Here is a 113329-nt window from a genome sequence, read left to right on the forward strand (position 1 = left end):
CTGCGCGTCATGGGGGCCATTACAATATGATTCTGGAGCGTGAGGTTGCCCAGTTTAGCGGGTGAGAAGAGCTTCTTGGTGGCCATGTGCAGTTGATGCTGAGGGTTAACGCGGCTATAAAGCATCAACTAATCGAAATGTTTCGATGAGTTTTGGGAAATTTTTTAAGCCTAGCCCAGCGTGTCGAAAAACGAGGCCAGCCCGCGCAGAGCCTCCCGGTTCAGGGTAATGTTCACGCACCGGCCACACTTCTGAGTTTGCACCAGCCCGCTGTCGGCCAAGATCTTGAGGTGGTGCGATACGCAGGGCTGGGAGAGGCCCGTCAGTTCCTGCACGTCGGCAAAAGCCAGCTGGTCTTGTTGGCTGAGGGCCAGCACAATATTGAGCCGGTACTTATCCGCTAATGCTCCGGCCGATTTGGCCACCAGTTGGGTATCCATAGACAAGCAAGATACAGAAATTTGCCCGCTAAGGGCGGTGGCTGGCGGGTGGCAAAAACCGCTCCGGTTTCCGACCGGTACACGAAAAAAAGAAGGCTGCCGGAACGGCAGCCTTCCTGAGGACTAACGATGCGGAACGCGCTTAGGCGGCCTCGGCGAAGCGCTTGTTCACCTCGTCCCAGTTGATGAGGTTGAAGAAGGCGGCAATGAAGTCGGGGCGACGGTTCTGATACTTCAGGTAGTAGGCGTGCTCCCACACGTCGAGGCCCAGTACCGGGGTGCCTTTGCAGCCGGAGTCGGGCATCAGCGGATTATCCTGATTGGGGGTAGAGCAGATTTGCACCGAGCCATCGGCCTGCTTGCACAGCCACGCCCAGCCCGAGCCAAAGCGACCTACGGCAGCCTTCGTGAATTCTTCCTTGAACTTCTCGTAGCTGCCGAAGGCCTTGTTGATGGCCTCGCCAACGGCCCCGGTGGGTTCACCGCCGCCGTTAGGGCTCAGAATCTGCCAGAAGAACGAGTGGTTCCAGTGGCCGCCGCCGTTGTTGCGCACTGGCGCGGGGGCCGAGGCAATGTTCTGCAGCAAATCTTCTAGGCTCTTGCCTTCCAGCTCGGTGCCGGCAATGGCATTGTTGAGGTTGGTAACGTAGGCTTGGTGGTGCTTGCTGTGGTGGATTTCCATGGTTTGCGCATCAAAGTGCGGCTCCAGGGCATCGTAGGCGTAGGGCAGTTTGGGCAGTTCGAAAGCCATAGTACAGAATGTTTGTGGGTGATGAGGAAAGGCTGCGGGGCGGCGGCGGGCACCGCCCCGCGTTCTAAACCGCCGCAGCCCTTGCAGGGTTACAGCGGCGGCCAAAAGTAGCCTATTTCCGCTTTCGGGCGAAGAACTCGCGCATCAGGGCCTCGCACTCGTCGGCCAGCACGCCGCTCACCACCTCGGCCCTGGGGTGCAGCAGCTGGCCGTGGCGGCGGTACCCGAATTTGGGCTCGGCGGCTCCGTACACCACCCGGCGCACCTGGGCCCAGGCCGTGGCCCCGGCGCACATCACGCAGGGCTCCACCGTCACGTACAGGGTGCACTCCTGCAGGTATTTGTTGCCCACATGGTTGGCGGCGGCCGTGAGGGCCAGCATTTCGGCGTGGGCCGTCACGTCCTGCAGCTTTTCGGTCTGGTTGTAGGCGCGGGCAATGATGCGCTTGTCCAGTACCACCACGGCCCCAATCGGAATTTCGTCTTCCTCAAACGCGTACCGTGCCTGCTTCAGCGCCTCGCGCAGGTAGTGCTCGTCGGAGTGGAGGGAAAGGGTCATGTGCGGGTAATGTGGAAAATCTGGTGGTTAATGCGCAGAATGTGGAAAATGTGAGAAAGGAATAGGCACTGCTCATCCGGCTACAGAACACATTCTTCACATTTCCCACATTCTACACATTCAATTCACATTCCCTGCCTATTTCATCACCACGCTCTGCATCACGGCCTGGGCGGTGGGCTGCCACTGGGCCTGCTCGTCGGCGGGGGCGGTGAAGGTGAAGACGTAGAGCTGGTCGCCCTCAATGGCGTACTGCACCAGCTGGTACTTGCGAATAGGGGCCAAGTTGCCGCCCCGGCGGTTGTCAGTTACCGTGGATACGAACTCCAGCACCACGAAGTCGCGCTTGTTCACCGTCTGGATGTCCTCGCGCAGGAACTGCACCTTGCTGTACATGTTCTGGATGCTGGTCTTGTAAATCTTCAGCAGCAGCGCGTAGTCCCGGTTGCTGAAGGTAGTGGGCTTCTGCTGCACGCTCAAATCCACGCGGCCGCTGGGGTTGCTGAACACGGCCAGCGGCTTGCGCGGCGAGGGGTATTTGGCGGCAATGCCGTCGTCGGGCAGGGCGGCGAAGCCCTCGGGCACGCCGAGGGTAATGTTTTTGCCCACGGCGGTTTTCTTCAGCTTGGGCCCGGCGAAGGCCAGCAGCGCCCCCAGCACCAGCAGCAACGGGGCAAAACGTAGTAGTCTCATAGCGTAAAAGTAACGCAACCTGCCGCAAGGGGCCGGGCGCAGGGTGAAAGAGGAAAACGCCGGCAAAGCACTGCCACGTTCAAATGCAAAGCTCCGAGGCCTCAACGACCTCGGAGCCTGTATCAGTGTCGTTCCGAACGAAGGGAGGAATCTGGGTTAGTCCGTTCAAGTGTTAAACCCAGATTCCTCACTTCGTTCGGAATGACAGTTAGCGGCGCTTTTTGGTAGTAGCTACCGACGGATATTTGATGCTCACCTTCTTCCAGTACACGTAGTTGCCGGTTTTGGCTTCGATGAGGTAAGTGCCGGCCGGGATACGGCCCAGGTCCACGGGCTCGCCGGTATTGTTGGCCGGGTCGAGGGCGGTAGTGTACACGGGCTGTTTCTTGTAGTTGGTCATCACCAGCGTGCCGGGCTTGGTGAACTGCTGGGTGAAGCTGAGCATGATGCTTTGCCCGCTCGACGACGGGAATACGTCAATACCCGACAGGGTTTCCACGCGCTTGATGGGGCCGTTGAGCGTCACGGGCTCGGCTTCCGACTTGGTTTTTACCTCGGTGCCATCGGCAGCCTTGGTTTTGGTTTTAACCTTGGTCTGGGCCTGGGCGGCCGAGAAAGAGAGGAGCGTGGCGGCCAGGGCGAGCAGAACGGGGCGTTTCATATGCGGTAAAAAAAGGAGTGTAGCGAAGGGGAGTTGGTTCGGGAAGGCTTGTTTGCATACTCCGTACCAATTTTGCGCAAGCTTACGCAAAACCGCCCCAAGCCGCCGAAATACGGTTTTCTTGGGGCCAGAAAAGTCATTCTGTCGTTCCTGCAGCCCCGAATTTTTCCGACCCTACTTATTTTTCCTGCCTACCTTCGTTGCGGGTAGTAATGAGTAGTGGGTACTGAGTATTGAGTCGGCAGAAGACTCCGGGATTCCCGCCAGTACCAGCAGTTGCTCAATACTACCTACTCGATACTCAATACCAGAAAAAATGCTCCGGACTCATACCTGCGGCGAATTGCGCCCCGAACACGTTGGTCAAACCGTTACCCTCTGCGGCTGGGTGCAGCGCACCCGCGACAAGGGCGGCATTCTGTGGGTGGACCTGCGCGACCGGTACGGCCTCACGCAGCTGGCCCTGGAAGAAGGCGTGGAAACGGCCGAGGTGCGCGAGCAGGCCCGGCAGCTGGGCCGCGAGTTTGTGCTCTGCGTGACCGGCAAAGTGGCTGAGCGCCACTCCAAAAACGATAAAATGCCCACCGGCGGCATCGAAATCCGGGTAGAGAAGCTGGAGGTGCTCAACCCCGCCAAGCTGCCACCCTTCCTGATTGAAGACGACACCGACGGCGGCGACGACCTGCGGATGAAGTACCGCTACCTGGATCTGCGCCGCACGCCCGTGCGCCAGAACTTGATGCTGCGCCACCGCGTGGCCCAAGCCACCCGCCGCTACCTCGACGGCCAGGAGTTTATTGAAGTGGAAACCCCGGTGCTCATCAAGAGCACGCCCGAAGGCGCCCGCGACTTCGTGGTGCCTTCCCGCATGAACCCCGGCGAGTTCTACGCCCTGCCCCAGAGTCCCCAAACCTTCAAGCAGCTGCTGATGGTGTCGGGCTTTGACCGGTACTTCCAGATTGTAAAATGCTTCCGCGACGAAGACCTGCGCGCCGACCGCCAGCCCGAATTCACGCAGATTGACTGCGAAATGTCGTTTGTGGAGCAGGAGGATATCCTCAACACCTTCGAAGGGCTGGTGCAGTACCTGTTCCGCGAGGTGAAGGGCCTGGAAATCGGCCAGCTACCCCGCATGACCTACGCCGACGCCATGCGCTACTACGGCAACGACAAGCCCGACACGCGCTTTGAAATGCGCTTTGTGGAGCTGAACGACGTAGCCAAGGGCCACGGCTTCCCGGTGTTTGAGGCCGCTGGGCTGGTGGTGGGCATCTGCGCCACCGGCGCGGCCAGCTACACCCGCAAGCAGCTCGACGAGCTGACTGAGTACGTGAAGCGCCCCCAGATTGGCGCCACCGGCCTGGTGTACGCCCGCGTGGAAGCCGATGGTCAGGTTAAGTCGTCGGTGGATAAGTTTTACTCCCAGGAGGCGCTGCAGCAGTGGAAGGAGGCCTTCAACGCCCAGCCCGGCGACCTGCTGCTCATCTTGGCCGGCGAGCCGAACAAGACCCGCAAGGCCCTCTCGGAGCTGCGCCTGGAAATGGGCCAGCGCCTCGGCCTCCGCGACAAAGACACCTTCTCGGCCCTGTGGGTGGTGGATTTCCCGCTGCTCGAGTACATCGAGGAGGAAGGCCGCTACTTTGCCATGCACCACCCCTTCACCTCGCCCAAACCCGAGGATGTGCCCTTACTGGCCTCGCCCGACACGATTGGGGAGGTGCGCGCCAACGCCTACGACATGGTAATTAACGGCGTAGAAGTAGGCGGCGGCTCCATCCGCATCCACGACCGCACGGTGCAGGCTCAGATGTTCGGACTGCTCGGCTTCAGCCCCGAGGAGGCCCAGGCCCAGTTCGGCTTCTTGCTTGACGCCTTCGAGTACGGCGCGCCGCCCCACGGCGGCATTGCCTTCGGCTTCGACCGTCTCTGCAGCCTCTTCGGCGGCGCCGACAGCATCCGGGACTTCATTGCCTTCCCCAAAAATAACTCCGGCCGCGACGTAATGATTGACTCACCCTCCCAGATTTCGGACGCGCAGCTGAAGGAGCTGAGCATCAAAACCGATGTGGTAGCGGGCAAGTAATCAATGAGCCCAAATCCAAGGAAAGGAAAAGCTGAGACCTTTGAGCACGAAGTATACTACTCACGGAGTAGCATCGTCGCTGATGGGTTTTTGGTTTTGCTTTTCCTTGGAATAGCCATTTGGATTGCGGTAATAGGTAATTACTGGACCGCTGTATTTTTCAGTGGTTTGGCGTTATTCATTACAATTCGTGCGGTAAAAAGAGCACGAGTTACTGGACCAGCCCTAAAGTTTGGCCGTGCAGGAATATGGACTGAGAAGCTTGGGCTGAAAACTTGGCATCAGGTTACTGCAACGATTCAAGTACATATAGGTACCCGTGGCAATGCTTCGAATTATTTGTCTATTCTGCAACGCGGTAGTGCCAAATTAGAATTGCAAAGTCTTTCAGTTGATGATCTGGCCGTAGACGGACCTTGCAGGTGTGGTTAAAGAAATACACCGAAGATTAAATCTCCTGACAATTGCTTGAAAAACGCAAAGCGGCATCTAATGCATCAGACGCCGCTTTGCGTTTTGATGGGGCATAAACTACCGCCACGCCATATTCTCCTTGAACTCTACCGGGTACATGTTCAGGTATTGCACGAGGCGGGGGTAGGTGGCGCGGTTGAGGCTGCTGCTGTGGGGCAGGAAATGAAGTCAGATGATGAAATCCCCGGCTTTGGCAGCAATGGGTACGGCGTGCGCATCCAGGTTCACGCGGTGCGGGTCGGTACCGGGCGGGAGGCTTAGCCACGTTTCCAGCGTGCGGTGGAAGCCTGGCACGCAGTAGAAAATGCCCGGCTTGGTGGGCGTACCGCAGCGAAGTATGCAAAGCAATGCAGCTGCCGGCGGGTGCGGCCAATGGGAGAGTATGTGCCCCGGTGGCACCGCGCCAGCTGTAGCCCAATTTGTAGTAGCTGCAGGATCAGCTGGGAAGCTTTGCTATATTACTCTGTTTACCCGCCTTTTTACGTCTGCTACCATGCGCCTGCTCCGCGACCTAAAACTCGATGAAGTGTTTGTGCTCGATATTGAAACCGTGCCCTGCGTAGGCAACCACGACGACCTCCACGAGATGCTGAAAGAGCTATGGGAGCATAAGTGCCATGCCCTGCGTCGCGAGAAAGGCTGGATTTCCCACCACGACCATATTGCACCCCTGCCCGATACTTTGCACGCCGCTACCTTATTTGAACAGGCTGGCATTTATGCTGAGTTTGGGCGCGTGGTGTGCATTTCCCTGGGTCGGTTTCGCACGGCGTCCGATGGGCGGGTGGGCTTCAGCGTGAAGTCATTTTACGGGCATGACGAACTACAACTGCTCCGGGAGTTTAGCGCCGTTATCAGCCAGCGGCCCCAGTTCCGGTTGTGCGGGCACAATGCCAAGGAGTTCGACTTGCCTTATCTCTCGCGCCGCATCCTCATCAACGGCCTGGAGCTACCGCCCCACCTCGACACGGCCGGCAAAAAGCCCTGGGAAGTCAGCCACCTCGACACCATGGAGCTCTGGAAATTCGGGGACCGGAAATCCTTCACCTCCCTGAGTTTGCTGGCGGCTATGTTCGGCATTCCCACGCCCAAAGACGATATTCAGGGCAAGGACGTGGCCCGCGTGTACTATCAGGAAAACGACCTGCCCCGCATTGCCCGCTACTGCCAAAAGGATATCATCACCACGGCGCGTTTGCTGCAGAAATTTCGGGGCGAGGAGCCCTTCCCGGATGAAGCCGTAGTGTACGCCAACGAGGAAACCGTGGTGCTGCGCCGCGCCTGACACTCCGCCGCCCATTTAAGTATCGCGCCCATCAGCTGCCGGCCCCATACAGGGCCGGTACTTTTTTGTTTTTTATGATAATTATTTGAATAAAAAATGTAGTTTTATTTATGTTGGATTTAACGGGAAGGCAAGAATGGAACAGACACTGATGAGCGTTACGCAATTCTCCTTCAGCAACGACCTGCTGGAGCAGCTGGCGCAGGAAACCCAGGAAAGCGTTGGTACGCTGCGAACTGCTCTCACGCGGGCGGTGCCGGTAGCCGTGCAGGCGCTGGCTGGTCGGGTGAGTGGTCCCGATGGTCCGGCTACTATCTGGAAGCTGGGTCGCGAGGCCTACGGAGCCAGCGTGCTGGAGCCCATGGCCGCCGAAACCCACCAGGGCTGGATTGCCCGGGGCGAATCGTTGATGCGCGGGCTGCTGGGCGAAACCTATCACTTCACTGCGCTGCGAATAGCTACGGCCGCCAACTTCGGGCTGCCGGCGGCCGAGCGGGTATTGAGTGCGGCGGCCGTCGCGGCGTTGGGCGTAATCGGGGAACATAGCCAGGAGCATAATCTCACGCCTGAGGCGCTGGCCACCTGGCTCGTGCAGGAGGGCACCAGCCTGTCCGGGACGCTGCAGCCGGAGCCCTCCGCATCATCTGTTGTCCCTGGTCAGGACACCGCAACCGCCTCAACAAGCGTAACTGCGGGCACATGGGTGCCGACAGGAGGAGGACAGGCGTACACTCCCTCAGTATCTGCGGAGCCGGCACGTACGCCGGTGCGGTGGCAGTGGGGGGCATTACTACTGGCCGCTGTGGTGTTAGGCTATGTGTTTGGTAACTGGCAGGACCTGCGCCTTGGCAATAACAGCAATTCGTTGGCAGCTACTACTCCCGCTGCATCAGGCACGACTACCGGCACTGGCGCTCCGTCCGGGCAGTCCGGGCGGTACGACGCCAGCAGCGGCAACTACATCTATGATACCGGCCAGCCCCTCATTCTGCATCTGGCCGATGGCACCACTCAGAAAGTAGGGGCCACTTCCACCGAAAACCGCCTCTACACCTTCCTGGCCGACCCTACCCAGCAAGTGGACTCCGTGAACCGAACCAAAGGCTGGATTAATTTCGACCGGGTGTATTTCGAGCCCGGGTCCACCACGCTCACCGATGAGTCGTTTCTGCAGCTGCGCAACGTGGCCAGCATCCTCAAAACCTTTCCGGCTTCGGTAGTAAAAATCGGCGGATATACCGACAGCACCGGTAATCCGCTCAAAAACTTCCAGCTCAGCGAGGAAAGGGCCAAAACGGCTATGCTGGCCATTGCCGGGATGGGCGTTGATATCAACCGGGTGCAGGCCAAAGGCTATGGCGGCAAGTATTTCATCACCCCCAACACCACGCCCGAGGGCCGCGCGCTCAACCGCCGCATCAGCATCCGGGTCATTAAGAAATAGTCTGGAGGTATAGCAACAAAAAGAGCGGCCCGTGGGCCGCTCTTTTTGTTTTATTCGCAGGTGAGCAAGCTTGCCTACAGCACGCCAGCCACCAGACCGGGCAGCACACCCAGCAACACTGTGAGGGCCGCCAACAGCAGCAGCGCGCCCGCCTGGAAAGTCGTAACGGGTACGGCCTCGCTGGTCGTCACGTCGGTGTCGCGCATGTACATGGCAATGATGGGGCGCAGGTAGTAATAGATGCTCACCATTGACATCACCACGGCAAATACCACGAGGCCGATGTAGCCATTTTCCACGGCCGCCGAAAACACGAAGAACTTGCCAAAGAAGCCGCCCGTGAGCGGAATGCCGGCCAGGCTCAGCATGGATACGGTGAGCGAGAAGGCCAGCAGCGGGTTGGTTTTGGCCAGCCCGTTCAGGCCGTTGTAGTCCTCGCGCTGACGGGCATCCGCCACCAGCTTCACCACCCCAAAGGCTGCCACCGTGGCCACCGAATAGGCCAGGGAGTAGAACAGAATACCATTCGCCGAAGCACCTACCAGCTGCCCGTTGAAGGCCACCAGGGCAATCAGCAGGTAGCCCGCGTGCGATACGCTGGAGTAGGCCAGCATCCGCTTGATGCTGGTTTGGGCCACGGCTCCCACGTTGCCGATGAGCAGCGTAAGCACACACATGGCGGTAAGCGTAGGCAGCCAGATGCCCTGGGCGTTGGCGGCCGGGAAGGCCTGTACCAGCAGCTTCAGGAAGGCGGCGAAACCGGCGGTCTTCACAATAGTGCTCATGAAAGCAGCAAAGAACGTCGGCGTACCCTCATACACATCGGGCGTCCAGAAATGGAAAGGCGCGGCCGATACTTTGAAGCCCATACCAATAAACATCAGCAGCATGCCGATGTAAAGCATGGGCTTGAGCGACTCGAAGCCGGGGGCGGGGTTCTGCACCGCGAAGCTGATGTTGCTGAGTACGAACGTACCGGTAGCCCCGTACACCAGCGCCACCCCGAACAGCAGGATGCCGGTGAAAAAGGCACCCATCAGGAAGTACTTCAGGGCGGCTTCGTTGGAGCGCAGATTGCGCTTGTCGGAGCCGGCCAGCACGTACATGGCAATGCTCAGCGTCTCAATACCCAGGAACAGCATCAACAGGTGGTTGTAGCTCACCAGCATAATGGCCCCCACCAGCGAGAACAGTAGCAGCGAGTAGTACTCGGCCAGGTTGGTTTCGCCGTCGAGCACGTACTTCTGGGAGAAGGGAATCAGCACCAACGCCGTCAGCAGCACAATGCCCGTGAAGGCCACCGAGAAGTCATCGATGGTGAGCATGCCGTTGAAGTACGACTCGGTAGTGCCCCAGTCGATGAAGTTCACCGTCAGCACCAAACCCAGGATGAGCATCATCACGGGCAGCAGCAGCCGGTTGGAGCGGCGGAAACCCAGGAAGAGGTTGCCTAGGCCCAGAACGGAAAGTAGAATGATGGAATTCATGTTCGTCTCAATGTAGCGCGAAGCTTCCGCTTCGCGTATCGTTGGAATCGTTGAACAAGCAATAGGTGCCGGGGCAAACCAAGTCGTTCAACGATACGCGAAGCAAAGGCTTCGCGCTACAGATTAGCGTTTAACTACCTCGTTCAGAATGTTCAGTACGCTGCCTTCCGACAGGTGCAGGAACGTGTTGGGGAACAGGCCAATCCAGAATACCAGCACGATGAGCGGCACCAGCAGGGCCAGCTCCGAGCCGGTGAGGTCGGTGAAGGTTTCGGTGAACGAGGAATCGGGGCCGAGCATCACGCGCTGGAACATGCGCAGCAAATACACCGCGCCCAGAATGATGGTCACGCCGGCTACGGCGCCCATCCAGTGGTTGAACTGGTACACGCCGCCCAGCAGCAGGAACTCACCCACGAAGCCGTTGGTGAGGGGCAGGGCCACCGTACCCAGCAGTAGCACCAGGAAGCACACCGTCAGGACGGGTGCTTTGCGGGTGAGGCCGCCCAGGTCGGCGATGTTGCGGGTGCCGGTGCGGCGCTCAATGGCGTCGGCAATGAAGAACATACCCACCACGTTCACGCCGTGGGCCAGCATCTGAATGCTGGCACCCTGCAGGCCCATCTGGGTGAGCGAGAACACGCCGGCAATCATCAGCCCCACGTGCGACAGAGACGAGTAGGCAATCAGCCGCTTCACATCCTGCTGACGGATGGCAATGATGGCACCGTAGATGATGCCGATGATGGCCAGAATCAGGACCAGGTTCTGCCAGTAGTCCACGCCCATCGGCACCACCGGCAGCAGCCAGCGCATGCAGCCGTAGATACCCATTTTCAGCATGATGCCCGAGAGCAGCATGGTGGCCGGGGCCGGAGCCTCGGTGTAGGTGTCGGGCTGCCAGGTGTGGAAGGGGAAGATGGGCATCTTCACGGCGAAGGCCGCGAAAATCAGCCAGAACAGCCATACCTGCGTTTCGGCGGGCAGGTTGAGGGCGTAGAACGAGGCCAGCGCCGAGTTGTGAGCCGAGAGGCCGTCGGCCAAAGGACCGGTCTGGAAGTAGAGGTACACGAAGCCGGCCAGCATGAACAGCGAGCCGATGATGGTGTACAGGAAGAACTTGAACGTGACGCGGGCCCGGTTCACACCGCCCCACACGCCAGCCAGGAAGTAAATCGGAATCAGGGCCACTTCCCACATGAAGTAGAACAGGAAGGCATCCTGGGCCGTGAACACGCCCACCAGACCGGTTTGCATGAACAGCACCAGCGCGTAGAACACCGATTCGTTCTCGAAGTTGCGGCGGAAGGCGCTCAGCAGAATCACCGGCACCAGCACGGCCGTCAGCAGCACCAGCAAGAGGCTCAGCCCGTCCATGCCCACCGCGAAATGAATGCCAGCCGAGGGAATCCAGTTCAGGTCGAAGCTGAATTGGCCAGAGTTGTTGGCGTTGAACGTGAGGGCGGCGTAGGCTGCCAGCGCAAATTCAACCAGGGCCGCGCCCAGCGCCGGAATCCGGGCCGCACGGCCTTTGAAGAAGTGCAGCAGCAGGGCGGCCGCCACGGGCCAGAGTAAGAGAAGGACAGTCAGCATTTAGGAAAGCAGGTTGTTCTTTTGATTACTTAGAGTTTGTCAATGATTGAATTTTTAACTCTAAGCGCTGAATTTTCTTCTTTAAATCTTGATTCGCTTGATGTAAAACATAATTTTCGTAATTCTCAAATTCATTGAGTTTAATCAAGAATCTTATAGCTTTTTCTATTCCGTTTATGCCGTTACCAAAAGAGTATCCAGGTGAATGTATTTTTCCATTCTTATCGGTAAATTTTATCCAAATATTAATTCCTTGGAAATATTCGTTTCCCAATACTTCTATAGCGTGCAAAGAATAACTTCCTATTTCTACAGTTTTCTCCTTTTTGCCCTCTTTGAATATTTCATAACTGAGGTTGGTGTTTTTATATTTTCCATTTTCCCAATAACTAATAGTTTCAATTAAAGAGAATAAATTTGGCTGCTCGTTTGTCTTCTCGAGAGAAATATATTCTTTAACAGAACCATCTATAGAGAAAGAATAATATTTATTTTCCATAACTCATTCAATATTTAAAACTTCACGTAGTTCAGCGCCATCACCAGCACGATGCCCACCACCATCAGGATGAGGTAGGTTTCCACGGAGCCGGTTTGCACGTAGCGCAGGAGCTGACCCCCGCCCATGGTCAGGCGACCGAAGCCGTTCACGATGGGGTCGATGATGCCGTTTTCCACGTAGCGGAACAGGCCGCGCGAGAGCCACATGATGGGGCGCACGAACAAGGCATTGTACAGCTCGTCGATGTAGTATTTGTGGTAAATCAGGTTTTCGAGGAAGCCGCGCGACTCGCCGTCTTCCACCGGGCGCACCCCGCGGCTCACGTACTGCACGTAGGCCAGGATGATGCCCAGCACGCCCGCACCCACCGAGAGGCCGATGAGCATAAGCTCGGTGGCGTGGTCGGCATGTACGCCGAAGGCGGCCGGGTTCAACTGCTTGGAGTAGGTGAACAGCGGCGCGAGGTAGTTGGCCAGGTAGGCGTTTTCCTCACCCAGGAAGAAAGGCGCGTTCATGAAACCACCTACGGCGGCCAGAATGGCCAGCACGATGAGCGGCAGCGTCATGGAAGCCGGCGACTCGTGCAGGTGGTGCTTCTGCTCCTCAGTGCCGCGGAACTCACCGAAGAAGGTGAGGAACAGCAAGCGGAACATGTAGAAAGCCGTCAGGAAGGCCGTGAACAGGCCCACTGCGTACAGCACCTTGCTGTGCTCGAAGGCGTGCAGCAGGATTTCGTCTTTCGAGAAGAAGCCCGAGAAGGGCGGGATGCCGGCAATGGCCAGGCAGCCTACGAAGAAGGTGATGAACGTAATGGGCAGCGACTTGCGCAGGCCGCCCATGCGGCGCATGTCCTGCTCGTTGCTCATGGCGTGAATCACGGAGCCCGCGCCCAGGAACATCAGGGCCTTGAAGAAGGCGTGGGTGAGCACGTGGAACAGGGAAGTGCTGTAGCCCATCACGCCCAGCGCCAGGAACATGTAGCCCAGCTGCGAAACGGTGGAGTAGGCCAGGACCTTCTTGATGTCGTTCTGGGCCAGGCCGATGGTGGCGGCAAACAGGGCTGTAGCCGCGCCGATGATGGCAATAACTTCGAGCGTATCGGGGGCCAGCGTGAACAGCACGTTGGCGCGCAGAATCATATAGATGCCCGCCGTTACCATGGTGGCGGCGTGAATCAGGGCCGAAACCGGGGTGGGGCCGGCCATGGCGTCGGGCAGCCAGGTGTAGAGCGGCAGCTGGGCCGATTTACCGGTAGCGCCCACGAACAGCAGCAGCGTAATGGCCGTTACCACGCCCGTGCCAATCTGCAGGGTGCTGGCCTTCTGGAACACCTCGGCGTACTGCACCGAGTCGAAGGTCAGGTAAATCAGGAAGATGCCCAGCAGGAAGCCCAGGTCACCTACGCGGTTGATGATGAAGGCTTTTTTGGCGGCGTTGTTGTAGGCAGTGTTCTTGTTCCAGAAGCCGATGAGCAGGTAGGAGCAGAGCCCCACGCCTTCCCAGCCGATAAACAGAATCACGAAGTTGGCGCCCAGCACCAGCACCAGCATGCTGAACACGAACAGGTTCAGGAAGCTGAAAAACTTGCCCACGTTCTCGTCGTGGTGCATGTAGCCGATGCTGTACACGTGAATCAGAAAGCCTACGCCCGTCACGAGCAGCAGCATAATCAGGCTGAGCTGGTCGATCTGGTAGCTGAAGGGAATCTGCATCGAGCCGACCGAAATCCAGTCGAACAGCGTGACGGTGTACTGGTACTGGAAGTTCAGGAACAGGAACACCGAAATGGCGAACGAGCCCAGCACCGCCAGGCTGCTGATGGCGCCGGCCACCGTGCCCGAAAGCTTGCGGTTGAGTAGCCCGTTAATCAGAAAGCCCAAAAACGGCAGCAGCGGAATAAGCACGTACAGAAACGTGGAGTACGGCGCGCCGGCAGCGGGGATTACAGTTTCTTGCATAAGCAGATGGGGGCCTCACCCCCTAGCCCCCTCTCCGGTAGAGAGGGGGGACTAGTTTTTAGTTTTTAGATCCAGACAAGGAAGCATCACCGGGAACCAGCTTCTAACAGCTAGTTCCCCCTCTCCCCCTGGAGAGGGGGCTAGGGGGGGAGGCACTCGTTAGAACTTCAGGCGGTTGAGCAGATTAACGTCGGTATTCTGCAGGTTGCGGTAGATCATCACGATGATGGCCAGCCCGACCGCCACTTCGGCGGCGGCCACGGCCATGATGAAGAACACGAATACCTGCCCGTTGGGGTCGGCGCGGTAGGCCGAGAAGGCCGTCAGCAGCACGTTTACGGCATTCAGCATCAGCTCCACGCACATGAAGATGATGATGGCGTTGCGCCGCGTGAGGACGCCCAGCACCCCGATACTGAACAGGGCGGCGGCGAAGAAGACGTAGTACTGGAGAGGAACCGTTTGGATAACCTGCGGTATGTTCTGGTCCATGCGGTAGCGTTGGCGGCGGAACGAAGCCCCGTCGGCCGGGGCACGGCGGGGCAATTAGCTGGCAAAGGTATCCTGAAAATCGGAAAACGCCACCCTTTACGTGGGCCTGATTCCAGCGTTTTCGGGGCGAAGATTCGCTGCCCTAGGTGGCCATCGGCGCGCTGCCGGGTGTTTTTATGCGCCGGAGATGCTGCTCCGCCGGGCAAACTGTACTTTAGCACTTCCGCCACCGCAACTATTCTTTCGCATGAGCATTACCATTAGCAGCTTAGCCGAGCTGCAGCAGCACGAAGGCCAGGACCTCGGCATCACGCCCTGGCACGTCATCACTCAGGAGCAGATCAACCAGTTTGCCGCCGCCACCCTCGATTTTCAGTGGATTCATACCGACCCCGAGCGCGCCGCCGCTGAGTCGCCGTTCGGAGGCACCATTGCCCACGGCTACCTCACGCTGTCGTTGCTGCCCTACTTCTGGAATCAGCTGGTGCAGGTGGAAAACCTGAAGATGCAGGTGAACTACGAAATCAGCGAGTTTCGCTTCAATCAGGCCGTAGTAGTAGGCAGCGCCGTACGCCTGCACGCCAAGCTGCTGGCCGTGAAGGATCTGCGCGGTATTGCCAAGGCTAACATCGGCGTGATGATGGAAATTGAAGGCCAGAAGAAGCCCGCGTACACCGGCGTTATTACGTTCCTGTACCACTTCTTGTAAGGAGCAAACAATTCAAAACCGAACGTCCTGCTGAGCTTGTCGAAGCATCTCTACCGCTCCGTCCTCATGTAAGGATTTAGCCAGAGGTAGAGATGCTTCGACAAGCTCAGCAAGACGTTCTTTCGTTTCGATAAAATTTCCGCTCCCCGATAAAGTATCTTCCGGCCTTCTACGTCTGCCTCTGCAGAATGGAAACTCTTGCTCTCCCACTCGACGCTGCACGCATGACGGCCGGCCACCAGGACCTGCAGATACAGGAAGCCGTGCGCACCCAACGGAAGCGTCTGCTGGCGTTCATCCGCCGGCGCATCCCCAATGAAGCCGAGGCCGAAGACGTACTGCAGGACGTGTTTGCCGAGCTGGTGGAAAGCTACCGGGTGATGAAGCCCGTGGAGCAGGCTGCTGCCTGGCTGTTCCGGGTAGCCCGCAACAAAATCACCGACCTATACCGCCGCAAAAAGCCTGTTTCGCTGGAAAACGAAATGGCGTCCTTTGCCGCCGACGGCGACGAAAATACCCTGCTGCTGGCCGACATTCTGCCCGCCGTAGATGACGCGCCCGAAAACCGCCTGCTGCGCGAAACCCTGATGGAAGCCCTCAGCGACGCGCTGGCCGAGCTGCCCGCCGCCCAGCGCCAGGTGTTCATTTGGCATGAGCTGGAAGACAAAACCTTCCGCGAGATGGAGGAGGAAACCGGCGTCCCGCTCAAAACGCTGATTTCCCGCAAACACTACGCCGTGCAGCACCTGCGCAAACGCCTCCGCGCGCTCTACACGGAGCTGTTTACTGATTAACCAGAACGTCATACTGAGTGCAGGCGTAGCCGGAGTCAAAGCATCTCTACTGCTTCGTTGCAATGGTAGCTGATTAGCCAGAAGTAGCAATGCTTCGACTATGCCTCCGCTCAGCATTACACGTTCTTCTAAAACCCACTTGAAATGAACCGCTCCTTCTGGCTGCTCCGCGGCCTCAAAATACTGGTCCTTATTGCCTTATTTGTAGCAGTAGCCGGCTACGTGACCATGCGCCTCTGGAACTGGCTGCTGCCCGACCTGTTCAACCTGCCCAGTATCAGCATCTGGCAGGCGCTGGGGCTGCTGGTGCTCTCGCGCATCCTGTTCGGAGGCTGGGGCGGCCGGAGCCATCGGGCTGGCTGGGCCCGCAAGCGCCGCCAGTGGAAGCAGAAGATGGAGTCCCGCCTGGAATGCCTTACGCCCGAGGAAAAGGAGAAGTTCCGCCAGAAAATGGAAGGCGTCTGTACCGGCCCCGCCTGGATGCGCCGCCGTAGCGCGGAAGTGGAATAGGCGGTTTCGGACGAGTCGCAAAGCAGCAGCGGCACCTGAGGAATCAGGTGCCGCTGCTGCTTTTACTGCGTGTATTGGGTTAGCAATTGAGTGCGGTCGGTGGGGCGTTCTGCTTGCGTCATGGCGACGACGAACTGAGTGAAGCGTACTTCGTCGATATGAATCAGCCCTAGTGGAATCGTCAGTTCCTGGAAGCCCAGTTCTTTGGAGAGTCGCTTGAGCGCCTTCCCGATGCCGGTTTTCCGTTGAGAAGGCTCAAATGCTTCCGGAACAACCAGGCACAGCAGTTTCTCCTTGTGTACCTGCATCAGGTATGCATCCTGAATAATTTCCCAGTTGATGAACTCGTAATGAGCTACCCGGTCAAAGATGCCCAACTCGTTGATGATAATCTGGGGCCGCCGGTCCAGAAGCTGAAACAGACTAACCACACCACCCAGCCCGAAAAATACGATACTCGCCCAGCCAACCAGTGTGGGGGCATCGGGCTTATGAATCATCCATAGCCCAATTGCCACGAATGCCGCGCACCCCAGCAACAGCTTCAACGCCCGCCACGGCGACTTATATAGCCTGATTTCCATAATTCAATTATAGCAAAAAGCAACACCTGAAGAATCAGGTGCTGCTGCTGCTTTATTCTGGAATTGAGCCTTTGTGCCAATCTGCCAGCGTAACATGGTTATTCCAGTAGAAGATGCTACTCTGGAATTGGATCCGGTATTCTAACCAGTAAGTCCCTTCTACTCCTTCGTACATTCCACTCAACGATAAGGCTTGACCAGATGGGGTAATGTTAAACTCATCGTGGCTTACTAAGCTGAATGCTGTTTCAACATCTATGGGTACATGCACTTGTAGCGGGCCTATGAATTGGCCCAGACCAAGCGTTTCTTGGTGCCTCAAAAATACTTCGGATGTTACTCCGAAAAGCACTAGATATAGCGGATTCATGAACGGTGTACGTGATAGCCACAGTGATTGAACCAGGCTTGCGCGTCTTGGCTGGTAATCCACCGCAGCGCGTCTTGGATGGCGGTCAGCAGCGCCCCGCAGGTGCGGGCCTGGGCTTGGCGCAGCGTGGTTTTGAGCTTGCTCCAGGCCTGCTCGACGGGGGAGAAATCGGGCGAGTAGGGCGGCAGAAACAGCACCTCGACGCCGCGCCGGGCCAGTTCCTGCGCCAGCCCGCCGAGGTGGTGCACGGGCAGGTTGTCGAGCACCAGCACGTCGCCGCGCCGCAGCTGTGGGCCGAGCACGCGCCCGACGTAGAAAGCAAAGCTGCGCTGGTTCAACGCGCCGTCGAGCACCTGCACGGCTTTGAGCCCGCCCACGCCCAAGGCCCCGATCAACGTCAGGCTCTTGCCACGCCGCAGCGGCACGGCCCCGCCCACGCGCCGGCAGCCCGGCGCCCGCCCATAGCGCCGGGGGTGTAGTCCAGCCGCAGACCGGTCTCGTCGAGGAAGTAAAACCGGTGCCGGTCCGGGCGGGCGGCCACGGCTTCGACGTGCTGCCGCCGCAATTCGCGCACGCGTTCGGTGTCACGCTCGGTGGCGTGCAGGCTTTTTTTTGCGGTGCAGCCCCTGCTCATCCAGCACGCGCCAGACCGAGCCCACGCTCACACGCTGCCCGGTCTGGGCCAGCAGCGCGTCGCGCAGCTCGGCCAGCGTCGCGTCCGGCTGCCGCCCCACTTGGGCCACCAGCCACGCCTGCGCCGCCGCGTCCAGGCAGCGCGGCGGCCCGCCCCGCCCGGGCAGCGCCGCCGCACGAGCTTGCCCACGAAGGCCACGCTCACGCAGAAGCGGGCCGCCACTTGCGCCTGCCGAGCGCCCGGCTCGGCCAGCGCCTGCGCCACGCGCTGGCGCAAATCCAGAGAATACGCTTGCATCCACATGCTTACGTAGTACGCCTGGCAGCAGCTACACCGTTCTCGAATCCGCTATAACACTCGCCGACAACTATATCTATGAGATTAGAATCCTTTTCATAATTCTGAATCTTCGCCCAGTCGAAATGCAATGTCAATTCATTAAAGCTGCGGCTTGCTTTCTCGATAGATGAATCGTGAAAACTGATTCGGCTCAAGTTGTTAGTTATAGTATGCATAGTACTTCCTTATTTAATGATTATAAAAAAAGCGCGGCGGCTGATGCATCAGCCGCCGCGCTTGGTTTCTGCTGAAGCCAGCAGATAGAACGTTAGAAGTTACGCTCGCCTACTTCGCGCTTGCCGAGCATTACGGCGCCTACCATAGCTACCAGAAACAGCACAGAAGCCAGTTCAAAAGGCAACAGGAAGTCCGTGTAGAGTTTTAAGCCCAACTGGTCTACCATGCCAATCTGCGAGTTGAAGACGGTACCGGCCGGTACGCCGGTGGGGCGCACGTCGCGCAGGGCAGCTACTAGGATGAGCAGGAGGGAACCGCCGGCTACGGCTGCCGCAATTTTGGCCAGCGCCGGCTTGTGCGGCTCGGTGTCCACGTTCAGGTTCAGGAACATAATCACAAACAGGAACAGCACCATAATGGCCCCGGCGTACACGATGATGTTCACGGCCGCCAGAAACTGCGCGTTCAGCAACAGGTAATGTCCTGATAAGGAGAAGAAAGTCAGAATCAGGAACAGTACGCTGTGCACCGGGTTTTTGGCAAATACCACACCCAGCGCGCTCAGCAGCGCCACAAACGACAGGAAGAGGAAAAGAGGAGACATCGAAATGTGTTGGTTTTTTGTTTTTCGTTAGTGGTTTTGAGGTTTTGAATGATTGGCTGAAGCCAAAAACAAAAAACCAGCAACTAAAAACCAGTAATTACGCCTGCTGTAGTTTGCTGCGTAGCGTGTCGGCTTGGTCAGCCGTGAGCTGGATGCCGCGCACGGAGCGGGCGTCCGGCGACACGGGCTCTACCAGCCGGTCTTTGCCGTAGATGAACTCGTCCCGCTCGTAGCGTGGGGGCGCAATCTTGTCCGGCTGCAGGTACACGGCCGCTTTCGGGCACGCCTCTTCGCAGAGGCCGCAGAAGATGCAGCGCAGCATGTTGATTTCGTAGCTGATGGCGTACTTCTCCTCGCGGTAGAGGCCTTCTTCACCTTTCTTCCGCTCGCCGGCCACCATGGTAATGGCTTCGGCGGGGCAGGCCACGGCGCAGAGGCCGCAGGCGGTGCACCGCTCCCGGCCCTGCTCGTCGCGCTTGAGCACGTGCAGGCCCCGGAAAATGGGAGCGAAGGGACGTACCTCCTCGGGGTAGCGCACGGTGGCCTTCTTCATAAAGAAGTGGCGCATCGTAATGCTCAGGCCTTGGAAGATGGCCGGCAGGTAAGCCCGCTCAGCCAGCGTCATGGGCTTCTTCTCTAGCTTCTTGGCTCGGTTGGTGAGTTGCATACTATGGTTCCTTCTGTCAGTCTGAGTGGAGTAATGGCTCTTTTTCCGCTAGAGCAAGCCGTTGGCTACGAGTCTCGTTCTGCTTGTGTAATGCTCTTCGCTCCGCTCCGGATGACAAAGTAAATGAAGTTGTTACTGAATCACGCCGGCCAGAATAAGGCCGCCGGTGAGCAGAATGTTGAAGACAGCCAGCGGAATGAGAATGGTCCAGCCCAGGCGCATCAACTGGTCGTAGCGGAAGCGCGGCAGGGTCCAGCGAATCCACATGAAGAAGAAAATGAAGGCAAAAATCTTCAGGAACAGGCCCACGGTGCCCAGCAGGGTAATCAGGTTCTGGGCCGAAGCCAGTTCCCAGCCCTGGCTGTTCACGAACCAGTCGCGCAGCTCGTACTGGAAGGGAAAGTTGAAGCCACCAAAGTACAGCACGCTCATCACGGCCGAAGCCACAAAGATGTTGATGTACTCCGCAAACAGGTACAGGCCCAGCTTCATCGAGGAGTATTCGGTGTGGTAACCACCCACCAGCTCCGTTTCGCACTCCGGCAAGTCGAAGGGTGTCCGGTTGGTTTCAGCAAAAGCACACACCAGGAAAATGATGAAGCCCAGCGGCTGCCGTACAATATTCCACATGGCCCATTCGCCCGGTGCCGACTGCTGCAGCGTGATTTCGCGCAGGCTCAGGGTACCCGACATCATCAGCACGGCAATCAGGGCCATACCCATGGCCAGTTCGTAGCTGATGTTCTGCGAAGCCGCGCGGATGGCACCCAGCAACGAAAACTTGTTGTTGGAGGCCCAGCCGCCAATCATCACGCCGTATACGCCCAGCGACACCACGCCGAACACCCACAGCATACCGATATTTACCTCAATACCCTGCAGAAAAAAGGCGTTGTTGCCGAAGCTCATGTTGTTGCCGAACGGAATTACCGCCGACGACATCAGGGCCGTAATCATGGCCAGGCAGGGGCCGAAGATGAACAGGGCTTTATTAGCACCACCGGGGAAGAACTCTTCCTTCGTGAACATTTTCACGGCATCGGCCAAAGGCTGCAGCAGCCCGTAAGGGCCAGCACGGTCGGGGCCCACGCGGTCCTGCAGGAAGGCCGCAATTACGCGCTCCGCGTAGGTGCAGTACGTCGCAATCAGCAGTGAAAGCGCAAATACGACGAAGATGACAATGGATTGCCAGCCGAGGGCAGGTAGTTCAATCATTTCAGTTGAGAGTTGTCAGTTGCGAGTTGCCAGTTTGATGAGGGCCATGGTTACAGAATCAGGTAACTGGCAACTCGCAACTGGCAACTGAAAACTAGTTGCCTAATTTCAGCGGTGGGTTTTGCTGCAGGTCGCGGGTGGTGCTTTCGGGCAGGTCGGCTACTACCGACTGGTTCAGCACGGGCAATTCGTAGTGGTTGGCCGAAATAACCGAGGAGCGGTCAATGTGGGCCGGGCCTTCGATGGTCCAGTCCGACGTTTCCTTCTTCTCAAAGCGGCACTCGTTGCAGATCCACTCCTTTACCTCGCCGTACTGGTCCTTGCGGGCGGTGGTGCGCAGCACGTCCTTTCCTTTGTACCAGAGTACTACGTTGCCGGAGCACTTAGGGCAGTCCCGGTGGGCATTCACCGGCTTGGTGAACCACACCCGCGACTTAAAGCGGAACGTCTTGTCGGTAAGAGCTCCTACCGGGCACACGTCAATCACGTTGCCGGAGAAGTCGTTATCGATGATGTTCTCGATGTAGGTGCCGATTTCGGCGGCGTCGCCGCGGCCCAGTACGCCGTGCACCCGGTCGCCCTTGGCAATCTGGTCGGCGGTGAACACGCAGCGGTAGCACAGGATGCAGCGCGTCATGTGCAGCTGAATCAGCGGCCCAATGTCGATTTTCTCGAAGGTGCGGCGCTCTTCCTGGTAGCGGGTGGTGCTCACGCCGTGCTCAAAGGCAAAGTTCTGCAGGTCACACTCCCCGGCCTGGTCGCACACCGGGCAATCCAGGGGGTGGTTGATGAGCAGCATTTCCACAATGCCCTTGCGCACGTTCAGCACCTGCTCATTGGTGGTGTTTTCCACCACCATCCCGTCCTGCACCGGCGTCACGCACGAGGCCACCAGCTTGGGCATGGGGCGCGGGTCCTTGGCCGAGCCGGCCGCCACGCGCACCAGGCAGGCGCGGCACTTACCGCCCGAGCCTTTCAGCGGGGTGTAGTAGCACATGGCCGGGGGCACGATGCTGCCGCCAATCTGGCGGGCCGCATTCAGGATGGTGGTTCCGTCCGGAACTTCCACCTCGATGCCGTCGAAAGTTATTTTAGCCATTATTGGTTGAAATCGTTAGGATTTCGACTGATCTGCACAACAAAGGACGTCATGCTGAGCTTGCCGAAGCATCTCTACCGGGGGTAATTAGTTAGCAATGCAACGAAGCGGTAGAGATGCTTCGGCAAGCTCAGCAGGACGTTCTGTTATTACGCCAGCACGGCACCGGCCCGGTACACCGCGCCGGGTTGGGCGGCTTCCTTGGCGTGGGTTACGTGCCACTCAAATTCGTGGCGGAAGTGGCGCACGGCGGCGGCTACGGGCCAGGCGGCGGCTTCACCGAGGGGGCAGATGGTGTTGCCCTCGATTTGCTTGGCCACGCTCACCAGCAGGTCGATGTCCTCCATGTGGCCGTGGCCGTGCTCCAAACGGTGCAGCACCTTTTCCATCCAGCCCGTCCCCTCGCGGCAGGGCGAGCATTGCCCGCACGACTCGTGGTGGTAGAAGCGGCTGAAGTTCCAGGTGTTGCGCACGATGCAGGTCGTTTCGTCCATGGCAATGAAACCACCCGAACCTAGCATTGTACCCGTCACGAAGCCCCCGTCGCTGAGCGACTCGTAGGTCATCAGGCGGTTTTCGCCGGCGGCGGTTTTCAGGATCAGCTCCTTGGGCAGGATTGGAACGGACGAGCCACCGGCTACTACCGCCTTCAGGTCGCGGCCTTTCCAGATGCCGCCGCAGTACTCATCGGAGTAGATGAATTCCTCAACGGGCAGACCCAGCTCAATTTCGTAGATGCCGGGCTTGTTGAGGTGGCCGCAGGCCGAAATCAGCTTGGTGCCGGTGCTCCGGCCCACCCCGATTTTGGCGTACTCGTCGCCGCCCTCGTTCACAATTACCGGCACGGCGGCAATGGATTCCACGTTGTTGACCACCGTGGGGCGGGCGTAGAGGCCCTGCACAGCCGGGAATGGCGGCTTGTTGCGCGGGTTGCCGCGCTTGCCTTCCAGGCTTTCTAGCAGGGCAGTTTCCTCGCCGCAAATGTAAGCGCCGCCGCCGGGGTGCACATGCAGGTCCAGGTCGTAGCCCGAGCCCAGGATATTCTTGCCCAGGAAACCAGCCGCGTAGGCTTCAGCAATGGCTTTTTCCAGGATGCGCAGCACGTACAACAGCTCGCCGCGGATGTATATGTACGAGGTGTTGGCGCCCAGCGCGTACGAGCTCGTAATCATGCCCTCGATGAGCAGGTGGGGCAGCTTCGACATCAGCTGGCGGTCCTTGAAGGTGCCCGGCTCCGATTCGTCGGCGTTGCAGACGAGGTAACGCGGCACGCCCTCGGGCTTGGCCAAGAAGCTCCACTTCATACCCGTGGGGAAGCCCGCACCGCCGCGGCCCCGCAGGCCCGACTTCTTTACTTCTTCCACCACCTCATCGGGGGTCATCGTTTTGAGGGCCTTCTCCACCGAGCGGTAGCCGCCGTGCTTGCGGTACACTTCCAGGGTGTCGATGCCTTCAACGTTAATATGTTCGGTCAGCAGTTTGCGTCCCATAGTCGTAGGCGTTTAGCCGTTGTATTTAGCTTCTAGTTCGGTCAGGCGCTGCTCAAAGGCTGCGTTTACCTGTTGCTGCTGTCCGAGTGCTTTATTGATGGAGTAGGTCATGAACTCCATGTTTTTCCGGTTCTCATCCAGAAGCGTATTGAACATATTGTTCGTATGCTCCTGCTGCTTCACAACAACAGATGCCACCCGATTAAGGGCTTCTTTCATCTCGTGCATCTCAATGAGAATTTCCGAGACAATCAGCGGCAGGTCTTTATTCCGTTCGTCCATGGCGGCAGAGGGCTAGTTGCGGGCCAGCGCGTTGGGTAGGCCGTTTTCTTCCCAAGGCAGCGCCGGGCGGTGCACCTGGTTGCGCAGCTCCGTGAGCATGGCGTCCACGGCTTCCGGGGTATCAAGCTGCTCGTAGTACTTCTCGCGCACCTGCACGATGGGGGCGAAGCCGCAAGCGGCCAAGCACTCCACTTCCTTGAGCGTGAACAGGCCATCAGCCGAAGCTGGGCCGCCTACTTTGGCGCCGGTAATGCGCTCCAGATGGGCCGTCAGCTCGTCGGAACCGCGCAGCATGCAGGGGCCCGTGCGGCAAATTTCCAGCACGTGCTTGCCTACCGGCTTGAGGTTAAACATGGTGTAGAACGACGACACCTCGTATACTTCAATAGGCTTCACGCCCAGCACTTCAGCCACCAGGTCCTGCACTTCGGGGCTCACCCAGCCACCAAATTCGGCCTGGGCAATGTGCAGCACCGGCAGCATAGCGGATTTGCGCCGCTCGGCGGGGTATTGTTTGCAGATACGCTCAATCTCGGCCTTGGCGGCTTCAGAGAATTGCGGCTTGACGGCAGTCGTCTCCATAACAGTTGAATTCAGCAAAAAACTACGCGTCCAGCTCCCCGGCAATTACGTTCATCGACGACAGCGTCACGATGGCGTCGGAGAGGGTCTGGCCCACCACCATTTCGGTATAGGCCTGGTAGTAAATGAAGCAGGGACGGCGGAAGTGCAGGCGGTAGGGTGTGCGGCCGCCGTCGGAAACCAGGTAGAAGCCCAACTCGCCGTTGCCACCTTCCACCGAATGGTACACCTCGCCCACGGGGGCATCAATCTCCCCCATCACAATTTTAAAGTGGTAGATGAGGGCCTCCATGTTTTTGTACACGGCCTGCTTGGGCGGCAGGTAATAGTGTGGCGCATCGGCGTGGTACGGGCCTTCGGGCAGGTTTTCCAGCGCTTGGTTGATGATGCGCAGACTCTGCCAGATTTCCTCGTTGCGCACCATAAACCGGTCGTAGGTGTCGCCTTTGGTGCCCACCGGAATTTCAAACTCGAAGTCCTGGTAGCTGGAGTAGGGGTTCATCACCCGCACGTCGTAATCGACGCCGGCAGCGCGCAGGTTGGGGCCGGTGAAGCCGTAGTTGAGGGCTCGCTCGGCGGAAATAGCGCCCACGTCCACCACCCGATCCATGAAGATGCGGTTGCGGTTGAACATCTTCTCGAATTCCGTCATGACGGCCGGGAAACTTTTCAGCCAGGCGCGCAGCTTCTGCAAAGCTACCGGCGTGAAATCCCGCTCCATACCGCCTACGCGGCCCATGTTGGTGGTCAGGCGGGCACCGCTTACTTCCTCGTAGATTTCGTAGATCTTCTCCCGCTCGTCCATCAGGTAGAGGAAGCCGGTGAAGGCGCCCGTATCTACCCCCAGAATGCCGTTGCAGATCAAGTGGTCGGAAATGCGGGCCAGCTCCATCAGAATCACGCGCATGTACTGGGCACGCTTGGGTACTTCCACGCCCAGCAGCTTCTCCACCGTCATGTGCCAGCCCATGTTGTTGATGGGCGACGAACAGTAGTTCATCCGGTCCGTGAGGGGCGTAATCTGGTAGAAGGGCCGCCGCTCGGCAATCTTCTCGAAAGCCCGGTGGATGTAGCCGATAGTAGGTACCCCCGACACAATCCGCTCCCCATCCATCTGCAGAATGTTCTGGAAGATGCCGTGGGTAGCGGGGTGGGTGGGGCCCAGGTTCAGGGTAGTCAGCTCCTGGTTGAAGTCGTTGACAGTGGGCGCCAGCGGATTGATCCGGGCCTGCTGCTCGCGGGCTTCTTCAATGATTTTATGGGTGCCTTCCAGCGTGTCGTTTACTGCCATGTTGGGTAGTATTGAGTAGTGGGTAGTGAGTATTGAGAAACTATCATCGAGTAAAAGCAGACCGTTGGTCTCATTACTCAATACCAGCTACTCACTACTAAACTCTATCGTCCGAAAAACAGGTCGGTTTTGTCTTCGCGGGTACCGTCTTCCAAGGCGTACTCCTTGCGCATGGGGTGGTAGTCCATGTCCTCCACATTGAGGATGCGGATGAGGTTGGGGTGACCGGGGAAGATGATGCCGTAGAAATCGAAGGCCTCGCGCTCCATCCAGTTGGCGGTGGAGTAGAGGTCGGTTAGGGTAGGTACTACCGGGTCGGCAATGGGGAAGAAAATCTTCAGCCGCAGCCGGATGTTCTGGGTGAGGCTGTGCAGGTGATACACCATGCCCAGCTCTTGGCCCTCCCGCTCAGGGAAATGCATACCGCACATGGTGGTCAGGAAATTAAGCTGCAGCTCCTGATCCTGCTGCAAACCAGCCACAATGTCGTGAATCCGCTCCCGGGTGGTGGTGGCGGTGAGCAGGCCGTAGGGCTCCTCCACATCGGTGAAGGCGTCCTCACCGAATAAGCGGTGCAGCAACGTCAGCAACTGCGCGTTTTTCTGCGCGGCCGGATCTTTGGCAGCCGCTTCTTCCTGGGCCGGAATGGATTCGTTCTGGTCAGCCATTTCTGAGTACTTAGTATTGAGTATTTGGTATTGAGTATTGAGCTGCCGACGGTGAAAAGTCTACCTACTCAATACCCAATACTCACTACTTACTTGATGTTGTAAGACGCCAGCAGGGCCTGGTACTCGGGCGAGTTGCGGCGGCGCAGGGATTCGTTTTTGGCCAGGTCCTGGATGCGCATCAGTCCGTCGAGCACCTGCTCGGGGCGAGGTGGGCAGCCGGGGATGTACACGTCCACCGGAATAATCCGGTCGATGCCCTGGAGTACGGAGTAGGTATCGAAAATGCCGCCGGAGCAGGCACAGGCACCCATGGCCAGCACCCAGCGGGGCTCAGCCATTTGCTCGTATACCTGCTTTACAATGGGGGCCATTTTCTTGGCAATGGTACCCATCACCATCAGCAAATCAGCCTGTCGGGGTGAGAAGGACGGACGCTCTGAGCCGAAGCGGGAAATATCGTAGCGGGAGCCCATAGTGGCCATAAACTCAATGCCGCAGCAGGAGGTGGCGAAGGGCAAGGGCCAGAGCGAGTTGGCGCGGGCAATGCCCACCACTTTCTCCAGCGAGGTAGCGAAGAAGCCCGCTCCTTCCATGCCCTCAGGGGCATCTACCATTTTAATTTCAGGAACTCTAGTATCCATGCGAGTAAGTCAGGTTAGGAAGCGGATGTACTCCACTTGAAAGCAACACCGGGCTGGGCCCAAAGGTTGCTGCTAACGGCTTTCATTCCAGCGTAAAACGCCTTTTTTGATGACGTACGCAAAGCCCGCCATCAGCAGAGCCAGGAATACAATCATCTGGTAGAAACCGGAGGTACCGAGGGCGCGGAAGTTCACGGCCCAGGGATACATGAAGATTACTTCCACATCGAAGAGCACGAACAGGATGGCTGTAAGGAAGTACTTCACCGAAATTGGGGTACGGGCGTTGCCCACCGATTCGATACCACACTCAAAGGCTTCATCCTTCACCACACTCTTGCGGCGCGGACCTACTAGGTGGGAAACAATCATGGCGAAGGCCACGAAAGCAATGGCCAAGACGAACTGCACAACAATCGGCAGAAAGTCAGCGGGTTGATAATTCGTCGGAACGGCGAGAAGCATAGGCTGCGACAGGGTAAAGCCGTGTAAATACGGCATGGAAGGCAAAGGTACCACGAAATGCGGGCGGAACAAACGTGAAATCAGCCTGCAGGGGAAAGGCGTATATTTGGTGAGAATATCAGCCCCTTCGCTATGGAACCAGTATTCACGACACCTCGTCGCTACACAGTAGAGGAGTATTTCGCGCTGGAAGAGGTATCGGAGCAACGGCACCTGTATTACCGGGGCGAAATCTTCGCTATGTCGGGGGGACTTGGGATACACAATCTCACGGTGTTGAACTGCGTGATGAGTCTGCGCAATGCGCTACGCGGGAAAGGCTGCCGGGTATATGCGGAGAACATCCGGCTGGCCGTGCGTGAGGGGGAATTGTACACGTACCCGGATGTGATGGTCACCTGCCACCCTGAAGATTCACCAGATAAAATAATGATGCACCACCCGGTGCTCATTATTGAAGTGCTGTCGCCGGGTACGGAAAGCCACGACCGAATCTGGAAATTCAGCCGCTATACGCAGCTGGCGTCGTTGCAGCACTACCTACTGGTATCGGCTGATAAGTGGCTGGTGGAGTGGTATCGGCGGGAGCCGTCGGGGGTGTGGTCGTTCACGCCATTGGCTGGTCAGGAGGATGCGGTGACGATTCCGGAGCTGGGCATTACACTGCCACTGGCTGAGCTGTATACGGAACTGGACATTCAGCCGCAACTGGATAAACCCTGATTGGAATAAGGTTAGGTAATAGACAAAAACGCCGCCCCAATTTCCCGAGGCGGCGTTTTGTCTGGCTGGTAGCTCAATGTTCCGTGAAGCGAAGCTTAGCGCTACAGCCCTTTGTCCTTATTCAGATCCTCCGCCGGAGCCGAGCCCAGGAAGGGGTAACGGTAGTCCGTAACCGGTACGAAGGTTTCCTTGATGGCGCGGGGCGACACCCAGCGCAGCAGGTTCAGCAGGGAGCCAGCCTTGTCGTTGGTGCCGGAGGCGCGGGCCCCGCCGAATGGCTGCTGACCAACTACCGCGCCGGTGGGCTTGTCGTTGATGTAGAAGTTGCCGGCGGCCTGCACCAGCTTCTTCGAGGCCAAGTCGATGGCGTAGCGGTCCTGGGCGAAAACGGCGCCGGTGAGGGCGTAGGGCGAGGTAGTATCTACAAGCTCCAGCGTCTCCTCGAACTTGTCGGCGTCGTACACGTGCACCGTTACTACGGGGCCGAACAGCTCCTCGCACATGGTCACATACTTGGGGTCTTTGGCTACGATAACCGTGGGCTCAATGAAGTAGCCCTTTGACTTATCGTAGTTGCCGCCCGCCACAATTTCGGCGTTCGGGTCGGCCTTGGCCCCGTCGATGTACTTGGCCAGCTTGTCGAAGCTCCGCTCGTCGATAACGGCGTTGATGAAGTTCGAGAAATCCTCCACGTCGCCCATCTTGAACGATTTGAGGTCCTCCTTCACGTAGCCCAGAATTTCGTCGGCTAGGTTGGAAGGCAGGTACACGCGCGAGGCGGCCGAGCACTTCTGACCCTGATATTCAAACGCGCCGCGGCTGATGCCCACGGCTACGGCTTTGGCGTGGGCCGTGCGGTGGGCCACAATGAAGTCCTTACCGCCGGTTTCGCCCACGATGCGCGGGTAGCTGCGGTACTTGTGAATATTCTGGCCGATGGTTTTCCAGATGTTCTGGAACACGCCCGTGGAGCCGGTGAAGTGGATGCCGGCAAAGTCGGGGTGGTTGAAGATAACCTCCCCGGCGGTGGGGCCGTCCACGTACACCAGATTGATAACGCCATCGGGTACGCCGGCTTCCTTGAACAGCTCCATCAGCACCTGAGCCGAGTAGATCTGAGTGTTGGCGGGCTTCCACACCACCACATTGCCCATCATGGCCGCTGAAGAGGGCAGGTTGGCAGCAATGGAGGTAAAGTTGAACGGGGTGAGGGCGAATACGAAGCCTTCCAGCGGGCGGTGCTCCAGGCGGTTCCACATACCGGGCTGGCTCTGGGGCTGCTGGCGGTAGAGCTCCTGCATGAAATGCACGTTGAAGCGGAAGAAGTCAATCAGCTCGCAGGCGGCGTCAATTTCGGCCTGGAAGCAGTTTTTGCTCTGGCCCAGCATGGTGGCCGCGTTGATGCGGGCCCGGTAGGGGCCGGCCAGCAAATCGGCGGCTTTCAGGAAGATGGCGGCGCGCTGCTCCCAGGGCAGCTCGGCCCACTGGGGGCGGGCGGCCAGGGCGGCGTCAATGGCCTGCTGCACGTGCGCAGCCGAGCCTTCGTGGAAGTAACCGAGGGTATGCTGGTGGTCGTGGGGCGGGGAGATGCGCTGGGTGTTGCCGGTGCGCACTTCCTCGCCGCCGATGTGCATCGGAATGTCGCGCTCCTGCTGCTTGAGCTCCTTCAGGGTCTTGAGCAGTTCGGTGCGCTCGGGCGAATTGGGGGCGTAGCCTTTTACAGGCTCGTTGATGGGGACGGGAACGTTGAAAAAGCCGTTGGCCATAATGGAGTGCTGGTTTGGCGTGATGGGTGGTGGGGAAGGCAAAGGTAGAAAGCCCAATCTTATTCGTGGCGGTACCAGCGCACGGAGTCTTCCTGTATCTGCATCCGGTTGCCACTGTCGGTAATAGTCCAACGTCCGGCGACCTGTTTCAACTCATCAAGATTTTTGCGGGAGGGGCTTATCAGGAAGGCTGCCGGTAGCTGGGGCGCTGAGGGGAAGTAGTGCAACAGAATAGTGTCGCCCATCAGCCGGAAACGGCCCGCCGCCTCAGCAGCAGGTAAGGATAGATGGAAGCCACCATCCTTATATAAATCCAACGCCCAGATGCCGGCGAAACTGTCAGTATAGGCCGCCAGGATTCTCGGACGAACTGGAGTTAGCCAGCAGAAAATCAACAGTAGACCTAAAGCCGGAAGCAAAAGGAGTTTCTTACGTTTCATACGTGCCCGGGAAGGTCATAATTCAATAGGAAGCAGAATGCTAGAATAGGTTGCGCGGAGAGGGAGGGACGTTTTTATAAGTAGCATGACGGTTCATCACATTATAAACAGCATCACCGTACAGATTCCGGACGTATCTATTGTAGTCAAAATTCGTTCGTTTAGGTAGCTCACTGCCGCGTATTCGAATGACTAAAACTGCCTCCACCTATCAAAACCCGGTCTGGGACTTCGATTTTCCCGACCCCACCATTATCCGGGCTTCCGATGGCTACTATTACGCCTACGGAACCCAAACTAAGCGCCCCGGCGGAGCCATTATCAACCTGCAGGTGGCCCGCTCCCCGGATTTGGTGCAGTGGGCGTATCTGGACGAAGGCCTGCCGGAAAAACCTGCTTGGGCCCGCCGACACCAGAAATTCTGGGCTCCGCACGTGAGTGAGCACGCGGGCACATTCTACCTCTACTACTCCGCCAAACCTGACCGGGGTAGCGGGTTGTGCCTGGCCGTAGCCACGGCCACCGAGCCTGCCGGGCCGTTCCGGGACGTGGGCGCTCCACTACGGCGCGGCAAGGATTTTCAGGACATTGACCCCATGGCCTTCGACGACCCGGCTACCGGCAAGCGGCTGCTGTACTGGGGCTCGGGCTTCGGGCCGCTGCGGGTGCGGGAGCTGGCCGAAGACCGGATATCCTTCAAGCCCAACAGCAAAACCCGCAAGCTGCTGCACCCGGCCGGGACTGGCGACCCGCGCCGCTACGACCAACTGCTGGAAGGCAGCTGGGTAATACTGCGCCACGGCTGGTATTACCTGTTCTGCTCGGGCAATAACTGCTGCGGGCCCGCCGCCCACTACGCCGTGCTGGTGGCCCGCTCCCGCCACGCCCTCGGCCCCTTTGAAACGCTGGCGGAAGCTACCGGTAACCCGTACGCTACCCTGCTCGAAGCCAACCGCCACTGGCACGCGCCCGGCCACAACTGCGTGGTAACCGATGCCGCCGGCCACGACTGGCTGGCCTACCACGCCATCGACCCGCGCCAGCCTACCTTCAATGCCATTGACGATGAGCAGGGCCATTCGCGCCGCGTGCTGTTGATTGACCGGCTGGAGTACGTGGATGGCTGGCCCCGCGTCGTAACGGGCGGCACGCCCTCGTGGCAGGAGCAGCCGGGGCCGGTGGGGTAGGGTACTACGGATTCTATAACCGCCCCAGCAGTGCCCGCACCTGCCATTCCAAGTCGGCCAGGGAGCCGGAGTTGTGGATGGTGAAGTCGAAGTTGGGGTAGTGGTCGAGGGCGGTTTCGCTGGGGTGCTGGTCGTCGCGGGTGCCGTCGCCGCGCTGGTGCAGCGGGTCGCCTTCCACGCGCACCATCAGGCCGCCGCGGCTGCGGATGAGGTCGGCCTCGTTGGGGAAGCGCACGTCCGGAATCAGGGTGTGCTTGTCGGTAGGCAACGTGGAGAAGAACGCCTGCACCCAGATATCCGGCTCCCACTGGCGCAGGGCCAGGCCTACTTGTTGCAACATCTCGCCCCGGGTGCGCCCGAAAGCGGGTAGCTTCTCGGCTTTGCCCTGCTGGGAGAAATAGGGGGCTGTGCCTTCGCCCGCCAACGCAGCGCATACGGCCTTGATGGGCTCACCCACCGAGCGAATGTGCCAGCGCTGCTGCGGCTGAAGCTGCTGAATCAGCCGGGCTACGGTATCCTTACCACTGCCGCGCCGGCCCGAAAAACCAAGTAAGCGAATCATGCGGCAAAGGTAAGGGCTGGCTATAATCACGCTGGCTGCCGTCCTCGCTTGATGCGCAACATGCTCAGGATGCAGACGCGGCTTACAGAATCTCCTTCAACTCGCTCAGGCAGCTGATTTCGTAGGTAATCTGGTTGAAGTGGCGGCGCTGGGCGGGGTTGAAGTACACCTGGTCGAGGCCGGCGTTGTAGGCCCCCAACACGTCGCACTCCAAGTTGTCGCCAATCATGAGGCTTTCCGGGGCAGTGGCACCGGTGCGCTCCAACGCGTGCTGGAAAATGCGGGTGTCGGGCTTGAGGTGGCCGCAACACTCGGAAGTCACCATTTCCTGGAAGTAGTCCGTCAAGCGTGACGAGGCCAGCTTGACGTGCTGAATGTCGCGGAAGCCGTTGGTAATCAAGTGCAACTGGTAACCTTTGTCGCGCAGGTAATCCAGCACTTCGTAGGTATAGGGAAACACGGCCGACTTCTGAGGCAGAAGGTCAGTGAACTGCTCCGAAATGCCCGCTGGCGCATCTTCCTCACGTAGGCCCAGCTGCACGAACGTGCGCGGAAACCGCACGGTACGCAGCTGCTGCTGGTTGATCTTGTTGCTCTGGTACAAGCGCCACAGCCCGTGATTCACCTCCGAGTACACGGCAATGAACTTCTCAACGGACACCCCATGCCGGCCGATGTTGTGCTCCGCGAACAGGTGACGCAGGGTTTCATCGGCATTGGCTTCAAAATCCCACAGCGTATGGTCGAGGTCGAAGAAAATATGGCGGTAAGCTTTCATGAGAATTACAAAAGATGAGAATCGAACAGCTTGGCTTTAAACGGTAGCCAAACCACCGGTTCACCGGCAACAATGTCTGTATGGGCAGCAACACGCTGGTAGTCCGTTTCACTACTGAACAGGCCGTAAGAGTTAAGCTCTACGGAAAATTTAGCTTTATACTCTTCCTCTAGTACGTGATAGGAAAAGGGCTCGTAGTCTCCTGTTTCCAACAATCCTAGTAAGTCGAAGCCTATTTCCTTTCCTTCATCGGGCTCCGGTATCTGCTTGTGAAGCAGCGTAAGGAGGGTTGGGAATGCACTGCTAGTAGATGACTGAACTTGCGCTGAAGCTACAGCGCAACAGGAATCATGCAGAAATATTCCAACCAGTTGTACCAGTGAAAGAGTGGATAAAAATTGTTTGCGAAATTCAATTGCCGTATTTCTTTCAAAGAAGAACCCCGGCCAGCCATAGTTTCCTTTGTCAAATTCGGCATCTATCCAAGAGTGTATAGCTGCTAGCTCCGCGTCCGTAGGTTTGAAAGATTTGGGCAAATCTCGGTGGCTGTACATGCCAGGAAAGCCCCAGTTTCCAGGATATAGGTCGCTTATGTAGCTACTAATGGACCATGATCGGCACTGAAAACGGTGGCCGTTTACTGTGCCCCACTGGTGTTTGGGAGTTATCAAATAGTAGCCTGCTGAATAATACATATCAATCAAGCCGCAGCCGTTCTACCACCCGGCCTTCGCCCAAGAATTCCACTATTTCAGCGGCGTCTTTGGGTTTTACATTGCCGTAGGCGGTGCCGTCGGGGTGCACGATGAGGGCCGCGCCGGGGCCTTTTTTGCACTGTTTACACAGGTCGAGGCAGTTGCAGGTTTGCACCCGTACTTTGCGCTTCTCGCCGCCGGAAAGCAGCTTTTTCAAGCCCTGCTTTTTCAGCTCAATCTTCAAAGCCCGGGCTACATCCTTGCCTACCTCGTCTTTCTGGGCGGTGCATACAAACAGGCGGGTAACGGAATCAGCAGGCTTCACAATGAGAAAAACATAGGTTAGGAGTGGCCGGTCCAGCGGCGGTTTTGCAGCTTATACGCGGCCAGCTCCCGGTTCGACCAGAGCGTTTGGTAAATCTTCTGGTCGTGCACCAACTGCGGGTCCCGCTCCATGTAGCTCAGCAGCTGATGCAGAAAGTCCTGGGCCTCGTCTTTAATGAAGTAGAACACCCAGTTATCGAGCCGCCGGAAATTCACCAAACCTGCATTTTTCAGGTACGATAATTGGCGGGACGTTTTGGTCTGGCTGAAGTCCAGCACCTGTTCCAGGTCGGAAATGCACATTTCCTGGTTGCGCCAGAGCAGGTGCAGGATGCGCACCCGCGAGTCGTCGCCGAGGGCTTTGAAGAGTTGCTGGCCGAATGCAACGGTAAAGTGTTTCAGACGCATCTTTAGAGAAATGCAGAGGGCCGGCGGTGCTGGAACCGGGCCCGAATTTATACACAAACCCAGCAGCGGCCCCTGAAAGTGCCGTATCTTTGGTAACTCGTAACACCTTGTATGTCTGTTGTGGCCCGATTTCGTTTCCTGTTGTTTCCTGCCGTAATGGGCATGCTACTGGCCGTATTGCTGCTGGCCCCCGGGCGGGTGCGGGCTCAGGGGCAGCGCCAGGTGGTGCAGTTTACTGGTATTGTTGCCTCGGGCGACTCGTTGCTGGGCGTACCGGGGGCGGCCATTTTCGTGCCCAAAGCGGGCCGGGGCACGGCCTCCAATCCATACGGGTACTTTTCGCTGCCCGTACTGGCCGGAGATAGTATCGTCATCCGGAGCCTGGGCTACCGCAACCAGTACGTGATTATTCCGGAGAACTATCCGCGCCAGAGCTACTCGGTAATTGTGCAGCTGCAGGAAGACGCCACCGTGCTGCCCGAAGTGCGCATCTTCCCCTACGCCACCGAAAAGGCTTTCAAGGAAGCCTTCCTGGCTATGAAAGCCCCGTCAGAAGCTGACCGCTCGCCGGCCGATAAGCTCAACGAGAAAGTGATGCGCCGCATGTTTAACACGCTGCCCGTCACCAGTATGGGCAACTACCGCCAAACCATGCAGGCCCAGCAAAACGACTACCAGCGCCGCATGGGCATGGGGGCCACTCCCGCTACCAACAACCCCTTGCTCAACCCCTTCAGCTGGCTCCAACTCATCAACCAGGTCAAAAACGGCGAATTCAAGAAGAAGGAAGGCGTGGATTATTGAGTTGGGTGGTTAGGTGGTTGGGGGGATGGGTGGTTGAACGGCCATTGCGAGGCGCAGCCGAAGCAATTCGTCCTTTTCAGAGCGCAAAGCCTTGTTATGCAGCAAGCCCCTGACGTCCGTACTGGCGTCAGGGGCTTTCTGCTTCCTCGGGGCGCGGCATCCTGGGCAGGAAGGATTGCTTCACGCTGCTCGCAATGACCGTTCAACCACCTAACCACCCAACTACCCAACCACCTATATCAACCATTCCCCTCTATATTCAGTACAGCCACTGTTTGACCTTCCGACTTTGCTATGGATACCAATCTGCCCCGCACCTCCCAACCTCGTATTGTTATTATCGGCTGCGGCTTTGCCGGGCTGCGGCTGGCCAAGGACCTGGCCGACGCACCCGTGCAGGTGGTGGTGATTGACCGCAACAACTACCACAACTTTCAGCCCCTGCTCTACCAGGTAGCCACCGGCGCCCTGGAGGCCGACAGCATTGCCTACCCCATCCGCAAGATCTTTGCCGGCCAGCACAACTTTTTCTACCGCATGGCCGACGTGCAGCGCGTTGATCCGGCCACTAACACGCTCACCACCAACATCGGCGACATCCGCTACGACCACTTGGTAGTGGCTACCGGCTCGCTCACCAACTTCTTCGGCCTCACCAGCATCGAGCAGAATGCCATGCAGATCAAGAGCGTGCCCAACGCCCTGAACCTGCGCAGCTACCTGTTCCAGAACTTCGAGAAGGCCATCCTCACCGAAGACCCCGCCCGCCGGCAGGCCCTGATGAACGTGGTGGTAGTAGGCGGCGGCCCCACCGGCGTGGAAATCTGCGGCTCTCTGGCCGAAATGCGCAAGGATGTACTGCCCAAAGACTACCCCGAGCTCGACCTCAAGCAGATGGAAATATACCTGGTAGAGTCGGGCGGGGAAGTGCTGGGGCCTATGAGCAAGGACTCGCAGGTGCAGGCCAAGCGTTACCTGGAGGAAATGGGCATCCACGTGCGCCTCAACACCCAGGCCAAACACTTCGAGGACGGCAAGCTGTATTACTCCGACACCGAATTCATCCGCACCGAAAACCTGATTTGGGCGGCTGGCGTGAACGGGGCGGCGCTGGAAGGCCTGCCCGAAGCGGCCGTGGCCCGCAACAAGCGCGTGAACGTGGATACCGTGAACCGGGTGGTGGGCTTCCAGAACGTGTACGCCATCGGCGACGTGGCCAACATGGTCACTGACGAAATGCCCCGTGGCTACCCCATGCTGGCCCCCGTGGCCATTCAGCAGGCCGAGCAGCTGGCCGACAACTTCAAGCGGCTGCTGCGCGGCGAAACCCTCCGGCCCTTCAAGTACACCAACAAGGGCAGCATGGCCATTGTGGGCCGCAACCGCGCCGTGGTAGACCTGCCCGGCAACAAGCACTTCGGCGGTTTCTTCGGGTGGCTAACCTGGCTGTTTGTGCACCTGATGACGCTGGTGGGCTTCCGCAACAAGGTGGTTACGCTGGTAGGCTGGGCCATCAGCTACTTCAGCTCCGATAAGGCCCTGCGCCTCATCATCCGCCCCTACAAGCGCAACGACTTCAAATCGGACAAGGGCCTGGCCACCGCCATCCACAACGCCGCCACGCCTCAGTACAACCCCTCTGTACCTGCCCCTAATGCTCCGGTGGTGGGAGGGTAGTGTTTGGAAGGTGGTTTATCGAAATTAGATAGCCCTGCTCTGGTAGCAGGGCTATTTTTTTAGGGGTAATGGGATAACAGTGTATTGATTTTACAGCGTTCCGCTTAGATTACCACCCCAAACCCCCTGATGCGCCCGTTTTCATGCAAGAGGCCCTGCCGCTTTCCTTCGCCCTGCTGGCCGGCACCGGACACGCCTTCGAGGCCGACCACCTCATTGCCGTGAGCACCCTGGTAGCCCGCCACGACCACCGCCGCGACGCCGTGCGCGAGGGGCTGTTCTGGGGCCTGGGCCACACCACCACGCTGGTGGTGTTCGGGGGGGCGCTGCTGCTGAGCCGTTCCCTCATCACCCACACCAACTACTTCGAGGCGGCCGTGGGCGCGTTGCTGCTGGTACTGGGCCTGAGCCGCCTCACCGATAAAAGCTACTACCAGACCGCCCCGCCGCGCTACCGCCGGGGTACGGCCTATGCCGTGGGCCTCGTGCACGGGCTGGCCGGTAGCGGGGCCCTGGTCCTGCTGCTGATGGGCAGTCTGCGCTCCGCGTGGCTGGGCGTGGCCTACCTGGCGCTGTTCGGGCTAGGCTCGGTAGTAGGGATGCTGGGCGCCACCGGCCTGATGAGCGTGCCCTTCACCCAGCGCATGCGCTTCAGCCGCAACCTGCGCGCCGGCCTGGTCATCGTCTCGGCCCTGCTCAGCATCGGCTACGGCGGGTGGATGATTTATGGGAATCTGTTTAGAAGTGCGGAAATAGTGAAAAGTAAGCACCAGTCATTGCGAGCGGAGCGAAGCAATCCTTCCTTTTCGAAGCGCCAAACTTTGGTCTGCGCTGAGCCCATAGCAGTTTTGGTTGGGAAGCATCCTGAGTTTCTGCCAGGGTAAAGGAAGGATTGCTTCGCTCCGCTCGCAATGACGACACCCATCAACCAACCCCTTCCCCAATGCACCTTTCCCCCAAAGACCTCGATAAGCTGGTGCTGCACCAGGCCGGCGTGGTGGCCCAGAAACGCTACGCCCGCGGCCTGGCTCTGAACTACCCCGAGGCCGTGGCGCTGCTGGCTACCCAATTGCTGGAGTTTATCCGCGACGGGGAGTCGGTGGCGGAGCTGATGGACAAGGGCAAGCAGATTCTGGGGCTGCAGGATGTGCTGCCGGGCGTGGCCGCGCTGGTGGCCGAAGTGCAGGTGGAAGGCACCTTCCCCGACGGCACCAAGCTCGTGACGGTGCATCACCCCATCTGCCGCGAAACCGGCTCCGCCGAGCTGGCCCTCTACGGCTCCGGCCTCGTGCGCGCCCCGCGCTCCGCTGCCGCCCCGCCCGAAACCAATCCGCCCGTGCCCGGCGAGTACCAGCTGGCCACCGAAGACGTGCAGCTCAACGCAGGCCGCGAAACCCTGACCCTCGACGTGCTCAACCGCGGCGACCGGCCCATCCAAGTGGGCTCGCACTACCCGTTCTTCGAAACCAACGCCGCCCTCGACTTCGACCGCGCCGCTGCCCGGGGCTTCCGCCTCAACATCCCCGCCGGCACCGCCGTCCGCTTTGAGCCCGGCGAGCGGAAAACCGTAACGCTGGTGGCCCTGGCCGGGGAACGGGTGGTATACGGTGGGAATGGGTTGATTAATGGGAAGGTGGATTAAGTCTAGAGTAACTCAAGCAACTTAAATTTGATTTATGAAATGCTTTTTCCTCGTGTTTAGCCTACTTTACAGCACAATTTCTCTGTGTCAAGTGCATATTAGAGGTGTAGTCATAGATGCAGAAACTGGCAGGCCAATGCCTGACTTAAATCTTTATGTACACAAGGATTATGATAAATTGGTTGATATAGTCAAAACAGATTACCAAGGCAAGTTTATTTCGACAATAAGAATGGAAGACTTAGATAAGAAGTCTAAATATCAAATTTTTTTAAATGAAAAAAATTATGAGCCTATTAACACTGAAATAGATGTTAATATTAATGATCAAATCAATATTAAGCTGGTACGACGAAAATTAAACTCTGTTGTCTGGGATTGTTCCACGCCAAGCTTTGGATTATACGTTCCTCACCTGACTAATAGTCTTGCTGAGTTGCCTGATTCTATTCAGAAGAAGTTGGCAGCTTATCTGAATGATAGATTAGGAAGCAACTATTATTCACGCACTCTATTTGCGGGGGGACGTGTTGTTGATATCTGCCGACTACATAAGGTTGAGCCTAACTCAGTGAATTATAAATGGCCTGTGCATAATTATTACTTGTGTTTTTCTATTGCCGATACCCTTGGCGGATCGATGGCAATGGATAGTACAGGAAAAGTAACTGAAGAATTGAGTTTTCCTGCAATAGGTCATGATTCATCTAAAGATAAAATTATTAGCAGAAAAAAGGCTATTAAAATTGCCAAGCGGAACAATAGTTACGATAGAAAAACAGAGATTTATTTCGGTTACGATAAGAAAAATGACTGTTTTCAATGGACGTTCAGAAATTGTAAGGAAAATGGCATGAATGTCGGTTGCAGTATTTTGCACATTGCTGCTCACACAGGCGAAGCTCTTAGGACTTCTAGAACAACAGGAATACGCTCCAATTTTCATTAGTGATTATTTTCTTTATTTAATTCCCATGTCCCTTCCCATCTCACGGCGCGCGTACGCCGATATGTACGGCCCAACCACCGGCGACCGGGTGCGGCTGGGTGATACCAACCTCGTGATTGAGGTGGAGCACGACTTCTGCGTCTACGGCGAGGAGTGCAAGTTCGGGGGCGGCAAGGTGCTGCGCGACGGCATGGGCCAGGCCGCCGGCATTTCCCAGGCGGAGGCCCTGGACCTGCTCATCACCAACGCCCTCGTGCTCGACTACACCGGCATCTATAAGGCCGATATCGGGGTGAAGAACGGGCGCATTGCGGGCATCGGGAAGGCCGGCAACCCGCACATTATGCCGGGCGTGACGCCGGGCATGACGGTGGGCGTGACCACCGAAGTGGTGGCGGGGGAGGGGCTCATCCTCACGGCCGGCGGCATCGACTGCCACATTCACTTTATTTGCCCCCAGCAGATTGATGAGGCCCTGGCCGCCGGGCTCACCACCATGCTGGGCGGCGGCACGGGGCCGTCGGCGGGCACCAGCGCCACTACCTGCACGCCGGGCGCGTTCTACATCAAGATGATGCTGAAGGCCACCGATGCGTTTCCGCTCAATTTCGGCTTTCTGGGCAAGGGCAACACCTCCCGCCCCGAGGGCCTGCGCGAGCAGCTGGCGGCCGGGGCCCTGGGCTTCAAGCTGCACGAGGACTGGGGCACTACCCCCGCCACTATCGATACCTGCCTGCAGGTGGCCGAGGAGTACGACGTGCAGGTGTGCATCCATACCGATACGCTCAACGAAAGCGGCTTCGTGGAAAACTCGGTGGGCGCGTTCAAGGGCCGCACCATCCACAGCTACCACACTGAGGGCGCGGGCGGCGGCCACGCCCCCGACATCATCAAAATCTGCGGCGAGCCGAACGTCATTCCCTCGTCCACGAACCCCACCCGGCCCTTCACCAAGAACACCATCGACGAGCACCTCGACATGCTCATGGTCTGCCACCACCTCGACCGCAACATTCCCGAGGACGTAGCCTTTGCCGAAAGCCGTATCCGGGGCGAAACCATTGCCGCCGAGGACGTGCTGCACGATCTGGGCGCGCTCAGCATCATTAGCTCCGACTCGCAGGCCATGGGCAGGGTGGGCGAGGTGGTGACGCGCACTTGGCAGACGGCCCACAAGATGCGCCAGCAGCGCGGCCTGCTCCCCGAAGACGCCGCCCGCGGCTGCGACAATTTCCGGGCCCGGCGCTACGTGGCCAAGTACACCATCAACCCCGCCCGCGCCCACGGCTTCGCGCAGCACATCGGCTCCGTAGAGCTGGGCAAGCTGGCCGATCTGGTGCTCTGGAAACCCGCTTTCTTCGGCTCCCGGCCCGAAATGGTCATCAAAGGCGGCGTTATCGTGCGCAGTCAAATGGGCGACGCCAACGCCTCTATTCCCACGCCCCAGCCCTCGTTTTCGCGGCCCATGTTCGGGGCTTTCGGCGGGGCGGTGGGCCCGATTGCGCTGGCCTTCGTGTCGGGCGCGTCTGTGGAACATGTACGCGCCTCCTACGGCCTGAAAAAGCAGGTAGTAGCCGTGCAGGGCTGCCGCACGGTGCAGAAAAAGGACATGGCCCTGAACGACTACCTGCCCAACATCGAAGTAGACCCCGAAACCTACCGCGTCACCGTCGACGGCGTGCACCTCACCTGCGAACCGGTGGACACATTGCCCCTGACGCAGCTGTATAATCTGTTTTAATTACAGAACTGAGAAGTTAGAACAGAGAGCTGAGAAGCAAGAACCAAGACCGGCACATCACACGACAACGACAAACGACTCACGCCACAGCTTCGCGCAGTTCTAAGCTCTAAGTTCTAAACTCTCACTTCTCTTGTCTACCCGTCTTGCCCGTTTGCTTCACCTGGCCGATTCGGCCCTGCCGACGGGTGGGTTTGCGTATTCGTATGGGTTGGAGAGTAGCCGCACGTTTGGGCTGGTGCAGTCGGAAAGCGGGTTGCGGAATTACCTGTATTCGTTTCTACAGCAGGCGGTGGGGCTGGAGGTGCCGTTTCTGAACGCCTGCTACCGGGCCGCTTTGCCCGCCGGGGCTGGGGCCCTGCGCACCATTGTGCAGGAGTACGATGCCCAGTTGCTGGTGCCGGCCCTGCACCGCGGCAGCCTCACGCAGGGCAAAACCTGGCTGCGGCTGCTGCACTCGTTTTATCCGGCTGCTGGCCTGCCCGCGCTGGGCGCGTGGCTGGCCGCCGAGGAGCTGCCGCTGCATTTCGTGCCGTTGCTGGCCCTGAGCCTGCGCCGCCTCGAATACACCCTGCCTGAAATTCACACGCTCTACCTGCACCTGGCTCTGCGCGACCAAATCAGCGCGGCCATCCGGCTGGGCTGCCTGGGCCCGATGGAAGGCCACCGCCTGCAGCACGAGTTCTACGCCATCTTCGACGACCTGCTGCTCGGGGCCGACGCCCTCGACCACCGCCACGCCACCCGCTCCGCCGTCCTGCTCGACGCCGCCCAGATGCTGCACGAGCAGGTCTATTCCCGCCTGTTTCAGAACTGAACCCCACCCCAACCCCTCCCCTCGGGGAGAGGGGCTTACATTACCATTGCAACGCCTTCATATAGAGTCGTTGTCAAAGTAAAATAAGCCCCTCTCCCGGAGAGGAGGGGTTGGGGTGGGGTTATGCATCCACCAATCCAGCCATTCACATCCATGCCCTTCATTGATAAACTCGCCCTGCTGCTCCACGGCCACACGCACGAGTATTACGAGTCGCCCGGCGACTTTGCCCAGCGGGAAACGCGGCGGCTGCCGTCGCACCGCAACTTCCGGCAGCGGGCCTTCACGGTGGGTATTGGCGGGCCGGTGGGCACGGGCAAAACGGCTTTGCTGAAGGCCTTGTGCGAGCGGCTGCGCCACGAGTTTGAGCTGGGCGTGGTCACCAACGACATTTTCACCAGCGAAGACGCCGAATTCCTCATCCGCCACAGCGCCCTGAGCGAGGACCGGATTGTGGGCGTGGAAACCGGCGGCTGCCCCCATGCCGCCATCCGGGAGGATATTTCCCTGAACATGGACGCGCTGGAAGGCCTGATGAAGCGCTTCGACAACCGCCTCGATTACCTGTTCGTGGAAAGCGGCGGCGACAACCTGGCCGCCCACTTCAGCCGCGAGCTGGTGGACTACTCCATCTACGTCATCGACGTGTCGGGCGGCGACAAAGTGCCCCGCAAGGGCGGCCCCGGCATCACCCAGTCGGACCTGCTGGTGATTAACAAAACCGACCTCGCCGAGCTGGTGCGTGCCGACCTGGACGTGATGGACCGGGACGCCCGCCGCATGCGCGGGGAAGGCCCCTTCCTGTTCGCCCGCGCCCTGCACGGCCTGGGCCTGGACGAGATTATCCAGCACATCCACGAAGCCAAAGCCCGGGCGTATGCGGCCGTTGGGCCGGAGCGGCGGTAGCGCAGGAACAGTATGGCCGAACGGTGTAGAGACGCAAAATATTGCGTCTCTACACCGTTCAGACAACTTCTAATGGTTAACCAAACAATCTAATACTTCCGGTGCCCGGCGTGGAAGCCCAGCAACTCCGGTGCGGCCAGCGCTTCATACAGCGCATCGTAAATGGGCTGCAGGGCGGCGCGGGTGTGGCCCACGGCCCGCAGCAGGTACACGCCGGGCCTCACTTCGCTGCAGGCTGTTATGGCGGGCTGGCCGGAGAGGTTGGGCGGTAATTCGGAACGGGTGTGGGGCTGCCGGGCCGCCAGCGCCGCCGCCAGCTGCTGATACCGGTTATCGGTGGGCGGGCCAATCAGGTACACGGAAAGCGTGGTCTGGTGAGGGCCGAAATGAGCCGGTGAGGTAGCAATGTGCTCTTCCGGCCGAAAGGCAAACCGATCCAGCACCACCAACCGCCCGGCTACGCGTACCCGCACTTCCGATTCCAGCGCGGTGAAGGCGAACTGCTCGCCGCTGTCCATGCGGCCCGAATGGAGCCAGTCGGCCAGCAGCAGCACCGCGCCGGGCTCCAGGTGCCACTGCTGCTGCTGCCGAAAACGGCTGGCCGCCTGCGGTACCAATGGGTCGGGCAGTACGGCCGTAAAGGCACCGTCAGCCAGAACGCCTTCCAAGACCTGCACGGCCGGGTGGCCGTGGTCGGAGCGGTACACGCGGGTGTTGGCCTGGGTGCTGAGCAGCAGACGGGCCGCGGGCTGCACACCAATGCGCAGCCGAATGGTGTCGCCGGCCAGCAGGCCGCCCCCGTAGCTAGATAGCATCACGTGGCAGCTGCCGCCCGATGCCCGGGGGCTGAGCAGCTTCAGGGGCTGTACGCTCCGGCTGCGGGTAAGCACCGACTGACCGCGCACGGCCGTTACTTCTACTTCGCTCCAGAGGGTTTCTTCAGGCATACGTAGCTGGCAAACGGCTGGCTGCGGAGTGTTCGGGGGCTTACAGCGGAGGCAGGGCCGTATTTGCGGTTGCAGGATACTGCCCGTTTTCCAGAAAATAGCAATACCGGCGCAAATCGGTTTCGGCGTCGCCGGCCAGGTAAGCCGCGTAAGCCTCGGCCTGGCCATAGTTGCTGCGGATGGTGGCCGGGTCGGATAGGGCTGCCAGCAGCTCGGGGCGGTTGCGCCACCAGTCGCGGCAGGCGGCGTACGTCCAGCACGCATTGCCATTGGCCGCGTAGCTGTCGAGCACTTCTACCGCCGCGGCATCCAGGAGGCGCAGGAGTTGCGGGTAGTTCTGAGGTTGTCGGAACACGAATTCCTGGCTGTAATCATTATTAGCCACGTTGTCCGGCGCTTCACAGATGCCCGTGCCGCAGGTATCTGATTCGCCTGTGTAGAAGGGTCCGGGAAAGTTGAAGGGGTGTTTATTCGGCCAGTGGTTGTGGTCAAGGAATTGCAGATGCGGATTATCTGGCTTCAAAGCGGGCAGAAACTCCTTTCTGATAAATTCATCGAAATCGGGCCGATACAGAAACGCGGTAAAGTCGCCGTACTGCTCCGGCAGAAATATAGATTTCTGCGCAATAGCAGCTGTTTTCTGTGCTAAGTAGGCCGCATACTGTATCTGGAATTGGGCTGCATCCCAGTGATAAATGGAGGCGAGGTCCGGTGAAACCGGCTTACGGAACAACGCTTTCAGGCGGGCAACCCAGGACATAGCAGGACAAGGGGGGAAGAAGCTGGCTGCTAAAGCTACTGAGACAATTACTGTAATGCTGTAAAATGCAGATGGGACGTTACAAGGCTCTGCCCATAACGTCCCATCATGTTCTGAATGCCTTGCCCCGCTGCGGTGGCTACTGCGCCAGGACCGGCTCGGGATGCAACACGCTCAGCAGTTCCCGCACCTGGGCCGTGAGCAGGGTTTCGTCGGTGGTATCGAGCAGGCGGGCATCAATACCCACGCAGGTAGCGCCGGCATTCCGCCACTCCTGCATGCAGGCCGTGGTGGGCTTGATGCCGCCCGTGACCATAATAGGCACCTGAGGCAGCGGCCCGCGCAGAATGCGCAGGTACTCGGGCGAGAGGTAGGCCGAAGGGAACAGCTTTACCAGGGTAGCGCCCAGGCGGTGGGCCTCGTACACCTCATTCAGGGTTTGGGCCCCGGGCAGCCAGGCCAGGTTGTAGCTCCGGCACACGGCCGCCACATCGGGGCTGGTGATGGGCTGAATCACGAAATCGGCCCCGGCCTCAATGAAGCGGCCCGCTTCTTCGGCCGTAAAAATGGTGCCCGCGCCCAACAGCAAATCGGGGTAGTCGGCCTCCACGAAGCGCTGCAGCCGCTCGAAAATTTCCAGGGCCTGCGGGCCCCGATTTGTAAACTCAAACAGGCGTACCCCGGCCTCGTAGGAGGCCGCCAATACCCGGCGGGCGTACTCTTCCTGGGCGTGGTAGAAAACCGGAATCAGCGGGTGCTGGCGGGCCTGATCGAGGGCGTGGGCGGCAGTGAAGCGGGGCATGGCGGTGAGCAGTGAAATGGTGAGGTGGTGAGTTTACGTTCGGATGGCGCAAAACGGTGCAGCTAAGAACGTAAACTCACCACCTCACCATTTCACCACTCACCTACAGCGCGTATTCGGCCAGGGCGCGGGCCACCTCGTGAATGCTGCTGTTGTTGCGGAAGGTTTTGCTGATGGGCTCCGCCAGCCCCCGCACCCAGATTTTCAGCTCCGACTCCAGATCAAAGTGGCCGGTGGTTTCCATGCTGAACCGCTCAATGCTGCGGTAGGGCACGCTCAGGTACTCGCGCTTTTTGCCCGTTACGCCCTGCTTGTCCACCAGAATCAGGCGTTTAGTGGTGAACACCAGCAGGTCGCGCAGCACGGCGTAGGCCCCGCGCACGGTTTCGCCGGGTGCCAGCACCTGTTGCAGTTCCAGTTGCACATCTTGTGCGTCAGTTTCGGAGGCATTGCCTAATAGGCCGTCAAGTAATCCCATTGTGATGGAAGGATGAAAAGGTGGAAGGGTGAGGGAAGCTAACAAGAAAATGAGGACCCGGGAAATCGGTCATCTGCTTTCGGCAGGCCGCTCTGCTTTTGTTGCGTACCACATTGATGCCTTGTAAATTTGTCGTTTCCCCTCAGCGCATTTTGCCATGAAACTTGCTGATTTACTAGAATTAGGCTTCCGCGATTCGGTTGAGTGCCCCGAAGCGTGGCAAAACAAGGGGCATGTGGTATGCCGGGATTTTGGGCATGCCCTGATTAGCATCTTGTGGTACGCCGATTCGTCTGAAATCGAAGTTATTGTGGGTGATGTGCATACCCCGCTGCTATACTTTCGCTCCGCCCTGCTCACCGTGGGGCACCTGCAGAGTCTGCTCCGCGACTATTGGCCTGTAACCACCGCGTAGGCTTTATCAGGTTTGTCAGGAAAACCAAGGGCGGAGGCGGGCGAGAATTTCCGTGGCAGGAGAATGGTGTGGCAGAAAAAAGGCGGGCGACAGCTCATTCGCGCAGATTATGCTGCTGGTCCGGCTCGCCACGCTTCATATCCGTAATACTCGTTGCCGCGATAGTGCTGGGAGCTTAGGCTTTGCCAGGGTATTTCGGTATGGAACAGAGCCGCGTGCAGGCAGGCTGGTTGTACCGTGCAGCCCTCCACTACCAAACCTGTTAAGGCTTGGCGGCCTATCTTCAAGGGAACCAGTCGATGCTCCGGAAACCACTCCCGAATAGCCGTTTCCAGGCTCACGAACAGGGTGGCGTACTCTTCATAGGGGGAAACGGTAAGCGCATGAATGGCCGAGCGTCCTATTGGCTGAGTGATGGGCTCCTGGTGACCCATTGCATGCCGGGTTTCGGATAGCTCTATTTGAGAGGTGTCGAGGCCGTAAATGGTGTAGTAGGGCCCCAGCAGGCTGATGGCAAAATACAGCTCCTTCCAATGCCCCCAAATGGGGCCTTTGGGCTTCTGCACTACAATGTGGCCGGCGTAGGATGGTATGGGCCCCTGCGAATGGTGCACCGTGCGTTTAAACACGGCCTTCAGGTGGTCCTGAAACGGTTTCCAACGCTGCCGGAACGCCGGGTAGTTCTCGATGCAGTCGGTGCAGATGTCCCACAGCTGCTCGTGGCCCGGGTAGCGGTGACGAAACGCATCATCGTACTCCGGCACCGTCAGACCCAGTGGATAGTACTGTTGAATGGTAGTGTAGAGTGGCCAGAAATTGAAGTCCGGTCCAAAGTGAAAATGCGGCATAACAGATAGAAAGTACTCACGAGCCCGTAGCCAGTCTACCGCCTTAGCCCGGCTCGTCGTGGTGCTCCGCCAAGATACCGGATTGCGTGGCTACTGCGGGCAGTTGCCCGGCGCTACATTGAGCACGGACAGCAGCGGCGCGGGGTAGCTGGGCGCCGGGGCCGGGCAGGCCGGAGCGGGTTGCGCGTCGTCGGTAATGAAAGCTGAAATGTACACGGTGCCGCCCCGCGCGTACTGCACGGTATCGAGGCGGAATACGGCTACCACGTTGTCGTAGCGCTGGCCGGTGGGGGTGGCAGGGTAAGTGAGAGCAACGCCGCGCGCCGCCGATCCGGGGGCCAGCTGAATCAGCGTGGTGTTGCAGGTGTAGCCCAGCACCTGGCCGGAGTAGCATGCCTGCGGCGTCGGCTCGGGCCGCTCCAGGGTGCAGTTGCCAAATACCAGCAGCGCCCCCAGGGTCAGCAGCGCCCCCAGGGTCAGCAGCGCCCCCACCAGACCGGCCCGGCGCCAGGAAGTAACAGGAATCAGCATTGCATCAACTGGTTGATGCTGATGAGATACTCAATTGGGACAGAAGGTTGCGCCGTACTGTCTGTATAACTTACCGCGGAGTGCCGCTGTCGGCTTCCGCCGAAAACTGCTCGGGAAAGCTAATGACGCGGCCGTGACGGGTAAACGTCACAAGTTTCTGTTTGAGCACTCGTCCGTAGAAACATCCGGTTTCTGCCTTTTCTATTTCCTCCCGTAACAGCCGGCCATTAGCGTAGATAAAGCGCCGGGAAACATACGTGTAAGAAGTTGAACCCCACTTATTGCGGCGGTACCGCTCTGTCAATTGGCCGGCTTCGTTCCATCGTTTGGTGCATTGTAGTCCGCAGCCGAGTATATGCTGCCTGCTGCGTGATTTACGCTTTCCGTCAGAGAAAAAACTGTAGAAATGCGCAGTCCGGAATTTCTTCCGGTCAGTAGCACCGTGGGAGTAGAAAAGGGAAAAGGAACTGTCGGCATAATATGTGGCAGTACGCAGGTACTTGGAGGGATAGTGTGTCAATTCGGCAAACTGCTGCAATTCGACTGGAGTAAAAACCCTCACACGGCGAACCTCCTCTTGGCTAAAGCCAGCTTGCGCAGTTACCAGGAGCAGAAATACCAATGAAACACGTAGCATAAAAACTAGAATAAGGAAGAACGCAAAGCAGCCGACCCCACCGGGGCCGGCTGCTGAAAGCTACCATAAAAACGGCAGTGCTTAGTTGGTGCCGCCGGTGCTGGTGCCGGTCGGTTTTTTCTCCTGCTGCTGCAGCACCGACTGTTGCTGCATGGGGTTGGGCTGGGCCCGCTGCTGGTACTCAAACAGCTCGAAGCGCGAGGGCGCAGCCTTCTGGGGCCAGGCGTTGTTTGAGAGGTCCGTATCGGCAGTTTGCAGGTAGGGGTCCAGCACGAAGCTTACCACGGGTTTCTCGGTGATAAACACTTTGGTTACCTCGGCGTTGTTCTTGCGCCAGATTTCGGCCGGAATGTTCATGATTTCCTGCTTGCCGTCCTCATAGGTCATCTGTACAATCACCGGCATGGTGAGGCCGCCCTTGTTTTTCAGGCTCACCTCGTAGAAGTTCAGGCCGTTATTGAGGCGCTGCTGCTGCTCGGGGCTCATGGCCTTCACCATTTGGTGGTAGCGCTGCTTGTCGGCCTCGGTGGTCGCCAGCGGGTCGTAGCTGTTGTAGAAGTCCTTCAGCTCGGGCTTGTCGTCCACCAGGGTTTTCTTGATGTCCTGGAGGTTGCGCTGCTGCGAAATGCTCTGGGGCGCCTTGTTGATCATCTCCCGCTTGCGGGCATTCTCAATTTCGGGGTTCTTGGAGTCCACCGTGTACCACTTCACGCCGTCGATGGCCAGATCGGTTTTATCCACCGAGTAGAACCAGCCGCGCCAGAACCAGTCCAGGTCCACGCCCGAGGCGTCTTCCATGGTGCGGAAAAAGTCGGCGGGGGTGGGGTGCTTGTACGCCCAGCGGGTGGCGTATTCCTTGAAGGCGTAGTCGAAGAGCTGGCGGCCCATGATGGTCTCGCGCAGAATGTTCAGACCGGTGGCGGGCTTACCATAGGCATTGTTGCCAAACTGCAGCACCGATTCCGAGTTGGTCATAATCGGCGTCTGCAGGCTCTTGTCCGACTGCATGTAGGGCACAATGTTGGCCGGCTCCCCGCGCTTGGAAGGGTAATTCCGCTCCCACTCCTGTTCCGTGAGGTACTGCACAAAGGTGTTCAGCCCTTCGTCCATCCATGTCCACTGGCGCTCATCGGAGTTCACAATCATCGGGAAGAAGTTGTGGCCCACCTCATGAATAATCACCGAAATCATGCCGTACTTCCGGTCGGCCGAATAGGTGCCGTCCTTTTCGGGGCGGCCGCCGTTGAAGCTCAGCATCGGGTACTCCATGCCGCCCACCGGCCCGTGCACCGAAATGGCCACCGGGTAGGCGTAGGGAATGGTGAACTTCGAGTAGGTTTTGATGGTGTGCGCAATAACCTCGGTGGAGTATTTGCCCCACAGCGGGTTGCCCTCCTTGGGGTAGTAGCTCATGCACATTACCGGCACGCCGTTCTGCTTCACGCCCATGGCATCCCAGATAAACTTGCGCGAGGAAGCCCAGGCGAAGTCCCGCACGTTTTTGGCGGCGTAGGTCCAGGTTTTGGTGCCTTTGGCGCGGTTCTGCTCGGCCCGCTCCGCCTCCAGCGGCGATACGATGAGCACCGGCTTGTTGGAGCTCTTGGCCTGCTCCAGGCGCTGGCGCTGGGCCGAGGTCAGCACTTCCGAGGCGTTCTGCAGCGTGCCGGTAGCGCCCACCACGTGGTCGGCGGGGGCCGTAATACTCACGCGGTAGTCGCCGAAGGGCAGGGCAAACTCGCCGTTACCCAGGAACTGCTTGTGCTGCCAGCCCTGGTTGTCGGAGTACACCGCCATGCGGGGGTAGAACTGAGCAATTTCGTAGAGGTAGTTCTTGTCCTCCGGGAAATACTCGTAACCCGAGCGTTGGTTGATTTTGGTCTGGTCGTTGATGTTGTAGCTCCACTTGATGCTGAACGTCACGGCCTGCTTAGGGCGCAGGGGCGTGGGCAGGTCAATGCGCATCATGGTGTGGTTAATCACGTAGGGCAGGGCCTTGCCGCCCTTCATTTTCACCTCCGCAATCTTGAAGCCGCCGTCAAACTCGCTTTTCTGGAGGTAATCCAGCGCCTGAAACGGCATGCGCTGCTGAATCTGGCCGACCTCGGTGGCGGTGGTGATGGAGTTCTTGTCCAGAATATTCTGGTCGAGCTGCACCCACAGGTAGGTGAGCACGTCGGGCGAGAGGTTGGTGTAGGTAATGTCCTCGTCGCCGCTGATGGCCTGGCGGGCATCATCCAGCTTCACCCGGATGTTGTAGTCGGCACGCTGCTGCCAGTAGTCGCTGCCGGGAGCTCCGGAGGCAGTGCGGTAGGAGTTGGGCGTGGGCAGCAGGGTTTCAAGCTGCGCAAATTTGTCGGTACCGGAGTTGGTGTTCTGCGCCGCGGCCGGCAGGGCCAGCAGCGCCGCCAGCCCGGCGGCCAGCAGTGGGTGTTTCAGCATACAGGAATAGGGGGAGAAAAAGGCGTTTTAGCGAGGAGAAAGGGCGGGGTGCCGCTCAGTAGCGCCGCGTGCGGCGAAAGACGCGCGCCGCCGCCGCGGGTTGCAGGCCTGCCGAGCTGAAAGATACGGCTTCTGACTCAGCCCAGGAACCGCCCCAGCAGCAGGATAACGGCAATGCCCAGCGCGGCTCCGCTGGTCACCAGCAGCCAGTCGCGGCGGTGCACGCGCAGGCCGCGCAGCAGCACAAAACCCAGCAGCAGAATCAGCCCCACAATCAGCAACTGGCCCAGCTCCACGCCCAGGTTGAAACTCAGCAGCTCCACCACCGGCCGGCTCTGCTGGCCCAGCAGCTCGCGCAGGTAGCTGGAGAAGCCCAGTCCGTGAATCAGTCCAAACACCACGGCTAGCAGGTTAGGCAGCGCCAGCACGATGGGCTGGGGAGTACTGCGCTCAGGCAGGCGGCTGGTGGCACTGCCGGCCCGGGTCAGGTTCAGTAGGCAGGTCAGGATAATTGTGACCGGAATAAGGGTTTCAATAAGTGCGGGCGAATACGGCACTACGTTCAGCGTAGCCAACGCCAGCGTGATGGAGTGCCCCACCGTGAAGCTGGTTACCAGGACCACTACCCGCCGCCAGTCCTGCAACACATACGGCGCGCACAACGCCAGCAAAAATACCAGATGGTCGTAGGCGCGCAGGTTAAAGATGTGGTGAAATCCAAGCTGAAGGTAGGTGCTGAAAACAGACATGCAGGGGGCTGACAGGAAGAGGCAAGTCCTCAAATATCAGCATCCTGACATATTTCTCATCATCCGAAGCAAAGTCCGGCATTGCCCCGGTCCGCTGTAGCGCACAAAAAAACTCCCTGCCAGCTCAGCCGACAGGGAGTTTGTGGGATGGAGCCCGGTGCGCGTTATTCCTTCACAATGCGACGAACATCGGTGCCACCTTCGGTGCGGGCGCGTAGCATATACACGCCAGAGGGAAGCTGTGACAAATCAAGAACCTGCTCCGGGCGGCCGGCCGGCACAGTTACCGCGCGTACCGGCTGCCCGATGACGTTGTACACCATCAGCTCCACGGCCTTGCTATAGCCGGCCAGCTTCACCGTCAGCAACCCATCGATAGTGGGGTTGGGGTAGAGAGTGAGTGAAGAACCTGCCAGCGGCTTGACAGTGGAGGTTATCACCAGCGGCAATGAAGCCTCCGAAGCGCAACCGGCTGCCGAGGTAGTTATTACCGTGTAGGTGCCGTATTGTGCTGCCGTATTCACCACGTAAGTCTGGCCCGTTGCGCCGGGAATCAGGGTATTGTTGAGGTACCACTGGTTGCCGGTAGTGGCACTGCTGGTAAGCGTAGTTACCGGCCCATTGTACTGCACCGTCACCGTTGGGCGGGCCGGCGTAGCGTTGATGGTTACCTGGAACGTAGCCGTTACGGCGGCGCAGCCACCCGAGGCGGCAACGGTATTGGTCACGGTGTACGTGCCCGGAGCAGAGGTGCCAGGCGTAATGGCCCCGGTGGTAGCATTGATGGTCAGGCCCGTAGTAGAGCTGAACGTACCAGCCGTAGCTCCCGCGGCCAGCGTGGGTGTTACCGTACCGGTAGCTCCGGTGCAGTAGCTGGTATTGGCGTAGCTGAAACCAGCTGCCGGAGCTGCCGTGATGGTTACCTGGAACGTAGCCGTAACCGCGCTGCAGCCACCCGTCGCCGCCACGGTGTTGGTCACGGTGTACGTGCCGGGAGTGGAAGTGCTAGGCGTAATGGCACCCGTCGTAGTGTTCAACGTCAGGCCCGTACTGCTGCTGAATGTGCCGGCCGTGGCCCCGCTGGCCAGCGTGGGGGTTACGGAGCCAGCAGTGCTGACGCAGTACGAAGTTGCCGCGTAGCTGAAGCTGGCTGTAGCAGGGGCCGTAATAGTTACCTGGAACGTAGCCGTTACGGCGGCGCAGCCACCCGAAGCGGCAACGGTATTGGTCACGGTGTACGTGCCCGGAGCAGAGGTGCCAGGCGTAATGGCCCCGGTGGTAGCATTGATGGTCAGGCCCGTAGTAGAGCTGAACGTACCAGCCGTAGCTCCCGCGGCCAGCGTGGGTGTTACCGTACCGGTAGCTCCGGTGCAGTAACTGGCATTGGCATAGCTGAAACCAGCTGTAGCCGGAGCAGTAATTGTAACAGTGGCCGTCGCCGTAACTGCAGCGCAGGTCCCTGATGCGGCTACCGTATTGGTGACAGTGTAGGTGCCGGGGGTAGAGGTGCCGGGCGTAATAGTGCCGGTGGTAGCGTCCAGCGTGAGGCCCGCCGCAGAGCTGAACGTGCCTGCCGAGGCCCCGGTAGCCAGCGTGGCCGCTACCGTACCCGCAGTTGAGGTGCAGTAGCTGGCACTGGCGTAGCTGAAGCCCGCCGTGGCCGGAGCCGTAATGGTAACGGTAGTCGTGGCCGTTGCGGCCGCGCACCCACCCGAGGCGGCGACGGTGTTAGTCACGGTGTAGGTGCCCGGAGCAGAGGTGCCGGGCGTAATGGCCCCGGTAGTGGCATCAAGCGTCAGGCCCGTACTGCTGCTGAACGAGCCGGCGGTAGCCCCGGTAGCCAGGGTGGGTGTTACGGTTCCGGTGGTCGTGGTGCAGTAGCTGGCACTGGCGTAGCTGAAGCCCGCCGTAACGGCGTTGCTGATGGTTACGCTGGCCGTAGCTGATGAAGGGCAGGTGCCGCTCACCGCGTAGGTCACGGTATAGGTGCCGGCCGTGCTGGCCGCCAGGTTGATGGTGCCGGTAGTGGCATCAATTGCCAGACCTGCAGTGCTGCTGAAGGTGCCGCCCGTTGTGCCCGTAATGGTGGGCGAGGGGTTGGTTCCGCTCTGGCAGAACGTACTGCCGGCATAGCTGAAGGTAGCCGTAGTGGCCGGATTCACCGTTACTTGCACCGTGGCCGAAGTAGCCGAGCAGGCACCCGTAGTAACCACCACGGAATACGCGCCACTGGCCGTTACAGTAGCCGTGTACGTGGCCGAAGTGGCACCGCTGATGGGCTGGTTGTTAAGCAGGAACTGGTAAGTAGCACCCGTTACTGGCGTGACGTTGAGCGTAAGTGTACCCGAGCCGCAGAAAGTAGTGGGCGTAGTCGCTGCCAGCGTGGCCGTCGGACCATTCGTCACCGTTACCGTGACCGGCGACGAGTACACAATGCGGTTATCCGAGGTCCGTAACACGGCCCGGTAAGTAGTGGTTTGAGTCAGGTTACTGAAGGCCAACGTAGCGCCGGTGTTGGTGCCGGGCACGGCTACGAAGCCGCTGCCGGTGTTAGCCTCATACCCCGTAATGGTACCCGTATAGCCTGCAAGTGTGAGCGTACCCGAGTTGGTGCCGCTGCATACACTGGCTACCGAAGAAGTCAGCGTACCACCTTCAGTATTCGCCAGCACAAAGAAGTCGTTGCCTGGCGTGAGTGGTTGGCTTGATTTAATACCGGTAGTAGGTGAGGAAGCAGCCGTACCCCCGATGCTGGCGTACGCACCGCTGGCCGTGGCGGCCTGCGCTACCACCGAGGTCTGCGAGCCACCCACAATATCGTCGCCGCCGTAGCTAAGCTGCACCGTAGCCGAAGCTGGCAGGGCCGCCGTGTTCTGCAAACGCACGTAGCGCGTGGGATTCAGGAACGAAACCCCGCCCGTGCCTGTACCGCCCGTAGCGCCACTCACAATGGTGGCCGTGAAAATCTGCGCCCCGGAAGTGGTAATATCACTCACCACTGCCGGCCGCCAGCCCGGACCATCACCAATGGCAAACGTGCGGCTTACGGGGGTAGTGCTGTTCACGGTAACAGCCAGCGGGCCGCGCACGTAGCTGGTGGCCGAGCCAGCGGGCAGTACCAACGCTGTTTCTGCCAGCACCAGCGTATTTGCTGCGGAGGTGCTCAGTACGCCGCTGCTGAGCGTCAGCGAGCGGGTAGCGTCGCCACGCACAGTGAGGTTGCCGCCCGCCAGCGTTACGCCGCCGGGATTGGCCAGGGTCAGGAAATCAACGGTGCGGGTGGTCGGAATTTCGAAGCCCGTGGTGCGGCCGGTTGTTTCGGCGGCGTAAATCAGCTCCAGCGTACCCGTGCCCAGGTTGAACTTGGGGGCCACGTCGAACGTGCCAGCGGCCGTAGTGCTGCCGGCAGTGCCAAACTGAATCACGTTGGCAACGGTGGCGCCGCTGCCCACGGTGAGGTTGCCGGCATTCAGCAGGTTGCCGGTTATCAGGTTCAGCCGGCTCACCGTCAGGGGCATATTCAGGGTTACGCCTCCGCCGTTGTTGTCAATGGTAAGGGTAGCCAGGGGGCTGGTGTTGGTGCCCGTACCCTCCAGCAGCTGGGCCACGCTGCCGTTGAAGTTCAGTAGGCTGCCGGCCGTGGTGCCCGTAAGGGTGCCGTTGTTGGTGATGGTGCTGCCTAGGTGCTGCAGGGTAAAGCCATTCAGGTTGAGGGTGGCATTGCCAGCTACCGAGATGGTGCCGTAGGTGGTTACCTGGGCCGTGAGCAGGGCGCTGCGGTTGCTGCCAATTACCACGTTGGGAGCCAGACCCCGCAGGCGGAAATCAAAGTTGGTAGTTGTGGCAGCGGTGCCCACGTTCAGCGTACCGCCCGAAAAATTATAGGTGCCAGCTACCAGATAGTCGAGGGGCGTATTGTTGGTGCTGCGCTGCACCAGGTTAATGGCGCCGCCCGAAATAGTGGTGGTACCGTTTATCCCGAACGAGGGGGCCGCCCCGGCGTTGGCCGTATTGGCCACGTTGATGGTGCCGCCGCTCAGGGTAAAGGTGGTGGTGCCGTTGGAAGCGGTGGCCGAGGTGTAGTTGGTCAGGCGGCCGTTGGTGGTTACCGTGCCGCCCTCCTGCGTGTACACCGAGCCCGCGCCCAGCACCAGCGAGTTGCCGCTGCCAGTACCCACCACATACGTTCCGGCCGATACGCGCAGCAGCCCGTTCGTGGTGGCAGTGCCCGGTTGGCCGGCCACTGTAAAGTTGGAGTTGTTGAGCCAGAAGCCCCCGGTAGCCGGCAGAATATAGGCAGCCGTGGTAAACACCTTGTTGCTGATGGTGGCCGAGCCCGAAATCTTCAGCGTGCCGGTCATGTCATCGGCAGCCGGCGTACCCGTAGTGCGGGTAACCAGAAACCCGTCGCCGGAGGTGGCTGAGCCTTTTACTGACAGCGTGGGCAGGGTCATTTCCACCACGTCGGCGCGGGTGGCCTTGGCCAGGGTCATGGTCTGCAGATCAGTAGCGCCCGAACCCCCGAAGCTGGCGTTGCCGGCTCCGGTAAAGCGCAGGTCGGAGCCTACGTTAGTGCTGGCGCTCAGATCCAGCGTACCGTTGTTGGTTACGCTGCCACCCACCTGCAGCTGGTAGGCCGTAGAGGCGGAGGTGAGCAGGGAGCCGGTGCTGTTGATGGTAAGCGAGGCACAGCTGGCAGCCACGTCAACCGTTACGGTTGCTCCTTCTACAATCGTGACATCATCGGCGCTGGTTGGTACTACCCCGCCGGCCCAGGTGGCGGGGCTACTCCAGTTGCCGCCCGTAGCCGTGGAGCTGATGCTGGCTTGTACCTTGTGGGGGGCCGTTGTTACGCGCCCACCTGTGGCACCTGGCCGGTGCTGAGCCTGGGCAAGCGGACTCGCCAGCAGGCCACAGCCAGCAGCCAGCAAAAGGAGCCATCTGTATTGAGTTCCAACCGACGTTCGTCTGGCTGGAAAATTCTGTACTGTTGGAATCATGCAAAAAAGGGTATGAGTGGGAAAATGGACAAAACAGACCGGCTACGGAATTTCGCAGGCGGTGGAATACGGCTAAAAAGTGGCTGAAAAGGCGCGCAGCAGGCGAACAGATAAAGAAGCTGGAGCAGATTATTGCGTATTTGTATAGCGGAAGTAGGATCTGAGTGTAAGGCAGTAAGGTAGCGTAAATATTCTGTTTATTCGCCTAATAATGTAAATGTTGGTGTAGGCCAGATCAGTAGCTTTACAGGCATATTCTATAAGGCTGATTATATGAAAAAACACGTACTGCTGCTGGCAGCCGCCGCTGTGGTGAGCAGCAGCGCCAGCCATGCGCAAACCGTCATGCCGCTGTCCCGCGCACAAGCAGAAGCTCCGCTGACCCGTGCCGATACGGCTCGGGCCGTGCACGAGTTGTTTAAGAGTCGGCGTGGGGGGGCAGCGGCGTGGCTGGGGCTGGGGGCCGCTAGTCTGGCGGCCTCTATTCTGCCAGCTCAACAATCTACCAGTGCCGGCATCTGGACGCCGGGCGTAGTGGCGGGCACCGCGTTTGTGGGCCTCGGCCTGAATAAAAGCATCGGGTTCTGGTGGAGTCGGGAGCGGCGGGTGATGCGCGAATTGGCCGCTACCGGCCATCTGCCACCCAACATCACCCGCCGTCTCAAGGGCAACTTCAAGCCGCTGCCCGGCTCGGCCGCCGAGTATAACCCGCTGGTAGCAACCGGAGTGCCTGTTGCGCCTTCCACGGCCCCGGCTTCCACCAATATCAGTATTCCCTTTGCCGGGGTAGCTACCTCCGGCTATACCCTCACCGATTCACTGGATGCCGTGGCAGCCCTGTTTCAGAGCAAACGGCTGATGGGGCAGCTACCTACGCTGACTTTGCTACCAGCCGCCCGGCTGCTGTCGGGCAGTAGCGCGGCCGACGGCCAGTACAACGTGTACACGGGGCAGTTCGAGGAAAACAAGCCATCGGCCGGGGCCGTGGCCGCCGGGCTGGGCCTGGCCATCGGCAGCGTTGCCTACATGTTTATCCACAACGCGCCGTACTCCAACGCCAAGTACGCCGAGCTGGTAGCCGCAGCCCAGGCGGGCACTCCCATTCCGGCCAAGTGGCGCGCCCAACTCAAGCCCAAGCACTTCGACCAGGGCCGGGAGCTGCGTACCCGCATGCTCCGCCGCGAAGCCCGCAAAAATCGCAACAAGTAAGCAGCAAAAAAGCCCCGCCGACACAGTGCCAGCGGGGCTTTTTAGTTAATCAGCAGTGGTTACCCAACCGTCGGAATTTCCACGTTGTTGAAGCGGATGTGCCCGTCTTCCAGCACGGCTTCCACCACGGCGTCCTTGCTCACGCGGCCCGAGAGGATGTCTTTACTCAGCTCGTTGAGTACCAGGCGCTGCAGTACGCGCTTCAGCGGCCGGGCCCCGAAAGTGGGGTCGAAGCCCTGTTCGCCCAGGTAGTCGAGCACCTCGTCGGTGGCTTCCAGGCGGATGCCGGCTTCCTCCAGCCGCTGCTGAATCTGGCGGAACTGGATGTCCACAATCTTGCGGATTTCCTTGCGCTTGAGCGGCTGGAACATCACAATTTCGTCGATGCGGTTCAGGAACTCGGGGCGCATGTGCTGCTTCAGCCGGTCCACCACTTCCTCGCGGGTGCGGTCAAGTACCTCCTCGTGGTTGTACTCATTCAGCTCCTTAAAGTTCTTCTGGATGATGTCGGCCCCGGTGTTGGAGGTCATGATGATGATGGTGTTCTTGAAGTTCGCCACCCGGCCTTTGTTGTCGGTGAGGCGGCCGTCATCCAGCACTTGCAGCAAGATGTTGAACACGTCGGGGTGGGCTTTTTCGATTTCGTCGAGCAGTACCACCGAGTAGGGCTTGCGGCGCACGGCCTCGGTCAGCTGCCCGCCTTCGTCGTAGCCCACGTAGCCGGGAGGTGCCCCAATCAGGCGCGACACGGCGTGGCGCTCCTGAAACTCACTCATATCGATGCGCACCATGGCGTTTTCATCGTTGAACAGGTACTCGGCCAAGGCCTTGGCCAGCTCGGTTTTACCCACGCCGGTAGTACCCAGGAAGATGAACGAGCCGATGGGGCGCTTGGGGTCCTGCAAGCCCGCCCGGGAACGGCGCACCGCATCCGAAATGGCCGCAATGGCCTCCGATTGGCCCGCTACGCGGCGGCCCAGCTCGTTCTCCAGGTTCAAGAGTTTGTCCCGGTCCGACTGCAGCATTTTGCTTACCGGAATGCCGGTCCACTTGGCTACCACCTCGGCAATGTCCTCGGAGGTTACCACTTCCTGCAGCATCGAACCGCCGTCCTTCTGGGCTTCGGCCTGGGCCTGCAGCTCCTTCAGCTTGTTTTCAGCTTCCTGAATTTTGCCGTAACGCAGCTCGGCCACGCGGCCGTAGTCGCCCTGGCGTTCGGCCTGCTCGGCTTCCAGCTTGTAGCGCTCAATATTTTCCTTCTCGGTCTGCACGCTGGTGAGGGCCGATTTCTCGTTTTCCCACTGCGCTTTCAGCGTGTCGCGCTGGGCCGAGAGGTCGGCAATTTCCTTGTTGAGCACGTTTTCCCGGTCGTGGTTTTCCTCCCGGCGGATGGCCTCGCGCTCAATTTCCAACTGCATAATGCGGCGCTGCACCTCGTCCAGCTCCACGGGCATGGAGTTCAGCTCGATGCGCAGCTTGGCGGCCGCCTCGTCCATCAGGTCGATGGCCTTGTCGGGCAGAAACCGGTCGGTGATGTAGCGGCTGCTCAGCTCCACGGCGGCAATTACAGCGTCGTCCGTAATCCGTACGCCGTGGTGCAGCTCGTACTTTTCCTTGATGCCGCGCAGGATGCTGATGGCGTCGGGCACGGTGGGCTCGTCCACCACCACGGCCTGGAAACGGCGCTCCAGGGCCTTGTCTTTCTCAATGTACTTCTGGTATTCCTTGAGCGTGGTGGCCCCAATGGCGTGCAGCTCGCCCCGCGCCAGGGCGGGCTTGAGCAGGTTGGCGGCGTCCATGGCGCCTTCGCCGCCGCCGCCGGCTCCAATCAGGGTGTGTATCTCATCAATGAACAACACAATCTGCCCATCCGAATCGGTTACTTCCTTGATAACGGCCTTGAGGCGTTCCTCAAACTCGCCCTTGTACTTGGCCCCGGCCACCAGCAGGCCCAGGTCCAGACTCATGAGGGTTTTGTCTTTGAGGTTTTCGGGCACGTCGCCGGCCACGATGCGCTGGGCCAGGCCCTCGGCAATGGCGGTTTTGCCCACGCCCGGTTCGCCCAGCAGCACCGGGTTGTTCTTGGTGCGGCGGCTCAGAATCTGCAGTACCCGCCGGATTTCCTCGTCGCGGCCGATAACCGGGTCCATCTTGCCCGAGCGCACCCGCTCGTTGAGGTTGATGGCGTAGCGGTTCAGGCTCTGGTACTGGTCCTCGGCGGTCTGGCTGTTCACCTTGCGGCCCCCGCGCAGCTCCTTAATGGCGGCTTTCAGGTCTTTTTCGTTGAAGCCGGCATCCTTCATTAGGGTAGCCACGGCGTCCTTGCCGCCCAGCAGCCCCAGCAGCAGGTGCTCCACCGACACATATTCGTCGTCGAACTCCTTCAGGAAGCCCGTGGCGCGCTGCAAGGCGGCGGCGGCCTCGTTGGCGAGGTAGGGCGAGCCCCCGCTCACTTTGGGGTAGGCGGCTACGATGTCGTCGAGGCGGGGCGTGAGGATGTTCAGGTTTACGCCCAGCTTCTTGGCCAGAAACGACAGCACGTTCTCGTCGCTCTGGAAGAGGCCTTCCAGCAGGTGGCCGGTTTCAATGGCCTGCTGCTGGTTGCCCCCGGCAATTTCAGTGGCCTTCTGCACGGCCTCCTGTGCCTTGATGGTATAGTTATTAAAGTTCATGGGTTGCTTTCGTCGTAGAGTGAGAACTTCGAATAGGAAGATTCTACGGACGACTTAGCAAATGGGGTGCGAGAGGCGTTTTGCTGACTTTTTGGCGTATTTTTATAATTTATCGCATAAGTAAAATGACTTTTTGGCTACTTGCTAATCTGCTAGCATATTAGCCGCCCGTCGAAACAGCCACCCCGCCAGTACCCACAGCCCAGCGAAGAGAGTGTTCAGCACAATCACCCAGAGCACACCCATCGTCAGCTCAGGCTGCTTGATAAGTAGGGCCACAAAGGGCACGGCAAACTGCGTAAGCGCCGCCGCGAACATGGCGCGGGCCATGCCCAGCGGCTGCAGCCGGGCCACTGCAGCCCCCACGAAGCCTACCACCAGCACCGCGCCGTAGAGCAGGTTAACGGGGTTGTCCTCGCTGCCGATGAAGCCCACGGCCAAGTTGCCCCACACCAGCAGGAGGGCAGCCACTGCGGCAACGCCAGCAGCCAGCTTATAGGAGCCGCTACGGCCCCGGCTGGCTACCAGCAGCGTCAAAAGGCCCGCCATAAGCAATAAAAGGCCGGCAATAACAAAGGGTGCTATACTCATAGGAGTGCGAGATGAACTATTAGGATGATACAGACAACCGAAATATTACACCAACTGCCGACCCGATGCCGAACCATTTGCCCGACGGAACAACAGGCCTGCCATTGCCCAGATGCTGGCAAACACTACATTGAATACCACCACGTTCAGCAATGGGGCGGCGGGCTCCGCTGCCACGCCCATTGGCTTCCATACAAACAGGGCCAGGGCCGTAACTACCAGATAGGTGAGGGAGGCCGCAAACATGGCGTTGGAGGTACCCAACGGCCGAAAACGAGCCGCAATAGCACCGCCAAGAGCTACCAGCAGCACTGCGCCGAAGAGCAGATTTGCCGGATTATCCTCACTACCCACCAAGCCCACCGCTGCGTTGGCCCACACCAACATCAGCCCGGCCAGTACCGCAACTCCGGCGGCCAATCGGTACGTGTTGTTAGTAGCTGCACGGGCGATGAGCACGAAGGTGGCACCTGCGCCAAACAGCACCACGGCGGCAAACACAAAGTCGGAGAGAGTCCAGTTGACTTCGGCGGTGAACTGCATAGCTACCAGCGGAACGAGCAACAGGAACCCGGTAACTGCGGCAACGAGCGAGAGGGGTTTGAGGAGTGACATGGTGAATACGCGAAATGTGGTGGAAGTACCAGTTGGCGCTATGCCCTGAGCACAAGTGAAAAACGTATTGCAAATGTATAAAAGAACTTTGTAATTCAAAGTAAAAATAACTTGCTAGTTTCATCAGGCGTGAGGACCCACAGGAGAGGACGCCGTTGGTGTTCCCGACGCCGAGGGGAAGAGCGGGCTACTCCGTTAACTCCCCGTTATCGTGCAGCCAGTCGAAAATAAGCTGATCGACGGCCGAGACCTTCGGGCGGTGGCGGTAAGTGAGCCACACGATTTCCTCGATTTCGGCGGCGGGCTGCAGCTGGCCGGTGTAGGTGGCGGCGTACAGCGTCATATGCACCAGCACGTCGGGGGCGTGGCCGTGGGCGGGGGCCGTGAATACGCCCCGCGGCTGCAGGCTGGCTGGGTCCAGCACCACGGTCAGCTCCTCCCGGATTTCGCGCAGCAGCGTGTCGGCGTCGGTTTCGCCCGGCTCACGCTTGCCGCCGGGCAGGTAATACCGGTCTTTGCCCCGGCTGCGGGTGCTGAGGATGCGGCCGTCGTGCAGGTGCAGCCAGGCAATTTTATCGATGAGGGGCATGAGGTGGCGCAGGGTAAGCAACGGAAATCTACGCGGAAGCCACTATATTCAGCTAGCCGTCAGTTCCTCACCTTCAACCCCTACCGCTATGCCTGCCAGTGACCTCCTCGGCCCGTTGAAAGATGCCACTCGCCGCGAAGTAGGCGGCGTGCAGGTGGATGTGGTGCGCACCGGCAACTCCCGGGTGAAGCGGGTGGTGTACCCGGCGGGCTTCCGGTGGTCGAAGGATATGCGGCCGGTAGTGGGCGGCCAACTGTGCCAGCACGCCCACGTGGGGTTCCTGGCCGCGGGCCGGCTGGGCATCGAGTACGCCGACGGAGCCCGCGAGGAATTCACCGCCCCCCAGGTAGTAGCCATTGCGCCCGGCCACGACGGCTGGGTGATAGGAGAGGAGCCCGCCATTCTCATTGAGTTCGATTTTGAAGGTGAAACCGTGGAACGGTTGGGATTGAAGCGCGACTAACAGCGGATTCGTGCACGGTCAGGCCAGCATGTAGAGACGCGGCACTTCGCGTCTCCCGCCAGATCGACTGGCATTGAACCGTCAAAATAACATCAGCAACGAGGAGACGCGAAGTGTCGCGTCTCTACACCCGTTCATTGGGCCTGCCATTCGTAAAACTACCAGAACAGTGCGGCTTGCTGTTTACGTAGCCTACACCGCCCGGGCGGGCAGCGTCTGGCGCAGCCACTGATAGAGGCGGTCCACGTCGGGTTTGCGGAACAGCTCGGTGCCGGGGTTCATGGTGGCGGCTGAGCCGCAGGCCACACCCAGGCGAATGACTTCGGGCAGGCTCAGGCCGGTGCTGAGGCCGTGCACCAAGCCGGCCACCATACTGTCGCCGGCGCCCACGGTGCTGCGCTTTTTCACGGCGGGGGCGGGCACGTGGTCTACCTGGTCGCGGGTGATGAGGCAGGCGCCCTGCGGCCCCAGCGACACGGCCAGGATGTCGGCCTGGCCGGCCTGTACCAGCTGACGGGCGGCCAGGGTCATGGCGTCGTTGTCGAGCTCATCGGTGCCGGCCAGCTTGCTCAGCTCGCCCACGTTGGGCTTGGCCAGGTACACGCCCTCCTGCAATACCGCCTGCAGGGCCGGGCCCGAGGTATCGGCCACTACCTTCACGCCGCGGTTTTTGGCGGCCCGCACAACCCGCGTCAGCCACTGCGGGTCTACGCCGGGCGGCAGGCTGCCACTCACCACCAGAAACTCGGCATCGGTAGCCAGCTGCTTAAGCTCGTCGAGTACCAGCTGCTGCTCTTCGGGGCGCAGCTCGGTGCCGGGCATGCCGAAGCGGTACTGCTGGCTGGTGCTGCTGTCTACCACAATGAAGTTCTCGCGGGTGTCGGCCTGGGTGGGTACGGCGCGGTAGGGCAGCTGCTCCTGGGTCAGCAACTCCTGCAGGCGCTGCCCCGTGGGCCCGCCAGCCGGAAACACGGCCACCGACTCGGAGCCCAGCCGCTGCAGCGCCCGGCTTACGTTGATGCCCCCGCCGCCGGGCTCGAACTTGGGCGCCGCGCACCGGATTTTCTGGTCGGGCTGGATGTGGTCGGCGGTGGTGCTTTTATCGACGGTAGGGCTGAGCGTGAGCGTGACGATGTGGGCCATAAGCGAAGGAAGAAAACGAGCAGGTGAAGTACCGTGTACTGCCGATTCGGGCGGAGGTTGTGGGCGGGCCGTGGCGGTTGGCGGCAAAAAGTAAACATCCGTGGGCATTTATCGTCTTACCAGATCAGCACCGCCGTGCCCACAACCGGCCGCGGCTACCGTACTTGCCCCCTCTTTCGCTCCGCTATGCTACGCAAACGCCTGCTTTCTCTGCTAACTCTGGCCCTGACGCCGGCCCTGCTCCGGGCCCAGACTACCATAACGGGCTCCATCCGCTTCGGCGGTACCGTGCGCGACTATCGCCTCTACGTGCCCCGCGCCTACACCGGCTCCCGGCCCGTGCCGCTGCTGCTGAACCTGCACGGCTACGGTTCCAACAACGTGGAGCAGGAGCAGTACGGCGACTTCCGGGCCATTGCCGATACGGCCAACTTTCTGGTGCTGCACCCTAACGGCACCGTCGACGCGGCCGGCAACCGGTACTGGAACACGTTTACGGCCCCCAACAGCGGCGGCCCCGACGACGTGGCCTTCCTGACGGCGCTGCTCGACTCGGTGAGTGCGCGCTACCGCGTGGAGCCCGGCCGGGTGTACAGCACCGGCATGAGCAACGGCGGCTTCATGAGTTACGAGCTGGCCTGCCAGCTGAGCGGCCGTATTGCTGCCATTGCCTCCGTTACGGGCAGCATGGTGGCCAGCCGGCAGGCCGCGTGTGCTCCCACGCGCCCGGTGCCCATCCTCGAAATCCACGGCACCGCCGACGGGACCGTGCCTTACAACGGCAACATTCTGTTTCAGCCCATTCCCACGGTGCTCAGTAGCTGGGTACAGCGCAACGGCTGCAACCCCACGCCTATCATCACCCAACTGCCCGATATCAACCCCACCGACGGCAGCACTGTGGAGCGGCAGCTGTACACCGGGGGCCGCAACGGCAGCGTGGTGGAGCATTTGCGCATCATCGGGGGCGGCCACACTTGGCCGGGGGCGCCGGTCAACATCGGCGTTACTAACCGCGACATCAGCGCCAGCCGGGAAATCTGGCGGTTTCTGCGGCCCTACCGGCTTTCGGGGCTGGTAACAACGGCCCGCGAGGCCCTGAAGCAGCAGCTGACGGTAGCTCCCAACCCCGCCCGCGGCCCGGTAACGCTGCGCTTCGGAGCCGGCGGGCTGCAGCCCGCTCAGGTGCAGGTAACTGATGCCGTGGGGCGCGTGGTAGCCACCCCGGTGCGGCGCGCCGCCGATGGCAGCCTGCAGCTGGCCGCCGAAAGCTGGCCCGCCGGTATCTACTGGGTGCGGGTGGAGGTAGCCGGCCAGCACCTCTACCGCCGCCTGCTGAAAGTAGCCGAGTAGCCTGAATCGTCATTGAACCGGGTTATTATGGGGGTTCCGGCCGCAGGGTGCATACCTGTGCGCCGGTAAACCCGCAAATTTGTCCGTCCTTTGTTCCCGCTTGTTTTTCCTTGTTTGCCTATGTCGGCTCCTGTTTTATCGCTGCGCACCGTTGCCGTAACGCGCTACATTATTCCGCTGCGGGAAGGTGGCTCCCTGCCGGCCCTGGTGGAGGCCGATGATGGCTTTATGTACGTGGTGAAATTTCGGGGGGCGGGCCAGGGCCCTAAGGCGCTGATTGCCGAGCTGATTGTGGGCGAAATTGCCCGGCTGCTGGGCCTGCGCGTGCCCGAGCTGGTGTTCATCACCCTCGATGAAGCCTTTGGCCGCACCGAGCCCGACGAGGAAATTCAGGACCTGCTGCGCTTCAGCACCGGTCTCAACCTGGCCCTGCACTTCCTGGCCGGTGCCGTCACCTTCGACCCCATCATCAACGACGTGGATCCCCGGCTGGCCTCGCTGGTGGTGTGGCTGGATAGCCTCACGCTAAACGTAGACCGCACTGCCCGCAATACCAATATGCTGATGTGGCACCGGGAGCTGTGGCTCATCGACCACGGGGCGGCGCTGTACGTGCACCACAGCGGCCCGGGCTGGGCCGCCAAGGCCACCCGCCCGTTTCCGCAGCTCAAAGACCACGTGCTGTTGCCCCTTGCCACCGAGCTGGCGGCCGTGGATGCCGAGGCCCATGCCCGTCTGTCGGCCGAAGCCTTCACGGCCATTGTGGCCCTGGTGCCCGACGAGTGGCTGCAGGAGCCCGACCTGAGCCCCGCCGAGCAGCGGGCCCAGTACGTGGCGTTTCTGACGGCCCGGCTGGCCGTCTCTCCCTCATTTGTTCAGGAAGCCCAATCTGCCCGCAATGCACTTGTTTGAGTATGCCGTGCTGCGCGTGGTGCCCCGCGTAGAGCGTGAAGAGTTTTTGAATGTGGGCGTGATTCTGTACTGCTCGGCCCAGGGGTTTCTGCAAACCCGCTGCCACCTGCCCGAAGCCCGTCTGGAGGCCTTTGCCGGCTCCGGCCTCGACCTCGACGACCTGCGGGCCCGGCTACGGGCGTTTGAGCGCATCTGTCAGGGCCGGCGCGAAGGTGGGCCTATCGGGCAGCTGGCCGTGGCCTCCCGGTTTCGGTGGCTCACGGCCATGCGCAGCACCATGGTGCAAACGTCGGCGGTGCACCCCGGCCTGTGCGAAGATGCCGCGGCTACGCTGGACCGCCTCTATGAGCAGTTAGTAGCTTGATAATGAGCTTGCTTTATGCGAAAATTTGGCTATATTCCAATAGTCAACTCTCACTAAACCAGGTAGATTATGGAATTGCACAACAACTGGCCCGTTCAGCGCGGACTACATCTCAACCGCTTACCGTGGTGGATGTATGCCCTGTCCATTCCGGCCGTGTACCTGTTTGGCTGGGTGCTGCATCTGCTGGGCGTAATTCCGGGGTAGCAGTCAACCCACTATTGCCCATACGCCTGGGGCCGGCAAATCACTCGTGTGCGTTGCCGGCCCCAGGCGTACAGGCAATAGTCAGGCATCAAGCTGTGGGCAGAGCTAGTAGCTGCTGGGTCACGGTAAACAGCAAATGATAGATTTCCTGGAGGCGTTCCGGCTCGGTAATGGCCCGTTCCTCAGTGAAGGTCAGCTGCACGGGGGAGGAGTCCTTATGTGAAGAGGGTGCCAGCGTCAGGCGGGCATTGGGGTAATGCAGCAGCGTATTGCGCACCTCCGCGTAGGCTAATAGCTGCCGAAGCGTGTCGGGCTGGTTGGTGGTGATAATGAATGCTTCATCCAGTTCTGGGTCGCCCAGCTCTATATCCTGCAGCCCCAACAGTTTGCCTATTTCATGCACCCAGTCTTGTTCGTGCAGGGCAAAATGAAAGGCTGTGGGTACAGGAACGGAGGCCATCAGGGTTGTCAATTCATACCCGCCTTCAAATCCGCCCCCCAAATCAATATCCAACTCCAGCCGAACATGAAAATCCTGCTGGTACAGGTCGGCGCGGTATTCGTACAAATCTTGCTGCCGCGCCATATGGTCCGCTATCTGCTGCCATAAAGCGCCCTCCGTATCGGCCCGGAAGGTTGGAAGTGCTGCCATCATAAAGGGAGTAGAAGGGGATGAGTCTGTTACTTGAATTGGCCGCGCAAAGTTGTTAGTACCCCCGTTGCAGCTGTACCGGGTTTTCCACCGGCTCTGCGCGTAGCACATGCTGCAGATTGCGCAGGAACAGTTCCACTTTGCCTTCGTCCTCGGCTGGGCGCCCGCCCCCGCTATGCTGGGTGAGTAGTACCCGCGGCAGCTTCCAGATAGGACTATCGGCTGGTAAGGGTTCCTGGGCCGTTACATCGAGAACTGCTCCCCCGAGACGCCCGGCCTGCAGGGCAGCAATGAGGGCAAGCTCATCGGTGGTGGTACCACGGCCTACGTTGGCGTATAATGCGTGAGCCGGCAGGGCGTCAATCAGTTCCCGGGAAAAGAATTTCTTGGCACTGCCGGGTAGGCAATTCACCACAATATCAGTAGCCGGGAGGGCTGCCAGTAACTCCGCACGGGTGTGTATGTGGGCGCTAGGGTCGGTGCGAGCCAAAAACTGTACGCTGCACCCGAACCCCCGAAGCTGCTCAGCCACGGCCTGTCCAATGGCTCCGCTGCCGAGAATGATAACCCGCTGCCCGCGCAGCAGCCCCAGCCGGGGCCGCACGGCCGCGCCCTCCCAGTGGCGCTGCTGTTGCCACACGGCCAGTTCCGGAATGTAGCGCAGCAGCCCCAGCAGTCCTGCCACCATTGTCTCGGCGCAGGCCCAGGCGAAGAAGTCACCCATATTGGCTACCGGAAAACCCGGCTGTAACTGCTGGTACCGGTCGATGCCCGCTGAGTCAATCTGCCAGAACTGTAGCCTGCCAGGAAGCGTGGGCTGCAGCCATTCAAGGGGCGGGTTGCCCAGCAGGAAGTGGGCCGTCAGCAGCTGCTCACGCTGCTGCTCGGGCGGTATATCCGTCCGGAAAGTAGCCCGTATGGTAGCCGGCAGGTGCAGCAGCAACTGGGCCCGGGCTTCGGGCCGGAGTGGGGTGTGCACGAACAGATGCATGTAACTCATAGGAGTGGCATAGGAGGTAGGTAACGGGCTGACCCTTATACAGCAAAAAGCCCCGTACCGGTTGGTTCGGGGCTTTTTTCAGGCTGCTTGCCGGAGGAGATTAGTCCTTGCGCGAATACTGCTCGTACCGTACAGGGTCTTTTTTCTTGTCTTTTTTACGGCCAATAATGCCGCCGGCTGCGGCTCCGGCTACAGTACCTATTACGGCTCCTTTACCACCGCCTACCACGGCTCCGGTTACAGCGCCGGCACCACCGCCGATGGCCGCACCTTTTGCTTTTTTGCTCCAGCTTTTTCTGGGCCGGGTCTGCGCATCGGCGTCAGCTACAATAGCAGTGCTTTCCAGTACAAACAGAGCCGAAAGCGCGGCTGCAAATATTTTGATGGTTTTCATAATCAGAAGCAGTTAAACCCATATGGGAGTGTATGGTGGATTTAACGGATGGCTGTGGTTGAGGTTCGCAATGTGCCATAATTTTATACGTGCAGGTATTGCCAGGTACAGAAATTAGGGTATGAATAAACCCCGGCTGCCAAGTAGCAACCGGGGTTTCGGGTTCATCAGAAATTTTCCGCGACTTAGCGTGCGTCCGCTTTGGTATCGGAGACAGGTGCGGCGGTACCCGACTTCTTCACGTACGTATCCAGCCAGGAGTTCATTTCCCATAGCATGTGCATGATGGATTCGTGGGCAGTGTAGCCGTGGGCCTCGGCTGGCAACACCACGTAGCGCACCGTGGCCCCGTTGCCCTTGAGGGCATTGTAAAACCGCTCACTCTGGATGGGGAAAGTCCCGGAGTTATTATCGGCTTCTCCATGGATCAGCAGCAGAGGAGTCTTGATTTTGTCGGCGTAATTGAACGGCGACATGGTGTTGTATACCTGTGGCGCCTGCCAGTAGGTACGCTCCTCGCCCTGGAACCCGAACGGCGTGAGCGTGCGGTTATAAGCACCGCTGCGGGCAATGCCAGCCTTGAAAAGGTTGCTGTGTGCCAGCAGGTTCGCCGTCATAAAGGCACCGTAGCTGTGGCCCATAACCGCCACCCGGTTGGCATCAACCACACCCAGGCGCTTGCCCTCATCAATGGCTGCTTTGGCAGAGGCCGTCAGTTGTTCCACATAGGTATCGTTAGGCTCGCTGGTGCCCTCGCCCACAATTGGAATACTGGTACCCTGGAGCACCGCGTACCCCTGCGTTACCCAGAATACGGGTGAGCCCCAGCTAAACCGGGTGAACGTGTACGGCGAGCCTTTCACCTGCCCGGCGTCCTTCTTGTCTTTGAACTCAACGGGGTACGCCTCCATCAGCGTGGGCAGCGGACCATCCTCTTTCTTGTAGTTGGGCGGCAGGTACAGGTTGGCCGTCAGGTCCACGCCGTCGGCCCGCTTGTACTTGAGCACCTGCTTCTGCAGGTTGCCCAGCGTGGCGTAGGGGTTCGGGAATTTGGTGAGTTGAACCGGCTTGGGGTTGGGGGCGTCGCGCAGGAAGTAGTTGGGCGCTTCCGTCTGCGACTCGCGGCGCGTTACGAACACGTGCTTGTTGGCATCCAGAATGGTAACGGGAACCTCGTAGTACGGGGCTTCCGAGCGCCACCACCGCGCGCTTTTCTTGGTGCGCACGTTCATTTCATCCACAAAAGGCCGGTCGCCTTCCGCCGAGGCTCCACCCCCGATGAAGTACACCATATCGGCGTTGGCATCCGTGGCCAGCACCCGCCGGCCCAGTTCGTTGCGGCGCAGGAAAGGCGTACCGGGGTCAGTGTACGTATCCTGCGAGGAACGCTCAAACAGTGGCGTCAGTGAGGTTTTGGTGGCCAGATCCAGGGTCCAGAGGGCTTCTTTCCGGTCGGCCCAGCGGTAGCCTTCCACCAGCGCCAGCTTATCGGAGCCGCTCCAGTAGATGCGGCTGAAGCGCAGGGGCAGCGAGGCCAGTTCCTGGGGCTGCCCGTCGAAGGGGGCGCCGAGGGCGTAGAGCTTGTCGCGCACCGGGGCTTCGGTTTTGGGGTTGCCGCCATCCTGGGCTTCTACCCAGAACAAAGTATTGGGGGCATCTTCGCGCCAGCCCACATTCCGGGGGCCGGTCGGTACCCCGTCGAAGCTGGTAGGCACATTGTCAGCCAGTGGAAGGTTGGCAACTTCCTTCACTACCAGCCCTTCCATATTCAGCACGTCGAGGCGTAGCGGGAAGCTGTTGATGGGCAGCGTGTAGGAATACGGCCGGTGACGGGTGCCAACCAGCACGTATTTGCCGCTTGGGGAAGGCGAGGCCTGCTCAATAACGCCCGGCTGGCCCAGTGGGGCCATGCGGCCGTCCAGCCCTACTTTCACTACTTGGGTAAGGCCGTAATAATCGAATAACCGCTCGTCAACCGGGTTTTTCAGCAAATCCTGGTAGGTGCGCGCCGCGGTGGTGCGGCCCACATTCTGCTGAATGGTTGGCCCTGTGGGCGGGGCCATGGGATTGGGAGCTTCACCCCGGCCACCCACCACGGCCCGGGCAATAATGGTTTTGCTGTCCGATACCCATTCGTAGGGAGTACCCAGCACGCCGTTCAGAAACAGGTTGGGTACCAGCTTGGCCGTGGCCGAAGCCACATCCACCAGCCACAACTCAACGTGGCTGGCTGTGGTGTGCGTGAATGCAATTCTGGTATTATCCGGTGACCATTGCACGTCGCTGATGCGGGCGTTGGCCGGGAGGCCCTGTACCAGCAGTTCCTTACCTTCCGGCAAACGCTGCAGCCGCAGCGACGAGGAGTAGCTCACGCGGCTGGCCCCGTTGGTGCGCGGGTTTATACGCAGCCCGGCCAAGCGCATTTCCGGCTGGCTGAGTTCGGCAATGGAAGGCATATCCCGCACATCCATCAGCAACATCCATTGGCCATTGGACGCGAAGCTGACGCGCGGCGTCAGGGGAGCGTCCACTAAGGTTGCAATGGCCCGCGGCGGCGTTTGGTAGGGAAGATCCTGCGCTTCGGCCAACCCAACGGTAGCCACGCACAAAGCCAGCGTGAGTCGAAGTAATTTCATACAAAAATGGTAAGCAACTGATTAGTATCTACAAAGGACGGTACAATCCGGCAAATTCGCTACTGCCAGTTGTAACTTGTTCATCTGGTGCACCGTACTGTTGTGTTTTGCCTGTTCGTACCCAGCAGAAAAGCCTCACCACATTGGCGAGGCTTTTCTGCGGATAGTACCAAGTACGCCGGCCCGCGTAACTTTTCGTGTTGTCGGGCTGTTGCCGCCGCCGGACCGTAGCTGCTTAGGCAGGTAGTTGTCGGTGAAAGGCAATTTCGGCCACCGCTTTGCGCTGACGGGGCGCTTTTTCCCGGCTAAGGAAGGGCTCTTCCAGCTGCTCCGCGTTGCCAATGTAACCCAAGGCCAGTATAACCACCGGCTCCAGAGTATCCGGTAGCTGAAAAGTATGCTTAACCTTATCCCGGTCAAAGCCGCCCATGAAATGGCCATGGAGACCGAGGGCAGTAGCTTCCAGAATCAGATTGCCGTTTGCCAGCCCCAGGTCGTGCAGAGCAGCACCGTTGGGGGTGCCGTTGTCGTATTGGGTCTGGGCCAGAGCCAGAATCAGTACGGGCGCGTGGCGGGCCCAGGGCTGATTGCCGGGCAACAGGCACTCGGTCAACTGCTGGAAGGCCTCAGTGTCGGCGTGGTGGGCATAGATATAGCGCCACGGCTGCGCGTTCATGGCACTGGGGGCCCAGGCAGCAGCCTCGAAGAGCTGCTGCAGGGTTTCGGGGGCTACCGGGTAACTGGCAAAGGCCCGCGGACTCCAGCGCTGACGAATTGCTTCCTGTACCGGAAATGTAGTGTTGGCAGGTTTCATAAGAAGGGAATGGCAGCTGAAGTTACCTGGTATTGGCGAATGCAGAAGGGAAGGAAGAAAGTAGCAGCGGGTGGCTACAGAGCCATCGGCACTTCCATTAACAGCAAGCGGGTAGCCGTAGCGGCCTGTATCTGCAGGGTGTTGGTGTCCCAGATGCCGAGCCCGTCGCGGCGGCTAAGCTGGTGGCCCGCCACGGCAGCCTCGCCTTCGAGCACGAAAACGTACACCCCATTCCCCGACTTTTTGAGTTGGTAATCGGTGGTGAAGCCGGCATCTAAGTCTGCCAGATGAAACCAGGCATCCTGATGAATCCATACCCCGGCATCATCCGGATTCGGGGACAACACCTGCTGAAACTTGTTGCGGCGGTCTTCGGCGCGGAAGCTCTGCTGGTCGTAGCGCGGGGTAACATTGCGCTTGTTTGGGAACACCCAGATCTGCAGAAACTGCACTGGCTCGGAACTGCTATGGTTCTTCTCGCTGTGGGCAATGCCAGTACCCGCGCTCATCACCTGCACGTCGCCACTGCGGATAATGCCATGGTTGCCGGCGCTGTCCTTGTGCTCCAGCGTGCCATTGAGCGGAATGCTGATGATTTCCATGTTATCGTGCGGGTGGGTGCCGAAGCCCATGCCACCGGCTACGGTATCATCATTGAGTACCCGCAGCGCCCCGAAATGCACCCGCGCCGGGTTCTGGTAGCCCGCAAAGCTGAAGGTGTGGTACGAGTTAAGCCAGCCATGATTGGCGTGGCCCCGGGTTGCGGCTTTATCTAAAATGGTCTGCATGAGGTTTAGTGAGTAAGTAAGAATGCAAATATATGTACATACATCAATTGATGGCAATGTAGTTCATATACTTTTCTGTTTTTGGTGCCACATGCGGCTGGTAGGGCTGAATACGCTGGATAAAAAATAAATATATCGTGTTATTAGTCAGGGGTTCATGAGAAGCGTTGCGAAGGATACAGCTGAAACAGGTGACAAACAACTCACGTCAAACTTCTCACCAGCAAGTATCGGCTGGAGGATGATGCGTAAGGCGAAATAGCGGGCTTGCCTAAGCATCTTTCACCATATATACGGGCTGTAAAACGGAAGCTATACGTTTAGTTGCTGACCTTTGGAAGTTCCCAAGTGCTACGCTTCTTCCGGCTATTCACTATGTTTTTGCTGCCCACTGCTCCCGTTGTTTCCCGGCTGGCTCCTACTCCAAGTGGCTACCTGCACTTGGGTAATGCCGTCAATTTTACCCTCACCTGGCTGCTCACGCGGCAGGCCAGGGGCGTGCTACACTTGCGCATTGATGATTTAGACCGTGCTCGGTTCCGACCTGCTTACCTGGATAATATCTTCCGTACACTAGAGTGGCTGGGCCTCGACTATGACTACGGCCCCACCGGCCCCACCGATTTTGAGCAGCAGTTTTCCCAGCAGCAGCGCCTGCCCGAGTATGCAGCCGTACTGCAGGCCGCCCTCACTGCTTATCCTGGGTTGTTTTACGCCTGCCGCTGCTCCCGTACCGAACTTGCCCGGCAGGTAGCAGCTGACGGGCGATACCCCGGTATCTGCCGGGAAAGCCAGGTGTCGCTGACCGAGCCGCACGTGGCCTGGCGCGTACGGGTTCCACATCCGACAACAATATCCTTCTCCGATTTGGCTCTGGGGCCCGTACACCGGCACCCACAGGCGGAGTTAGGCGATTTTGTAGTCCGGAAAAAGGATGGGACTCCCGCGTACCAGGTGGCCTCTATTCTGGATGACGTACGGCTGGGAGTGACGCTCATTATACGCGGCCAGGATTTGCTGCCTAGCACCGCCGCGCAGTTATGGCTGGCGCCATATCTGCCAGGGCAGGCAACCTTCGCGGCCACGCAGTTTCTGCACCATGGGCTGCTGCTGGATACTCAGGGTAGCAAACTCTCCAAATCGACCCAAGCCGGGAACCAGCGGGGAATTATGGAAGAGGCCGCCTCACCCCGGGTGGTATATCAGGCATTGGCAGCGTTGTTGGGTCTGCCGTTAAGCCACAGCACTTCGTTAACTAGGTTACGAGCCAGCCTGTTTGAAGCCAAATCAAAGTACTGTATATCAAATGTAAATAATTGATTAAGGTCTATGCTGATCTTATTTGTGCCGCATTCTGCAGCCATTGAATTACTTGGGTATGCTTAAAGTAGAAGGTTGAGCAGCTAGCTAAGAAGGAGAGGCACTACTCGTGAGCCAGTGCTGGAACACAAAGTAGAAGAGTGCACGGTGGAGAGGATGATGTGGTCTAGAGGAAAACATCATCTCGTATGGAACGACCCGAACAGTATATGTAGCAGATTCGAGAACGGTGTAGCTATTAACGCAGGGCGTCCGTAAGCGGGTGTATGCAAGCGTATTCTCAGGATTTGCGCCAGCGCGTTGCGCAGGCGTGTGCCGAGCCCGGTGCGCGACAGGCATAGGTGGCGGCCCGCTTCTGCGTGAGCGTGGCCTTTGTGGGCAAGCTGTTGCAGCGACAAACGGGGTCGGTGGCGGCCCTACCGGGCTGGGGCGGCCCGCCGCGCTGCCTAGACGCGGCCGCCCAGGCGTGGCTGGTCGCTGAGGTCGGGCGGCGGGCGGGCGTGACGCTGGCTGAGTTGCGTGACGTGCTGTTAGCCCAGACCGGGCAGCGCATAAGCATCGGCTCGGTCTGGCGGGTGCTGGATGAGCAGGGGCTGCGCCGCAAAAAAAAGCCTGCACGCCAGCGAGCGTGACACGGAAAGGGTACGGGCCTCGCGCCGGCAGCACGTGGAAGCCGTGGCCCAGTGCACAGATGTGCATCGGTGTTACTTTCTGGACGAAACGGGCGTGCACCTAGACTACTGCCGGCGCTACGCACGGGCCGTGGGCGGCCGGCGCGCGGCCGGGGCTGTGCGGCTCAAGCGCGGTAAGAGCCTGACGTTGATTGGGGTACTGGGCGCAGGCGGGCTGACCGCCGTGCAGGTACTGGGCGGGGCGCTGAACAGGCGCAGCTTTGCTTTCTACGTCGGCCGGGTACTCGGCCCGCAGTTGCGCCGCGGGGATGTGCTGGTGCTCGATAATCTGCCGGTGCACAAGCTGAGTGGGCTGCAGCAAGAACTAGTGCGGAGCGGCGTGGAGATGCTGTTTCTGCCGCCCTACTCGCCCTAATTCTCCCCCGTTGAGCAAGCTTGGAGCAAGATCAAAACCAAATTCTGCCAAGTCCAGACCCGCACCCGCGAAGCATTCGACGTTACTATCCAAGTCGCCAAAGCTTGGTTCAACTACTGCGGCTATTATGTACAACGTTCTTGAATCCTCTATAGCTTCCAATTGATAAGGAGTATATATGTTATGATTATATTTTAAGTTATTAGTTAAAAAGACATTAAATTATCAAAATTTATGAGAAATAATTGTAAATGTGTTGGTATTATATAATTTTGAGCTGGTCCATAGTTTTCGTAAATACTTCATCCCCTACATGCGGAAAAAACTACTCAGTGCGCTGTTACTAACGCCTCTGTTTGTACAGTATGCAAATGCTCAGACCCGTGAGATTTCGGGCAGAGTAACAGACCGGGCCAAAGGCGAGGGCCTACCCGGCGTTACAGTACTGGTAAAAGGAACCTCGATTGGTGCTTCTACCAATAGCGACGGGACGTTCACAATATCTGTTCCCACTACCGCATCAGCTCTGATATTCAGCTCCATCGGGTATGTAAGCGTAGAAAGAGCAATCGGCCAAGACACTCAAATTAACGTTGGCCTCGCTTCTGACAGTAAACAACTAGGTGAGGTAGTTGTAACTGCACTTGGCCGGGAGCAGGAGAAAAAGTCTCTGGGTTTCTCTGTCTCCGAGGTGAAAACGGAAGAGTTGGTACAGGCTCGTTCCACCAACGTAGTAAACTCTTTAGCTGGTAAAGTAGCTGGTGTTCGGATTCAAGCATCTAACGGGATGGTTGGATCCTCATCTAACATCTTTATCCGTGGTCTAACCACATTTACGGGCAGTAACCAGCCCCTGTTTGTAGTTGATGGTATTCCAATTGACAACGGCGGCGGTGGCAATGCGTTGCAAGCGGGGGTATCCAACTCTAACCGCGCCATCGATATTAATCAGGATGATATTGAAACGATTTCTATTCTGAAAGGACCTGCTGCTGCCGTATTGTACGGTTCCCGAGCTGCTTCGGGAGCTGTGCTGATTACAACCAAGCGGGGTGCTCGTCTCGGGTCTAAAAAGCAGAGCGTTACGTTGTTCTCCAACTATAACATTGTGAAACCTGGCCGTCTGCCTGATTATCAGAATGTATATGGGCAGGGTAATCGTGGACAACTCAACCTGCTGTCGCAAGGATCCTGGGGACCGAGAGCAGAAGGCCAAACTATCACTAACTTTCGGGGCGAGCAGGAAGCCTTTACTATCAACCCTGATAACGTAAAGGATATCTTCAAAACGGGGTCTAACTTCCAAAACAACGTTTCGTTGTCGGGAGCAACGGACCGGACTCGTTACTTTGCGTCCTATGGTAACCTGCATGAGGTAGGTATTCTGGATAACAACGATCTAAAGCGTAATACCGTTACATTCAATGGTTCAGCCAACCTGACGGAGAAGCTGCGTACCGGCGTTAGCATGGTATTCACGAATAGCACTTCGAAGCGGACAGCTCAGGGCAATACGTTAGCCAACCCGTTCTTCAGGACGTGGTTCCTACCGCGGAGCTACGATGTGAAACGCTATCCTTTTGAGACGACAAATGGTGGTCAGCAGTCGCCCACAAGCACGGCGGCCAGCCAACTGACTACGGCTAACTCTTGGTACAGCACCGACGATAACCCGCTGTGGTCAATCAAGTACAACCGTTATAACGATGAAATTAATCGCATCGTAGGTAACGTGAATTTGGGCTATGACTTCACCAACTGGCTGTCATTGGATTACAAGTTGGGTACGGATACCTACTCCCAGATTATTAAGTATGTAAACCCACGTGATGGCCGGGGAACATTCATTGGAGGCACTCCGACGCTTGTAGGTAATATTCAGGATGAGACTTATACCCGCCGTGAGATAAGCTCCTATCTGAACCTTACTCTAAAGCACAACTTCAATGAGGATTTTGGTGCCCGCCTACTCTTAGGTAATGAAATCAACCAGCGCCGTGCAACGGATGTTGGCGTCGTGGGTAGTGATATTCAGGTTCGGGGATTCGATAATATTACCAACACACTTACCTATAATCCCTTCGCCACTCGTTCAGAGCGTCGTCTATTCGGGGTATACGGTGATTTGCAACTGGATTTCCGCAACTACCTGTTTTTAGGCCTTACGGGCCGCAGTGACTGGTCTTCTACCTTCGGGCCCAAACAGCGCCGTTACTTCTATCCCGGTGCCTCTGCTAGCTTCGTCTTCACAGATGCCATCAGCAGCCTCAAGGACAACCGCGTCCTGACCAGCGGTAAAATTCGGGGTGCCGTAGCGAAAGTAGGCCGTGAAGCTCCTGAGTATAGCACGGATACATATTACTCCTCTACCAACATTCCTGCTGACGGCTTTGGGCCCAACATCACGTATCCCTTCCGCGGGCAGTTAGGACAGTCCCTAAATAACACAGGTGGTAACCCCAATCTGGGACCAGAATTCACTACTACATATGAAGGTGGGGTGGATCTGAACCTTTTCGGGGGGCGTATCGGGTTGGAAGCAACCTACTTTAGCCAGAAAAGTGAGGATATTATCTTCGCAGTACCGGTGGCCGGGGCTTCAGGCTTCACCAATATTTTCCAGAATGTTGGCAAATCGGAATCGAAAGGCTTTGAAGTGCTGTTGAATTCTACCCCCGTAAAAATCGGTAGCTTCACTTACAGCAACTCCATTAACTGGACCCGTATCCGTAACCGGGTGGTGGAATTGGCTCCCGGAGTAACGCAGATTACGCTTGGCGGTTTCGTAACGCCCAGCACGCGCCTGATTGCCGGGCAACCCTACGGCGTACTGTTCGGCAGCGTGTTTGAACGGTTGAATGGTAAACTGCTGCTTGATGCCAATGGGCGCCCCCGCCTAGCTGCAGATAATCAAATTATCGGTGACCCCAACCCTGACTGGACGGGTGGTATGACCAATACGTTCACCTTCAAAGGCCTGTCATTGAGTGCGGTGCTGGATGTACGCTACGGTGGTGATTTGATTTCACGAAACGTGAGCGACCTGCGCCGTCAAGGTGCGGCCATTGAAACGCAGGACCGCAATCGACTGTACATTCATGACGGCGTAACGGCTGATGGGCAACCAAACCGAGTGCAGATAACGGCAGAAGACTACTACAATGATCTGTATGGCTTTGGCCGGGCTGAGTTCGTTGTGTTTGATACCTCGTGGCTACGCCTGCGCGAATTGGCATTGACCTACAACGTTGCAAAGAATATGTTGGATAAGACCCCGTTCGGCGGCATAGAGTTGGGTGTAAATGCTCGCAACGTATTCTTGTATGCCCCTAACGTGCCGCACATTGACCCGGAAGTAAACGCCCAAGGACAGAGTAACTCACAGGGTCTTGAATTCAATGCATTGCCTCAGGCTCGTACCTTCGGCGCCTCTGTGAAACTGACTTTCTAATCTTCTTGCTGGACTGACTCATGCGTATTCCGCACTTTACTAAATATTTGATGTTCACGGCTGCTCTGGGAACTTTCTCCCTGACAGCCTGCGAAGACTTTCTCGACATCAACCAGAGCCCCAACTCTGTGCTGACGCCTCCTACCAACAACCTGTTGGTAGCGGCCGAATCGGACCTGGGCTTTTTGATGGGTTCCGATGTACACCGGTACAGTTCCATCTTCGTTCAGCAATTTGCCGGGCAGGGTGGTCTGGTGCAAACAGTTGACTATGATCGGTATACCGTCACGGCAACCGACATGAATAACCTGTGGCGCACCAGCATCTATGCGGATGCCCAAGCTGATATGAAGAAGCTGATTGAGCAAACCCAGGCTACCAGTCCCAAGTACGCCGGTATTGCGAAGATTATGCAGGCTTTTCTGTTTACCGTTACTACGGATGCGTTTGGGGATATTCCTTTCTCTCAAGCCCTGCAGTTTGAAGCTCAGCTACAGCCTGCGTATGATAAGTCGGAGGATGTGTATACCGGTCTGATTACGCTGATCAACAGTGGAATCGATGATATCAAAAAGCAATCCACTCTGACACCGGGTAGTGATGACTTGCTGTACGGAGGGGATATGCTTAAGTGGGAGAAGCTGGCTAACGCCTTGAAGCTGCGGATTTACATCCACTACTATCCGAAGATATCGGCTACTGCTACTACCAACATCAACACGTTGCTGACTTCTGGGGCTCCACTTATGACCAGCACGGCGGACAACTTCCAGATGGTATTCCAGGCGCTTTCTAACCGGACCAACCCAATTGACCAGTTTGAACCGCGTCGTCAAAATCAGTTCTTCCCTAGTGCTACGCTAGTTGACCTGATGAATAGCAAAGCTGACCCCAGAAGAGCAACGTATTTCACAGAATTCCCGGCCGGACAGTACACAGGTGTAGTAAATGGTACCGGTACAGTAGTGTCAACCAGCTTTTCGCGAATGCACACTTACCTGCGTGGTGCTCGTACAGGAACCGGGGTACAGGATTACGCTGGTGATGCGCCAATCCGGATGCTCACCTTTGCGGAGCAAAACTTGATTCTAGCCGAATTTTATCAGCGCACGGGTAACACTGCACAAGCCACAAAATTTCTAACTGACGGGGTACAAGCCTCCCTGTCAATGGCATCCGTTCCGGCGGCCAATGCAACTACTTACTTAGCTACATTGCCTGCTCAGATTGCGGCCAAAGGGCTATTGAGAACAATCATTGAGGAGAAATTCATTGCGAACTACGGAGTAGCCGTGGAGCCATGGAGTGACTGGCGTCGGACAAAATTTCCAGCTATTACTCCATCCGTGGGAGCTACTTTGCCCGCCATTCCTCGCATTCTGCCTTACTCGGACTTGGAGCGGGTTACTAACCCTAACACACCGGCCCGTAGCAGCAGTGATTTGACTAAGCCCCAAGTGTTCTGGGATCCAGGAGCCTAGTTTTCTTTCCTCTGATAACGTGCGTTTTCAACACTTCATATGAACAAAGTTTTTCGATTAGCGATGTGGCTGCTGGCGGCTACACCGCTCATGAGCTGCGAGAAAGATGAGCCCGTCAATATGATTATGCCGAAGGCAAACATCATTTTTGATGATAACATCGAGAAAATTTCTGCTGACTATAAAGTAAATCAACCAATTGTGCTGAAAATCAGCGTTGGTGATCAAGCTGCTTCCGTGAATATAACGAGCAATTATGTTGTCGGTACCGCAACTAAAAGCAAAGCATTCGCGCTGCCAGTTTCCAATGGTGCAGCAACCTTATCGGTAGCGGCAAATGACTTGCGTAACTCGGGTGATGGCGCAGTTATAGGTGCCGGTTCTGCGCCTGCTTCCAGCCGGGCAGCTAATACATTCACCCTAAAAGTGGATGCTATCCTGCGGGACGGTAGTACTGAAAGTCGTTTCTATACTTTAGTAGTAGTGCAGTAAGGCATACGCTACAAGCCAACAGCAAAAGGGCAGACCCAAACTTGGGTCTGCCCTTTTGCTGTTGGCTTGTAGACAATTCACGTGGGTAATAGGTGAAAAATCCTATTCTGTTTCTTGCAACTTGCTACTCTTACTACAACTCTTTTTTGAACTGCTCGGCCCAGTAATCGGCTAGGCGGGTGGGCTCGGGGAGCTTATAGCCGCGCAGGCAGGCTAAAGTGAGCTGGGTGGCAGTGGCTTGGTCACAGCGGTGGCCGGGACTTACAAACAGCGGATTGATTTTATCCTTGCTGCGGATGACTTCGCCCAGCAGCTCACCCTGTTTATCCAGCAACGGGGAACTGCTGCCCTTGGTGAGTGCCGGCTCGGTGTAGGTGCCGGTGAGCCGCTGCTTGGCTACGCCAAAAGTGGGCAGATCCAGCTCTACACCCAGATGAGCGGCAATACCCATCCGGCGGGGATGGGCGATACCGTGGCCGTCTACCATCACCACATCGGGCTTATGCCGAAGCTTTTCGTAAGCGAGCAACAGGTTAGGCGCTTCCCGAAATGCCAGGAGACCGGGTATGTAGGGTAGTGTAACCGGCCCAACGTGGAAAACTTTCTCCACCAACTCCAGGGAAGGAAACCGCAATACCACAAAAACCGACAGTACCGTTTCGGGCGTGGGGAAGGAGGAGTCGCAGCCGGCAATGAAATTTGGCAGGTGAGGAAGCGGCTCCAGCCGAATTTGGGTACGCAACTCATCCTGCTGCCGGGTCAGGTCGCGGACGAGGAGCGGATCGGGGGCGGGGCCGGGCGGACGGTAATAGGCCATGCGGAGTACGGAGTGAGTGAGCCTGCATGTACTGGAGTTGCGGGCGGGAAGTTCCGAACCTGCCAGGGAGCCGGCCCGTTAGGATACGCTGAACTTACTGCCTTCTTTCCATGGCTAAACCTGAGCAACCAGCCCATACAGGTAGCGGCGCATTCTTCGAGCGGCGTTACTGGATAGATGTGCAACGGCCCCGCCTGACAATAGCGGAATTGCTGGACCATATCAAGTGTCACTTGCCGGACTACGCACCTGGACTACTGGCTGACTTTCAGAAAACCAAGGGCGCGGCGCACTGCCTTGCCCTGGATGACGAATTCAAGATTAAGATTCTGGGGCCCTGGAACGGTGATGTGCGCGTGACGCGGGTAACGGACGAAGGGTTTGAACTGGCCACGCTGGAAAGCCATCCGGAAGCTGGCCGCATCTGGTTCGGCCTCTGCCCCCACGCGGTACTGCCCGATACGGTGCGGTTTGAGATTCACTCCCGGGCCCGTTCCCGCGACGGCCTGGTGGCCTTTACCTACGATACGTTGGGGTTTGGCCGCCGTGTGCAGCAGCAAACCTGGGAAATATTCTGCCAGCGCGTAGTTGAGCGTAGTGGAGGGCTGCCGTTGCTGCCCGTGCAGGTAGAAACCATTAAACAAACGGCCACTGATACGCACGTAAGTCAAGATGCCTGACCACCCGCCCCTGTCCGAGGCGCAGAAAGCTCGCCTCAATGCGTACGCGCATGCCCGCTACAACTTCGACCCCGACAAAGCCGCTGACTATACGCCGGCCACCGGCTGGCGGGTGGATGATTACGAAACAGAACTGCCAGCCGAATTACCAGGGCCGGCCGAGCCGCACGGAGCCTGGGCGGCAGCCCGGGAAGTGCTGCGCAACTACACGTTTCCGCCGCCCGACCTCATCACCGGTATCTTCCTGCCCGACCAGCCGCTGGACCAGCGGGTGATGGTGCTGCGGGGACGGTTCCTGTTGTTTACCTTCTGGTTTGGGGTGCGCATTGGGGGCGTAACCGATGAAACCCGCACCCTGCCCGATGGCAGCCGGGAGCAGGTGTGGGGCTATAACTACCGCACGCTGGAAGGCCACTTCGAGCGCGGGCAGATTGAGTTTACGGTGCATAAGCAGTTGGCTACCGGGCGGGTGTGGTTTCATATTCATGCCTATTCACAAACGGGCCGCATCCGCAATCCGCTATACTGGCTGGGCTTCAGACTTTTCGGGCGGATGCTGCAGAAGCGGTTTGCCAACGAATCGGTGCGGCGGCTGCGGGAGCAGGTGGCGGAGATGCTGCGCAAAGGATGGGCTAGTCCCGCCGCAGGGCAGGCACCACCGGTGCGGGCGACTTCCTCGCACAAGGATGCGGCTGAGCAGCTGGAGCAGAATCGTTGAAGCCAGCCGGCCCCGCAACCTTGGTTGCGGGGCCGGCTGGCTTCTGTACTGGAGGATAAGCGGCGCTTACTCGGCCGGTTCGCCTCCGTTGATCATACCCGATACCAAGCCCGGCGCATCCGTTACCTCGGCCCGGAACACGCCGAAGATGTGCGCCACCACAAAGGCAATAACAGCGTACATGGATACCTCGTGGATTTCCTTGCTCAGGTGCTCAATGGAGCGGAAATAGTCCTCAAATACCAGAATCACCCCGGTTAGCACCATAACGGCCAGCACTACATAAAACATGCGGTACGAATAACGGATCAGAACGCCTTTTTTAGCCACGGCATCACCCTGGGAAGCCAGAGTCTGCAAGTGCGCTATTTTGGCCGCCGTGCGTTGGCTGCCCCGCTGCCGGAAGCTTACCAGCACGCGGTAGGCCAGCAGCAGAGAAATCAGCAGGCCCGCCCAAATGTGCCAGTCCCAGATGTGGTGGGCTACAATGCGCGTGAGGCCCCGTAGCTGGTCGGGGGCCATGACCACACCTTTTTCAGCCAGCACTTTGCTGAACTCGGGGGCCAGCTGCTTTACTTTTAGCACCACAAACAGGAAGAGAATAGTCAGGAGCTGAAACAGCACCAGGCCGGAGCTGGCCCAGTGCCAGATGCGCAAACCCAGCGAGTTGCGTTTAGGCCCGGCGGGTACCGGTGCGGAAGCGGAATAGTTGGAAGTTGCCATGGAAAAAAGAGGGGAGAATATAGGTTGAGCAGGTAAGGTAAGCGGTAATGCGCAGATTTGTGCGCCAGCCGGCCCCAGCCCAAAACATTGCGGGGCTGCCCCGGGTTATAGGGGTTCGTTCTACGATTTTCACTTCTCTCTACAACTAACTCTTATGTCAGCAGCCCAAGGCTACGCCGCCCCGGCGGCGCATGCTCCCCTCGTGCCTTTCTCCTTTGAGCGCCGCGAAGTAGGACCCCATGATGTGCGCATTGAAATTCTGTTTTGTGGCGTGTGCCACTCCGATGTGCACCAGGTGCGCGACGAATGGGGCGGTTCTATCTTCCCGATGGTGCCCGGCCACGAAATAGTGGGCCGCGTAACCGAAGTAGGTGCCCATGTAAAAGGCTTCAAAGCCGGCGACCTGGCCGGTGTGGGCTGCATGGTGGACTCCTGCCAGCACTGCGCCGAGTGCGCCGAAGGCCTGGAGCAATATTGCGACAATGGCTTCACTGGCACGTACAATGCCATCGGTAAGGATGGGCAGCCTACCTACGGCGGCTACTCCAACAGCATTGTGGTGACGGAGAAATTCGTGCTGCACGTATCCGAAAAGCTGGATCTGGCCCGCGTGGCTCCGCTGCTGTGCGCCGGTATCACCACTTGGTCGCCGCTGCGGCAGTGGAACGCCAAGGCAGGCGACCGGGTAGCCGTAATGGGCCTGGGTGGTCTGGGGCACATGGCCGTAAAGTTTGCCGCGGCTATGGGCTGCGAGGTAACTGTGCTCAGCACTTCACCTTCCAAGGAAGAAGACGCCCGCGCCCTGGGGGCCCACAAGTTTGTGGTAACCAAGGATGCCGAAGCCATGAAAGGCATCCGCAACTACTTCGACCTGATCATTAACACCGTATCGGCTCCGATGGACCTGGCGCCCTACATTAATACCTTGCGCCTGGATGGCACGATGGTGCTGCTGGGGGTACCGCCGGAAGCGCCGCAGCTGCATGCCTTCAACCTCATTGCCAAGCGCCGCCGCATTGCCGGCTCGCTCATTGGCGGCATTCAGGAAACCCAGGAAATGTTGGATTTCTGCGCCGAGCACAACGTGATGAGCGACGTGGAAGTAATCCGGATGGACTACATCAACGAAGCCTACGAGCGGATGCTCAAGTCCGACGTGAAATACCGCTTCGTGCTGGACCTGGCTACGTTGTAAGCGGCTCCGCATTCCAATAAACCAGCCGGCCCGACTGATAAATCAGTTGGGCCGGCTGTTTTTTATGCCCGTCCACTGGCCCGGCTGTGGCCTCCCGCAAACCACCTAATGATAATGACCCCAAGCAGCGCCATGGTGGCAATGGTAAGCAGATTGGAAATCAGGTTGGCGTATTCGGTGAGGTGGTAGGCGGTAACTGTCCGCTCAACGCGACCTGTGCGGTCAACCGCCGCGAAGCTCTGGGGTATCGTGAGAACTGCAGTATAGTTCTCCCCAAACTGTATTGGCGCGTAATGCCATTGCCCGGCCTAGTAAACGGCCGCCTGTAAGCTACCGCCCCCTTCAGTTTCGAAAACTACCGAGTCAGTAGCGGTAAGGAGGTAAGATACCCAGTACACTTCCTCCGAGCCCGACTGTTGCCGTGCAAGATAGTACACTCGCTCAAACCGTTGGGCTGGGTTGAGTACGGTAACCAAGCCGGGCGTGGACGCTAAAGTGCCGGGAGAAGACAAGAGTAGCTTATAGCCGCACAGCGGTAAAAACAGCAACCCAACCCCAAGGATGGCCGCCCATTTCTCCGCCGGGCTGTGCGGCTGCCGCAGTACCCGGATGAGCATAGCACATACACTGAGGTCAACAACTACAACGAGCACAACGGCCAGTAGGGGAAGTTGATAAAGCATGCGCTGAAGAAATAATAGTGCGCTATTATTCCTGCTCTACCGGATACTCAAACTCGCCTTCCAAGGTAAAGCGGCGGGCACCGCGGCCGGCCTCGCATACCTGGCAGCGGTAGGTGCCGCGCAGCCAGTGCCGCTCGGCATTTATGCCGGTTATGACTACGCTGCCCGTGTTCTGGCCGCAGGATTTGGAGTAGGCCGCCACCGGACCGAAGCGGTACGACGCGTCCCGGTTGCGCCCGCTTAGAATCTCCTGAAACGTGTAGCTGCCGGCCTGAATCGGGAACCGGTCGATGATGATCGTGAGGCCTTCCCCGTCAGGGTCGTCCTGACGGACGATGTTCAGGCGCAGCGCGTGGTCTGGGCTCAGGAAGAAGCGGGAACTGTTGGTGTCGGCGGCTACCGGCTGTCCGTTGATGCGCAGCGTAAGGTGGCGCCCCGAAGCGGCTGGGGCAGCTTGGTTGGCCGTGAGGCCGAAGGCAGGCAACAGGAGCAGAAGCGGAAGCAGGCGTTTCATACGAGGGTAGGAGCAACAATCAGCCCAGAAGATAGGCAGTTTACGCCTGCCGACCAGGATATTGCTGCAACGCCACGGCCAGGCAATCCATTGCCTGGTTAATGACGTGCTGGTTGATTACGTAGGCCATGCGTACCTGCTGACGGCCCAGGCCAGGCGTACTGTAGAAGCCGGACGCGGGCGAAATCATCAGCGTCTGGCCCTCGTGGCTGAATGCCTCCAGAAGCCACTGCGCAAACTGGTCGGCATCGTCCACGGGCAAATGGCAGATGACGTAAAAGGCCCCGTTAGGGGTAGGCACCCGCACTCCGGGCATGGCGCGCAGCCGCTGTAGCATCAGGTCACGGCGGGCCTGGTACTCTGATTTAGTATGATCAAAATAGGTTTCCGGCAGGTCGGCGGCAGCCTCGGCCAGCAGCTGGCCCAGACCCGGCGGACTCACCCGCAGTTGGGCCAGCTTGAAAAACACATCACGCAGGGCCTGGTTTTTCGTGACGATGGCCCCGATGCGTGCCCCACAGGAGCTGTAGCGCTTGGAAATGGTATCCAAGAGCACAATGTGGTCGTCGGCCCCACGCAGGTGCAGGGCACTGGTGTAATCTGTATCGTAGCAGAACTCCCGGTAGGCTTCATCCGAGAGCAGGTATAGGTTATGGCGCAGGCACAACTCCTTTAGCTGCTCCATTTCCTGGCGGCTGTACACGTAGCCGGTGGGGTTGTTGGGGCTGCAAATCAGGATGGCCTTGGTGCGGGGCGTAATCTTCTGCTCAAACTCCTGAATGGCTGGCAGGGCAAAATTATCTTCCAGATACGACGTAACCGATACTACGTGCGTACCGGTGGCCACGGCAAACGCCGAGTAGGGCCCGTAGAACGGCTCGGGCACGATGAATTCGTCGCCGGGATTGAGGCAGCCTAGCAGGGCAAACGAAATGGCTTCGCTCCCGCCCGTGGTAACAATAATATCATCGGCTGCTACGGGCAGGCCCAGACGCTGATAATACTCGGCCAGCTTGGCGCGGTAGCTGGGGTAGCCGGCCGTGGGGCTGTATTCCAGCACCTGAATGGAGGCCTGTTGCACGGCCGCCAGCATGGCGGGCGGAGTTTCAATATCGGGCTGGCCGATGTTGAGCGGATGCACCGTGAGGCCCCGCTGGCGGGCAGCCTCGGCGAAGGGAGTGAGTTTGCGGTACGGAGACGGCGGGAGGGCCGCTCCACGCTGGGACAGTTGCAGCATGGGTTTAAAGATAGGCCGCGGGAGCAGGAAACCTACGACCGGGCCTGAAAATGAGGTTCGCGCACCGAAGGCGCAACTTCCGGCCCGGCTGCGGGTTGAAGCAGCTATGCGCCCCGATTCTCAACCCGAAGTATGGCTGCGCGGCCCCCTGCCCGCTATGTCGCCGCTGCTGCAACCCATCGCCCACGCCCTGCTGCAGGCCCGGGAGGAGCTGCAGGCCGCCTTGGCTAAGTTTCCGGATGAATTGCTGGCGGCCCGGCCCGCGGGCGTAGCCTCAGTGGGCTTTCATCTGCGCCACCTGGCTGGGGTGCTGGACCGCATGCAGACCTATGCTCGCCACCAGCCGCTCAGCCCCGCGCAATTTGCCTTTCTGGCTGCCGAAAAAGATGGCCCGGCTACGCCCGACACGGTGGCCGGGCTGCTCGAGCAGTTTTCAGCGGCGGTGGAGGATATGCTACACACCTTGCAGACCACTCAGGAGAGGGTGCTGCCCGAGTTTCGGCCAGTGGGGCGGCAGGGTTTGCCCAGCACCGTGATGGGCCTGCTGGTGCACGCTGCCGAGCACACCACCCGCCACGTTGGCCAGCTGCTGGTAACGGCCCGGGTGGTGTTGCGGGACCGTACGGAGGAAGCTTAGCGGCGTAGGGCGGCTGGCAAATCGGCCCGGCGCTTGTATACCTTAATACGATAGGCCAGCGGCTGGGGCAGGGGGCAGGCAATCAGGTGCAGCACCCCGTGGTGCAGCTCCACGTTGCGTGGGTCGTAGTACTCGTCCTCGTGGGCGTTGTTGATGAGGGTGCGGTAGTTATCGGGGGTGAGTTTCCAGGGGGAGCGAGCCTGTAGGTCGGCCACAGTCCGGTAGGTATCAAAGTCTTCCCGCAGGACTAATTGCCAGCCCCGGTAGCGGAGTGGCTGTTGGGCCCTGGCCGTGAGCTGGCCGGTACCAAGCAGAAAATACAGGATAAGCCGTTTCTTCATCGGAGTTGCCCGCTCTAACGCTACAATTGGCCGAAAAAGGTACTGAGAAGAAGCCGCTGACTACGCAAACGGGCGGCTTCCTTGCCGGAAGCCGCCCGTTTGTGGCCGCGCAGATGCGCCAGCTTACTTAGTACATGGCGTCGATGCCCGATTTGTCGCCGGCCGAAAGGCCGGTGCGCTGAATGTTGAATGTAGAGCCGTCCTTCTTCACGATGGTGGGCTGGCCGTTGCTGGAAAAGGAGAACGAGCCGTACATCATGATGGAACCGAAGTCGAGCACGCCGTAGTCGGTGCCGCCGTAGCCCAGGGCCGAATACTTGGTGAAGTTGCCCTCGTAGCCCGACTGAATGTTCTGGGTGAGGATGGTCACGTAGGTGTCCCGGTCGTTGCGGGTTTGCTCGTGGAAGAGGCCCAGCGCGTGGCCGATTTCGTGGATGGTGTTGCCGGTGGTGCAGCCCGAGGCCAGGTTGATGTACTGGCGGCCACCCACCATGCCGATGTTGGAGGAGCAGCCCGAGCCCACCCGGAACGTCACGTAGTTGCTCTGGGTAGTGCGCTTCACGAAGCGGATGGGGGAGTTGGCCTGCCAGTGGGCAATGGCGTCCGTCACGCGGTTCTGACTGGGCAGGGCGGCATCAATGGTATAGTACACCACGGCTGAGGGCCAGCGGCCGGTGGTGCGGCCGGCACTGCCGGGGCGCTGCTGGCCTTCCGATGCTCCGGCCTGCTCCGCCGTGAGCAGAATGTCGCCCTCGTACACCTTCTCCCCGTTGATTTCCTGGTAGGTGATGGACTCCCCGCCCCAGGTGCCGGCTTTGGCCGCGCCCGTCTGACCGGGGTAGGCTTCCTCAGCCTTGGCTTCCTGCGCCTGCTCCAATTGGGTGGGTTGATTTTCAGTTTCCTTACTGCAACTTGCTAATGAAATAGTACCAAAAGCAGCCAATAGAGCAAATGCGGAAAATTGTGGTTTGTACATAGTGTGTAGGTTTTGGTTGTGGATAACCGAATAACGCACATCGGAAAAGAAATATTCTCACTAGGTTACAATAAAATTTTGGCATAGAAGCAGCTGTGGCTATTAAGGGACTTTTTGCAGGAGGCCACTTGGTGTTGTGCCTTTGCTATGCCGCCGCTACAGTATGCAATGGCTGGTGCATTACGCATCACCTGTCGTGCAGATTGCCCATCGGATGGTGTGTACGGAGCATACGGGCTTCTATCAACTGTTGCTGAATTTCCTGGCCGCAAAAGGCCCGTAGCTCCTGAACCTCTACGACGCGCTGGTGTCCGATACCACCGCCCAGGGCAGCCAGATGAGTGCCCAGAAAGGCAACACCGAGGAAAACCTGACGGTGCTCAACGCCCTCCACGAGCCCACGACCCACCTGTTCAGCGACGGCAAAGCCCTGTACGGCCGCTCCGACAAAGCCAAAGCCGAGGACTACACCTTCCGGCAGTTGCTGAAGCACGTGCGCCGCGAACGAAAAGCCAACCAAGCGTAATCCTTTTGGTTCGTTGCAAATGACACAGGGCACCTGGTGGGTGTCCTGTTTTTGTGTATAGAGACGCAACCTTGTGCCCGCGCGCACTCGCTCGGCTATGCCGAGTGAGGCTTACGCCTGAGGGGCTATGACCCAAATCCGGCCGCGTCGAATTGTGCCGCCGTGGCAGGCGCGCGCAGCACAGCTGCTTGTGCGTAGGCCTCACTCGGCACAGCCGAGCGAGTGCGGCCGAGCGAGTGCGGCGGCGAGAAGTAGGCGGGCAGCCGTCTCGTGTGGTGGAGGCACCGGCCTAGCCGAGCGAGTGCGGCGGCGAGTGCTGGTGACGCCAAGGTACCAGCCGCTAGAGTGGCAGCATCTGCAAGGGGCTGAAGTAGGAGGCACTACTCAGAGGATAATGCTCCGGAGCGGTGACGAGGCCGGCAGCAACGGGGTTGTTATGAATATAGTCTGCTTTCTGTCGGATAACTGCGGGTGTCCAGAGAGCAATGGGATAGGTGGTCTTTTGCCAGAACATATACTGCTCGTTCTGGCGCTGCGGGCGGGCATAATAGGCGAAGAGGCGCATCATCCATTCGCGGCGGCTCTCGTGTTCGTTTTCGGCAATGGCCTTGAGAAGTTGGCGGGCGGTGTGCGCCTTCAGGTCACGGAGTACGTCGCTGAGGTTGCCCTCTGTGCGGGCGGCAATCAGGTGGATATGACTGCTCATCACTACGTAGGCATAGAGTTCCAAGCCCTTGTGTTGCTGGCAGTACCGGAGGCTGTCGATAATGATTTGGGTGTATTGCGGCCGGATAAATACATCTACCCAGCCCACAACGGTCAGAGTCAGGAAAAACAGCCCTCCTGGGTATGCTTTACGTAGTTCGGACATATCGAAAAGATGGTATACTTAACGAATAGCTTCTACTCACCATGCAGTATTGCCGCATGCAGCCGCTTTTGCTGTCGCTCGGCTGTGCCGAGTGACGACTATGCCCAAGCAGTTGTGCTGCGCGCGCTTGCTTGTATACTGCGCAGTTTGGCGCAGGCGGATTCGGGGCATAGCCCCTCAGGCGTAGTGCTCACTCGGCATAGCCGAGCGAGTGCGGGGGTAGCCGAGCGAGTGCGGAGGCCAGCCTCCACCTCATGGGCTGGTCACGAGTTTCGCTCCGCTAAACTCGCGCCAGATGGGGGGCGTGAAGTCGGAGTTTTTTGTGTTTTCTTATTTGAATTACAAGGTTTTATGTTTGATGGGGTTGGCTTGAGAAGTCAGGATATGCACTAAAGTGGTAGTGTCGATGAAAGGCCAGCACATACATTGTGTATAGAATTCACCCACAGTTCACAGAAACATGATATATGAAAACAGATGGTAGATTCCTGCGACTCATACTGATGGCTTTCGGTACACTTGCTATACAAAGCTGTGAAACAGAAGAAAATGAGCCAGATATCCCCTATTATAAATTTACAGCAACCAATAAGGAATGGTTGAAACTAAAGAACGGGGAGAGCTGGGTTTTTGAAACTACCTCCGGTAAGCAGCAGAAATATATTATACATGGAATTAAAGAAAAAATTAAGGAAGCATATCATCCAAGTAATTTCGGGGGAATAATCAGTGGAGCATCTTCAGCAACATATTATTATGACGAAGTGGAAATAGAAATAATGAGAACTGACTCAGTAAATGATAATTTACTTGTTTTTAGGCGCGAATTGCCTACTGGAGCCGATAAACGTCATCCACCAAAAGGAGAGGGGGAATTTAAGTTTGGAGGAACTTGGAGGAATTATCGTGGTAGCGGGGTGTATGAGGGAATATATGGCAATATAAATGTTAGTCCAAATCAGGTGAATTATCAGTCGGGAACTACTTTACAGGTGAGAGGAAAAGTATACAATAATGTAATTGCCATATCTGCTACGCCGAATGGCACAGAAATTCAAAAAGCATATATTGATAATATATACTATGCGCAACAAGCGGGTGTTATTCGTATGGTGAGTAAAACGGGAGAAATCTGGGATAGAGTTCCATGAGATAGACATAAATAAAACCAAAAGAGCACCTGTTTTAAACAGGTGCTCTTTTGGTTTTAAGCAGATGAGAACGAGGCTACGGTTCTCTTACCAAGCTACTACATCCGGTTGATAATCTCGTCGCCGAACTCGGAGGTTTTCAGGAGGGTAGCGCCTTCCATCAGGCGTTCGAAGTCGTAGGTGACGCGCTTGGCGGCAATGGCGGCTTCGAGGCCTTTGTAGATGAGGTCGGCGGCTTCCTGCCAGCCTAGGTGCTCCAGCATGAGGGCGCCGGAGAGGATAACCGAGCCGGGGTTCACCTTGTCCTGGTTGGCGTACTTGGGCGCGGTGCCGTGGGTAGCCTCAAAAATGGCGTGGCCGGTGAGGTAGTTGATGTTGGCCCCGGGCGCAATGCCGATACCGCCCACAATGGCGGCCAGCGCGTCGGAGATGTAGTCGCCGTTCAGGTTCAGGGTGGCTACCACCGAGTAGTCGGCGGGGCGGAGCAGGATCTGCTGCAGGAAGGCGTCGGCAATGCTGTCCTTGATGAGGATTTTGCCGCCGTCGAGGGCTGCCTTCTGCTGGGCGTCGGCCACTTCCTGGCCCTGCTTGGCCAGCACTTTGTCGTACTGGGCCCAGGTGTACACCTTGTCGCCAAACTCCTTTTCGGCCAGCTCGTAGCCCCAGGTTTTGAACGCGCCTTCGGTGAACTTCATGATGTTGCCCTTGTGCACCAGCGTTACCGAGGGCTTTTTGTGCTCGATGGCGTACTGGATGGCGGCGCGCACGAGGCGCTCGGTGCCTTCCTTGCTCACTGGCTTGATACCGAACGAGGACGTTTCGGGGAAGCGGATTTTCTTCACGCCCATCTCATCCTGCAGGAATTCCAGCATCTTCTGGGCCTGCGGGGTGCCGTTCATGTACTCGATACCGGCGTAGATGTCCTCCGTGTTTTCGCGGAAAATCACCATGTCAGTCAGCTCAGGATGCTTCACGGGGGAGGGCACGCCCTCGAACCAGCGCACGGGGCGCACGCAGGCGTACAGATCCAGCTCCTGGCGCAGGGCCACGTTGAGGCTGCGGATGCCGCCACCCACGGGCGTGGTCAGGGGGCCTTTGATGCCCACGAGGTAGTCGCGGAAGGCATCCAGGGTTTCGTTGGGCAGCCAGTTGTTGAGCTGCTTGAATGCTTTTTCACCGGCCAGAACTTCCTTCCACACCAGCTTGCGCGAGCCGCCGTAGGCTTTCTCTACTGCCGCGTTGAACACGCGCACGGAAGCCGCCCAAATATCCGGACCCGTACCGTCGCCTTCAATGAACGGGATGATGGGTTGATCGGGCACATTCAGCTTGCCGTTCTTGATGGTGATTTTCTCTGCCATTGTTGAAAAGGTACTTAGGTACTATAGGGTTGTAGTTGAATGGGGCCGCCCCGTCATCCTGAGCGAAGCGAAGGACCTTATCACGTTGGCTGCTCATTGAACAACTTGTTCTGACGTGGTAAGGTCCTTCGCTCCGCTCAGGATGACAGGCGGCGTCAGTACCCGAAAATCTCTTTCAGGGTAAGTTGCTGGACCTGGCCGTACTTGGCCAGCTCCTTGAAATTGAGGCGGTCTTTGCTGCCGATGACCAGGATGGTCTGGGGCTGGCCTTTCACGCGGGCCTGCTGGAATTTGAGCAGGTCCTGGAAGCTCATGTTGGGCGTCTGCTCGTACACGTCGCGGCGCAGGTCGTAGTCGAGGCCCAGGCGCTTGGCCCGCTCGTAGCTGAACAGGATGTCCGACTTGGTGATGCGCTCCGTGGCAATGCTGTTGCGGATGGCGTCCTTGGCGATTTGCAGGTTAGCCTCGGCGGCGGGCATATCGTTGAGCAGGGTGTTCATGCCGGCCATGGCCTCGGGCAGCTTGTCGCTCTGGGTGCCGATGTAGCTGAGGTTGTAGGAGCTGCGGCCGGCCTTATCGGCCGAGGCAAAGCGCGAGGAAGCCGAGTAGGCCAGGGCCTTCGACTCGCGCAATTCCTGGAACACGATGCTGCCCATGCTGCCCCCGAAGTACTCGTTGTAGAGGCTGGTGGTGGGCACCAAACCCTTGTCGTACACGGGGCCTTTGCTCAGGAACAGGATTTCGGCCTGCACCATGTTGTAATCCACCCAGTACACCTTGCGCTCCGTCAGCGGCTGCTCGGCAAAGTCCTTGGCGGCCGGGGTAGGAGTGAGCCTGGCGGGCGTTTTGTGCAGTTGATTCAAAGACCAAAGCAAACCGGGCAATACCACACGGTTTTCGGGCTTCTGCGTTTGGTCGCCTTTGATTACCCCCAGTTCGGCAGAGTCAGCTTTACGCGGCCCGTAGTACAGCACGCGGTGCTGGTAGGTAGGGAGCTTCTGGATGAGGCTGGTGAGCTGCTCGGGCTTCAGGGCCTTCAGCTCTTTCTCACTTAGCTGCGTGGTGAAGGGGTTTTTCGCGCCGTACTTGGCGTAGTTCACCAGGGCCTGGTTCAGAATCACACCTTTGTTGAGCTTGGCATCCTGGCGGGCTTTCAGCACCCCGGCCACCATGTTCTGCAACGCGGCAGCATCAGGCTTGGGCGCGGCCAGCAGGCTCTCGAACAGTTCCAGCGCTTTTTCGAAGTTGCTGTCGAGGCCGGAAAGGCTCACGTAGGTGCGGTCCTGGCCGCTTTGTACGGCGAAGGAGCAGCCCAGCTTGTAGAACTCCTGCTGGAGCTGGGCGGCGGTGTACTTGCCGGTGCCCAGGTACTGCAGGTAGTCGGTGGCGAGGCCCAGCTTGGGGTCGTTGTTCGTGCCCAAATCGAGCACGTAGTACAGGTTGAAGAGGTTGTTTTCCGAGTTATGGGTGTAGTACACCGGCACGCCCGAAGCCAGCTTAGTTTCCTGAATGTCCTTTTTGTAATCGAGGAACACCGGCTGCAAAGCGGGGGAGGACTTGGCCGTTACCTGCTTGTAGAAGTCGGAGGCCACCTCGCGGTTCACGGGCACGGGCGTAATGGCGGGCTTCACCACCTTCACCTTGTTGGGGTCCTGGCCGGTGCGCTTGTACACCAGGGCGTAGCCGGGGCCGTAGTACTGGTTGGCCACGCGCATCACTTCCTCCTTGGTGATGGTGCCGAAGTCGTCCGTTTGCTTAAGGTAGTCCTTCCAGTCCGCGCGGGCTACGAAAGCCGCCACGAAAGCGCCGGCGCGGGCCTCGTTGCTCTCGTAGCTCTTGGTGCGCTGGAGCTGCTCGTTGTTGATGATGGCCGGAATCAGCCACTCCGGGAAGTCGCCCTTTTTTACCTTGGTCAGTTCGGCCAGCAGCAGGTCGCGCACCTGCTCCAGCTTCTGGCCCTGGCGGGGCGTGGCGTAGAGGATGTGCGAGGAGTAGTCGTTGTTGATGTCGGTGAACGAGGCGGCGCTCAGTACGGCCTGCTTCTGGTTCAGATCGAGGTCAATCAGCCCGGCCTGGCCGTTGCTCAGGATTTTATCGATCATGCGCAGCACCAGGGCCTCGCGGGTGTTAGTGCCGGGCAGGCGGAAGCCGAGCATCACGTTTTCGGCGTCGGGGCCCAGCACCTGCTTCACGATGGGGGCGGTGATGGGGGCTTCCTGGGCGGGCGTGAAGGCCGGCACGGGCTTACGCTGCAGCTTGCCGAAATACTGGTCAATCACCCGGATGGTCTGGTCGTAGTCCAGGTCGCCACTCAGGCACAAAGCCACGTTATTCGGCACGTAGTACTGCCCGAAATACTTCTTGATTTCGGTAATGGACGGGTTTTGCAGGTGGTCGATGGTCCCGATGGTGGTCTGGGTGCCGTACTCGTGCTTCTGGTAGAGGCTGGCGCTCAGCGCCTCGTATTCCTTGCGGAAGTCGGAGTCGAGGCCCCGGTTTTTCTCCTCGTACACGGCCTCCAGCTCGGTGTGGAACAGGCGCGGCACCATTTCGCCGAGGCGCTCGGCCTGCACGGCGGCCCACTTCTCCAGCTGGTTGCTCGGAATGTCCTCCTGGTACACCGTCTGCTCCACGGAGGTGTAGGCGTTGGAACCCTTGGCCCCGATGGCACCCATCACCTTGTCGTACTCGTTGGCCACGGCGTATTTGGCCGCCACGCCCGAAATCGAGTCGATCTGGTGGTAGGTGCGTTTGCGGGCGGCGGGGTCGTTGCGCTGGGCGCGGTACTGCTCGTAGAGGGCCTCAATCTTGTCCAGTTCCACTTTCTCCGCGGCCCAGTTCTGGGTGCCCAGCCGGGAAGTGCCCTTGAACACCATGTGCTCCAGGTAGTGGGCCAGGCCGGTGGCGGTGCTGGGGTCGTTTTTGGAGCCGGCCCGCACGGCCAGGTAGGTCTGAATGCGAGGGGCGTCCTTGTAGTCGGAGAGGTAAACGGTCAGGCCGTTATCGAGGGTGTAGATGCGGGCTTTCAGCGGGTCGCCTTCTACCGTCTGGTATTTGTATTCTTTCTGCTGCGAAGCGGGGCTGGCGGCGGTTTCCGTGGCCGGGGCGGCGGCAGTGGCCGCCGGTTTACTGGTCTGGCACTGAGTAAGACCGAGCGTCGCCAGGGCCGGAACGAGGAGCAGCAGAGGTTTTTTCACGGGAAAGCGGACGCGGAAAGCAGAGCGGGAAAAGGATAAGGGCCAAAGATAGGCCGCCCCCCCGGGAATAAAAAGCGCAGTTTGGCCCCCTCGCCCGCAAAGTGCGGAAAATTGCGTATGAGCGGATTACTGATTCCGCGGATTTATCACGGATTTCGAGGACGAAGCGCCGGGGCACAACGCCTTTGCTTCGCGCACTATTGATCCGAACTCGGTATCCTCTGGCAATAAAGATTTCCGGGCGAAACAGCCGCCAACAACATGCCAGGCAAAGGCCGTGGTGCTACGCCTTGCCGTCCACAAAATCCGACCAATCCGTCTAAAATCCGTGAGCTAGTCCACGTCCAGGCCCAGGCGCTGCTTCATTTCACCCAGGGCGGGGTACTTCTCCATCAGGTACTCCATGCGGTCAGAGGAGGTGTAGAGCTTGCGGCCGGTTTCCACGCGCTCCACAATTTCCACCTGTACGCTCAGGCGAGGGTAGCCGGTGCGGCGACGCAACTCGCCCAGCAGCTCAGCGCGCATTTCATTGAACTGGTCTTCCTGCACGGGGTTATCCACGCGCAGCACAATCAGGTGCTGCTCATTGGCCTGCACGGGGCGGTTCAGTAAGCTGTACTGGCTGGGGCTGATGGCTTTGCGTTCCTCCTTCAGCTCGTTCCATACGCGCTGGAGCACCTCGTCGTTGATGGCAGGCAGGCCGGTGACGGGGCCGCTGGGCTCGGCCTCCGTGGCGGCTTTGCCGGCGGCGGCTTTCTGCTCCAGCTGGGCTTTCATGGCATTCAGACTACCCAGACCGGGCAGCTTGGTGCCTACCTTGCCGGTTACCAGGCCCGGGCGGGGCGGGGGCAGGGGGGCGGCCGTTACGGCTGCCTGCCCCGGCTCGTGGCCGGCAATGCTGGGCCGCCCGATTTCCACGTGCGGCACTGAGTCGCGCAGCTGGGGCGTGGCGGGCATCTGGGTAGCCGCTTCATCCTCGATGCTGGGCGTGTCGTGCAGCTCCTCTACGCCGCTTTCCACCGGCACAATGGGCTCCGGGTCGGCGGGGGCGTGGACGATGGGTGGTTGGGTAGTTTGGTTGCTGGGTGGTTGGGTTGTTGGAGCCGCATTGTACACTGCCGGAGCTTCGGCCGTACCGTCGGCTACGAGGCGGCCGTTAGCGGCGGGGGCCAGCGGCGGGTCCGATGGTGGTGCTGCTACCGGGGCGGGGGCTACGGCTGGGCTAGGACTTTTTTTTTTCGCCTCGCCGTTGGCGGCAGGTAGGGCCGCGCCGCCCTGCAGGTCGCGGGCAAACTGCACGGCGCTGTTGAGGTAGGCCAGCTTCATGAGCGTGAGCTCTACGTGCAGGCGCTGGTTTTTGGCCTGTTTGAACTCCCGGTCGCAGAGGCTCACCAGGTTCAGGGCCGAAAGCAGGAAGGGCAGGGGCGCTGCCTGAGCCTGCTGCACGTAGCGGCTGCGGATGTTGTCGGACACTTCCAGCAGCTGCACCGTCACGGGGTCTTTGCACACCAGCAGGCCGCGCAGGTGCTCGGCCGCGCCCACCACAAAGTTGTGCAGGTCGAAACCCTGCTGCATTACCTCGTCCAGCAGCAGCAGCGTGGCACTCAGGTTTTCGCTCAGCAGGGCGTCAATCAGCCGGAAATAGTACTCGTAATCCAGAATGTGCAGGTTCTGCACCACGTCCTGGTAGCGCAGGTTCTGGCCCGAGAAGGTCACCATCTGGTCGAACATGCTCAGGGCATCGCGCAGGCCGCCGTCGGCCTTCTGGGCCAGCAGGTGCAGGGCGTCGTCTTCGGCCTGAATGTGCTCCTGGGTGGCCACGTAGCGCAGGTGGTTGCGCATATCGTCCACCTTGATGCGGTTGAAGTCGAAGATCTGACACCGCGAGAGAATAGTGGGGATAATCTTGTGCCGCTCGGTGGTAGCCAGGATGAAGATGGCGTAGCTCGGCGGCTCTTCCAGCGTCTTCAGAAACGCGTTGAAGGCCGCATTCGAGAGCATGTGCACTTCGTCGATGATGTACACCTTGAAGCGGCCTTGCTGCGGGGCGTAGCGCACCTGCTCCACCAGACTGCGGATGTCTTCCACCGAGTTGTTGGAGGCCGCATCCAGCTCGTGCACGTTGAACGAGGCGTTTTCCTGGAAGGCCCGGCAGGAGGCGCACTTGCCGCAGGCTTCCAGCTCGAAGGGCGTGTTGTCGGGGTCAGCGGCGGCCAGCAGCGCGTCGGGCACAATGTCGGGCTGGGCTTTGATCAGTTCCGAAACCGGCCGGCTTTTGCGCACGTGCTCCTCCACGAACTCGCAGTTGATGGTTTTGGCCAGAATCCGGGCGCAGGTGGTTTTGCCCACGCCCCGGGGGCCGCAGAACAGAAACGCCTGGGCCAGATGCTGCGAGGCAATGGCGTTCTGCAGGGTGGTGGTGACGTGCTGCTGCCCCACCACGCTGCGAAACGTGGCCGGGCGGTACTTCCGGGCCGAAACGACAAAATTTTCCATACGAGCTAGGGGCAAAGATACGCAACCGCCCGCCCGATTCCGCCCGGCTGCCGCCACCAGCTGCCGGATTTACCACCGGAATACAGCTGCCTGTTTAGGTACACTATTATGTAATTATGATTATATTTAATAGAATTTATTTTCTATTTATGCGCCGTTGCGTTGCGACCTGTAGAGTGCCCGTCAGGTGTGCTGGTCTTTCTTCTGTAAAGGAATAACCGGCTGATTGGGTGAGAATTGGGGCAATGCAGCCGGCCCCGCAATAAAGGTGCTGCTGATTGTTTTGTTTCCCTTACTCGTTTTCCGCATGAAACACCCCGTTCTGTTGCCGCTGCTGGGCAGCCTGCTGCTGAGTACCGCCGCCCTGGCCCAGCCATCCGTGCCCGCCGCGCCCACGGGGCCGGCTTCCGATACTTATTTTGGGGTGAAGGTGGACGACCCCTACCGCAACCTTGAGAATCTGCAGGACCCGGCGGTGGCTGCCTGGATGAAGGCCCAGAGCGAGTATGCGCGTCGCACCCTGAACGCTATTCCGGGCCGGCAAGGACTCATCGACCAGATGGTGGCAATGGACAAGCGCAAGGCCGCCCGCGTAACCGACCTGCGCGTGGCCGACAACGACCGGTATTTCTACTACAAATCCCGCCCCCAGGACCAGCAGCCCAAGCTCTACTGCCGCGACGGGTACAAAGGCGCAGAAGTGTTGCTCTTCGACCCCGAAGCTTACGAAAAAGGCAAGGTGTATAACATCAACGGCTTTGCGCCCAGCCCCGATGGCTCCAAGGTGTCGTTCGGCATCAGCGAGAAAGGCACCGAGCTGGGCAGTACGCTGATTCTGGACGTGAAGACCCGCAAGCTTTTCCCCGAGCAGATTCCGCTGAACCGGGGCGGCGGCGAGTGGCTGCCCGACAACCAGACCCTGGCCTACCTGCCCTTCAACAACGGTGACCTGAAGGACATGGCCGCCCGCCAGAATACTCAGTGCCGCCTGCACCGCCTGGGTACGCCCGTGGCGCAGGACCAGGTGGTGTTTTCCAGCCAGCTCTACCCCCAGCTCGGCATCAAGCCCTCCGACTACCCCTACGCCGGCATTGACCGGGACACGAAGCTGGCCTACGGCTTCCTGTATTCTGTGGACCGCTACCTGAACGTCTTCTATGCCCCGGCGGCAACTCTCACCAAGCCCAATATCCCGTGGCAGCCCCTGTTCCGGCCCGCCGATGAGGTGACTAATTTCGTGACCGACGAGCAGCACATCTACTTCGTGACGTCGCGCAATACGCCCCGGCAGAAGCTCATGCGCATGCCCGCCGCCCGCCCCGACGTAGCCGCGGCCGAAGTGCTGGTACCCGAAAGCACCGATGAATCCATCGTGGACGAGCAGTTAAAGACCACCAAGGACGGCGTGTATTTTGTGCGCAGCCGCAACGGGGTGGAGGCCCGGCTGTATTTCGTGCCCCGGGGCAGCAAGGCCGCGCAGGAGCTGAAGCTGCCCCGCGCCGCCGGCCGCATCGAGCTGACCAGCAAAAACGCGCAGTCGTCGGATGTGTGGGTGACGCTGGGCGGCTGGACCACTGACCGGCAGCGCTACCGCTACAGCCCGACCAGCGGCAAGTTCACGCCCGAGCCGTTATCGTCGGAGGCACAGTACCCGGAGTTTGCCGGGCTGGTGGTGGAGGAAGTTCTGGTGCCCTCGCACGACGGGGTGAAGGTGCCGCTGTCGTTGATGTATCCGAAGGGCCTGAAGCGCGACGCTTCGGCACCGGTGCTGATGGTGGGCTATGGGGCGTATTCCATTTCCATGGAGCCTACGTTTATGCCGCCGTTCCTGCTGTGGGCGCAGCAGGGCGGTATTCTGGCCGTTCCGCACGTGCGGGGCGGGGGCGAGCTGGGTGAGGCCTGGCACAAGGCCGGCCAGAAAGCCACCAAGCCCAACACCTGGAAAGACCTTATTGCCTGCGCCGAGTACCTGACCAAAAACAGCTACACCGCGCCCGGTAAAATTGCTATCAATGGCGGCAGCGCCGGCGGCATCCTCATCGGCCGGGCCATGACCGAGCGGCCCGACCTGTTTGCCGCCGCCATGCCGGAAGTGGGCTGCCTGAACGCCGTGCGCATGGAAAACTCGCCCAACGGCCCCGTCAACGTGCCCGAGTTCGGCACCATGACCAAGGAAGACGAGGCCAAGGCTTTATTGGAAATGGACGCCTACCACCACCTCAAGCCCGGCACCCAGTACCCCGCCACCCTCGTCACGGCCGGCTTCAACGACCCGCGCGTGATTGCCTGGCAGCCGGCCAAGTTTGCGGCGCGCCTGCAGGCCAGCAACGCCGGCAGCCGGCCCGTCCTGTTCTTCACCGATTACGAAGCCGGCCACGGCATGGGCGACTCCCGCCTCAAGCAGTTCGAAAGCATTGCCGACCTGATGGCCTTCGGCCTGTGGCAAACCGGTGCCCCCGCCTTCCAGCCCGATAAGGTAGCCGTGAAATAGCCGCCTGTCATGCAGACCCAAAGGCGAAGCATCTCGCGTGCTGACGTTGCAACGATAACTCGGACATCAGCACGCGAGATGCTTCGCCTTTGGGTCTGCATGACGAGATGCGCATCCACCGATTTATTCAGATTTCTCCCTGCGTTCTGCATGGCAAACCGGAACATTTTCGGCCGTTGACAACGTTTTCTTCCCGATGTGCGTACATTCGCACCCCGCTACCTCGGTGGCGGGCTCGTTCTTTCTCAATTGGGGCCGACCGGAATTGACAGCTCGTGCATGTCGCGAGTAAGCGTGTCGGGAGTTGGATGAATCTCCCGTAAAAAAAGCCGTCCGAACAATAACTGGCGAGTATAGCTACGCCATGGCTGCCTAGTTTAGAACTACGCACTGCCATCGTCCCGCACCCGTATTCCTGCTCACGGGTGAGTTCGGGGCGTCGTAAGAGTTAGGATAGCGTAGGTGGCGCTGTGACGCCTGCGCGAAACTCAAACAGATAAGGGGAAATCAAGGGCCTGATGTGCGCCTGGTTTCCTTCGAAAATCCAAGCATAGATACACACGTAGAAAGCTCGACGCCTTCCTTGTCTGGACCAGGGTTCGAATCCCTGCGGCTCCACTTTATTTAGAAGTGAGAGGATAGAAACACGAGCGTAGACTTCTGTTTCTTTTCTCCGACCTCTGAACTATCAAAACCCGATTTAGCCCTGCTGAGTCGGGTTTTTTTGTGAACCAGCACAGCTGTCATTCTGAGCAGAGCGAGCAATCTGGATAATGCCATAGGGATGATTAACCCAGATTCCTCACCCTGCTCGGAATGACAGTTATGTAAGAAATACCCTGCCTCTATGCCCACCGGAACCCTGCTGCTCATCGACGACGAAACCAGCCTACGCCAGATGCTGGCCCGGGTGCTGGAGCTGGAAGACTACACCGTGCTGCAGGCCCCCGACGCCCGCCGCGGTCTGGAACTGCTGCGCCAGCACGCCGAGGACGTGCTGGTAGTGCTGAGCGACGTGAAGCTGCCCGACGGCTACGGCCTCGATTTGCTGCCGCGCTACAAGCAGGTGGCCCCATTGGCTGAGGTAATTTTGATGACGGCCTACGGCACCATCCCCGACGGCGTGCGGGCCATGAAGGAGGGCGCCTTCGACTATCTCACCAAGGGCGACTCCGACGACCAACTGCTGGTGGTAGTGGAGCGCGCCGCCGACCGGGCCCGCCTGCAGCGCCGCGTGGCCGACTTGGAAAAGAAAATAGGCGCTCAGTACAGTTTCGACAGCATGATTGGCGGCTCCCGGGCGCTGCTACAGGCTAAAAAGCTGGCTGAGCGTGCCGCCCCCACCGATAGCACCGTGCTGCTGGAAGGTCCCACCGGGGCGGGCAAGGAGCTGTTTGCCCAGGCCATTCACCAGGCCAGTCCGCGCCGCGGCAAGCCGTTTGTGGCCGTCAACTGCTCGGCCTTCCCCAAGGATTTGCTGGAATCGGAGCTGTTTGGGTACCGCAAGGGCGCGTTTACGGGGGCGCTGACGGATAAGAAGGGCCTGCTGGAAGAAGCCAACGGCGGCACCTTGTTCCTGGACGAAATCGGGGAGCTGGAGCTGAACGTGCAGGCCAAGTTCCTGCGGGTGCTGGAAACCCAGCAGTTCACCAAGCTCGGCGACACCCGGCCCACCAGCGTGAACGTGCGCATTGTGGCGGCCACCAACCGCAACCTGCGCCAGGAAGCCGAAGCCGGCCACTTCCGCCCCGATTTGTACTACCGGCTGGCCGTGTTTACGGTGCCGGTGCCGGGCCTCAACGAGCGGCGCGACGATGTGCCGCTGCTGGCCGAGTATTTCCTGCAGTTCTTCGCCGGCAAGCTGCGCCGCCGCCTGCGCGGCCTGGAGCCCGAGGTGCTGGAGCAGCTGCGCCGCCACGACTGGCGCGGCAATGTGCGGGAGCTGAAAAACGTGCTGGAGCGCGCCGCCATCCTCGCCGACGGCGACACGCTCACCACCGACGACCTGCCCGCCGAGTTCCACTACCTGCCCGCCGCCCCCACCATCGACGAAGCCTCCGACAACAGCCTGCGCACCCTGGAAAAGCGCCAGATCCGGCAGGTGCTCCACGACACCGGCGGCAACAAGATGGAGGCCGCCCGCCAGCTCGGCATCGGCACCAAAACGCTCTACCGCAAGATTCAGGAGTACGGGCTGTAGAGACGCAACATCTTGCGTCTCGTCGTTGAACGACGACGCCTGCGCCCTAGGGCTTCAGCCCTGGGACACAAGCACCCTACCAAACCGGGTTATTATGACCGCCACACCGGGTCAGAATGACCCGGTTTTTTTGTGCCCGGAGCGTGAGGTAGGAGAGGAAGGAAAACATTTCAATCTGATAATCAGATCAATGCAGTGAAAATGGTGGGTGATGGCCGGATGTGGGCCCGGATTGGCAAGAAGCCGCCCGAGCCATTCGTCGATTCGGCAAACGGATCGAACCGGGGCCGGTGCTGGGGTGCCTGACAACCAGCCCAGCGCCATGCCCCGCCGACGCGGGCTCACGCACGGACCCGTTCCACTTCTTTTCATCTCGTCAGATGACTTCTTCTTCCGAAACCGCCACCCTGTTGCTGGAAAGCTTCCCCGAACTGGGGGCGGAACTGCAGGTGCCGGCCACGCGCCAGAGCCTGTACCGGCAGCTGAGCTGCTTTGCCACCTTCACCCGCGAAGCCGCCGAGGCCGGTCAGCTGGCCTTGCTCAAACGCTGCTTCGAGGTGGCCGACCGCCTGCTGCGCCAGGGCGACGCTTACTTGGCCCGCGCCATCGAAAACGTGTACCTGCACTGCCTGCACCTCGATGGCAGCACCTACGGCAACCAGCTGGCCCGCCAGCTCATGCCCAGCCGCCTCTACCAGACCTATCACTATCCGCACACCACCATGCTGCCCTAGGGCCGCTGCTTTTTCGCTTTGCCAATGGCTCCGCTCCTGATGATTCCCGTGCTCACGGCCGCCGGCCTGGCCGGTTTCTGGCTCTTCTACAAGTCCGTCGATTTCTTCGACCAGATCTAACCCCGTCGCGCCATGATGGTCACCCTGTTTTTCCTCTCCCTCGCCACGTTCGGCTACCTCTGCTACGTGCTGCTGCGCCCGGAGAAATTCTAATTCTGTTGCCCGTTACCCGTTGCCCGTTGTCAGGTCGTTCGACGATTGACAACTGGTAACTGGCAACCGGCAACCGGCAACTCAACCAAGATGAACAACGAACTACTCAGCATCGGCGGAATTTACCTCATCGCGCTGGTGCTGGCCCTGCCGCTGGGCGCGTATCTGGCCCGGGTGTTCCGGGGCGAAAAGAACCTGCTCGACTTCATGCGGCCCGTCGAGAATGGCATCTACCGGCTTTCGGGCATTGATGTCCGCCGCGAGATGACGTGGCAGCAGCACATGGTGGCGCTGCTCACCATCAACCTGGTGTGGTTCCTGCTGGCTATGCTGGTGCTGTGTACCCAGGGCAGCTTGCCGCTCAACCCCGACGGCAACCCCTCGATGTCGCCCGATCTGGCCTTCAACACGGCCATTTCCTTTCTGGTGAACTGCAACCTGCAGCACTACTCCGGCGAATCGGGCCTGTCGTACCTCTCCCAGATTGTGGTGATTACCTTCCTGCAGTTCGTGAGTGCCGCGACTGGTATTGCGGCGGCCGTGGTGGTGTTCAACGCCCTGCAGACGCGCACCACCGAGAAGCTGGGCAACTTCTACGACTACTTCGTGAAGAGCCTCACCCGCCTGCTGCTGCCCGGTTCGCTGCTGATTGCCCTCATCCTGGCCTTCAACGGCACGCCCATGACGCTGCAGGGCAAGCAGGAGCTGATTTCCTTGCAGGGCGACTCGGTGGCCGTGAGCCGCGGGCCGGTGGCCGCTATGGTGGCTATTAAGGAGCTGGGTACCAACGGGGGCGGTTTTTACGGCGCCAACTCGGCCCACCCGCTCGAAAACCCCAACTTTATCACCAACGCCGTCGAGAATATTGCCCTGGTGATTATCCCGATTGCCATGGTGTTTGCGCTGGGCTTCTACCTGAAGCGCCGCAAGCTGGCTTACATGATTTTTGGGGTGATGACGGTGGGTTTCGTGGCCCTGCTGGCCCCCACGGTGTACTACGAGATGCACGGTAACCCTGCCATTGCCAAGCTCGGCGTCGATCAGGCGCTGGGGGCTATGGAGGGCAAGGAAATCCGCCTCGGGGCCGCGGCTTCGGCCTACTGGAGCATCACCAACACCATCATTAGCTGTGGCTCGGTGAACTCCATGCACGACTCGTTTATGCCGATTTCGGGCATGAGCCAGATGTTGGGCATGATGACCAACGCCTTCTACGGCGGCTGCGGCGTGGGTTTGCTCAACTTCTTCGCCTACCTCATTATTGCCGTGTTCATTGCCGGGCTGATGGTGGGCCGCACGCCCGAGCTGCTGGGCAAGAAGATTGAGGCCCGCGAGATGAAAATTGCCGTCATCGTGACGCTGCTGCACCCGCTGCTGATTCTGGCGGGCACGGCCCTCACGGCTCACCTCTACGCCGGCAATCCCACCGAGTACAGCGGCTGGCTGGCCAACCCCGGCTACCACGGTTTCTCCGAGATGCTGTATGAGTTCACCTCCGCCTCGGCCAACAACGGCTCCGGCTTCGAGGGCCTCGGCGACAACACGCCCTGGTGGAACATCAGCACCGGCGTAGTACTGCTGCTGGCCCGCTTCCTGCCCATTGTAGGCCCAGTAGCCATTGCCGGCCTGCTGGCCCGCAAGAAGTACGTGCCCGAAAGCGCCGGCACCCTGCCCGCCGACACGGCCACCTTCGGGGTGATGGTGCTGGCCGTCATCGTCATCATTGCCGCCCTGGCCTTCTTCCCGGCCCTGGCGTTAGGGCCGCTGGCCGAGCATTTCTCGCTGTATTAGTCGCCTCACCCCCTAGCCCCCTCTCCGGGGGGAGAGGGGGACTAGCTCTAGCTTTTTAGTCTTCGTCTTTACGCCTGAAAAATTCTCCGAACTAGCTCTAAAAACTAGAGGCTAGTTCCCCCTCTCCCCCCGGAGAGGGGGCTAGGGGGTGAGGCACCAATCTCATGTCAACTAAATCTCAATCTCTCTTTCAACCCGCGCTGGTGTCGGAGGCCGTGAAACAGGCATTCGTGAAGCTCGACCCGCGCATCATGTTCCGCAACCCGGTGATGTTCACCGTAGAAATCGGGACGGTGGTGATGCTGCTCGTGACGCTGGGGCTGCTGGTGAAGCCCGATGCCGCCCAGGGCTCCTTCGGCTACAACTTCACCGTGTTTGTGGTGCTGTTCCTGACGCTGCTATTCGCCAACTTCGCCGAGGCTATTGCCGAGGCCCGCGGCAAGGCCCAGGCCGAAAGCCTGCGCAAAACCCGCGAGGAAACGCCCGCCCGCGTGCTCGATGCCAACGGTCAGGAGTCGTCGGTTTCCTCCTCCCAACTCCAGAAAGGCCAGATTTTCCTGGTGGAAGCCGGCGAAATCATCCCCACCGACGGGGAGATTGTCGAGGGCCTGGCTACTATTGACGAGTCGGCTATTACGGGCGAGTCAGCCCCGGTGATTCGGGAGGCCGGCGGGGATAAGTCCAGCGTGACGGGCGGGACTAAAGTGCTGTCGGACCGCATTAAGGTGGTGGTGACGACGGCCCCCGGCGAGTCGTTTCTGGACAAGATGATTGCCCTGGTGGAAGGCGCGTCGCGGCAGAAAACGCCCAACGAAATTGCCCTCACCATTCTGCTGGCCGGGTTTACGCTGGTGTTTGTGCTGGTGTGCGTGACGCTGGCCCCGTTTGCCGAGTACTCCAACACGCCCATTGCCATTTCGGCCTTCATTGCCCTGTTTGTGTGCCTGATTCCGACGACCATCGGCGGGCTGCTCTCGGCCATCGGTATTGCGGGTATGGACCGCGCCCTGCGCGCCAACGTCATCACCAAAAGCGGCAAAGCCGTGGAAACGGCCGGCGACATCGACGTGCTGCTGCTCGACAAAACCGGTACCATCACCATCGGCAACCGCAAAGCCACCCACTTCTGGCCCGCCCCCGGCATCACGGAGGCCCAGATGATAGAGGCCGCCACCCTGGCCTCGCTCACCGACGAAACGCCCGAGGGCAAAAGCATTGTGGAGCTGGCCGGCGAAACCCGCCGCTCCGACGTGGCCGGTCTGCGCACTCGCCTGCAGGGGGCCGAGCTGATCAAATTCACGGCCGAAACCCGCAGCTCGGGCGTCACGCTGCCCGACGGCACCCGCCTGCGCAAGGGCGCTTCCGACGCCATCCGGCAGCTGGCCGCCCGCGCCAACCAGCCCTTCCCCCAGGAAACCACCCAGCGCGTGGAGGCCATTGCCAGCAACGGCGGCACCCCGCTGGTGGTCAGCCAGAACGACCAGGTGCTGGGCGTAGTGGAGCTGCAGGACATCATCAAGCCCGGCATTCAGGAGCGGTTTGAGCGCCTGCGCAAAATGGGCATCAAAACGGTGATGGTCACCGGCGACAACCCGCTCACGGCCAAGTTTATTGCCGAAAAAGCCGGCGTAGACGACTTCATTGCCGAGGCTAAGCCCGAGGATAAGATGACCTACATCCGCCGCGAGCAGCAACAGGGCAAGCTGGTAGCCATGATGGGCGACGGCACGAACGACGCCCCCGCCCTGGCCCAGGCCGACGTGGGAGTGGCCATGAACTCGGGCACCCAGGCCGCCAAGGAAGCCGGTAACATGGTGGACCTCGACAACGACCCCACCAAGCTCATTGAGGTGGTAGAAATCGGGAAGCAGCTGCTGATGACCCGCGGCACGCTCACCACGTTTTCGATTGCCAACGACGTGGCTAAGTACTTCGCCATTGTGCCCGCGCTGTTCATGGTGGCCATTCCGGCCCTGGGTGCGCTCAACATCATGGGCCTGAAGTCGCCGCAGTCGGCCATCCTCTCGGCCGTGATTTTCAACGCCGTGATTATTCCGCTGCTGGTGCCGCTGGCGCTGCGCGGGGTGGCCTACAAGCCCATCGGGGCCTCGGCTCTGCTGCGCCGCAACCTGCTGGTGTACGGCCTGGGCGGCGTGATTGTACCCTTCATCGGCATCAAGGTGATTGACTTGGTGGTAGGGCTGTTTTTGTAGAAATCAGCACGAAAACTCCCCTCCTCAGATGAGGAGGGGACGCCGTGCCGAAGGCGCGGCTGGGGTGGTTGACCCGCGTGCTGATGTTGTTTACCGGAACGACTTAACTCCGAATCGTTCAACGAATCAACCACCCCTAGCCCCTCCTTTCCAAGGAGGGGAACTAGCTCTAGTCTTAGCTTTTTAGCTCCCTTTTCCATGAAACAGAACCTGCTTCCCGCATTCCGCCTGACTCTTGTGCTGCTGGTGGTGTGCTGCCTGATTTACCCCGCGTTGGTGTGGGCCGGCGCTCAGCTGGCCCCGGCCAGCGGCCAGGGCGAAACCATCCGCCACAAGGGCCGCGTGGTGGGCTACGATAACGTGGGCCAGAACTTCACCCGGCCCGAATACTTCCAGGGCCGCCCTTCGGCCGTGGATTACAACGCCGCCGGCTCGGCCGGCTCCAACAAAGGCCCCAGCAACCCCGATTACCTGGCCACCGTGCAGGCCCGCCTCGATACGTTTCTGGTGCAGAACCCCGGCGTAACCAAGGCCCAGGTGCCGGCCGAACTGCTCACTGCCTCCGGCTCGGGCCTCGACCCGCACCTCTCGCCCGCCGCCGCCGCCGTGCAGGTAGCCCGCGTGGCCAAAGCCCGCAACCTCGATGCCGCCAAGGTGCAGGCCCTGGTGACGGAGCACACCCAGCACAGCGCCTTCGGCCCCGACCGGGTGAACGTGCTGCGCCTGAACGTGGCCCTCGACGCCCTGCAGAACCGTTAGCCGGTGGCTGCCTCCGCGCACCGGGCCCGCGCCCATTGGCGGCTGCGGGCCCACCGGCACCGCGGCCGCCGCTTCCGCCCCGGCTACACCCTGCTGGCTCTGGCGCTGCTGTGGCTGCTGCTGCAACTGGTAGCCTGAAGCAGTAAGCCAGTAGCGCGAACTGTGTAGTTCGCGCCCCCGCGCCGTTGCAACGATTGTCGTTCTGGGGCGCGAACTACACAGTTCGCGCTACTGCCTCCCGGCCCGTTTTCGTTGCTTTACAACTTCAATTCCGTATTACTTCCCCGCCACCCGCCTGATCAAAAATCGTCAGGTTCCCCCTCTCCCCGAAGCTTCGCGCATCAAGCGAACCGGGGGCCGGGGGGTGAGGTCCTCTGCATTCTTTCTTTCCCAATGAAACCACTGGTTCTTTTTACCGCTACTGCACTGCTCACGGCTTCGGCTGCTATGGCCCAAACCACGCCCGATTCCACGGCAGCTGCGGCGGCTCCGGCCAATCCGCTTACTACCTACGGGTTTGTGGATGGCTACTACGGCTATGATTTCAAGCACGCGGCCACCAACCAGCGGCCCGGCTTCCTGTACTCGCACAACCGCCAGAACGAGTTTACGGTGAACAACGCCGTTATCGGTCTGCGCTACGACAACGGGCAGGTGCGCGGGGCCTTGGGCCTGCACGCGGGCACCTATGTATCGGCCAACTACGCGGCCGAGGACCAGGTGCTCAAGCATCTGTACGAAGCCTACGTCGGCTTTCGACCCTTCAAAAAAGCCTGGCTCGACGTGGGTATTTTCGGCTCGCACATCGGGTTTGAGTCGGCCCTGAGCAAGGACAACTGGACGCTGACCCGCTCCCTGATGGCCGAAAACTCGCCGTACTACGAGGCCGGCGCGCGCCTGACTTACGAGGTGAGCCCCAAGCTGACGCTAACCGGGCTGGTGCTTAACGGCTGGCAGAACATCCGCGAAAACAACCAGGCCAAGGCCCTGGGCACCCAAATTCAGTGGAAGCCTACTGATAAGCTGCTCATCAACAGCAGCACCTTCTACGGCAACGAGCAACCCCAGGACTCGGTGCGCCGCCGCCGCTACTTCCACGATTTCTACGTGAGCTACGCCGCCACCGACCGCCTCAGCCTAGCCCTGGTGTTCGACGTGGGCAAGCAGGAAAACGAGCAGCGCGGCGGCAAGGCCGATACTTGGCACACCGGTGCGGCCTTCGTGCGCTACAAGCTAGCCGATAAGTGGACCGCCGCCGCCCGCGCCGAGTACTACAATGCCGACCGGGGCGTCATCATCAGCACCATTTCGCCGGTAGCCGCTGCTGCCGATTTCAAGGTGCAGGCTGCCTCGCTCAACCTCGACTACGCGCCCACCAGCAACGTGACGTTCAGGGTAGAGGGCCGCACTTTCCACGGCCGCCAGCCCTTCCTTTCGGACCGCAACGGCAACCCCACCCGCAACTACGGCAACCTCACCAGCAGCATCGCGCTGGCGTTTTAGCGGGGTTGCCTCACCCCCTGGCCCCCTCTCCTGCAGAGAGGGGGGAACTAGCTGCTAATTTTTAGGAGCTAGTTTGAAAGGTATGCTTGGCGAAAAAACGAAGACTAAAAAGCTAGAGCTAGTTCCCCCTCTCTGCAGGAGAGGGGGCTAGGGGGTGGGGCAACTATCATGAACGATAACGACGACCAACAGCGCGACCAATCGGCCGAGCGGTTTCTGCGGCTGGTGCAGCAGCGGCGGCGCGGGCGGCTGAAGGTGTACCTGGGGCTGGCGGCCGGCGTGGGCAAAACCTACCGCCTGCTGCAGGAAGCCCACGAGCTGCGCGCCCACGGCGTGGATGTGGTGCTGGGCTACGTGGAGACCCACGGCCGCCCCGGCACCGTGGCCCAGCTGCGCGACCTGCCCACCGTGCCGCGCAAGCACATTTTCTACAAGGGCCGCATGCTGGAGGAGCTGGACGTGCAGGGCATTCTGCAGCGCCGGCCCTCGGTGGTGGTGGTGGATGAGCTGGCTCATACCAACGTGCCCGGCTCCGAGAACGAGAAACGCTGGCAGGACGTGGAACAGCTGGTACGGGCCGGTATTTCGGTGCTCACGGCTGTCAACATTCAGCACCTCGAAAGCCTGCACGACCAGGTACTGCGCATCACCGGCACCGACGTGACGGAGCGCGTGCCCGATCAGGTGCTGAAGCTGGCCGACGAGGTGGTGAACGTGGACCTGACCGTGGGCGAGCTGCGCGCCCGCCTGGAAGAAGGCAAGATCTACGATGCGGCTAAGGTGACCACGGCGTTGCAGAACTTCTTTCAGGCCGAAAACCTGCTGCAGCTGCGCCAGCTGGCCGTGCGCGAAACCGCCAACCTCATCAGCCGCCAGATTGAAACCGACGGCGGCGGGGCCGCGCCCGTGGCCCCCGAGCGCCGCAACCAGGACCGGCTGCTGGCCTGCATCAACGCCAACGCCCCGGCAGCCAAGGAAATCATCCGCAAAACCAGCCGCCTCGCCGACCGCCTCTCGGCCGCCTCCTGGGCCGTGCTCTACGTGCAGACGCCCCGCGAATCGGCCGACCGTATCAACCTGGCCACCCAGCGCCACCTGCTCAACAACCTGCAGCTCACCACCGAGCTGGGTGGCCAGATTCTGCGCGTGAAAGCCACCGACGTAGTGCCCGAAATCCTGCGCGTGGCCCAGGAAAAAGGTGTCACGCTGCTGATTTGCGGCGTCACCAGTGAGAAGAGTTGGTGGCAGCGCCTGCTGCGCCCCGGCGTCACGCGCCGCCTCATCCGCGCCGTAGCCCGCTCCCCGCTGGACGTGGACGTGTTTCTGGTGAGTTACTGATGTAGCGCGAAGCTAGAAACTAGCTCCCCTCCTTGGAAAGGAGGGGTTGGGGGTGGTTGATTTTCCCAGAACGGTTTTAGAGCTAGTTTTTAATGAATGTTTAACGATTGTCAACCACCCCCAGCCCCTCCTTTCCAAGGAGGGGAGCTAGTTTCTAGCCCTGATATTGCCCGCCCATGAACCTCAAAACCAAAATCACCCTGGCCTTCGTCACCATGCTGCTGCTGCTGCTGGGGGTGAGTGCGTTTACCCTGTTCTCGCTCAACCGCCTCGACCGCACGGCGCGCAACGTGCTGCAGGACAATTTCTACTCCGTAGAGCTGGGCCAGCAGATGCTGCGCGCCCTCGACCAGCTACAGCTGCGCGAAGCACCTTTGGATGATGATGCCAAGAAACGCTTCGAGCAGCTGTTGACGCGGGAAGCGGGCAACATCACGGAGCCCGGCGAGCAGCAGGTGGTAGACTCCTTGGTTGAAAGAGTTGGTGATTTGAATCGTTATCTGGCCTCCGATACAACCTCCTTACAGGCGTGGCAGGAGCAAATGCAGGAGTTCCGACGGCTCACCTACCGCATGATTGACCTGAACACTCAGGCCCTCACCCGCAAAAACGAAGTCGCCAACCGCACCGCCACCCAGCAGCAGCGCTACGTGCTGGCGTTGCTCACCTTCGCCCTGCTGACGTCGTTGCTGTTTGTACTAAGCGTGCCCGAGGCGGCCGTGGGGGGACTGCGCAAGCTCACGGCCAGCATCGAAAACGCCACCAATCAGGACTACTCGTCCTCCATTCCGGTGGAAAGCCACGACGAGTTTGGCACCGTGGCGCGGGCTTTCAACCGTATGCTGGTGCAGCTGCAGGACTACCGCACCTCCACGCTGGCCCAGCTGATGGCCGAGCGCAACCGCGCCGCCAGCATCGTGAACAACCTCGATGAGGGCCTGCTGCTGGTGGATGAGCACCGCCGGGTGCTGCTGGTGAACCCCGTGGCCGCCGAGCTGCTGGGCCAGCCAGCCGCCGGACTGCTGGGCCAGCCGGCCGACGAACTGGCCCGCCACAACGACCTGTTCCGGGAGCTGCTGCGTCACTTGGATACGCCCGCCGCCCAGCGCCCCCAGGAGGCCGCCCCGGTGCTCACCCTGGCCCAGAACGGCGAGGAAGTGTACTACCGCGTGGCCGTAAACGACGTCATCAGCTTCAACG

Annotated in this window: 110 protein-coding genes and 1 other RNA gene (2 of these 111 only partly in view); 47 read left to right on the forward strand and 64 right to left on the reverse strand. The window is 59.3% G+C overall.

Features of this window, described 5'->3' with window-relative positions:
* From ACN19L_RS15045 to ACN19L_RS15070, 6 genes are all read right to left on the reverse strand, one after another.
* On the reverse strand, nt 1–86 hold the start of the coding sequence (locus ACN19L_RS15045; protein WP_426490303.1) for an alkene reductase. Its footprint begins 1024 nt before the window's first position; the window shows 86 of its 1110 coding nt (coding positions 1–86); the start codon lies at nt 84–86; its stop codon lies beyond the left edge, outside the window.
* 84 nt (nt 87–170) lie between these two features.
* On the reverse strand, nt 171–440 hold the full coding sequence (locus ACN19L_RS15050) for an ArsR/SmtB family transcription factor (protein ID WP_426490304.1): 270 nt from the start codon (nt 438–440) through the stop codon (nt 171–173).
* Between the two features lie 142 nt (nt 441–582).
* Nucleotides 583–1191: a superoxide dismutase gene (locus tag ACN19L_RS15055; protein WP_226271257.1), complete on the reverse strand. Its 609-nt coding sequence runs from the start codon at nt 1189–1191 to the stop codon at nt 583–585.
* Nucleotides 1192–1303: 112 nt separating this feature from the next.
* On the reverse strand, nt 1304–1750 hold the full coding sequence (locus tag ACN19L_RS15060; protein ID WP_426490305.1) for a nucleoside deaminase: 447 nt from the start codon (nt 1748–1750) through the stop codon (nt 1304–1306).
* 138 nt (nt 1751–1888) lie between these two features.
* The gene (locus ACN19L_RS15065; protein ID WP_426490306.1) at nt 1889–2443 is read right to left on the reverse strand and encodes a hypothetical protein; all 555 of its coding nucleotides are present in this window, start codon (nt 2441–2443) and stop codon (nt 1889–1891) included.
* A gap of 208 nt (nt 2444–2651) precedes the next feature.
* Nucleotides 2652–3104 (reverse strand): hypothetical protein, encoded by a 453-nt coding sequence (locus tag ACN19L_RS15070; RefSeq protein WP_426490307.1) that lies wholly within the window; start codon nt 3102–3104, stop codon nt 2652–2654.
* A gap of 316 nt (nt 3105–3420) precedes the next feature.
* Between ACN19L_RS15070 and aspS the strand changes: the two genes are divergently transcribed.
* Nucleotides 3421–5187, forward strand: a complete 1767-nt coding sequence (gene aspS / locus ACN19L_RS15075; protein WP_426490308.1) for an aspartate--tRNA ligase — start codon at nt 3421–3423, stop codon at nt 5185–5187.
* Between the two features lie 642 nt (nt 5188–5829).
* Here aspS and ACN19L_RS15080 read toward each other — a convergent pair.
* A complete protein-coding gene (locus tag ACN19L_RS15080) occupies nt 5830–6009 on the reverse strand; it encodes a hypothetical protein (RefSeq protein ID WP_426490309.1) in 180 nt (59 codons plus the stop codon).
* A 145-nt stretch (nt 6010–6154) separates the two neighbouring features.
* On the opposite strand from ACN19L_RS15080, the gene ACN19L_RS15085 reads away from it, so the two are divergent.
* Both ACN19L_RS15085 and ACN19L_RS15090 read left to right on the forward strand, forming a co-directional pair.
* Entirely contained in the window at nt 6155–6946 is a 792-nt protein-coding gene (locus tag ACN19L_RS15085) for a ribonuclease H-like domain-containing protein (RefSeq protein ID WP_426490310.1), read from the forward strand.
* Between the two features lie 136 nt (nt 6947–7082).
* Nucleotides 7083–8390 (forward strand): OmpA family protein, encoded by a 1308-nt coding sequence (locus ACN19L_RS15090; protein WP_426490311.1) that lies wholly within the window; start codon nt 7083–7085, stop codon nt 8388–8390.
* Between the two features lie 74 nt (nt 8391–8464).
* Here ACN19L_RS15090 and ACN19L_RS15095 read toward each other — a convergent pair whose 3' ends face one another.
* The 5 genes from ACN19L_RS15095 to nuoK all read right to left on the reverse strand — a co-directional run bounded on the left by ACN19L_RS15095 (nt 8465) and on the right by nuoK (nt 14422).
* The gene (locus ACN19L_RS15095; RefSeq protein WP_125430223.1) at nt 8465–9877 is read right to left on the reverse strand and encodes an NADH-quinone oxidoreductase subunit N; all 1413 of its coding nucleotides are present in this window, start codon (nt 9875–9877) and stop codon (nt 8465–8467) included.
* A gap of 123 nt (nt 9878–10000) precedes the next feature.
* Entirely contained in the window at nt 10001–11470 is a 1470-nt protein-coding gene (locus tag ACN19L_RS15100) for a complex I subunit 4 family protein (protein WP_426490312.1), read from the reverse strand.
* Nucleotides 11471–11495: 25 nt separating this feature from the next.
* Nucleotides 11496–11969, reverse strand: coding sequence for a hypothetical protein (locus tag ACN19L_RS15105; RefSeq protein ID WP_426490313.1), 474 nt, complete (start codon nt 11967–11969; stop codon nt 11496–11498).
* Between the two features lie 14 nt (nt 11970–11983).
* Entirely contained in the window at nt 11984–13930 is a 1947-nt protein-coding gene (gene nuoL / locus ACN19L_RS15110) for an NADH-quinone oxidoreductase subunit L (RefSeq protein WP_426490314.1), read from the reverse strand.
* 159 nt (nt 13931–14089) lie between these two features.
* Nucleotides 14090–14422: an NADH-quinone oxidoreductase subunit NuoK gene (nuoK, locus tag ACN19L_RS15115; protein ID WP_044004096.1), complete on the reverse strand. Its 333-nt coding sequence runs from the start codon at nt 14420–14422 to the stop codon at nt 14090–14092.
* A gap of 247 nt (nt 14423–14669) precedes the next feature.
* Here nuoK and ACN19L_RS15120 point away from each other — a divergent pair, with 247 nt between their 5' ends.
* From ACN19L_RS15120 to ACN19L_RS15130, 3 genes are all read left to right on the forward strand, one after another.
* On the forward strand, nt 14670–15131 hold the full coding sequence (locus tag ACN19L_RS15120; RefSeq protein WP_426490315.1) for a MaoC family dehydratase: 462 nt from the start codon (nt 14670–14672) through the stop codon (nt 15129–15131).
* Nucleotides 15132–15319: 188 nt separating this feature from the next.
* Nucleotides 15320–15925 carry an RNA polymerase sigma factor gene (locus ACN19L_RS15125; protein WP_426490316.1) on the forward strand — a complete coding sequence of 202 codons (606 nt, stop codon included), beginning with the start codon at nt 15320–15322 and terminating at the stop codon, nt 15923–15925.
* Nucleotides 15926–16069: 144 nt separating this feature from the next.
* On the forward strand, nt 16070–16435 hold the full coding sequence (locus tag ACN19L_RS15130; protein WP_426490317.1) for a hypothetical protein: 366 nt from the start codon (nt 16070–16072) through the stop codon (nt 16433–16435).
* A 62-nt stretch (nt 16436–16497) separates the two neighbouring features.
* Here ACN19L_RS15130 and ACN19L_RS15135 read toward each other — a convergent pair whose 3' ends face one another.
* Entirely contained in the window at nt 16498–17019 is a 522-nt protein-coding gene (locus ACN19L_RS15135) for an STM3941 family protein (RefSeq protein WP_426490318.1), read from the reverse strand.
* A gap of 366 nt (nt 17020–17385) precedes the next feature.
* Complete coding sequence (locus ACN19L_RS15140; RefSeq protein ID WP_426493593.1) at nt 17386–17955, reverse strand: transposase; 570 nt, start codon at nt 17953–17955, stop codon at nt 17386–17388.
* Between the two features lie 51 nt (nt 17956–18006).
* Here ACN19L_RS15140 and ACN19L_RS15145 point away from each other — a divergent pair, with 51 nt between their 5' ends.
* The gene (locus ACN19L_RS15145; RefSeq protein WP_426490319.1) at nt 18007–18336 is read left to right on the forward strand and encodes a hypothetical protein; all 330 of its coding nucleotides are present in this window, start codon (nt 18007–18009) and stop codon (nt 18334–18336) included.
* Nucleotides 18337–18630: 294 nt separating this feature from the next.
* On the opposite strand, the gene ACN19L_RS15150 is transcribed toward ACN19L_RS15145, so the two are convergent.
* From ACN19L_RS15150 to ACN19L_RS15200, 11 genes are all read right to left on the reverse strand, one after another.
* A complete protein-coding gene (locus ACN19L_RS15150; protein ID WP_426490320.1) occupies nt 18631–19143 on the reverse strand; it encodes an NADH-quinone oxidoreductase subunit J family protein in 513 nt (170 codons plus the stop codon).
* A 97-nt stretch (nt 19144–19240) separates the two neighbouring features.
* Nucleotides 19241–19810 (reverse strand): NuoI/complex I 23 kDa subunit family protein, encoded by a 570-nt coding sequence (locus ACN19L_RS15155; protein ID WP_426490321.1) that lies wholly within the window; start codon nt 19808–19810, stop codon nt 19241–19243.
* A gap of 132 nt (nt 19811–19942) precedes the next feature.
* Nucleotides 19943–21022: an NADH-quinone oxidoreductase subunit NuoH gene (gene nuoH / locus ACN19L_RS15160; RefSeq protein ID WP_426493594.1), complete on the reverse strand. Its 1080-nt coding sequence runs from the start codon at nt 21020–21022 to the stop codon at nt 19943–19945.
* Between the two features lie 97 nt (nt 21023–21119).
* Nucleotides 21120–22124 carry a 2Fe-2S iron-sulfur cluster-binding protein gene (locus ACN19L_RS15165; protein WP_426490322.1) on the reverse strand — a complete coding sequence of 335 codons (1005 nt, stop codon included), beginning with the start codon at nt 22122–22124 and terminating at the stop codon, nt 21120–21122.
* A 149-nt stretch (nt 22125–22273) separates the two neighbouring features.
* Entirely contained in the window at nt 22274–23614 is a 1341-nt protein-coding gene (gene nuoF, locus ACN19L_RS15170) for an NADH-quinone oxidoreductase subunit NuoF (RefSeq protein WP_044000928.1), read from the reverse strand.
* Nucleotides 23615–23626: 12 nt separating this feature from the next.
* The gene (locus ACN19L_RS15175) at nt 23627–23896 is read right to left on the reverse strand and encodes a hypothetical protein (RefSeq protein WP_125430256.1); all 270 of its coding nucleotides are present in this window, start codon (nt 23894–23896) and stop codon (nt 23627–23629) included.
* A gap of 12 nt (nt 23897–23908) precedes the next feature.
* Complete coding sequence (gene nuoE, locus ACN19L_RS15180) at nt 23909–24478, reverse strand: complex I 24 kDa subunit family protein (RefSeq protein ID WP_125430259.1); 570 nt, start codon at nt 24476–24478, stop codon at nt 23909–23911.
* A gap of 22 nt (nt 24479–24500) precedes the next feature.
* A complete protein-coding gene (locus ACN19L_RS15185) occupies nt 24501–25769 on the reverse strand; it encodes an NADH-quinone oxidoreductase subunit D (protein WP_125430262.1) in 1269 nt (422 codons plus the stop codon).
* Nucleotides 25770–25873: 104 nt separating this feature from the next.
* A complete protein-coding gene (locus ACN19L_RS15190; protein ID WP_426490323.1) occupies nt 25874–26437 on the reverse strand; it encodes an NADH-quinone oxidoreductase subunit C in 564 nt (187 codons plus the stop codon).
* Nucleotides 26438–26526: 89 nt separating this feature from the next.
* Nucleotides 26527–27081, reverse strand: a complete 555-nt coding sequence (locus ACN19L_RS15195) for an NADH-quinone oxidoreductase subunit B (RefSeq protein WP_315999915.1) — start codon at nt 27079–27081, stop codon at nt 26527–26529.
* 72 nt (nt 27082–27153) lie between these two features.
* On the reverse strand, nt 27154–27546 hold the full coding sequence (locus tag ACN19L_RS15200) for an NADH-quinone oxidoreductase subunit A (RefSeq protein WP_125430268.1): 393 nt from the start codon (nt 27544–27546) through the stop codon (nt 27154–27156).
* 132 nt (nt 27547–27678) lie between these two features.
* On the opposite strand from ACN19L_RS15200, the gene ACN19L_RS15205 reads away from it, so the two are divergent.
* Entirely contained in the window at nt 27679–28269 is a 591-nt protein-coding gene (locus ACN19L_RS15205) for a Uma2 family endonuclease (protein ID WP_426490324.1), read from the forward strand.
* Between the two features lie 101 nt (nt 28270–28370).
* Here ACN19L_RS15205 and pruA read toward each other — a convergent pair whose 3' ends face one another.
* Nucleotides 28371–30035, reverse strand: a complete 1665-nt coding sequence (gene pruA, locus ACN19L_RS15210) for an L-glutamate gamma-semialdehyde dehydrogenase (RefSeq protein ID WP_426490325.1) — start codon at nt 30033–30035, stop codon at nt 28371–28373.
* 59 nt (nt 30036–30094) lie between these two features.
* The gene (locus ACN19L_RS15215; protein ID WP_426490326.1) at nt 30095–30475 is read right to left on the reverse strand and encodes a hypothetical protein; all 381 of its coding nucleotides are present in this window, start codon (nt 30473–30475) and stop codon (nt 30095–30097) included.
* 188 nt (nt 30476–30663) lie between these two features.
* On the opposite strand from ACN19L_RS15215, the gene ACN19L_RS15220 reads away from it, so the two are divergent.
* Nucleotides 30664–31662 (forward strand): glycoside hydrolase family 43 protein, encoded by a 999-nt coding sequence (locus ACN19L_RS15220; RefSeq protein WP_426490327.1) that lies wholly within the window; start codon nt 30664–30666, stop codon nt 31660–31662.
* 13 nt (nt 31663–31675) lie between these two features.
* Here ACN19L_RS15220 and ACN19L_RS15225 read toward each other — a convergent pair whose 3' ends face one another.
* The 5 genes from ACN19L_RS15225 to ACN19L_RS15245 form a co-directional block, all read right to left on the reverse strand.
* On the reverse strand, nt 31676–32224 hold the full coding sequence (locus ACN19L_RS15225) for a hypothetical protein (protein WP_125421942.1): 549 nt from the start codon (nt 32222–32224) through the stop codon (nt 31676–31678).
* 82 nt (nt 32225–32306) lie between these two features.
* Nucleotides 32307–33002 carry a YjjG family noncanonical pyrimidine nucleotidase gene (locus ACN19L_RS15230; RefSeq protein WP_426490328.1) on the reverse strand — a complete coding sequence of 232 codons (696 nt, stop codon included), beginning with the start codon at nt 33000–33002 and terminating at the stop codon, nt 32307–32309.
* 5 nt (nt 33003–33007) lie between these two features.
* Nucleotides 33008–33538, reverse strand: a complete 531-nt coding sequence (locus ACN19L_RS15235; protein ID WP_426490329.1) for a hypothetical protein — start codon at nt 33536–33538, stop codon at nt 33008–33010.
* A 160-nt stretch (nt 33539–33698) separates the two neighbouring features.
* A complete protein-coding gene (locus ACN19L_RS15240; protein ID WP_426490330.1) occupies nt 33699–34022 on the reverse strand; it encodes a (2Fe-2S) ferredoxin domain-containing protein in 324 nt (107 codons plus the stop codon).
* Nucleotides 34023–34039: 17 nt separating this feature from the next.
* Nucleotides 34040–34429: an ArsR/SmtB family transcription factor gene (locus ACN19L_RS15245; protein ID WP_426490331.1), complete on the reverse strand. Its 390-nt coding sequence runs from the start codon at nt 34427–34429 to the stop codon at nt 34040–34042.
* 120 nt (nt 34430–34549) lie between these two features.
* On the opposite strand from ACN19L_RS15245, the gene ACN19L_RS15250 reads away from it, so the two are divergent.
* The 8 genes from ACN19L_RS15250 (at nt 34550) to ureG (ending at nt 42965) form a co-directional block, all read left to right on the forward strand.
* Nucleotides 34550–35233: a carboxypeptidase-like regulatory domain-containing protein gene (locus ACN19L_RS15250; protein WP_426490332.1), complete on the forward strand. Its 684-nt coding sequence runs from the start codon at nt 34550–34552 to the stop codon at nt 35231–35233.
* Nucleotides 35234–35527: 294 nt separating this feature from the next.
* On the forward strand, nt 35528–36910 hold the full coding sequence (locus tag ACN19L_RS15255) for an NAD(P)/FAD-dependent oxidoreductase (protein WP_426490333.1): 1383 nt from the start codon (nt 35528–35530) through the stop codon (nt 36908–36910).
* A 143-nt stretch (nt 36911–37053) separates the two neighbouring features.
* Nucleotides 37054–37794 carry an urease accessory protein gene (locus ACN19L_RS15260; protein WP_426490334.1) on the forward strand — a complete coding sequence of 247 codons (741 nt, stop codon included), beginning with the start codon at nt 37054–37056 and terminating at the stop codon, nt 37792–37794.
* Between the two features lie 59 nt (nt 37795–37853).
* The gene (locus tag ACN19L_RS15265; RefSeq protein WP_426490335.1) at nt 37854–38552 is read left to right on the forward strand and encodes an urease subunit beta; all 699 of its coding nucleotides are present in this window, start codon (nt 37854–37856) and stop codon (nt 38550–38552) included.
* Nucleotides 38553–38688: 136 nt separating this feature from the next.
* Nucleotides 38689–39501 (forward strand): hypothetical protein, encoded by an 813-nt coding sequence (locus ACN19L_RS15270; RefSeq protein WP_426490336.1) that lies wholly within the window; start codon nt 38689–38691, stop codon nt 39499–39501.
* A gap of 25 nt (nt 39502–39526) precedes the next feature.
* Complete coding sequence (gene ureC / locus ACN19L_RS15275) at nt 39527–41242, forward strand: urease subunit alpha (protein WP_426490337.1); 1716 nt, start codon at nt 39527–39529, stop codon at nt 41240–41242.
* Nucleotides 41243–41375: 133 nt separating this feature from the next.
* Entirely contained in the window at nt 41376–42059 is a 684-nt protein-coding gene (locus ACN19L_RS15280; protein WP_426490338.1) for an urease accessory protein UreF, read from the forward strand.
* 153 nt (nt 42060–42212) lie between these two features.
* On the forward strand, nt 42213–42965 hold the full coding sequence (ureG, locus tag ACN19L_RS15285; protein WP_426490339.1) for an urease accessory protein UreG: 753 nt from the start codon (nt 42213–42215) through the stop codon (nt 42963–42965).
* 89 nt (nt 42966–43054) lie between these two features.
* Here ureG and ACN19L_RS15290 read toward each other — a convergent pair whose 3' ends face one another.
* The 4 genes from ACN19L_RS15290 to ACN19L_RS15305 form a co-directional block, all read right to left on the reverse strand.
* On the reverse strand, nt 43055–43912 hold the full coding sequence (locus tag ACN19L_RS15290; protein WP_426490340.1) for an urease accessory protein UreD: 858 nt from the start codon (nt 43910–43912) through the stop codon (nt 43055–43057).
* A 40-nt stretch (nt 43913–43952) separates the two neighbouring features.
* Nucleotides 43953–44672: a hypothetical protein gene (locus ACN19L_RS15295; protein WP_426490341.1), complete on the reverse strand. Its 720-nt coding sequence runs from the start codon at nt 44670–44672 to the stop codon at nt 43953–43955.
* Nucleotides 44673–44811: 139 nt separating this feature from the next.
* Nucleotides 44812–45474 carry a bifunctional 4-hydroxy-2-oxoglutarate aldolase/2-dehydro-3-deoxy-phosphogluconate aldolase gene (locus ACN19L_RS15300; protein ID WP_426490342.1) on the reverse strand — a complete coding sequence of 221 codons (663 nt, stop codon included), beginning with the start codon at nt 45472–45474 and terminating at the stop codon, nt 44812–44814.
* Between the two features lie 103 nt (nt 45475–45577).
* Nucleotides 45578–45952: a PH domain-containing protein gene (locus tag ACN19L_RS15305; RefSeq protein WP_426490343.1), complete on the reverse strand. Its 375-nt coding sequence runs from the start codon at nt 45950–45952 to the stop codon at nt 45578–45580.
* Nucleotides 45953–46109: 157 nt separating this feature from the next.
* Here ACN19L_RS15305 and ACN19L_RS15310 point away from each other — a divergent pair, with 157 nt between their 5' ends.
* Complete coding sequence (locus tag ACN19L_RS15310) at nt 46110–46367, forward strand: hypothetical protein (RefSeq protein WP_426490344.1); 258 nt, start codon at nt 46110–46112, stop codon at nt 46365–46367.
* A gap of 107 nt (nt 46368–46474) precedes the next feature.
* Here ACN19L_RS15310 and ACN19L_RS15315 read toward each other — a convergent pair whose 3' ends face one another.
* The 6 genes from ACN19L_RS15315 to ACN19L_RS15340 all read right to left on the reverse strand — a co-directional run bounded on the left by ACN19L_RS15315 (nt 46475) and on the right by ACN19L_RS15340 (nt 56502).
* On the reverse strand, nt 46475–47215 hold the full coding sequence (locus ACN19L_RS15315; RefSeq protein WP_426490345.1) for a hypothetical protein: 741 nt from the start codon (nt 47213–47215) through the stop codon (nt 46475–46477).
* A 90-nt stretch (nt 47216–47305) separates the two neighbouring features.
* On the reverse strand, nt 47306–47746 hold the full coding sequence (locus ACN19L_RS15320) for a hypothetical protein (protein WP_426490346.1): 441 nt from the start codon (nt 47744–47746) through the stop codon (nt 47306–47308).
* 70 nt (nt 47747–47816) lie between these two features.
* A complete protein-coding gene (locus ACN19L_RS15325) occupies nt 47817–48383 on the reverse strand; it encodes a hypothetical protein (RefSeq protein ID WP_426490347.1) in 567 nt (188 codons plus the stop codon).
* Nucleotides 48384–48464: 81 nt separating this feature from the next.
* Nucleotides 48465–50822, reverse strand: a complete 2358-nt coding sequence (locus ACN19L_RS15330; RefSeq protein WP_426490348.1) for a M1 family metallopeptidase — start codon at nt 50820–50822, stop codon at nt 48465–48467.
* 137 nt (nt 50823–50959) lie between these two features.
* A complete protein-coding gene (locus tag ACN19L_RS15335) occupies nt 50960–51571 on the reverse strand; it encodes a HupE/UreJ family protein (RefSeq protein ID WP_426490349.1) in 612 nt (203 codons plus the stop codon).
* Nucleotides 51572–51735: 164 nt separating this feature from the next.
* Nucleotides 51736–56502, reverse strand: a complete 4767-nt coding sequence (locus ACN19L_RS15340) for a T9SS type A sorting domain-containing protein (protein WP_426490350.1) — start codon at nt 56500–56502, stop codon at nt 51736–51738.
* A 342-nt stretch (nt 56503–56844) separates the two neighbouring features.
* Between ACN19L_RS15340 and ACN19L_RS15345 the strand changes: the two genes are divergently transcribed.
* Complete coding sequence (locus tag ACN19L_RS15345) at nt 56845–57780, forward strand: hypothetical protein (protein ID WP_426490351.1); 936 nt, start codon at nt 56845–56847, stop codon at nt 57778–57780.
* Between the two features lie 59 nt (nt 57781–57839).
* On the opposite strand, the gene clpB is transcribed toward ACN19L_RS15345, so the two are convergent.
* From clpB to ACN19L_RS15365, 4 genes are all read right to left on the reverse strand, one after another.
* Nucleotides 57840–60452: an ATP-dependent chaperone ClpB gene (gene clpB / locus ACN19L_RS15350; RefSeq protein ID WP_426490352.1), complete on the reverse strand. Its 2613-nt coding sequence runs from the start codon at nt 60450–60452 to the stop codon at nt 57840–57842.
* Nucleotides 60453–60596: 144 nt separating this feature from the next.
* Nucleotides 60597–61043, reverse strand: a complete 447-nt coding sequence (locus ACN19L_RS15355) for a hypothetical protein (RefSeq protein ID WP_426490353.1) — start codon at nt 61041–61043, stop codon at nt 60597–60599.
* Between the two features lie 45 nt (nt 61044–61088).
* Nucleotides 61089–61658 carry a hypothetical protein gene (locus ACN19L_RS15360; protein ID WP_426490354.1) on the reverse strand — a complete coding sequence of 190 codons (570 nt, stop codon included), beginning with the start codon at nt 61656–61658 and terminating at the stop codon, nt 61089–61091.
* Between the two features lie 187 nt (nt 61659–61845).
* Nucleotides 61846–62247, reverse strand: coding sequence for an NUDIX hydrolase (locus ACN19L_RS15365; RefSeq protein WP_426490355.1), 402 nt, complete (start codon nt 62245–62247; stop codon nt 61846–61848).
* A gap of 88 nt (nt 62248–62335) precedes the next feature.
* Here ACN19L_RS15365 and ACN19L_RS15370 point away from each other — a divergent pair, with 88 nt between their 5' ends.
* The gene (locus tag ACN19L_RS15370) at nt 62336–62710 is read left to right on the forward strand and encodes a hypothetical protein (protein WP_426490356.1); all 375 of its coding nucleotides are present in this window, start codon (nt 62336–62338) and stop codon (nt 62708–62710) included.
* A 192-nt stretch (nt 62711–62902) separates the two neighbouring features.
* On the opposite strand, the gene ACN19L_RS15375 is transcribed toward ACN19L_RS15370, so the two are convergent.
* Nucleotides 62903–63853, reverse strand: a complete 951-nt coding sequence (locus ACN19L_RS15375) for a 1-phosphofructokinase family hexose kinase (RefSeq protein ID WP_426490357.1) — start codon at nt 63851–63853, stop codon at nt 62903–62905.
* A 186-nt stretch (nt 63854–64039) separates the two neighbouring features.
* Between ACN19L_RS15375 and ACN19L_RS15380 the strand changes: the two genes are divergently transcribed.
* The 4 genes from ACN19L_RS15380 (at nt 64040) to ACN19L_RS15395 (ending at nt 66689) form a co-directional block, all read left to right on the forward strand.
* Nucleotides 64040–65206: an extracellular catalytic domain type 1 short-chain-length polyhydroxyalkanoate depolymerase gene (locus ACN19L_RS15380; RefSeq protein WP_426490358.1), complete on the forward strand. Its 1167-nt coding sequence runs from the start codon at nt 64040–64042 to the stop codon at nt 65204–65206.
* 120 nt (nt 65207–65326) lie between these two features.
* Complete coding sequence (locus ACN19L_RS15385; protein ID WP_426490359.1) at nt 65327–66118, forward strand: HipA family kinase; 792 nt, start codon at nt 65327–65329, stop codon at nt 66116–66118.
* A complete protein-coding gene (locus tag ACN19L_RS15390) occupies nt 66096–66482 on the forward strand; it encodes a DUF3037 domain-containing protein (RefSeq protein WP_426493595.1) in 387 nt (128 codons plus the stop codon). The genes ACN19L_RS15385 and ACN19L_RS15390 overlap by 23 nt, the downstream gene beginning before the upstream one ends.
* A gap of 69 nt (nt 66483–66551) precedes the next feature.
* Nucleotides 66552–66689 (forward strand): hypothetical protein, encoded by a 138-nt coding sequence (locus ACN19L_RS15395; protein ID WP_426490360.1) that lies wholly within the window; start codon nt 66552–66554, stop codon nt 66687–66689.
* Nucleotides 66690–66777: 88 nt separating this feature from the next.
* On the opposite strand, the gene ACN19L_RS15400 is transcribed toward ACN19L_RS15395, so the two are convergent.
* The 6 genes from ACN19L_RS15400 to ACN19L_RS15425 form a co-directional block, all read right to left on the reverse strand.
* Nucleotides 66778–67344, reverse strand: a complete 567-nt coding sequence (locus ACN19L_RS15400; protein WP_426490361.1) for a hypothetical protein — start codon at nt 67342–67344, stop codon at nt 66778–66780.
* A gap of 52 nt (nt 67345–67396) precedes the next feature.
* The gene (locus ACN19L_RS15405; RefSeq protein ID WP_426490362.1) at nt 67397–68341 is read right to left on the reverse strand and encodes a D-2-hydroxyacid dehydrogenase; all 945 of its coding nucleotides are present in this window, start codon (nt 68339–68341) and stop codon (nt 67397–67399) included.
* 100 nt (nt 68342–68441) lie between these two features.
* Entirely contained in the window at nt 68442–68735 is a 294-nt protein-coding gene (locus ACN19L_RS15410; protein WP_426490363.1) for a YMGG-like glycine zipper-containing protein, read from the reverse strand.
* A 185-nt stretch (nt 68736–68920) separates the two neighbouring features.
* Nucleotides 68921–71371, reverse strand: a complete 2451-nt coding sequence (locus ACN19L_RS15415; protein WP_426490364.1) for a prolyl oligopeptidase family serine peptidase — start codon at nt 71369–71371, stop codon at nt 68921–68923.
* A 235-nt stretch (nt 71372–71606) separates the two neighbouring features.
* Complete coding sequence (locus ACN19L_RS15420) at nt 71607–72185, reverse strand: nitroreductase family protein (protein ID WP_426490365.1); 579 nt, start codon at nt 72183–72185, stop codon at nt 71607–71609.
* 74 nt (nt 72186–72259) lie between these two features.
* Nucleotides 72260–72973: a pirin family protein gene (locus tag ACN19L_RS15425; RefSeq protein ID WP_426490366.1), complete on the reverse strand. Its 714-nt coding sequence runs from the start codon at nt 72971–72973 to the stop codon at nt 72260–72262.
* A gap of 375 nt (nt 72974–73348) precedes the next feature.
* Between ACN19L_RS15425 and ACN19L_RS15430 the strand changes: the two genes are divergently transcribed.
* The 5 genes from ACN19L_RS15430 (at nt 73349) to ACN19L_RS15450 (ending at nt 80764) form a co-directional block, all read left to right on the forward strand.
* Nucleotides 73349–74293 carry a glutamate--tRNA ligase family protein gene (locus tag ACN19L_RS15430; RefSeq protein WP_426490367.1) on the forward strand — a complete coding sequence of 315 codons (945 nt, stop codon included), beginning with the start codon at nt 73349–73351 and terminating at the stop codon, nt 74291–74293.
* Between the two features lie 582 nt (nt 74294–74875).
* Nucleotides 74876–75340, forward strand: a complete 465-nt coding sequence (locus ACN19L_RS15435; RefSeq protein WP_426490368.1) for a transposase — start codon at nt 74876–74878, stop codon at nt 75338–75340.
* Nucleotides 75341–75653: 313 nt separating this feature from the next.
* Nucleotides 75654–78791 (forward strand): SusC/RagA family TonB-linked outer membrane protein, encoded by a 3138-nt coding sequence (locus ACN19L_RS15440; protein WP_426490369.1) that lies wholly within the window; start codon nt 75654–75656, stop codon nt 78789–78791.
* Between the two features lie 20 nt (nt 78792–78811).
* Nucleotides 78812–80272 (forward strand): SusD/RagB family nutrient-binding outer membrane lipoprotein, encoded by a 1461-nt coding sequence (locus tag ACN19L_RS15445; RefSeq protein WP_426490370.1) that lies wholly within the window; start codon nt 78812–78814, stop codon nt 80270–80272.
* A gap of 39 nt (nt 80273–80311) precedes the next feature.
* Entirely contained in the window at nt 80312–80764 is a 453-nt protein-coding gene (locus ACN19L_RS15450) for a hypothetical protein (protein ID WP_426490371.1), read from the forward strand.
* Between the two features lie 133 nt (nt 80765–80897).
* On the opposite strand, the gene nfi is transcribed toward ACN19L_RS15450, so the two are convergent.
* A complete protein-coding gene (nfi, locus tag ACN19L_RS15455) occupies nt 80898–81581 on the reverse strand; it encodes a deoxyribonuclease V (protein ID WP_426490372.1) in 684 nt (227 codons plus the stop codon).
* 110 nt (nt 81582–81691) lie between these two features.
* On the opposite strand from nfi, the gene ACN19L_RS15460 reads away from it, so the two are divergent.
* Nucleotides 81692–82261, forward strand: a complete 570-nt coding sequence (locus ACN19L_RS15460; protein WP_426490373.1) for a DUF1990 family protein — start codon at nt 81692–81694, stop codon at nt 82259–82261.
* Nucleotides 82254–82979 (forward strand): DUF1990 domain-containing protein, encoded by a 726-nt coding sequence (locus ACN19L_RS15465; protein ID WP_426490374.1) that lies wholly within the window; start codon nt 82254–82256, stop codon nt 82977–82979. Before ACN19L_RS15460 ends, ACN19L_RS15465 begins: the two co-directional genes overlap by 8 nt.
* Nucleotides 82980–83045: 66 nt before the next feature.
* Here the strand turns inward: ACN19L_RS15465 and ACN19L_RS15470 are convergent, their stop codons facing one another.
* Nucleotides 83046–83702: a cytochrome b/b6 domain-containing protein gene (locus tag ACN19L_RS15470; RefSeq protein WP_426490375.1), complete on the reverse strand. Its 657-nt coding sequence runs from the start codon at nt 83700–83702 to the stop codon at nt 83046–83048.
* Nucleotides 83703–83856: 154 nt separating this feature from the next.
* Here ACN19L_RS15470 and ACN19L_RS15475 point away from each other — a divergent pair, with 154 nt between their 5' ends.
* A complete protein-coding gene (locus ACN19L_RS15475; protein WP_426490376.1) occupies nt 83857–84897 on the forward strand; it encodes an NAD(P)-dependent alcohol dehydrogenase in 1041 nt (346 codons plus the stop codon).
* A 308-nt stretch (nt 84898–85205) separates the two neighbouring features.
* On the opposite strand, the gene ACN19L_RS15480 is transcribed toward ACN19L_RS15475, so the two are convergent.
* From ACN19L_RS15480 to ACN19L_RS15490, 3 genes are read right to left on the reverse strand one after another with little or no spacing between them, the layout of a single operon-like run.
* Nucleotides 85206–85580, reverse strand: a complete 375-nt coding sequence (locus tag ACN19L_RS15480) for a hypothetical protein (RefSeq protein WP_426490377.1) — start codon at nt 85578–85580, stop codon at nt 85206–85208.
* 25 nt (nt 85581–85605) lie between these two features.
* The gene (locus ACN19L_RS15485; RefSeq protein ID WP_426490378.1) at nt 85606–86094 is read right to left on the reverse strand and encodes a hypothetical protein; all 489 of its coding nucleotides are present in this window, start codon (nt 86092–86094) and stop codon (nt 85606–85608) included.
* A 40-nt stretch (nt 86095–86134) separates the two neighbouring features.
* Nucleotides 86135–87331 carry a pyridoxal phosphate-dependent aminotransferase gene (locus ACN19L_RS15490; RefSeq protein WP_426490379.1) on the reverse strand — a complete coding sequence of 399 codons (1197 nt, stop codon included), beginning with the start codon at nt 87329–87331 and terminating at the stop codon, nt 86135–86137.
* Nucleotides 87332–87437: 106 nt separating this feature from the next.
* On the opposite strand from ACN19L_RS15490, the gene ACN19L_RS15495 reads away from it, so the two are divergent.
* A complete protein-coding gene (locus ACN19L_RS15495) occupies nt 87438–87968 on the forward strand; it encodes a DinB family protein (RefSeq protein ID WP_426490380.1) in 531 nt (176 codons plus the stop codon).
* Here ACN19L_RS15495 and ACN19L_RS15500 read toward each other — a convergent pair.
* Together ACN19L_RS15500 and ACN19L_RS15505 are read right to left on the reverse strand one after the other, a co-directional pair.
* Nucleotides 87965–88309, reverse strand: coding sequence for a hypothetical protein (locus ACN19L_RS15500; protein ID WP_426490381.1), 345 nt, complete (start codon nt 88307–88309; stop codon nt 87965–87967). The two genes, ACN19L_RS15495 and ACN19L_RS15500, sit on opposite strands and share 4 nt — an antisense overlap.
* A gap of 127 nt (nt 88310–88436) precedes the next feature.
* Nucleotides 88437–89186 (reverse strand): M12 family metallopeptidase, encoded by a 750-nt coding sequence (locus tag ACN19L_RS15505; protein ID WP_426490382.1) that lies wholly within the window; start codon nt 89184–89186, stop codon nt 88437–88439.
* A 406-nt stretch (nt 89187–89592) separates the two neighbouring features.
* Here ACN19L_RS15505 and ACN19L_RS15510 point away from each other — a divergent pair, with 406 nt between their 5' ends.
* Nucleotides 89593–89811, forward strand: a complete 219-nt coding sequence (locus tag ACN19L_RS15510) for a hypothetical protein (RefSeq protein ID WP_426490383.1) — start codon at nt 89593–89595, stop codon at nt 89809–89811.
* Between the two features lie 340 nt (nt 89812–90151).
* On the opposite strand, the gene ACN19L_RS15515 is transcribed toward ACN19L_RS15510, so the two are convergent.
* Entirely contained in the window at nt 90152–90682 is a 531-nt protein-coding gene (locus ACN19L_RS15515) for an REP-associated tyrosine transposase (RefSeq protein WP_426490384.1), read from the reverse strand.
* A 503-nt stretch (nt 90683–91185) separates the two neighbouring features.
* Between ACN19L_RS15515 and ACN19L_RS15520 the strand changes: the two genes are divergently transcribed.
* Nucleotides 91186–91833 (forward strand): hypothetical protein, encoded by a 648-nt coding sequence (locus tag ACN19L_RS15520; RefSeq protein ID WP_426490385.1) that lies wholly within the window; start codon nt 91186–91188, stop codon nt 91831–91833.
* Between the two features lie 98 nt (nt 91834–91931).
* Here ACN19L_RS15520 and icd read toward each other — a convergent pair whose 3' ends face one another.
* From icd to dnaX, 3 genes are all read right to left on the reverse strand, one after another.
* Nucleotides 91932–93194, reverse strand: coding sequence for an NADP-dependent isocitrate dehydrogenase (icd, locus tag ACN19L_RS15525; protein ID WP_426490386.1), 1263 nt, complete (start codon nt 93192–93194; stop codon nt 91932–91934).
* A 155-nt stretch (nt 93195–93349) separates the two neighbouring features.
* Nucleotides 93350–96391, reverse strand: a complete 3042-nt coding sequence (locus ACN19L_RS15530) for a M16 family metallopeptidase (RefSeq protein WP_426490387.1) — start codon at nt 96389–96391, stop codon at nt 93350–93352.
* 333 nt (nt 96392–96724) lie between these two features.
* Entirely contained in the window at nt 96725–98887 is a 2163-nt protein-coding gene (gene dnaX / locus ACN19L_RS15535; RefSeq protein WP_426490388.1) for a DNA polymerase III subunit gamma/tau, read from the reverse strand.
* Between the two features lie 307 nt (nt 98888–99194).
* Between dnaX and ACN19L_RS15540 the strand changes: the two genes are divergently transcribed.
* The 12 genes from ACN19L_RS15540 to ACN19L_RS15595 all read left to right on the forward strand — a co-directional run.
* Complete coding sequence (locus ACN19L_RS15540) at nt 99195–101378, forward strand: prolyl oligopeptidase family serine peptidase (protein ID WP_426490389.1); 2184 nt, start codon at nt 99195–99197, stop codon at nt 101376–101378.
* A 251-nt stretch (nt 101379–101629) separates the two neighbouring features.
* Nucleotides 101630–101999: a transfer-messenger RNA gene (gene ssrA / locus ACN19L_RS15545) on the forward strand.
* A gap of 226 nt (nt 102000–102225) precedes the next feature.
* Complete coding sequence (locus ACN19L_RS15550) at nt 102226–103578, forward strand: sigma-54-dependent transcriptional regulator (protein ID WP_426490390.1); 1353 nt, start codon at nt 102226–102228, stop codon at nt 103576–103578.
* Between the two features lie 380 nt (nt 103579–103958).
* Nucleotides 103959–104312, forward strand: coding sequence for a DUF7674 family protein (locus tag ACN19L_RS15555; protein ID WP_052346111.1), 354 nt, complete (start codon nt 103959–103961; stop codon nt 104310–104312).
* Nucleotides 104313–104447: 135 nt separating this feature from the next.
* Complete coding sequence (gene kdpF, locus ACN19L_RS15560) at nt 104448–104525, forward strand: K(+)-transporting ATPase subunit F (protein ID WP_129922805.1); 78 nt, start codon at nt 104448–104450, stop codon at nt 104523–104525.
* Nucleotides 104526–104615: 90 nt separating this feature from the next.
* Nucleotides 104616–106316 carry a potassium-transporting ATPase subunit KdpA gene (gene kdpA / locus ACN19L_RS15565; RefSeq protein WP_426490391.1) on the forward strand — a complete coding sequence of 567 codons (1701 nt, stop codon included), beginning with the start codon at nt 104616–104618 and terminating at the stop codon, nt 106314–106316.
* Nucleotides 106317–106480: 164 nt separating this feature from the next.
* The gene (gene kdpB / locus ACN19L_RS15570; RefSeq protein WP_426490392.1) at nt 106481–108529 is read left to right on the forward strand and encodes a potassium-transporting ATPase subunit KdpB; all 2049 of its coding nucleotides are present in this window, start codon (nt 106481–106483) and stop codon (nt 108527–108529) included.
* Nucleotides 108530–108727: 198 nt separating this feature from the next.
* The gene (gene kdpC, locus ACN19L_RS15575; protein ID WP_426490393.1) at nt 108728–109288 is read left to right on the forward strand and encodes a potassium-transporting ATPase subunit KdpC; all 561 of its coding nucleotides are present in this window, start codon (nt 108728–108730) and stop codon (nt 109286–109288) included.
* A 3-nt stretch (nt 109289–109291) separates the two neighbouring features.
* Nucleotides 109292–109426, forward strand: a complete 135-nt coding sequence (locus tag ACN19L_RS15580; RefSeq protein WP_261990105.1) for a hypothetical protein — start codon at nt 109292–109294, stop codon at nt 109424–109426.
* 255 nt (nt 109427–109681) lie between these two features.
* A complete protein-coding gene (locus ACN19L_RS15585; protein WP_426490394.1) occupies nt 109682–110791 on the forward strand; it encodes a porin in 1110 nt (369 codons plus the stop codon).
* Nucleotides 110792–110959: 168 nt separating this feature from the next.
* Nucleotides 110960–112129, forward strand: coding sequence for a sensor protein KdpD (locus tag ACN19L_RS15590; protein ID WP_426490395.1), 1170 nt, complete (start codon nt 110960–110962; stop codon nt 112127–112129).
* 176 nt (nt 112130–112305) lie between these two features.
* Nucleotides 112306–113329 carry the 5' portion of an ATP-binding protein gene (locus ACN19L_RS15595; RefSeq protein WP_426490396.1) on the forward strand. The gene runs 764 nt beyond the window's last position, so 1024 of the gene's 1788 nt are visible here — the first part of the coding sequence; it begins with the start codon at nt 112306–112308; the stop codon falls past the right edge of the window.

The sequence above is a fragment of the Hymenobacter sp. 102 genome (assembly GCF_049949205.1).
Taxonomy (GTDB): Bacteria; Bacteroidota; Bacteroidia; order Cytophagales; family Hymenobacteraceae; genus Hymenobacter.

Coding starts and splice junctions, on each gene's coding strand:
- ureG (WP_426490339.1), top strand. CDS start 42,213: ATGCCCTTCATTGATAAACTCGCCCTGCTGCTCCACGGCCACACGCAC.
- ACN19L_RS15330 (WP_426490348.1), bottom strand. CDS start 50,822: ATGCTGAAACACCCACTGCTGGCCGCCGGGCTGGCGGCGCTGCTGGCC.
- ACN19L_RS15500 (WP_426490381.1), bottom strand. CDS start 88,309: ATGAAGAAACGGCTTATCCTGTATTTTCTGCTTGGTACCGGCCAGCTC.
- ACN19L_RS15175 (WP_125430256.1), bottom strand. CDS start 23,896: ATGGACGAACGGAATAAAGACCTGCCGCTGATTGTCTCGGAAATTCTC.
- kdpF (WP_129922805.1), top strand. CDS start 104,448: ATGGTCACCCTGTTTTTCCTCTCCCTCGCCACGTTCGGCTACCTCTGC.
- ACN19L_RS15425 (WP_426490366.1), bottom strand. CDS start 72,973: ATGCAGACCATTTTAGATAAAGCCGCAACCCGGGGCCACGCCAATCAT.
- kdpC (WP_426490393.1), top strand. CDS start 108,728: ATGAAACAGAACCTGCTTCCCGCATTCCGCCTGACTCTTGTGCTGCTG.
- ACN19L_RS15155 (WP_426490321.1), bottom strand. CDS start 19,810: ATGCAACTCACCAACCGAGCCAAGAAGCTAGAGAAGAAGCCCATGACG.
- ACN19L_RS15090 (WP_426490311.1), top strand. CDS start 7,083: ATGGAACAGACACTGATGAGCGTTACGCAATTCTCCTTCAGCAACGAC.
- ACN19L_RS15585 (WP_426490394.1), top strand. CDS start 109,682: ATGAAACCACTGGTTCTTTTTACCGCTACTGCACTGCTCACGGCTTCG.
- ACN19L_RS15120 (WP_426490315.1), top strand. CDS start 14,670: ATGAGCATTACCATTAGCAGCTTAGCCGAGCTGCAGCAGCACGAAGGC.
- ACN19L_RS15205 (WP_426490324.1), top strand. CDS start 27,679: ATGGAACCAGTATTCACGACACCTCGTCGCTACACAGTAGAGGAGTAT.
- ACN19L_RS15165 (WP_426490322.1), bottom strand. CDS start 22,124: ATGGCTAAAATAACTTTCGACGGCATCGAGGTGGAAGTTCCGGACGGA.
- ACN19L_RS15590 (WP_426490395.1), top strand. CDS start 110,960: ATGAACGATAACGACGACCAACAGCGCGACCAATCGGCCGAGCGGTTT.
- ACN19L_RS15385 (WP_426490359.1), top strand. CDS start 65,327: ATGTCGGCTCCTGTTTTATCGCTGCGCACCGTTGCCGTAACGCGCTAC.
- ACN19L_RS15070 (WP_426490307.1), bottom strand. CDS start 3,104: ATGAAACGCCCCGTTCTGCTCGCCCTGGCCGCCACGCTCCTCTCTTTC.
- ACN19L_RS15475 (WP_426490376.1), top strand. CDS start 83,857: ATGTCAGCAGCCCAAGGCTACGCCGCCCCGGCGGCGCATGCTCCCCTC.
- ACN19L_RS15310 (WP_426490344.1), top strand. CDS start 46,110: ATGAAACTTGCTGATTTACTAGAATTAGGCTTCCGCGATTCGGTTGAG.
- ACN19L_RS15060 (WP_426490305.1), bottom strand. CDS start 1,750: ATGACCCTTTCCCTCCACTCCGACGAGCACTACCTGCGCGAGGCGCTG.
- nuoL (WP_426490314.1), bottom strand. CDS start 13,930: ATGCAAGAAACTGTAATCCCCGCTGCCGGCGCGCCGTACTCCACGTTT.
- kdpA (WP_426490391.1), top strand. CDS start 104,616: ATGAACAACGAACTACTCAGCATCGGCGGAATTTACCTCATCGCGCTG.
- ACN19L_RS15290 (WP_426490340.1), bottom strand. CDS start 43,912: ATGCCTGAAGAAACCCTCTGGAGCGAAGTAGAAGTAACGGCCGTGCGC.
- pruA (WP_426490325.1), bottom strand. CDS start 30,035: ATGGCCAACGGCTTTTTCAACGTTCCCGTCCCCATCAACGAGCCTGTA.
- ACN19L_RS15490 (WP_426490379.1), bottom strand. CDS start 87,331: ATGCTGCAACTGTCCCAGCGTGGAGCGGCCCTCCCGCCGTCTCCGTAC.
- ACN19L_RS15245 (WP_426490331.1), bottom strand. CDS start 34,429: ATGCGTCTGAAACACTTTACCGTTGCATTCGGCCAGCAACTCTTCAAA.
- ACN19L_RS15295 (WP_426490341.1), bottom strand. CDS start 44,672: ATGTCCTGGGTTGCCCGCCTGAAAGCGTTGTTCCGTAAGCCGGTTTCA.
- ACN19L_RS15360 (WP_426490354.1), bottom strand. CDS start 61,658: ATGTCACTCCTCAAACCCCTCTCGCTCGTTGCCGCAGTTACCGGGTTC.
- ACN19L_RS15365 (WP_426490355.1), bottom strand. CDS start 62,247: ATGCCCCTCATCGATAAAATTGCCTGGCTGCACCTGCACGACGGCCGC.
- ACN19L_RS15220 (WP_426490327.1), top strand. CDS start 30,664: ATGACTAAAACTGCCTCCACCTATCAAAACCCGGTCTGGGACTTCGAT.
- ACN19L_RS15230 (WP_426490328.1), bottom strand. CDS start 33,002: ATGAAAGCTTACCGCCATATTTTCTTCGACCTCGACCATACGCTGTGG.
- ACN19L_RS15265 (WP_426490335.1), top strand. CDS start 37,854: ATGCACCTTTCCCCCAAAGACCTCGATAAGCTGGTGCTGCACCAGGCC.
- ACN19L_RS15130 (WP_426490317.1), top strand. CDS start 16,070: ATGAACCGCTCCTTCTGGCTGCTCCGCGGCCTCAAAATACTGGTCCTT.
- ACN19L_RS15125 (WP_426490316.1), top strand. CDS start 15,320: ATGGAAACTCTTGCTCTCCCACTCGACGCTGCACGCATGACGGCCGGC.
- ACN19L_RS15135 (WP_426490318.1), bottom strand. CDS start 17,019: ATGGAAATCAGGCTATATAAGTCGCCGTGGCGGGCGTTGAAGCTGTTG.
- ACN19L_RS15395 (WP_426490360.1), top strand. CDS start 66,552: ATGGAATTGCACAACAACTGGCCCGTTCAGCGCGGACTACATCTCAAC.
- nuoE (WP_125430259.1), bottom strand. CDS start 24,478: ATGGAGACGACTGCCGTCAAGCCGCAATTCTCTGAAGCCGCCAAGGCC.
- ACN19L_RS15430 (WP_426490367.1), top strand. CDS start 73,349: ATGTTTTTGCTGCCCACTGCTCCCGTTGTTTCCCGGCTGGCTCCTACT.
- ACN19L_RS15485 (WP_426490378.1), bottom strand. CDS start 86,094: ATGAAACGCCTGCTTCCGCTTCTGCTCCTGTTGCCTGCCTTCGGCCTC.
- clpB (WP_426490352.1), bottom strand. CDS start 60,452: ATGAACTTTAATAACTATACCATCAAGGCACAGGAGGCCGTGCAGAAG.
- ACN19L_RS15305 (WP_426490343.1), bottom strand. CDS start 45,952: ATGGGATTACTTGACGGCCTATTAGGCAATGCCTCCGAAACTGACGCA.
- ACN19L_RS15435 (WP_426490368.1), top strand. CDS start 74,876: ATGAGCAGGGGCTGCGCCGCAAAAAAAAGCCTGCACGCCAGCGAGCGT.
- aspS (WP_426490308.1), top strand. CDS start 3,421: ATGCTCCGGACTCATACCTGCGGCGAATTGCGCCCCGAACACGTTGGT.
- ACN19L_RS15335 (WP_426490349.1), bottom strand. CDS start 51,571: ATGTCTGTTTTCAGCACCTACCTTCAGCTTGGATTTCACCACATCTTT.
- nuoK (WP_044004096.1), bottom strand. CDS start 14,422: ATGGACCAGAACATACCGCAGGTTATCCAAACGGTTCCTCTCCAGTAC.
- ACN19L_RS15200 (WP_125430268.1), bottom strand. CDS start 27,546: ATGCTTCTCGCCGTTCCGACGAATTATCAACCCGCTGACTTTCTGCCG.
- dnaX (WP_426490388.1), bottom strand. CDS start 98,887: ATGGAAAATTTTGTCGTTTCGGCCCGGAAGTACCGCCCGGCCACGTTT.
- ACN19L_RS15520 (WP_426490385.1), top strand. CDS start 91,186: ATGGCTTTCGGTACACTTGCTATACAAAGCTGTGAAACAGAAGAAAAT.
- ACN19L_RS15300 (WP_426490342.1), bottom strand. CDS start 45,474: ATGCCCCGCTTCACTGCCGCCCACGCCCTCGATCAGGCCCGCCAGCAC.
- ACN19L_RS15325 (WP_426490347.1), bottom strand. CDS start 48,383: ATGCTACGTGTTTCATTGGTATTTCTGCTCCTGGTAACTGCGCAAGCT.
- ACN19L_RS15355 (WP_426490353.1), bottom strand. CDS start 61,043: ATGAGTATAGCACCCTTTGTTATTGCCGGCCTTTTATTGCTTATGGCG.
- ACN19L_RS15050 (WP_426490304.1), bottom strand. CDS start 440: ATGGATACCCAACTGGTGGCCAAATCGGCCGGAGCATTAGCGGATAAG.
- ACN19L_RS15195 (WP_315999915.1), bottom strand. CDS start 27,081: ATGGATACTAGAGTTCCTGAAATTAAAATGGTAGATGCCCCTGAGGGC.
- ACN19L_RS15465 (WP_426490374.1), top strand. CDS start 82,254: ATGCCTGACCACCCGCCCCTGTCCGAGGCGCAGAAAGCTCGCCTCAAT.
- ACN19L_RS15270 (WP_426490336.1), top strand. CDS start 38,689: ATGCCTGACTTAAATCTTTATGTACACAAGGATTATGATAAATTGGTT.
- ACN19L_RS15540 (WP_426490389.1), top strand. CDS start 99,195: ATGAAACACCCCGTTCTGTTGCCGCTGCTGGGCAGCCTGCTGCTGAGT.
- ACN19L_RS15470 (WP_426490375.1), bottom strand. CDS start 83,702: ATGGCAACTTCCAACTATTCCGCTTCCGCACCGGTACCCGCCGGGCCT.
- ACN19L_RS15055 (WP_226271257.1), bottom strand. CDS start 1,191: ATGGCTTTCGAACTGCCCAAACTGCCCTACGCCTACGATGCCCTGGAG.
- ACN19L_RS15410 (WP_426490363.1), bottom strand. CDS start 68,735: ATGAAAACCATCAAAATATTTGCAGCCGCGCTTTCGGCTCTGTTTGTA.
- ACN19L_RS15215 (WP_426490326.1), bottom strand. CDS start 30,475: ATGAAACGTAAGAAACTCCTTTTGCTTCCGGCTTTAGGTCTACTGTTG.
- ACN19L_RS15495 (WP_426490380.1), top strand. CDS start 87,438: ATGCGCCCCGATTCTCAACCCGAAGTATGGCTGCGCGGCCCCCTGCCC.
- ACN19L_RS15405 (WP_426490362.1), bottom strand. CDS start 68,341: ATGAGTTACATGCATCTGTTCGTGCACACCCCACTCCGGCCCGAAGCC.
- ACN19L_RS15150 (WP_426490320.1), bottom strand. CDS start 19,143: ATGTCTCCTCTTTTCCTCTTCCTGTCGTTTGTGGCGCTGCTGAGCGCG.
- ACN19L_RS15065 (WP_426490306.1), bottom strand. CDS start 2,443: ATGAGACTACTACGTTTTGCCCCGTTGCTGCTGGTGCTGGGGGCGCTG.
- ACN19L_RS15450 (WP_426490371.1), top strand. CDS start 80,312: ATGAACAAAGTTTTTCGATTAGCGATGTGGCTGCTGGCGGCTACACCG.
- ACN19L_RS15555 (WP_052346111.1), top strand. CDS start 103,959: ATGACTTCTTCTTCCGAAACCGCCACCCTGTTGCTGGAAAGCTTCCCC.
- ACN19L_RS15190 (WP_426490323.1), bottom strand. CDS start 26,437: ATGGCTGACCAGAACGAATCCATTCCGGCCCAGGAAGAAGCGGCTGCC.
- ACN19L_RS15320 (WP_426490346.1), bottom strand. CDS start 47,746: ATGCTGATTCCTGTTACTTCCTGGCGCCGGGCCGGTCTGGTGGGGGCG.
- ACN19L_RS15345 (WP_426490351.1), top strand. CDS start 56,845: ATGAAAAAACACGTACTGCTGCTGGCAGCCGCCGCTGTGGTGAGCAGC.
- ACN19L_RS15445 (WP_426490370.1), top strand. CDS start 78,812: ATGCGTATTCCGCACTTTACTAAATATTTGATGTTCACGGCTGCTCTG.
- ACN19L_RS15440 (WP_426490369.1), top strand. CDS start 75,654: ATGCGGAAAAAACTACTCAGTGCGCTGTTACTAACGCCTCTGTTTGTA.
- nuoF (WP_044000928.1), bottom strand. CDS start 23,614: ATGGGACGCAAACTGCTGACCGAACATATTAACGTTGAAGGCATCGAC.
- ACN19L_RS15260 (WP_426490334.1), top strand. CDS start 37,054: ATGCAAGAGGCCCTGCCGCTTTCCTTCGCCCTGCTGGCCGGCACCGGA.
- ACN19L_RS15085 (WP_426490310.1), top strand. CDS start 6,155: ATGCGCCTGCTCCGCGACCTAAAACTCGATGAAGTGTTTGTGCTCGAT.
- nfi (WP_426490372.1), bottom strand. CDS start 81,581: ATGGCCTATTACCGTCCGCCCGGCCCCGCCCCCGATCCGCTCCTCGTC.
- ACN19L_RS15370 (WP_426490356.1), top strand. CDS start 62,336: ATGCCTGCCAGTGACCTCCTCGGCCCGTTGAAAGATGCCACTCGCCGC.
- ACN19L_RS15225 (WP_125421942.1), bottom strand. CDS start 32,224: ATGATTCGCTTACTTGGTTTTTCGGGCCGGCGCGGCAGTGGTAAGGAT.
- ACN19L_RS15380 (WP_426490358.1), top strand. CDS start 64,040: ATGCTACGCAAACGCCTGCTTTCTCTGCTAACTCTGGCCCTGACGCCG.
- ACN19L_RS15095 (WP_125430223.1), bottom strand. CDS start 9,877: ATGAATTCCATCATTCTACTTTCCGTTCTGGGCCTAGGCAACCTCTTC.
- ACN19L_RS15480 (WP_426490377.1), bottom strand. CDS start 85,580: ATGCTTTATCAACTTCCCCTACTGGCCGTTGTGCTCGTTGTAGTTGTT.
- ACN19L_RS15550 (WP_426490390.1), top strand. CDS start 102,226: ATGCCCACCGGAACCCTGCTGCTCATCGACGACGAAACCAGCCTACGC.
- ACN19L_RS15515 (WP_426490384.1), bottom strand. CDS start 90,682: ATGTCCGAACTACGTAAAGCATACCCAGGAGGGCTGTTTTTCCTGACT.
- kdpB (WP_426490392.1), top strand. CDS start 106,481: ATGTCAACTAAATCTCAATCTCTCTTTCAACCCGCGCTGGTGTCGGAG.
- ACN19L_RS15185 (WP_125430262.1), bottom strand. CDS start 25,769: ATGGCAGTAAACGACACGCTGGAAGGCACCCATAAAATCATTGAAGAA.
- ACN19L_RS15400 (WP_426490361.1), bottom strand. CDS start 67,344: ATGATGGCAGCACTTCCAACCTTCCGGGCCGATACGGAGGGCGCTTTA.
- ACN19L_RS15100 (WP_426490312.1), bottom strand. CDS start 11,470: ATGCTGACTGTCCTTCTCTTACTCTGGCCCGTGGCGGCCGCCCTGCTG.
- ACN19L_RS15255 (WP_426490333.1), top strand. CDS start 35,528: ATGGATACCAATCTGCCCCGCACCTCCCAACCTCGTATTGTTATTATC.
- icd (WP_426490386.1), bottom strand. CDS start 93,194: ATGGCAGAGAAAATCACCATCAAGAACGGCAAGCTGAATGTGCCCGAT.
- ACN19L_RS15420 (WP_426490365.1), bottom strand. CDS start 72,185: ATGAAACCTGCCAACACTACATTTCCGGTACAGGAAGCAATTCGTCAG.
- ACN19L_RS15415 (WP_426490364.1), bottom strand. CDS start 71,371: ATGAAATTACTTCGACTCACGCTGGCTTTGTGCGTGGCTACCGTTGGG.
- ACN19L_RS15460 (WP_426490373.1), top strand. CDS start 81,692: ATGGCTAAACCTGAGCAACCAGCCCATACAGGTAGCGGCGCATTCTTC.
- ACN19L_RS15375 (WP_426490357.1), bottom strand. CDS start 63,853: ATGGCCCACATCGTCACGCTCACGCTCAGCCCTACCGTCGATAAAAGC.
- ureC (WP_426490337.1), top strand. CDS start 39,527: ATGTCCCTTCCCATCTCACGGCGCGCGTACGCCGATATGTACGGCCCA.
- ACN19L_RS15105 (WP_426490313.1), bottom strand. CDS start 11,969: ATGGAAAATAAATATTATTCTTTCTCTATAGATGGTTCTGTTAAAGAA.
- ACN19L_RS15315 (WP_426490345.1), bottom strand. CDS start 47,215: ATGCCGCATTTTCACTTTGGACCGGACTTCAATTTCTGGCCACTCTAC.